The organism is Cupriavidus sp. KK10 (assembly GCF_018223725.1).
Classification (GTDB): Bacteria; Pseudomonadota; Gammaproteobacteria; order Burkholderiales; family Burkholderiaceae; genus Cupriavidus; species Cupriavidus necator.
Window position 1 is genome coordinate 498,116 of record NZ_CP073677.1, and the last position, 113,373, is coordinate 611,488.

At 67.4% G+C, this 113,373-nt stretch carries 107 protein-coding genes, 1 tRNA gene and 1 other RNA gene (2 of these 109 only partly in view); 60 read left to right on the forward strand and 49 right to left on the reverse strand.

Annotated elements, in window-relative coordinates; genetic code table 11:
- The 4 genes from KB879_RS02550 to KB879_RS02565 all read right to left on the reverse strand — a co-directional run.
- A protein-coding gene (locus tag KB879_RS02550; protein WP_211980699.1) for a MoxR family ATPase crosses the window boundary here: on the reverse strand, positions 1–231 show its 5' end (the start). It extends 666 nt beyond the left edge of the window; 231 of the gene's 897 nt are visible here — the first part of the coding sequence; its start codon is at positions 229–231; the stop codon falls past the left edge of the window.
- Between the two features lie 192 nt (positions 232–423).
- Positions 424–1,224, reverse strand: coding sequence for a xanthine dehydrogenase family protein subunit M (locus KB879_RS02555; RefSeq protein ID WP_211980700.1), 801 nt, complete (start codon positions 1,222–1,224; stop codon positions 424–426).
- Between the two features lie 27 nt (positions 1,225–1,251).
- Positions 1,252–3,627, reverse strand: coding sequence for a xanthine dehydrogenase family protein molybdopterin-binding subunit (locus KB879_RS02560; protein ID WP_211980701.1), 2,376 nt, complete (start codon positions 3,625–3,627; stop codon positions 1,252–1,254).
- A 12-nt stretch (positions 3,628–3,639) separates the two neighbouring features.
- Positions 3,640–4,128 carry a (2Fe-2S)-binding protein gene (locus tag KB879_RS02565; protein WP_013955528.1) on the reverse strand — a complete coding sequence of 163 codons (489 nt, stop codon included), beginning with the start codon at positions 4,126–4,128 and terminating at the stop codon, positions 3,640–3,642.
- 336 nt (positions 4,129–4,464) lie between these two features.
- On the opposite strand from KB879_RS02565, the gene KB879_RS02570 reads away from it, so the two are divergent.
- The 17 genes from KB879_RS02570 (at position 4,465) to KB879_RS02650 (ending at position 24,403) form a co-directional block, all read left to right on the forward strand.
- Entirely contained in the window at positions 4,465–5,043 is a 579-nt protein-coding gene (locus KB879_RS02570; RefSeq protein ID WP_013955529.1) for a YqaA family protein, read from the forward strand.
- 181 nt (positions 5,044–5,224) lie between these two features.
- Positions 5,225–9,199: an FAD/FMN-binding oxidoreductase gene (locus tag KB879_RS02575; protein WP_013955530.1), complete on the forward strand. Its 3,975-nt coding sequence runs from the start codon at positions 5,225–5,227 to the stop codon at positions 9,197–9,199.
- A gap of 9 nt (positions 9,200–9,208) precedes the next feature.
- The gene (locus tag KB879_RS02580) at positions 9,209–9,646 is read left to right on the forward strand and encodes an HIT family protein (RefSeq protein ID WP_013955531.1); all 438 of its coding nucleotides are present in this window, start codon (positions 9,209–9,211) and stop codon (positions 9,644–9,646) included.
- A 123-nt stretch (positions 9,647–9,769) separates the two neighbouring features.
- A complete protein-coding gene (locus tag KB879_RS02585) occupies positions 9,770–11,635 on the forward strand; it encodes an ABC transporter ATP-binding protein/permease (RefSeq protein ID WP_013955532.1) in 1,866 nt (621 codons plus the stop codon).
- 75 nt (positions 11,636–11,710) lie between these two features.
- Positions 11,711–12,133 carry a gamma-butyrobetaine hydroxylase-like domain-containing protein gene (locus KB879_RS02590; protein WP_010814444.1) on the forward strand — a complete coding sequence of 141 codons (423 nt, stop codon included), beginning with the start codon at positions 11,711–11,713 and terminating at the stop codon, positions 12,131–12,133.
- 34 nt (positions 12,134–12,167) lie between these two features.
- Positions 12,168–12,899, forward strand: coding sequence for a bifunctional demethylmenaquinone methyltransferase/2-methoxy-6-polyprenyl-1,4-benzoquinol methylase UbiE (gene ubiE / locus KB879_RS02595; protein ID WP_013955533.1), 732 nt, complete (start codon positions 12,168–12,170; stop codon positions 12,897–12,899).
- Between the two features lie 63 nt (positions 12,900–12,962).
- Positions 12,963–13,946 (forward strand): Tim44 domain-containing protein, encoded by a 984-nt coding sequence (locus KB879_RS02600; RefSeq protein WP_211980702.1) that lies wholly within the window; start codon positions 12,963–12,965, stop codon positions 13,944–13,946.
- 128 nt (positions 13,947–14,074) lie between these two features.
- Positions 14,075–14,764, forward strand: coding sequence for an SCP2 domain-containing protein (locus tag KB879_RS02605; protein WP_153953226.1), 690 nt, complete (start codon positions 14,075–14,077; stop codon positions 14,762–14,764).
- A gap of 67 nt (positions 14,765–14,831) precedes the next feature.
- Positions 14,832–16,409, forward strand: a complete 1,578-nt coding sequence (gene ubiB / locus KB879_RS02610; RefSeq protein WP_013955536.1) for a ubiquinone biosynthesis regulatory protein kinase UbiB — start codon at positions 14,832–14,834, stop codon at positions 16,407–16,409.
- Positions 16,410–16,440: 31 nt separating this feature from the next.
- Positions 16,441–17,061, forward strand: a complete 621-nt coding sequence (locus KB879_RS02615) for a methyltransferase domain-containing protein (protein ID WP_211980703.1) — start codon at positions 16,441–16,443, stop codon at positions 17,059–17,061.
- 294 nt (positions 17,062–17,355) lie between these two features.
- Entirely contained in the window at positions 17,356–18,792 is a 1,437-nt protein-coding gene (locus tag KB879_RS02620; protein ID WP_153953228.1) for a sodium:solute symporter family protein, read from the forward strand.
- Between the two features lie 164 nt (positions 18,793–18,956).
- A complete protein-coding gene (locus KB879_RS02625) occupies positions 18,957–19,301 on the forward strand; it encodes an FmdB family zinc ribbon protein (RefSeq protein ID WP_041228286.1) in 345 nt (114 codons plus the stop codon).
- Positions 19,302–19,315: 14 nt separating this feature from the next.
- The gene (locus KB879_RS02630; protein WP_013955540.1) at positions 19,316–20,038 is read left to right on the forward strand and encodes a DUF502 domain-containing protein; all 723 of its coding nucleotides are present in this window, start codon (positions 19,316–19,318) and stop codon (positions 20,036–20,038) included.
- Between the two features lie 66 nt (positions 20,039–20,104).
- Positions 20,105–21,913 carry an aspartate--tRNA ligase gene (aspS, locus tag KB879_RS02635; RefSeq protein WP_013955541.1) on the forward strand — a complete coding sequence of 603 codons (1,809 nt, stop codon included), beginning with the start codon at positions 20,105–20,107 and terminating at the stop codon, positions 21,911–21,913.
- A 212-nt stretch (positions 21,914–22,125) separates the two neighbouring features.
- Positions 22,126–23,037: a hypothetical protein gene (locus KB879_RS02640; RefSeq protein ID WP_211980704.1), complete on the forward strand. Its 912-nt coding sequence runs from the start codon at positions 22,126–22,128 to the stop codon at positions 23,035–23,037.
- A 98-nt stretch (positions 23,038–23,135) separates the two neighbouring features.
- On the forward strand, positions 23,136–23,624 hold the full coding sequence (gene nudB, locus KB879_RS02645; protein WP_153953231.1) for a dihydroneopterin triphosphate diphosphatase: 489 nt from the start codon (positions 23,136–23,138) through the stop codon (positions 23,622–23,624).
- Entirely contained in the window at positions 23,621–24,403 is a 783-nt protein-coding gene (locus tag KB879_RS02650) for an endonuclease/exonuclease/phosphatase family protein (protein WP_013955544.1), read from the forward strand. The genes nudB and KB879_RS02650 overlap by 4 nt, the downstream gene beginning before the upstream one ends.
- Positions 24,404–24,405: 2 nt before the next feature.
- On the opposite strand, the gene mobB is transcribed toward KB879_RS02650, so the two are convergent.
- Positions 24,406–24,921: a molybdopterin-guanine dinucleotide biosynthesis protein B gene (gene mobB, locus KB879_RS02655; protein ID WP_013955545.1), complete on the reverse strand. Its 516-nt coding sequence runs from the start codon at positions 24,919–24,921 to the stop codon at positions 24,406–24,408.
- 94 nt (positions 24,922–25,015) lie between these two features.
- On the opposite strand from mobB, the gene clsB reads away from it, so the two are divergent.
- Positions 25,016–26,359: a cardiolipin synthase ClsB gene (gene clsB, locus KB879_RS02660; protein ID WP_211982105.1), complete on the forward strand. Its 1,344-nt coding sequence runs from the start codon at positions 25,016–25,018 to the stop codon at positions 26,357–26,359.
- Here clsB and KB879_RS02665 read toward each other — a convergent pair.
- The gene (locus KB879_RS02665) at positions 26,353–26,670 is read right to left on the reverse strand and encodes a hypothetical protein (RefSeq protein ID WP_211980705.1); all 318 of its coding nucleotides are present in this window, start codon (positions 26,668–26,670) and stop codon (positions 26,353–26,355) included. The genes clsB and KB879_RS02665 overlap by 7 nt on opposite strands.
- 49 nt (positions 26,671–26,719) lie before the next feature.
- Here KB879_RS02665 and KB879_RS02670 point away from each other — a divergent pair, with 49 nt between their 5' ends.
- From KB879_RS02670 to KB879_RS02695, 6 genes are all read left to right on the forward strand, one after another.
- Positions 26,720–27,310 carry a TetR/AcrR family transcriptional regulator gene (locus KB879_RS02670; RefSeq protein ID WP_026201385.1) on the forward strand — a complete coding sequence of 197 codons (591 nt, stop codon included), beginning with the start codon at positions 26,720–26,722 and terminating at the stop codon, positions 27,308–27,310.
- Positions 27,311–27,386: 76 nt separating this feature from the next.
- Entirely contained in the window at positions 27,387–29,174 is a 1,788-nt protein-coding gene (locus KB879_RS02675; RefSeq protein ID WP_041227732.1) for an acyl-CoA dehydrogenase C-terminal domain-containing protein, read from the forward strand.
- A 76-nt stretch (positions 29,175–29,250) separates the two neighbouring features.
- A complete protein-coding gene (locus KB879_RS02680; protein WP_211980706.1) occupies positions 29,251–31,674 on the forward strand; it encodes a 3-hydroxyacyl-CoA dehydrogenase/enoyl-CoA hydratase family protein in 2,424 nt (807 codons plus the stop codon).
- A gap of 21 nt (positions 31,675–31,695) precedes the next feature.
- Positions 31,696–32,895: an acetyl-CoA C-acyltransferase gene (locus KB879_RS02685; protein WP_211982106.1), complete on the forward strand. Its 1,200-nt coding sequence runs from the start codon at positions 31,696–31,698 to the stop codon at positions 32,893–32,895.
- Positions 32,896–33,008: 113 nt separating this feature from the next.
- Positions 33,009–33,965 carry a DegV family protein gene (locus KB879_RS02690; protein ID WP_211980707.1) on the forward strand — a complete coding sequence of 319 codons (957 nt, stop codon included), beginning with the start codon at positions 33,009–33,011 and terminating at the stop codon, positions 33,963–33,965.
- A gap of 34 nt (positions 33,966–33,999) precedes the next feature.
- Positions 34,000–34,776 (forward strand): enoyl-CoA hydratase, encoded by a 777-nt coding sequence (locus KB879_RS02695; RefSeq protein ID WP_211980708.1) that lies wholly within the window; start codon positions 34,000–34,002, stop codon positions 34,774–34,776.
- An 81-nt stretch (positions 34,777–34,857) separates the two neighbouring features.
- Here KB879_RS02695 and KB879_RS02700 read toward each other — a convergent pair whose 3' ends face one another.
- Positions 34,858–35,259, reverse strand: a complete 402-nt coding sequence (locus tag KB879_RS02700; protein ID WP_211980709.1) for an acyl-CoA thioesterase — start codon at positions 35,257–35,259, stop codon at positions 34,858–34,860.
- 107 nt (positions 35,260–35,366) lie between these two features.
- On the opposite strand from KB879_RS02700, the gene KB879_RS02705 reads away from it, so the two are divergent.
- The 10 genes from KB879_RS02705 (at position 35,367) to KB879_RS02750 (ending at position 46,105) form a co-directional block, all read left to right on the forward strand.
- The gene (locus tag KB879_RS02705; RefSeq protein WP_013955554.1) at positions 35,367–37,265 is read left to right on the forward strand and encodes an ABC transporter ATP-binding protein/permease; all 1,899 of its coding nucleotides are present in this window, start codon (positions 35,367–35,369) and stop codon (positions 37,263–37,265) included.
- A gap of 204 nt (positions 37,266–37,469) precedes the next feature.
- Positions 37,470–38,612 carry an ABC transporter substrate-binding protein gene (locus KB879_RS02710; RefSeq protein ID WP_211980710.1) on the forward strand — a complete coding sequence of 381 codons (1,143 nt, stop codon included), beginning with the start codon at positions 37,470–37,472 and terminating at the stop codon, positions 38,610–38,612.
- A complete protein-coding gene (locus KB879_RS02715) occupies positions 38,609–39,472 on the forward strand; it encodes an ABC transporter ATP-binding protein (RefSeq protein ID WP_371827387.1) in 864 nt (287 codons plus the stop codon). Before KB879_RS02710 ends, KB879_RS02715 begins: the two co-directional genes overlap by 4 nt.
- 12 nt (positions 39,473–39,484) lie before the next feature.
- Complete coding sequence (locus tag KB879_RS02720; RefSeq protein WP_013955557.1) at positions 39,485–40,258, forward strand: ABC transporter permease; 774 nt, start codon at positions 39,485–39,487, stop codon at positions 40,256–40,258.
- Positions 40,259–40,324: 66 nt separating this feature from the next.
- Positions 40,325–41,308, forward strand: a complete 984-nt coding sequence (locus tag KB879_RS02725; RefSeq protein ID WP_013955558.1) for a LysR substrate-binding domain-containing protein — start codon at positions 40,325–40,327, stop codon at positions 41,306–41,308.
- 103 nt (positions 41,309–41,411) lie between these two features.
- Positions 41,412–42,719, forward strand: a complete 1,308-nt coding sequence (locus KB879_RS02730) for a Glu/Leu/Phe/Val dehydrogenase (protein ID WP_211980711.1) — start codon at positions 41,412–41,414, stop codon at positions 42,717–42,719.
- 270 nt (positions 42,720–42,989) lie between these two features.
- Positions 42,990–43,889, forward strand: coding sequence for a glutamate/aspartate ABC transporter substrate-binding protein (locus tag KB879_RS02735; protein WP_013955560.1), 900 nt, complete (start codon positions 42,990–42,992; stop codon positions 43,887–43,889).
- A gap of 63 nt (positions 43,890–43,952) precedes the next feature.
- A complete protein-coding gene (locus KB879_RS02740) occupies positions 43,953–44,681 on the forward strand; it encodes an amino acid ABC transporter permease (protein ID WP_013955561.1) in 729 nt (242 codons plus the stop codon).
- Between the two features lie 9 nt (positions 44,682–44,690).
- Complete coding sequence (gene gltK / locus KB879_RS02745; RefSeq protein ID WP_211980712.1) at positions 44,691–45,374, forward strand: glutamate/aspartate ABC transporter permease GltK; 684 nt, start codon at positions 44,691–44,693, stop codon at positions 45,372–45,374.
- Positions 45,371–46,105 carry an amino acid ABC transporter ATP-binding protein gene (locus tag KB879_RS02750; protein ID WP_013955563.1) on the forward strand — a complete coding sequence of 245 codons (735 nt, stop codon included), beginning with the start codon at positions 45,371–45,373 and terminating at the stop codon, positions 46,103–46,105. Before gltK ends, KB879_RS02750 begins: the two co-directional genes overlap by 4 nt.
- 62 nt (positions 46,106–46,167) lie before the next feature.
- On the opposite strand, the gene KB879_RS02755 is transcribed toward KB879_RS02750, so the two are convergent.
- Positions 46,168–46,998 (reverse strand): class II glutamine amidotransferase, encoded by an 831-nt coding sequence (locus KB879_RS02755; RefSeq protein WP_013955564.1) that lies wholly within the window; start codon positions 46,996–46,998, stop codon positions 46,168–46,170.
- 139 nt (positions 46,999–47,137) lie between these two features.
- On the opposite strand from KB879_RS02755, the gene KB879_RS02760 reads away from it, so the two are divergent.
- From KB879_RS02760 to rnpB, 5 genes are all read left to right on the forward strand, one after another.
- On the forward strand, positions 47,138–48,211 hold the full coding sequence (locus KB879_RS02760; RefSeq protein ID WP_013955565.1) for a tartrate dehydrogenase: 1,074 nt from the start codon (positions 47,138–47,140) through the stop codon (positions 48,209–48,211).
- Positions 48,208–49,515 carry a glycerate kinase gene (locus KB879_RS02765; protein WP_211980713.1) on the forward strand — a complete coding sequence of 436 codons (1,308 nt, stop codon included), beginning with the start codon at positions 48,208–48,210 and terminating at the stop codon, positions 49,513–49,515. Before KB879_RS02760 ends, KB879_RS02765 begins: the two co-directional genes overlap by 4 nt.
- A gap of 44 nt (positions 49,516–49,559) precedes the next feature.
- Positions 49,560–50,594, forward strand: coding sequence for a dihydroorotase (gene pyrC, locus KB879_RS02770; protein WP_011614536.1), 1,035 nt, complete (start codon positions 49,560–49,562; stop codon positions 50,592–50,594).
- A gap of 20 nt (positions 50,595–50,614) precedes the next feature.
- Positions 50,615–51,442, forward strand: a complete 828-nt coding sequence (locus tag KB879_RS02775; RefSeq protein WP_211980714.1) for a DUF3025 domain-containing protein — start codon at positions 50,615–50,617, stop codon at positions 51,440–51,442.
- Between the two features lie 34 nt (positions 51,443–51,476).
- Positions 51,477–51,817, forward strand: an RNA gene (gene rnpB, locus KB879_RS02780) — RNase P RNA component class A.
- A gap of 54 nt (positions 51,818–51,871) precedes the next feature.
- Here the strand turns inward: rnpB and KB879_RS02785 are convergent.
- Positions 51,872–52,294, reverse strand: coding sequence for an OsmC family protein (locus KB879_RS02785; RefSeq protein ID WP_013955568.1), 423 nt, complete (start codon positions 52,292–52,294; stop codon positions 51,872–51,874).
- 747 nt (positions 52,295–53,041) lie between these two features.
- On the opposite strand from KB879_RS02785, the gene rplM reads away from it, so the two are divergent.
- The 4 genes from rplM to erpA all read left to right on the forward strand — a co-directional run bounded on the left by rplM (position 53,042) and on the right by erpA (position 55,090).
- Positions 53,042–53,470 carry a 50S ribosomal protein L13 gene (gene rplM, locus KB879_RS02790; RefSeq protein ID WP_010813907.1) on the forward strand — a complete coding sequence of 143 codons (429 nt, stop codon included), beginning with the start codon at positions 53,042–53,044 and terminating at the stop codon, positions 53,468–53,470.
- Between the two features lie 12 nt (positions 53,471–53,482).
- Positions 53,483–53,875: a 30S ribosomal protein S9 gene (gene rpsI, locus KB879_RS02795; RefSeq protein ID WP_010813906.1), complete on the forward strand. Its 393-nt coding sequence runs from the start codon at positions 53,483–53,485 to the stop codon at positions 53,873–53,875.
- A 255-nt stretch (positions 53,876–54,130) separates the two neighbouring features.
- Positions 54,131–54,619 (forward strand): polymer-forming cytoskeletal protein, encoded by a 489-nt coding sequence (locus KB879_RS02800; RefSeq protein WP_013955569.1) that lies wholly within the window; start codon positions 54,131–54,133, stop codon positions 54,617–54,619.
- Positions 54,620–54,721: 102 nt separating this feature from the next.
- Positions 54,722–55,090, forward strand: coding sequence for an iron-sulfur cluster insertion protein ErpA (erpA, locus tag KB879_RS02805; protein ID WP_010813904.1), 369 nt, complete (start codon positions 54,722–54,724; stop codon positions 55,088–55,090).
- 58 nt (positions 55,091–55,148) lie between these two features.
- Here the strand turns inward: erpA and KB879_RS02810 are convergent, their stop codons facing one another.
- Positions 55,149–55,946 (reverse strand): phytanoyl-CoA dioxygenase family protein, encoded by a 798-nt coding sequence (locus KB879_RS02810; protein ID WP_211980715.1) that lies wholly within the window; start codon positions 55,944–55,946, stop codon positions 55,149–55,151.
- A gap of 90 nt (positions 55,947–56,036) precedes the next feature.
- Here KB879_RS02810 and KB879_RS02815 point away from each other — a divergent pair, with 90 nt between their 5' ends.
- On the forward strand, positions 56,037–56,942 hold the full coding sequence (locus tag KB879_RS02815; RefSeq protein WP_211980716.1) for a LysR family transcriptional regulator: 906 nt from the start codon (positions 56,037–56,039) through the stop codon (positions 56,940–56,942).
- A gap of 3 nt (positions 56,943–56,945) precedes the next feature.
- Here the strand turns inward: KB879_RS02815 and KB879_RS02820 are convergent, their stop codons facing one another.
- Both KB879_RS02820 and KB879_RS02825 read right to left on the reverse strand, forming a co-directional pair.
- Positions 56,946–58,076 (reverse strand): anhydro-N-acetylmuramic acid kinase, encoded by a 1,131-nt coding sequence (locus KB879_RS02820; RefSeq protein WP_211982108.1) that lies wholly within the window; start codon positions 58,074–58,076, stop codon positions 56,946–56,948.
- Positions 58,077–58,087: 11 nt separating this feature from the next.
- Positions 58,088–59,479 (reverse strand): M23 family metallopeptidase, encoded by a 1,392-nt coding sequence (locus KB879_RS02825; protein WP_013955573.1) that lies wholly within the window; start codon positions 59,477–59,479, stop codon positions 58,088–58,090.
- A gap of 245 nt (positions 59,480–59,724) precedes the next feature.
- On the opposite strand from KB879_RS02825, the gene tyrS reads away from it, so the two are divergent.
- The 4 genes from tyrS (at position 59,725) to KB879_RS02845 (ending at position 62,876) form a co-directional block, all read left to right on the forward strand.
- Positions 59,725–60,966, forward strand: coding sequence for a tyrosine--tRNA ligase (tyrS, locus tag KB879_RS02830; RefSeq protein ID WP_211980717.1), 1,242 nt, complete (start codon positions 59,725–59,727; stop codon positions 60,964–60,966).
- Between the two features lie 10 nt (positions 60,967–60,976).
- The gene (gene dtd, locus KB879_RS02835) at positions 60,977–61,438 is read left to right on the forward strand and encodes a D-aminoacyl-tRNA deacylase (protein WP_010813898.1); all 462 of its coding nucleotides are present in this window, start codon (positions 60,977–60,979) and stop codon (positions 61,436–61,438) included.
- 51 nt (positions 61,439–61,489) lie between these two features.
- The gene (locus KB879_RS02840; protein ID WP_013955575.1) at positions 61,490–62,137 is read left to right on the forward strand and encodes a YbhB/YbcL family Raf kinase inhibitor-like protein; all 648 of its coding nucleotides are present in this window, start codon (positions 61,490–61,492) and stop codon (positions 62,135–62,137) included.
- A 64-nt stretch (positions 62,138–62,201) separates the two neighbouring features.
- Complete coding sequence (locus KB879_RS02845) at positions 62,202–62,876, forward strand: histidine phosphatase family protein (protein WP_035824657.1); 675 nt, start codon at positions 62,202–62,204, stop codon at positions 62,874–62,876.
- A 2-nt stretch (positions 62,877–62,878) separates the two neighbouring features.
- On the opposite strand, the gene KB879_RS02850 is transcribed toward KB879_RS02845, so the two are convergent.
- The 17 genes from KB879_RS02850 to KB879_RS02930 all read right to left on the reverse strand — a co-directional run bounded on the left by KB879_RS02850 (position 62,879) and on the right by KB879_RS02930 (position 78,273).
- Complete coding sequence (locus KB879_RS02850; RefSeq protein WP_013955577.1) at positions 62,879–63,604, reverse strand: queuosine precursor transporter; 726 nt, start codon at positions 63,602–63,604, stop codon at positions 62,879–62,881.
- A gap of 176 nt (positions 63,605–63,780) precedes the next feature.
- On the reverse strand, positions 63,781–64,365 hold the full coding sequence (locus tag KB879_RS02855; protein WP_013955578.1) for a YSC84-related protein: 585 nt from the start codon (positions 64,363–64,365) through the stop codon (positions 63,781–63,783).
- Between the two features lie 44 nt (positions 64,366–64,409).
- Positions 64,410–65,003 (reverse strand): hypothetical protein, encoded by a 594-nt coding sequence (locus KB879_RS02860; RefSeq protein WP_010813893.1) that lies wholly within the window; start codon positions 65,001–65,003, stop codon positions 64,410–64,412.
- 206 nt (positions 65,004–65,209) lie between these two features.
- A complete protein-coding gene (gene ruvB / locus KB879_RS02865; RefSeq protein ID WP_013955579.1) occupies positions 65,210–66,268 on the reverse strand; it encodes a Holliday junction branch migration DNA helicase RuvB in 1,059 nt (352 codons plus the stop codon).
- Positions 66,269–66,326: 58 nt separating this feature from the next.
- Entirely contained in the window at positions 66,327–66,908 is a 582-nt protein-coding gene (ruvA, locus tag KB879_RS02870; protein ID WP_013955580.1) for a Holliday junction branch migration protein RuvA, read from the reverse strand.
- A gap of 78 nt (positions 66,909–66,986) precedes the next feature.
- Positions 66,987–68,222, reverse strand: coding sequence for a glycerophosphodiester phosphodiesterase (locus KB879_RS02875; RefSeq protein WP_153953242.1), 1,236 nt, complete (start codon positions 68,220–68,222; stop codon positions 66,987–66,989).
- 81 nt (positions 68,223–68,303) lie between these two features.
- Complete coding sequence (gene ruvC / locus KB879_RS02880; RefSeq protein WP_013955582.1) at positions 68,304–68,849, reverse strand: crossover junction endodeoxyribonuclease RuvC; 546 nt, start codon at positions 68,847–68,849, stop codon at positions 68,304–68,306.
- Positions 68,850–68,998: 149 nt separating this feature from the next.
- Positions 68,999–70,573 (reverse strand): bifunctional phosphoribosylaminoimidazolecarboxamide formyltransferase/IMP cyclohydrolase, encoded by a 1,575-nt coding sequence (gene purH, locus KB879_RS02885; protein WP_013955583.1) that lies wholly within the window; start codon positions 70,571–70,573, stop codon positions 68,999–69,001.
- 22 nt (positions 70,574–70,595) lie between these two features.
- Positions 70,596–70,829 (reverse strand): Fis family transcriptional regulator, encoded by a 234-nt coding sequence (locus KB879_RS02890; RefSeq protein ID WP_010813887.1) that lies wholly within the window; start codon positions 70,827–70,829, stop codon positions 70,596–70,598.
- Positions 70,826–71,887, reverse strand: a complete 1,062-nt coding sequence (gene dusB, locus KB879_RS02895; protein ID WP_013955584.1) for a tRNA dihydrouridine synthase DusB — start codon at positions 71,885–71,887, stop codon at positions 70,826–70,828. Before dusB ends, KB879_RS02890 begins: the two co-directional genes overlap by 4 nt.
- Before the next feature lie 285 nt (positions 71,888–72,172).
- Entirely contained in the window at positions 72,173–73,411 is a 1,239-nt protein-coding gene (locus KB879_RS02900) for a UbiH/UbiF/VisC/COQ6 family ubiquinone biosynthesis hydroxylase (RefSeq protein ID WP_013955585.1), read from the reverse strand.
- On the reverse strand, positions 73,392–73,871 hold the full coding sequence (locus KB879_RS02905; RefSeq protein WP_211980718.1) for a hypothetical protein: 480 nt from the start codon (positions 73,869–73,871) through the stop codon (positions 73,392–73,394). The genes KB879_RS02900 and KB879_RS02905 overlap by 20 nt, the downstream gene beginning before the upstream one ends.
- Complete coding sequence (locus KB879_RS02910) at positions 73,868–75,271, reverse strand: aminopeptidase P N-terminal domain-containing protein (protein WP_211980719.1); 1,404 nt, start codon at positions 75,269–75,271, stop codon at positions 73,868–73,870. The genes KB879_RS02905 and KB879_RS02910 overlap by 4 nt, the downstream gene beginning before the upstream one ends.
- Before the next feature lie 96 nt (positions 75,272–75,367).
- A complete protein-coding gene (murU, locus tag KB879_RS02915; RefSeq protein ID WP_211980720.1) occupies positions 75,368–76,111 on the reverse strand; it encodes an N-acetylmuramate alpha-1-phosphate uridylyltransferase MurU in 744 nt (247 codons plus the stop codon).
- Positions 76,111–76,434, reverse strand: a complete 324-nt coding sequence (locus KB879_RS02920; RefSeq protein ID WP_010813881.1) for an AzlD domain-containing protein — start codon at positions 76,432–76,434, stop codon at positions 76,111–76,113. Before KB879_RS02920 ends, murU begins: the two co-directional genes overlap by 1 nt.
- Complete coding sequence (locus KB879_RS02925) at positions 76,431–77,234, reverse strand: AzlC family ABC transporter permease (RefSeq protein WP_211980721.1); 804 nt, start codon at positions 77,232–77,234, stop codon at positions 76,431–76,433. Before KB879_RS02925 ends, KB879_RS02920 begins: the two co-directional genes overlap by 4 nt.
- 4 nt (positions 77,235–77,238) lie before the next feature.
- Entirely contained in the window at positions 77,239–78,273 is a 1,035-nt protein-coding gene (locus KB879_RS02930) for an aminoglycoside phosphotransferase family protein (RefSeq protein WP_211980722.1), read from the reverse strand.
- 210 nt (positions 78,274–78,483) lie between these two features.
- Between KB879_RS02930 and lptD the strand changes: the two genes are divergently transcribed.
- From lptD to trpS, 5 genes are all read left to right on the forward strand, one after another.
- Complete coding sequence (lptD, locus tag KB879_RS02935) at positions 78,484–80,925, forward strand: LPS-assembly protein LptD (RefSeq protein ID WP_211980723.1); 2,442 nt, start codon at positions 78,484–78,486, stop codon at positions 80,923–80,925.
- Positions 80,926–80,934: 9 nt separating this feature from the next.
- Complete coding sequence (locus KB879_RS02940) at positions 80,935–82,410, forward strand: peptidylprolyl isomerase (RefSeq protein ID WP_211980724.1); 1,476 nt, start codon at positions 80,935–80,937, stop codon at positions 82,408–82,410.
- A 28-nt stretch (positions 82,411–82,438) separates the two neighbouring features.
- A complete protein-coding gene (gene pdxA, locus KB879_RS02945) occupies positions 82,439–83,542 on the forward strand; it encodes a 4-hydroxythreonine-4-phosphate dehydrogenase PdxA (RefSeq protein WP_013955593.1) in 1,104 nt (367 codons plus the stop codon).
- A gap of 17 nt (positions 83,543–83,559) precedes the next feature.
- The gene (gene rsmA, locus KB879_RS02950) at positions 83,560–84,402 is read left to right on the forward strand and encodes a 16S rRNA (adenine(1518)-N(6)/adenine(1519)-N(6))-dimethyltransferase RsmA (protein ID WP_035824601.1); all 843 of its coding nucleotides are present in this window, start codon (positions 83,560–83,562) and stop codon (positions 84,400–84,402) included.
- 63 nt (positions 84,403–84,465) lie between these two features.
- Positions 84,466–85,500, forward strand: a complete 1,035-nt coding sequence (gene trpS, locus KB879_RS02955) for a tryptophan--tRNA ligase (RefSeq protein ID WP_013955595.1) — start codon at positions 84,466–84,468, stop codon at positions 85,498–85,500.
- 52 nt (positions 85,501–85,552) lie between these two features.
- On the opposite strand, the gene KB879_RS02960 is transcribed toward trpS, so the two are convergent.
- The 15 genes from KB879_RS02960 to KB879_RS03030 form a co-directional block, all read right to left on the reverse strand.
- Positions 85,553–86,458: a DMT family transporter gene (locus tag KB879_RS02960; protein ID WP_035824599.1), complete on the reverse strand. Its 906-nt coding sequence runs from the start codon at positions 86,456–86,458 to the stop codon at positions 85,553–85,555.
- Between the two features lie 12 nt (positions 86,459–86,470).
- On the reverse strand, positions 86,471–86,878 hold the full coding sequence (gene gloA / locus KB879_RS02965) for a lactoylglutathione lyase (RefSeq protein WP_013955597.1): 408 nt from the start codon (positions 86,876–86,878) through the stop codon (positions 86,471–86,473).
- A gap of 83 nt (positions 86,879–86,961) precedes the next feature.
- Positions 86,962–87,813 (reverse strand): M48 family metallopeptidase, encoded by an 852-nt coding sequence (locus tag KB879_RS02970; RefSeq protein ID WP_013955598.1) that lies wholly within the window; start codon positions 87,811–87,813, stop codon positions 86,962–86,964.
- A complete protein-coding gene (locus tag KB879_RS02975) occupies positions 87,810–88,574 on the reverse strand; it encodes a 1-acyl-sn-glycerol-3-phosphate acyltransferase (protein ID WP_011614553.1) in 765 nt (254 codons plus the stop codon). The genes KB879_RS02970 and KB879_RS02975 overlap by 4 nt, the downstream gene beginning before the upstream one ends.
- 44 nt (positions 88,575–88,618) lie before the next feature.
- Positions 88,619–89,206 carry a D-glycero-beta-D-manno-heptose 1,7-bisphosphate 7-phosphatase gene (gene gmhB / locus KB879_RS02980; RefSeq protein ID WP_013955599.1) on the reverse strand — a complete coding sequence of 196 codons (588 nt, stop codon included), beginning with the start codon at positions 89,204–89,206 and terminating at the stop codon, positions 88,619–88,621.
- A 21-nt stretch (positions 89,207–89,227) separates the two neighbouring features.
- Positions 89,228–91,351 carry a glycine--tRNA ligase subunit beta gene (glyS, locus tag KB879_RS02985; RefSeq protein WP_035824590.1) on the reverse strand — a complete coding sequence of 708 codons (2,124 nt, stop codon included), beginning with the start codon at positions 91,349–91,351 and terminating at the stop codon, positions 89,228–89,230.
- A gap of 36 nt (positions 91,352–91,387) precedes the next feature.
- Complete coding sequence (locus KB879_RS02990; protein ID WP_013955601.1) at positions 91,388–92,017, reverse strand: hypothetical protein; 630 nt, start codon at positions 92,015–92,017, stop codon at positions 91,388–91,390.
- Positions 92,014–92,961, reverse strand: coding sequence for a glycine--tRNA ligase subunit alpha (gene glyQ / locus KB879_RS02995; RefSeq protein WP_035824587.1), 948 nt, complete (start codon positions 92,959–92,961; stop codon positions 92,014–92,016). Before glyQ ends, KB879_RS02990 begins: the two co-directional genes overlap by 4 nt.
- 590 nt (positions 92,962–93,551) lie before the next feature.
- Positions 93,552–95,162 (reverse strand): apolipoprotein N-acyltransferase, encoded by a 1,611-nt coding sequence (gene lnt / locus KB879_RS03000; RefSeq protein ID WP_211980725.1) that lies wholly within the window; start codon positions 95,160–95,162, stop codon positions 93,552–93,554.
- Entirely contained in the window at positions 95,159–96,046 is an 888-nt protein-coding gene (locus KB879_RS03005; protein WP_035824582.1) for an HlyC/CorC family transporter, read from the reverse strand. Before KB879_RS03005 ends, lnt begins: the two co-directional genes overlap by 4 nt.
- Positions 96,047–96,190: 144 nt before the next feature.
- Positions 96,191–96,937, reverse strand: a complete 747-nt coding sequence (gene ybeY, locus KB879_RS03010) for an rRNA maturation RNase YbeY (protein WP_211980726.1) — start codon at positions 96,935–96,937, stop codon at positions 96,191–96,193.
- The gene (locus tag KB879_RS03015) at positions 96,938–97,936 is read right to left on the reverse strand and encodes a PhoH family protein (protein ID WP_013955606.1); all 999 of its coding nucleotides are present in this window, start codon (positions 97,934–97,936) and stop codon (positions 96,938–96,940) included.
- A gap of 33 nt (positions 97,937–97,969) precedes the next feature.
- Positions 97,970–99,322 carry a tRNA (N6-isopentenyl adenosine(37)-C2)-methylthiotransferase MiaB gene (gene miaB, locus KB879_RS03020; RefSeq protein ID WP_013955607.1) on the reverse strand — a complete coding sequence of 451 codons (1,353 nt, stop codon included), beginning with the start codon at positions 99,320–99,322 and terminating at the stop codon, positions 97,970–97,972.
- Between the two features lie 89 nt (positions 99,323–99,411).
- Positions 99,412–99,813 (reverse strand): hypothetical protein, encoded by a 402-nt coding sequence (locus tag KB879_RS03025; protein WP_211980727.1) that lies wholly within the window; start codon positions 99,811–99,813, stop codon positions 99,412–99,414.
- A 114-nt stretch (positions 99,814–99,927) separates the two neighbouring features.
- Entirely contained in the window at positions 99,928–101,613 is a 1,686-nt protein-coding gene (locus tag KB879_RS03030; RefSeq protein ID WP_211980728.1) for a ClcB-like voltage-gated chloride channel protein, read from the reverse strand.
- A 300-nt stretch (positions 101,614–101,913) separates the two neighbouring features.
- On the opposite strand from KB879_RS03030, the gene KB879_RS03035 reads away from it, so the two are divergent.
- Both KB879_RS03035 and KB879_RS03040 read left to right on the forward strand, forming a co-directional pair.
- The gene (locus KB879_RS03035; protein WP_153953247.1) at positions 101,914–103,506 is read left to right on the forward strand and encodes a DEAD/DEAH box helicase; all 1,593 of its coding nucleotides are present in this window, start codon (positions 101,914–101,916) and stop codon (positions 103,504–103,506) included.
- Positions 103,507–103,525: 19 nt separating this feature from the next.
- Positions 103,526–104,572 carry a serine/threonine protein kinase gene (locus KB879_RS03040; protein WP_013955611.1) on the forward strand — a complete coding sequence of 349 codons (1,047 nt, stop codon included), beginning with the start codon at positions 103,526–103,528 and terminating at the stop codon, positions 104,570–104,572.
- A gap of 47 nt (positions 104,573–104,619) precedes the next feature.
- Here the strand turns inward: KB879_RS03040 and KB879_RS03045 are convergent, their stop codons facing one another.
- Positions 104,620–105,060, reverse strand: a complete 441-nt coding sequence (locus KB879_RS03045) for a universal stress protein (protein ID WP_018313685.1) — start codon at positions 105,058–105,060, stop codon at positions 104,620–104,622.
- 349 nt (positions 105,061–105,409) lie between these two features.
- Here KB879_RS03045 and KB879_RS03050 point away from each other — a divergent pair, with 349 nt between their 5' ends.
- The 5 genes from KB879_RS03050 (at position 105,410) to KB879_RS03070 (ending at position 110,065) form a co-directional block, all read left to right on the forward strand.
- Entirely contained in the window at positions 105,410–106,477 is a 1,068-nt protein-coding gene (locus KB879_RS03050) for a CaiB/BaiF CoA-transferase family protein (RefSeq protein ID WP_211980729.1), read from the forward strand.
- A gap of 92 nt (positions 106,478–106,569) precedes the next feature.
- Entirely contained in the window at positions 106,570–106,980 is a 411-nt protein-coding gene (locus tag KB879_RS03055; protein WP_013955614.1) for a carboxymuconolactone decarboxylase family protein, read from the forward strand.
- 162 nt (positions 106,981–107,142) lie between these two features.
- On the forward strand, positions 107,143–107,769 hold the full coding sequence (locus tag KB879_RS03060) for a LuxR C-terminal-related transcriptional regulator (protein ID WP_211980730.1): 627 nt from the start codon (positions 107,143–107,145) through the stop codon (positions 107,767–107,769).
- 85 nt (positions 107,770–107,854) lie between these two features.
- Positions 107,855–109,447 carry a murein L,D-transpeptidase gene (locus KB879_RS03065; protein WP_211980731.1) on the forward strand — a complete coding sequence of 531 codons (1,593 nt, stop codon included), beginning with the start codon at positions 107,855–107,857 and terminating at the stop codon, positions 109,445–109,447.
- Positions 109,448–109,477: 30 nt separating this feature from the next.
- Positions 109,478–110,065 carry a DUF882 domain-containing protein gene (locus tag KB879_RS03070; RefSeq protein WP_211980732.1) on the forward strand — a complete coding sequence of 196 codons (588 nt, stop codon included), beginning with the start codon at positions 109,478–109,480 and terminating at the stop codon, positions 110,063–110,065.
- 103 nt (positions 110,066–110,168) lie between these two features.
- On the opposite strand, the gene KB879_RS03075 is transcribed toward KB879_RS03070, so the two are convergent.
- The 4 genes from KB879_RS03075 to KB879_RS03090 form a co-directional block, all read right to left on the reverse strand.
- A tRNA-Met gene (locus KB879_RS03075) sits at positions 110,169–110,245 on the reverse strand.
- Positions 110,246–110,378: 133 nt separating this feature from the next.
- Entirely contained in the window at positions 110,379–112,079 is a 1,701-nt protein-coding gene (locus tag KB879_RS03080; protein WP_211980733.1) for an MFS transporter, read from the reverse strand.
- 243 nt (positions 112,080–112,322) lie between these two features.
- A complete protein-coding gene (locus KB879_RS03085) occupies positions 112,323–112,658 on the reverse strand; it encodes a DUF4212 domain-containing protein (protein WP_211980734.1) in 336 nt (111 codons plus the stop codon).
- Positions 112,655–113,373, reverse strand: the 3' portion of a protein-coding gene (locus KB879_RS03090; RefSeq protein ID WP_013955620.1) for a sensor histidine kinase. It continues 838 nt past the right edge of the window; only the last 719 of its 1,557 coding nucleotides appear in the window; its start codon lies beyond the right edge, outside the window; the stop codon is at positions 112,655–112,657. The genes KB879_RS03085 and KB879_RS03090 overlap by 4 nt, the downstream gene beginning before the upstream one ends.

Here is a 113,373-nt window from a genome sequence, read left to right on the forward strand (position 1 = left end):
CGCGCTGGCGGCGTCCAGCCCTTCATAGCATTGCAGCCGCAGCAGCCGTGTGCCGAGCACGCCCGCCATCGCATGCGCCATGGCGGTCTTGCCGACGCCGGGCTCGCCTTCCAGGAACAGCGGCCGCTGCATGCGGATGGCGAGATAGAGCACCGTGGCGGTCTCGCGGTCGGCGAAGTATTGCTGGTGTTCCAGCTGGGCGATGGTGTCGTCGATGGAGGTGGGAAGCATGAGATTCTTTCTGTGCCGGCATGCCTCGCACGCCGACGGTTTGCTCCCCTCTCCCGCACGGCGGGGGGGCGGGGGAGAGGGCAGGAGGTTCGCGCGCGATAACGCTTGATTCAAGCGCCGGCCCTCTCCCCCGACCCCTCTCCCGCGGTGGCGGGAGAGGGGAGACCACAATGGGGAGAGGTAAAACTCGCGCTACCCCTTCGCCGCCGCCTCCACCGCCCGCGCCGCCAGCACCGGGATCAGATGCGCCCGGTACTCCGCCGACGCATGCAGGTCGGCGTTCAGCTTCGACGCATCGACCTTCACCCCACGCGCCGCCTGCGCGGTGAAGCTGGCCGACAGCGCCTGCTCCAGCGGCTGGCAGCGGAACACGCTGTCGGCCGCGCCTGTCACCGCCACGCGCACTGTGTTGCCGGTGCGCGCCACCATCACGCCCACCAGCGCAAAGCGCGAGGCCGGGTTGCGGAACTTGGCGTAGGCAGCCTGCTCCGGGATTGGGAAGCGCACCGCGGTGATCAGCTCGTCCGGTTCCAGGGCGGTTTCATAGAGGCCCTTGAAGAAGTCGTCGGCGGCGATGGTGCGGCGGTCGGTGACCACGGTCGCTCCCAGCCCCAGCACACCCGCGGGGTAGTCGGCAGCGGGATCGTCATTGGCGAGCGCGCCACCGATGGTGCCCATGGCGCGCACCTGGCGGTCGCCGATGCCGCCGGCCAGTGCCGCCAGCGCCGGGATGCGCTGGCGCACCTCGGCATGCTCGGCCACATCGGCATGGCGCGCGGCGCCGCCGACCACGATCTCATTGCCTTCGACGCGGATGTCGGCCATGCCGGGAATGCGCGCCACGTCCACCAGCACGGAGGGCGCGGCCAGCCGCAGTTTCATCGCGGCCAGCAGGCTCTGGCCGCCGCCGAGGAACTTGGCGTCGGGATCGGCCTTTAGCGTGGCCACGGCCGCCTTGGCATCCGCGGCGCGTTCAAAATTGAATGCGTACATGTCGGTTTCCTTTGCGGTGTGCGTGGGTCACGGCCGGGCGGCCTGGATGGCCTGCCAGACCCGGTGCGGCGTGGCGGGCATCTGGATGTCCTTCACGCCCAGTGGGCTGAGCGCATCCACCAGCGCGTTGATGAACGCCGGCGGCGAGCCGATCGCGCCGGCTTCGCCGCAGCCCTTCACGCCCAGTGGGTTGTGGGTGCAGGGCGTGCCGGTGGCGGTCTCGACGGTGAAGTCGGGCAGGTCGCCGGCGCGCGCCATGGCGTAGTCCATGTACGAGCCGGTCAGCAACTGGCCGCTGTCGTTGTCGTAGATGCACTGCTCCAGCATGGCCTGGCCCAGCCCCTGGCCGATGCCGCCATGGACCTGGCCTTCGACGATCATCGGGTTGATGATGTTGCCGAAGTCGTCCACCGCGGTGAACTTGACCACCTGCGACTCGCCCGTATCGGGATCGACCTCCACCTCGCACACATAGGCGCCGGACGGGTAGGTGAAGTTGGTCGGGTCGTAGAACGCGTTTTCGTTCAGGCCCGGCTCCAGCTTGTCGAGCGGATAGTTGTGCGGCACGTAGGCGGACAGCGCGACCTCGCCGAAGGTCTTGGTGCGGTCGGTGCCGGCCACGCGGAATACGCCGTTGCTGAACTCGATGTCGGTGTCGGCGGCTTCCAGCAGGTGCGCGGCGATCTTCTTGGCCTTGGCCTCGATCTTGTCGAGCGCCTTGACGATGGCCGAGCCGCCCACCGCCAGCGAGCGCGAGCCATAGGTGCCCATGCCGAACGGCACCCGGCCGGTGTCCCCGTGCACGATCTCGACCTGGTCCAGCTGCAGCCCGAGCCGGTCGGCGACCACCTGCGCGAAGGTGGTCTCGTGCCCCTGGCCATGGCTGTGCGAGCCGGTGAACACGGTCACGGTGCCGGTCGGGTGCACGCGGATCTCGCCCACCTCGAACAGCCCCGCGCGCGCGCCCAGCGCGCCGGCGATATTCGACGGCGCCAGCCCGCAGGCCTCGATATAGCAGGAATAGCCCAGGCCGCGCAGCTTGCCGCGCTGCTTCGCTTCGTCGCGCCGGGCCGGGAAGCCCTTGACGTCGGCCAGCTCCTGCGCGCGCGCCAAGCACGGCTCGTAGTCGCCGGTGTCGTAGGTCAGGCCCACCGGCGTGGCGTACGGGAACTGGCGGATGAAGTTCTTGCGGCGCAGCTCGGCCGGGTCGATCTTCAGCTCGTGCGCGGCGGTTTCGACCAGGCGCTCGACCACATAGGTGGCCTCGGGCCGGCCGGCGCCGCGGTAGGCATCCACCGGCGCGGTGTTGGTGAAGACCGACTGCACTTCGGCGTAGATCGCGGGCGTGGCGTACTGGCCCGCCAGCAGCGTTGCATACAGGATGGTCGGAACGCTGCTGGCGAAGGTCGACAGGTAGGCGCCCATATTGGCGGTGGTATGCACCCGCATCGCCAGGAACTTGCCGTCGGCGTCGAGCGCCAGCTCGGCCCTGGTCACATGGTCGCGGCCGTGCGCATCGGTCAGGAAGGACTCGGAGCGGTCCGCGGTCCACTTGACCGGGCGGCCGATCTTCTTCGAAGCCCAGGTCAGCGCCACGTCTTCCGGGTACAGGAAGATCTTGGAGCCGAAGCCGCCGCCCACGTCCGGCGCGATGATGCGCAGGCGCGATTCGGGCAGCCCCAGCACGAACGCGCCCATCAGCAGGCGTTCGACGTGCGGGTTCTGGTTGGCCACGTAGACCGTATAGCTGTCGTCCTGGCGCGTATAGCTGGCGTTGACCGCGCGCGGCTCGATCGCGTTGGGAATCAACCGGTTGTTGACGATGTCCAGCGTGGTCACGTGGGCGGCCTTGGCAAAGGCGGCGTCGGTGGCGGCCTTGTCGCCGTGGCCCCAGGTGTAGCAGGTGTTGGCGGGCACGTCGTCATGCACCAGGGTGGACGCCTTGGCGGCATCGGCAGCGCTGACCACGGCGGGCAGCTCTTCATAGTCGACGTCGATCTTCTCGGCGGCGTCGCGCGCCTGCTGCAGGGTCTCGGCGATGACCAGCGCGACCTGGTCGCCGACGTGGCGGACCTTGTCGTGGGCAATCACCGGGTGCGGCGGCTCCTTCATCGGCGAGCCGTCGATGCTGTGGATCAGCCAGCCGCAGGGCAGGCCGCCGACCTTGTCGGCCGCCAGTTCGTCGCCGGTCAGCACGGCGATCACGCCGGGCGCGGCCAGCGCCTCGGTCTTGTCGATCGAGCGGATGCGCGCATGCGCGTGCGGCGAGCGCAGGAAGTACGCGTAGCTTTGCTGCGGCAGCACGATGTCGTCGGTGTACTGGCCGTTGCCGGTCAGGAAGCGATAGTCTTCCTTGCGCTTGATCGGCGCGCCTACCAGGCGCTGGCTTTCGGGTGCGTTCATGGCCGTTCCCCCTTATTCCGCGCTGGCGGCGGTGCCCTGCATGGCCGCCTGGCCTTGCTGCACTGCGCGCACGATGTTGTGGTAGCCCGTGCAGCGGCACAGGTTGCCTTCCAGGTGCGCGCGGATGGTGGCGGCGTCGGCGCCGGGGTGTTCCTGCACCAGCGCGGTGGCGCTCATCACCATGCCGGGCGTGCAGAAGCCGCATTGCAGGCCGTGGCATTCGCGGAAGGCTTCCTGCATCGGGTGTAGCGTGCCGGGAGCGGCGAGGCCCTCAATGGTGGTCACGGCGGCGCCGTCGGCCTGGACCGCGAGGATATTGCACGACTTGACCGCCCGGCCATCCAGGTGGACCGTGCAGGCGCCGCACTGCGCGGTGTCGCAGCCGACGTGGGTGCCGGTCAGGCGCAGCTGTTCGCGCAGGAACTGGACCAGGAGGGTGTTGGGTTCTACCTGCGCGTCAACGGACTTGCCGTTGACCGTCAGGCGGATCGGAATCGCCATGCTTGTCTCCATGTGGGGTGGACGCGCATGACCAATTGCCCGAAATCCCGAACGAACTGCGTGGGACTGGCCACGACGCGGTACTGCCGCTTAAGACGGCTATAGGACGGCTAATTCGTGATATTGGTGCTGCCGCTACAACTGCTGTAGGTGCGCCAGCGCACGCGGCGAGCGGCTTCAATGCTGGCGCGAATGCTGCGGCCGGCGAACGATTGGCCACAACAGGCTCTAACAGTTAATCACAAATCGTGGGGCGCTGCCATGTGGTTTGCCCGCGCCCCGTTCGGGGCACAGCAGCTAGAATGAGCAGCGCCCACTGGCACCCGCCACGCTTACATGGAAGCCTTCTTCGACTGGCTGTTTGAAACCATTGCCCTGCCCAAGGTGGGCCTGCCCGCGATCTTTGTGGTCAGCCTGATCTCGGCCACGCTGCTGCCGCTGGGCTCGGAGCCGGCGGTGTTCGGCTACGTCAAGCTCAACCCGCATATGTTCTGGCCGGCGATCCTGGTGGCCACGCTCGGCAACACGGTCGGCGGTGCCATCGACTGGTGGCTGGGCTATGCCGCCAAGCTGGCACTGGTGCGCTACCACAAGCGGCGCCGGGCGCGTGAGCACGACCTTGAGCACCTGGAGCACCGCAAACATATGCGCAAGCCGCCCAAGCCCAAGCTCGATGCGCGCTACTTCCGGTGGATGCGCCGGCTCGGGCCGCCCACGCTGCTGTTCTCCTGGCTGCCCGGCATAGGTGATCCGTTGTGCACGTTAGCCGGCTGGCTGCGCCTCTCGTTCTGGCCCAGCCTGGCCTGGATGGCGGTCGGCAAGTTCATCCGCTACCTGTTCATGACCGCCAGCCTGCTGTGGATCCCGGACAGCTTTTGGCACAACATTGCGCAAATGTGGAAGGCCTGGTTCTGATCCGGTGCGCCGCCGGCACCACCGCAGGGCGCCGGTGCCACCGCCTAAATGTCGCCTAATCCCTTGTTCCAACAAGGATTCCTCGATGTTGCGGTGCGGCGAAACCGGGCCTTGCAGTACAATCGCGCTTTAATGAACGATTCGCGCACAGTCCTCGTGCGCAGCAGGAAGCGGTCCCCCAATGAACGCCCCACTCGTGCTCGACGCCAAGCTCGCCGCGCAGGACGCCCCGCCGCGCCTGCGTGAAATCCCCTATAACTACACGTCCTTCTCGGACCGCGAGATTGTCATCCGCCTGCTCGGCGAGGAAGCCTGGCGCATCCTGGACGAGCTGCGCAGCGAGCGCCGGACCGGCCGCTCCGCCCGCATGCTGTACGAGGTGCTGGGCGATATCTGGGTGGTTCGCCGCAACCCCTACCTGCAGGACGACCTGCTGGAAAATCCCAAGCGCCGCCAGATGCTGGTCAGCGCGCTGCACCACCGCCTGAACGAGATCGAGAAGCGCCGCGCGGCCGACCGTGCCGAGCACGCCGAGCCCGCCGCCGAGGACCGCTCGCACCGCGTGGAGCAGCTGGTCGCCTTCGCCAAGCAGGCGATCGAGGATTTCAAGAACGAATTCGCCGCCGCCTATGACCTGCGCAAGCGCGCCCAGCGCGTGCTGGGCAAGGTCACGCAGAAGGACAACATCAAGTTCGACGGCCTGTCGCGCGTCTCGCACGTGACCGACGCCACCGACTGGCGCGTGGAATATCCGTTCGTGGTGCTGACGCCGGATACCGAGGAAGAGATCGCCGGCCTGGTCAAGGGCTGCTTCGAGCTCGGCCTCACCATCATCCCGCGCGGGGGCGGCACCGGCTATACCGGCGGCGCCGTGCCGCTGACGCCGATGAGCGCGGTGATCAATACCGAGAAGCTGGAGCAGCTCGACCCGGTCGAGCAAACCGACCTGCCCGGCGTGTCGCACAAGGTTGCGACCATCTTCTCCGGAGCCGGCGTGGTGACGCGCCGCGTGGCCGATGCGGCCGACAAGGCCGGCCTGGTGTTCGCGGTCGACCCGACTTCGATCGATGCCTCGTGCATCGGCGGCAACGTGGCCATGAACGCCGGCGGCAAGAAGGCCGTGCTGTGGGGCACCGCGCTGGACAACCTGGCCTGGTGGCGCATGGTTGACCCGGAGGGCAACTGGCTGGAAATCACCCGGCTGGACCACAACCTGGGCAAGATCCACGATGTGCCGGTGGCCACCTTCGAACTGAAGTGGTCGGACGGCAACCGTGCGCCGGGCGAGAAGGTGCTACGCACCGAGACGCTGGCGATCGAAGGCCGCAAGTTCCGCAAGGAAGGCCTGGGCAAGGATGTCACCGACAAGTTCCTGGCCGGCCTGCCGGGCGTGCAGAAGGAAGGCTGTGACGGCATCATCACCAGCGCGCGCTGGATCCTGCACCGCATGCCGAAGTTCATCCGCACGGTCTGCCTGGAGTTCTTCGGCCAGGCGCGCGACGCCATCCCCAGCATCGTTGAGATCAAGGACTTCCTTGATGCGGAGACGAAGAAGCCCGGCGGCGCCATCCTGGCCGGCCTGGAGCACCTGGACGAGCGCTACCTGCGCGCGGTCGGCTACGCCACCAAGAGCAAGCGCAACGCCTTCCCGAAGATGGTGCTGATCGGCGATATCGTCGGCGACGATGAAGACGCCGTGGCGCGCGCCACCTCGGAAGTGATTCGCATGGCCAACGGCAAGAGCGGCGAAGGCTTTATCGCCGTCAGCCCCGAGGCGCGCAAGAAGTTCTGGCTGGACCGGTCGCGTACCGCCGCCATCGCCAAGCACACCAACGCCTTCAAGATCAATGAAGACGTGGTGATTCCGCTCAATCGCATGGGCGAGTACACCGACGGCATCGAGCGCATCAATATCGAGCTGTCGATCAAGAGCAAGCTCAAGCTGGTCGACACGCTGGAAGCGTTCTTCGCGCGCGGCAACCTGCCGCTGGGCCGCAGCGACGACGCCAACGAAATCCCCAGCGCCGAGCTGCTGGAAGACCGCGTGCAGCACGCGCTGACGCTGCTGCGCGAGATCCGTGCGCGCTGGCGCTACCTGCAGGACCACATGGACGTGCCGCTGACGCAGGCCAAGGCCTCGCTGATCGGGCATGGGCTGGGACTGCTGGGGCAGGAGTTCGACGCGCGCCTGCAGCAGCAGCCTGACGCCACCGTGTTCCACCTGCTGCAGGACCGCACCATCCGCGTGTCCTGGAAGGCCGAGATCCGCGCCGAGCTGCGCAAGATCTTCAACGGCGGCGAGTTCAAGCCGATCCTGGACGAGGCCCAGAAGATCCACAAGCAGGTGCTGCGCGGCCGCGTCTTCGTGGCGCTGCACATGCACGCCGGCGACGGCAACGTGCACACCAACATCCCGGTGAACTCCGACGACTACGACATGCTGCAGGACGCGCACCGCGCGGTGGCCCGCATCATGGCGCTGGCGCGTTCGCTCGACGGCGTGATCTCGGGCGAGCACGGCATCGGCATCACCAAGCTGGAATTCCTCACCGAGGAAGAGATCGGCGACTTCCGTGCCTACAAGGCCAAGGTCGACCCGCAGGGCCGCTTCAACAAGGGCAAGCTGCTGCCCGGCGCCGACCTGCGCAATGCCTACACGCCGTCGTTCGGCCTGATGGGGCATGAGTCGATCATCATGCAGCAGAGCGATATCGGCGCCATTGCCGAGAGCGTCAAGGACTGCCTGCGCTGCGGCAAGTGCAAGCCAGTGTGCGCCACCCACGTGCCGCGCGCCAACCTGCTGTACAGCCCGCGCAACAAGATCCTGGCGACTTCGCTGCTGATCGAAGCCTTCCTGTATGAAGAGCAGACCCGCCGCGGCATCTCGGTCAAGCACTGGGATGAGTTCTCCGACGTGGCCGACCATTGCACCGTGTGCCACAAGTGCGTAACGCCGTGCCCGGTCAAGATCGACTTCGGCGACGTGTCGATGAACATGCGCAACCTGCTGCGCAAGATGGGGCAGAAGAAGTTCAACCCCGGCACCGCGGCGTCGATGTTCTTCCTCAACGCCACCAACCCCGAGACCATCAACCTGACCCGCAAGGTCATGATCGACTGGGGCTACAAGGCGCAGCGCCTCGGCAACGACGTGCTGAAGAAATTCGCCAAGAAGCAGACCGCGCATCCGCCCGCGACCGTGGGCAAGGCGCCGGTGCGCGAGCAGGTGATCCACTTCATCAACAAGAAGATGCCGGGCAACCTGCCCAAGAAGACCGCGCGCGCGCTGCTCGACATCGAAGACAACGAGATCGTGCCGATCATCCGCGACCCGAAGGCAACCACGCCGGAATCGGAGGCGGTGTTCTACTTCCCGGGCTGCGGCTCGGAGCGGCTGTTCTCGCAGGTCGGGCTGGCCACGCAGGCGATGCTGTGGCACGTCGGCGTGCAGACCGTGCTGCCGCCGGGCTACCTGTGCTGCGGCTATCCGCAGCGCGGCAACGGCCAGTACGACAAGGCCGAGAAGATCGTCACCGACAACCGCGTGCTGTTCCACCGCGTGGCCAACACGCTGAACTACCTCGACATCAAGACCGTGGTAGTGAGCTGCGGCACCTGCTACGACCAGCTCGCCGGCTATGAATTCGACAAGATCTTCCCGGGTTGCCGCATTATCGACATCCACGAATACCTGCTCGAGAAGGGCGTGAAGCTGGAAGGCGTGACCGGTACGCGCTACATGTACCACGATCCCTGCCACACCCCGATCAAGACCATGGACCCGACCAAGCTGGTCAACGACCTGATGGGCGGGAACACCGGTCTGGGCAAGATCGAGAAGAACGAGCGCTGCTGCGGTGAATCGGGCACGCTCGCGGTGACGCGTCCGGATATTTCGACCCAGGTCCGCTTCCGCAAGGAAGAGGAAATGACCAAGGGCGCAGACAAGCTGCGCGCCGACGGCTTCACCGGCGACGTCAAGATCCTGACCAGCTGCCCGTCGTGCCTGCAGGGGCTGTCGCGCTACAAGGAAGATGCTTCGGTGCAGGCGGACTACATCGTCATCGAGATGGCCAAGCATTTGCTGGGCGAGAACTGGATGCCCGAGTACGTGGCCAAGGCCAATGCCGGCGGCATCGAACGCGTGCTGGTGTAAGCCAACGCCATGACGCGCGCTCCCAACTGCCCGCTCTGCGAGACCGACGGCGGCGAACTGGTCTGGATGGGCGACCGCGCCCGGCTGATCCTGGTCGAGCATGACCGTTTCCCTGGCTTCTGCCGCATTGTCTGGAACGACCACGTGGCCGAGCTCAGCGACCTGGACGATGCCGACCAGGCCTGGCTGATGCGGCTGGTCGCACGTGTCGAACGGGTGGTGCGCGAGGTCATGGCGCCGGACAAGGTCAATCTGGCGGCCTTTGGCAATATGGTGCCGCACCTGCACTGGCACATCATCCCGCGCTACCGCTGGGACACCCATTTCCCCGAGGCGATTTGGGCCGCGCCGCAACGCGCGGCGGATGCCGTGCGCGTGCAGGAGCTGGCCAGTCGGCTGCCGGCGCTGCGTACGGCGCTTTCGCTGCTCGAAGCCGGCGACGCCTGAGTGGTGCGCGGAACCCACGCCTGGCCGTGACCGTCTGAATGCTGTTGCCGCCGTGGCCTGCCGCCACGGTATCCAGAACAACAAGCCCGGCCGGCATCCGCTGACGGGCCAAGCGCTGCCGCTATGTCCTCCACTCCGACCTCCGTCACCGTACCGGGCCCGGCCGTCCCTGCCCGGGCCCTCAAGATCCAGAGCCGGCTGCGCATGGCCGCCACCTGGGCACTGATCAAGCCTTACTGGAAATCCGACGACCGCGTCGCCGGGCTTGGCCTGCTGGCCCTGGTGGTCGTGCTCAACCTCGGCATCGTCTATATCAACGTGCTGCTCAACGAGTGGAACCGCGTGTTCTACAACGCGCTGGAGCAGCGCGACTACGCCTCGTTCAAGGTGCTGCTGCTGCGCTTCTCGTGGATCGCGGCGTTCTTTATCGTGGCGGCGATCTCGCGCCAGTACTACACCATGATGCTGCAGATGCGCTGGCGTACCTGGATGACCGGCCGCTTCATGGGCCACTGGCTCGGGCACCAGGCCTATTACCGCATCGAGCAGACCCACACCACCGATAACCCTGACCAGCGTATCGCCGACGATCTGCGCCAGTTTACCGACGGCGCGCTGTCGTTGTCGCTCGGGCTGCTCAACTCGGTGGTGACGCTGCTGTCCTTCGTCGGCATCCTGTGGACGGTATCGGGGCCGATCAGCTTTGCAATGGGCGGCACCGAATGGACCATTCCCGGTTATATGGTGTGGTTCGCGGCGGGCTATGCGGTGATCGGCTCGCTGGTGGCGCACGTGGTCGGCCGCCCGCTGATCGGCCTGAACTTCCAGCAGGAACAGTACGAGGCGGATTTCCGTTTCACGCTGGTGCGCCTGCGCGAGAACAGCGAGCCGGTGGCGCTGTACCGCGGCGAGCCGACCGAGCAGGCCGGCCTGCGCGCGCGCTTCGACCGCATCCGCGCCAACTGGAACCAGTTGATGCGCTATACGCGGCGGCTGACCTTCGTCAGCTCCGGCTACGCGCAGTTCGCCATCATCTTCCCGATCCTGGTGGCGGCGCCGCGCTACTTCGCCGGCAAGATGACGCTGGGCGGGCTGATGCAGACCAGCTCCGCCTTCGGCCAGGTGCAGGGCGCGCTGTCGTGGTTTGTCGACAGCTACGCCACGCTGGTGGGCTGGAAGGCCGCCGCCAACCGCCTGATCGATTTCCAGGAAGCGATCCGCGTGGCCGAGCGCCAGGACATGGCGCCGGGCGGCGTGCGCGATATCGAGGTGGAACATACCGGCAAGCCGCAGAATGGCATCACCATCGACGGCCTGGCGCTGGCATTGCCGGTACGCGCCGCGCGCAGCGCGGCCGTGGGCCAGCGGCCGCTGGTGGCGCCGTTCTCGCTGTCGGTCGCGCCGGGCGAGCGCTGGCTGGTCAGCGGCCCGTCTGGTTGCGGCAAGAGCGTGCTGTTTCGCGCGCTGGCGGGGATCTGGCCGTACGGCAGCGGCACCGTGACCATGCCCGACGGCGCGCGCATGCTGTTCCTGCCGCAGCGCAGCTACCTGCCGATCGGCACGCTGGCCGATGCGCTGGCTTACCCCGACGCCGGCACCGTGCACAGCGCGGAAGCGCTGCAGGCGGCGCTGCGCCAGGCGCGGCTGGCCGCACTGGTGGACCAGCTCGACGTGTTCGACAACTGGTCGCTGAGGCTGTCGCCGGGCGAACAACAGCGGCTGGCGTTTGCGCGCGCACTCTTGCAGAAGCCCGACTACCTGTTCCTGGACGAGGCCACCAGCGCGCTGGACGAGGAAACCGAGGGCGTCATGTACAAGCTCATGGTGGACTCGCTGCCCGGTGCGGCCATCGTCAGCATCGCCCACCGCAGTACCGTGGCGGCCTTCCACGGCCGGCGCCTGCGCTACGTGCCGCAGGATGGGGACGCCGCCCGGGCTGCGCAAGCCGGCGAGCCTGGGGTAAGCTATCGAGTTGTATGCGAAGCGTGATGCCGTGCCGTACCGGCCCAGCATCGCGCGGCAATCACCCCCCTCAGGAGCGACCCTAACCGGGCCGCGATCATCATGGCAGGCCTGGAAAAAGACACCCCTCATCCCACCGCGCTGACCGTCCATACGCAATCCCGCGTGCTGGAGATCGGCTTCGACAACGGCCGCAGCTTCCGGCTGCCGTTCGAGCTGCTGCGCGTGTATTCGCCGTCCGCTGAAGTCCAGGGCCACGGCCCGGGGCAGGAAGTGCTGCAGACCGGCAAGCGCGAGGTGGGCGTCAACGCGGTCGAGCCGGTCGGCAACTACGCGATCCTGATCCGCTTTACCGACGGCCACGACACCGGCATCTATTCCTGGGACTTGCTGTACCGCCTCGGCGACAACCAGGATGCGCTCTGGCAGGACTACCTGCAGCGCCTGGAAGCCGCCGGCGCCGACCGCGACACCCCGATGCCCGCCGCCGGCGCTGCCGGCGGCCACGGCTGCGGCCATCACTGAGCCGCGCCGAACCGATTACCCTGGAGTCTGAAAGATGAGTGAAACCCACTTCGGGTTTGAAAAGGTCGACGAAGCGGAAAAGGCCGACAAGGTTGCCGGTGTATTCCATTCGGTGGCAAGCAAGTACGACGTGATGAACGACCTGATGTCCGGCGGCATGCACCGGCTCTGGAAGATGTTCACCATCGCCCAGGCCGGCGTTCGCCCCGGCCACAAGGTGCTGGATATCGCCGGCGGCACCGGCGACCTGGCCAAGGCGTTCGCCAAGCAAGCCGGCCCGACCGGGCAGGTCTGGCTGACCGACATCAACGAGTCGATGCTGCGCGTGGGCCGCGACCGGCTGTTGAACAAGGGCATCGTCACGCCGGTGTGCCTGTGCGACGCCGAGCACATCCCGTTCCCGGACAATTACTTCGACCTGGTCACGGTGGCCTTCGGCCTGCGCAACATGACGCACAAGGATGCCGCGCTGGCCGAGATGCGCCGGGTGGTCAAGCCGGGCGGCAAGGTCATGGTGCTGGAATTCTCCAAGGTGTGGAAACCCCTGGAGAAGGCCTACGACGTCTATTCTTTCAAGGTGCTGCCGTGGCTGGGTGAGCGGGTGGCAGGGGATGCCCCCAGCTATCGCTATCTCGCGGAATCGATCAGAATGCATCCAGACCAGGTTTCACTTGTACGCTTGATGGAACATGCGGGCCTGGAAAATGTCGAATACTTCAATCTGACGGCCGGAGTGGTGGCGCTCCACGTCGGGCGCAAGTATTAAGAAGACTTGAAATCGCCATGCCTCGCCCGCATATAGGGTGAAACTGACAGGGGATAGCAGAATATGTCGTCATTTCGTGGAAAATTCCTGGTTGGGTCGCTGATTACCGCGATTGCCTTCGGGATGGTGTTCGACGCCAATGCCAAGCGCATGGGCGGTTCGCGCAGCATCGGCAAGCAGTCGTCGACGGTCACGCAGCAGCGCCAGCAGGCGCCGCAGCCCACTTCGCCGACCCAGCAACCGGCCCAGCAGCCTAATCAGGCAGCCCCGGCCACGGCTGGCGCCGCCGGCGCGGCTGCCGCGGCAGCCCCCAAGCGCAACTGGGGCGGCATCCTGGGCGGCATCGCCGCCGGCCTGGGTATCGGCTGGCTGCTGTCGCACTTCGGCCTGGGCGGCGCGGCGCTGGGCTTCCTGTCCAACCTGATCCTGATCGCGCTGGTGGCGTTCGCCGCGATCTGGCTGATCCGCAAGTTCCGTGGCGGCAGCAAGCGCACCCAGCAACCGGCCTACGCCGGTGCCGGCAACGCGCCGAACCTGGATCGCAGCGCCGAGCCCATGTTCCGCGGTGAGCCGACGCCTGTGTCTTCGGGTAGCCCGGCCGCCAGCACGGTACTGCCGGCAGCATCGGCGGCCCCGGTCGCGGCCGATGCCGTGGCCCAGCAGCCGTGGGGCGTGCCGGCCGACTTCGATACCGAAGCCTTCCTGCGCAACGCCAAGGTCCACTTCGTGCGCCTGCAGGCCGCGTGGGATGCCGGCAACCTGGACGACATCCGCGAGTTCACCACGCCGGAGATGTTCGCCGAGATCAAGATGGACCTGTCCGAGCGCGGCGCCGAGGTCAACAAGACCGACGTGGTCACGCTGGAAGCCCAGCTGCTCGGCATCGAGTCGGCCGCGGCCCAGCATATCGCCAGCGTGCGCTTCTCGGGCATGATCCGCGAGAAGTCCGGCGAGGCGGCCCAGCCGTTCGGCGAGGTCTGGAACCTGGCCAAGCCTGCCAGCGGCACCGGCGGCTGGCTGCTGGCCGGCATCCAGCAAGAGTCCTGATGCCGCACCCGCGGCGGTGATGCGCCGGGGGGAGTAGCTTAGAATGGAGGCCCACGCGAAAGCGTGGGCCTTTTTTGTTTGGGACGCCCGACCTGCGGCGTCGCTGCCTGCCCGCCAACCGCGCTGTCATGAATACTCTGCCTTCCGCCCTGGCCATGCCCGCCATCTCGGCGCTGAACCACCTGCTTGAGCAGGAGCCGTGGGCCCGCAACCAGCTCACACCGTTTGCCGGGCGCGTGATCCGCTTCGATGCCGCCGCCTTCGTGCTGTCGCTGAAGGTGACAGAGCACGGCTGCACCGAACCGGCGCCCGAGGCCGAGGCGCCCGCGGTGACGCTGCGCGTGCCGGTGCAGCAGTGGCCGCTGGTGGCCGCCGACGTGGCCGAAGGCGGCCAGGCCGCCGCCATGCGCCATGTCCGCATCGAGGGCGACGCCGAGCTGGCCAACACCGTCTCGACGCTGGCGCGCAACCTGCGCTGGGACGCCGCCGAAGACCTGTCGCGCGCGCTGCGCGGCATCCTGGGCGGGCCGGTGAGCGACAGCGTGGCGCAGCGCGTGGTCGATGGTGCGCGCCAGGTGCATGAGCAGGCCACACGCGTTGGCCGCGCCCTGGTCGACAACGTCACCGACTACCTGCTGGACGAGCATCCGACCCTGGTGCGCCACGCCGCGCTCGATGCCTTCGGCGCCGACGTGGGCCGGCTGCGCGATAGCCTGGCCCGGCTCGAAAAACGGCTGGAGCGGCTGGAGCGCGCCGGCCCGCCGCCGGTATCCGGCCAGTCGGGCCAGTCCGGCAAGCTGCCGTCGCCGCACCGCTGAGCCGGCCGCGCCACGATCCCATCCACCACCAACGTGACTGCCTGCCCGGCCCTGTGAAGACTCCCGAATGACCCGCCTCCTGCGCCTTGGCAAGATTCTCTTCGTCATCCTCTATTACGGCCTGGACGAGCTGGTGCTCTCGGGCTTCAGCAGCCGCAGGATCCGCTTCCTGGTGCGCGTCATCACCATCGGGCGCAAGCTCGAGATGCCGCGCGGCGAGCGCCTGCGGCTGGCGCTGACGCGGCTGGGTCCGATCTTCGTCAAGTTCGGCCAGGTGCTGTCGACCCGGCGCGACCTGATGCCGGCGGACATTGCCGACGAACTGGCCAAGCTGCAGGACCAGGTGCCGCCCTTCGATTCGGTGGTGGCGGTGAAGATTATCGAGCGCGCGCTGGGGCGGCCGCTGGACCAGCTGTTCGAGACCTTCGAGCACCAGCCGGTGGCCAGCGCCTCGATCGCGCAGGTGCACTTCGCCACGCTCAAGGGCGGCCCCTGCCACGGCCGCGAGGTCGCGGTGAAGGTGCTGCGCCCGGGCATGCTGCCGGTGATCGACAGCGACCTGGCGCTGATGCGCGACATGGCCACCTGGCTGGAACGCTTCTGGGCCGACGGCAAGCGCCTCAAGCCGCGCGAGGTGGTGGCCGAGTTCGACAAATACCTGCACGACGAGCTCGACCTGATGATCGAGGCGGCCAATGCCAGCCAGCTGCGCCGCAACTTTGCCGACACCAGCCTGCTGCTGGTGCCCGAGGTGTTCTGGGACTGGTGCAGCAGCACCGTGTTCGTGATGGAGCGCATGCACGGCATTCCGATCTCGCGCACCGAGTCGCTCAAGGCCGCCGGCGTGGACATGCACCAGCTGGCGGAAGAGGGCGTCGAGATCTTCTTCACCCAGGTGTTCCGCGATGGCTTCTTCCATGCCGACATGCACCCGGGCAATATCCTGGTGTCGGTGCAGCCCGAGTCCTTCGGCCGCTATATCGCGCTGGACTTCGGCATCGTCGGCGCGCTGTCCGAGTTCGACAAGAACTACCTGGCGCAGAATTTCATCGCCTTCTTCCGGCGCGACTACCACCGCGTGGCGCTGCTGCACGTGGAGTCAGGCTGGGTGCCGCCCGATACCCGCGTCGAAGAGCTGGAAAGCGCGGTGCGCGCCTGCTGCGAGCCATACTTCGACAAGCCGCTGAAGGAAATCTCGCTGGGCATGGTGCTGATGCGGCTGTTCCAGACCTCGCGCCGCTTCAATGTCGAGATCCAGCCGCAGCTGGTGCTGCTGCAGAAGACGCTGCTCAATATCGAAGGCCTGGGCCGCCAGCTCGACCCCGACCTGGACCTGTGGAAGACCGCCAAGCCTTTCCTGGAGCGCTGGATGCACGAGCAGGTGGGCTGGAAGGGCGCCTGGGAGCGGGTCAAGGTGGAGGCGCCGCTGTGGGCCAAGATGCTGCCCGACTTCCCGCGCCTGGCGCACCAGTTCCTGGAGCGGCGCGCGCTGACCAGCAACGGCGAGCAGGACAAGCTGCTGGCGATGCTGGTGGTGGAGCAGCGCCGCACCAACCGGTTGCTCGGCACCGGGCTGCTGTTGCTGGGCGGCTTTGTCGCCGGCATCGTGCTGACGCATGTGCTGGGCTGGGCCGGCTACTGGTAGCGCACCCGGGACCGATCCATCGGAGATGACCATGAGCGACACCGCCAAGCCTGCGCCGACCTTCGCCACCCGCAACGCCGCCGACCCGACGTTCTGGGACGAGCGTTTCGAACAGGGCTTCACGCCCTGGGACCAAGGCGGCGTGCCCGAGGAATTCCGCCAGTTCATTGAAGGCCGCGCGCCATGCCCGACCCTGGTGCCAGGCTGTGGCAACGGCTGGGAGGCCGCGTGGCTGTTCGAGCGCGGCTGGCCGGTGACGGCGATCGACTTCTCGCCGCAGGCGGTGGCGTCGGCGCGGCGGACGCTGGGGCCGGCGGGGGTGGTGGTGCAGCAGGGCGATTTCTTCGCCTTCACGCCGCAGCCGGCGTGCGGGCTAATCTACGAACGGGCCTTCCTGTGCGCGCTGCCACCGGCGATGCGGGCTGACTATGCCGCCCGGGTCGCGCAACTGCTGCCGCCGGGCGGCCTGCTGGCCGGCTACTTCTACCTGGGCGAAAACCGCGGCGGGCCGCCGTTCGCGATGCCGGCCGAAGAGCTGGACGCGCTGCTGGCACCGGCCTTCGAGCGACTGGAGGACCGGCCCTCGGCCGCGCCGCTGCCGGTGTTCCAGGGGCAGGAGCGCTGGCAGGTCTGGCGCCGCCGGTCCGGCTGAAGCAGCCACCGGCCAGCCCTTGTGGCGCAGGCGATGCTCCGCGTGGCGCATTTGCGCCAGCGGGGAATTTTTTTCGCTCACGCTGGTCTGCGTCGCTATAATCCGCGTTTTGATTCGGCTACGACCGCAGCCCCGACCGCGTTTTCCGCCCAGCGCGAGAACTCCAGGCAGCTCGATATGCGGCCCCGACCGATGAATTGGACTCCGGGCGGATGCGCGCAAGCAACGTGCACCCATGCGCCGCCCGGCATTCGGTTTCTCGCCACAAGGGCACTTTCTGCATAGGGCAGCGGCATGCTGATCTGGTTCGTCATCATCTACTGGGTAATCTCGGTCGGCATCGGCCTGTGGGCGGCGCTGCGCGTACGCAACACCACCGATTTCGCCGTCGCCGGGCGCAGCCTGCCGTTCCATATCGTCACCGCCACCGTCTTCGCCACCTGGTTCGGCTCCGAGACGGTGCTGGGCATCCCCGCCGTATTTCTCAAGGAAGGCCTGTCGGGCGTGGTCTCCGACCCCTTCGGCTCGTCGCTGTGCCTGATCCTGGTGGGCCTGTTCTTCGCCCGGCCGCTGTACCGGATGAACCTGCTGACCATCGGCGACTACTACCACAACCGCTATGGCCGGCTGGCCGAGGTGCTGACTACGCTGTGCATCGTGGTGTCCTACCTGGGCTGGGTGGCGGCGCAGATCAAGGCGCTTGGGCTGGTGTTCTTTACCGTCTCGGACGGCGCGCTGTCGCAGGAGGCCGGCATGATGATCGGCGCCGCCAGCGTGCTGGTCTATACGCTGTTCGGCGGCATGTGGTCGGTGGCCATCACGGACTTCATCCAGATGATCATCATCGTGATCGGCATGATCTATATCGGCTACGAGGTCAGCGGGCAGGCCGGCGGCGTCACGGCCGTGGTGTCGCACGCGGCGGCGGCCGGCAAGTTCGAGTTCCTGCCGTCGCTGGATCTCATCCAGATCATCGGCTTTGCGGCGGCGCTGTTCACCATGATGCTGGGTTCGATCCCGCAGCAGGACGTGTTCCAGCGCGTGACCTCGTCGCGCACCGAGCAGATCGCCGGGCGCGCCTCGGTGCTGGGCGGCGTGCTGTACTTCTGCTTTGCCTTTATCCCGATGTTCCTGGCGTATTCGGCCACGCTGATCGACCCGGACATGGTCGCCAAGTACATCAACGCCGATTCGCAGCTGATCCTGCCGAAGCTGATCCTGCAGCATGCGCCCATGTTCGCCCAGGTAATGTTCTTCGGCGCGCTGCTGTCGGCGATCAAGAGCTGCGCCTCGGCCACGCTGCTAGCGCCGTCGGTGACCTTTGCCGAGAACATCCTGCGGCCGTACTTCCGCCACCTGGACGACAAGCAGTTCCTGCGCGTGATGCAGACCGTGGTGCTGGTGTTCACCGTGGTGGTGATGCTGTTCGCGCTCAACTCGCACCTGTCGATCTTTCATATGGTTGAAAATGCCTATAAGGTCACCTTGGTCTCGTCCTTCGTGCCATTGGCCTTCGGCATGTTCTGGAAGCACGCCACCCGCCAGGGCGGGCTGGCGGCGATCTTGCTGGGCCTGTCTTCCTGGCTGACCTGCGAGGTGGCCTTTGCCGGTGCCGTGGTGCCGCCGCAAATGGTCGGCCTGCTGTTCTCGATCAGCGGCATGGTGATCGGTTCACTGCTGCCACAGTGGATTGCAGATCACGCACCGGTCAAGGAAGTCCATATCGCCTGACGCCCGGGGGTCTGCAACCCCTTCATTTCCGGCGATCAGGCGGCCCCGGAACGGTTTATAATTCAAGGCTTTGCATCGTCGCGCGGGAATTTCCCGCAGCCGCCATGGCCCGCGGCGATGTCCGCCTTTGTACCGATTCCGAAGTTTTCTCGCGAAATAACACCATGCCGATCTATGCCTACCGTTGCGACGCCTGCGGCCACGGGCGCGATGTGCTGCAGAAAATGAGCGATGCCCCGCTGACGGACTGCCCGTCGTGCGGCGTCGCCGGCTCGTTCAAGAAACAGCTGACTGCTGCTGGTTTCCAGCTCAAGGGCTCGGGCTGGTATGTGACCGACTTCCGCGGCGGCAGCGCCAGCGCGCCGGCAGCCACCGGCGCCGCGGGTGGCACCTCCGCAGCGGCGGCCAGCGCCCCGGCGGCGGCTGAATCGTCGGCCAGTCCTGCCTCGTCCGCTTCGGCCACGCCCGCGGCAGCCGGCGGCTGCGGCAGCGCCTGCGCCTGCCATTGAGCCGGACCCGTCCCGTGGTTGCCAAGAAGACTTCCGCCCTGAAAACCTGGTTCCTGACCGGGCTGCTGGTGCTGGTGCCGCTGGGCATCACGCTGTGGGTGCTCAGCCTGATCATCGGCACGATGGACCAGAGCCTGGCGCTGCTGCCCGAGGCCTGGCGCCCGGACCGGCTGATGTTCGGCAAGCGCGTGACCGGCCTGGGCGCCATCCTCACGCTGCTGGTCATCCTGCTGGTCGGCCTGCTGGCGCATAACTTCATCGGCCAGCGCCTGGTGCGCTGGTGGGAAGCGCTGCTGGGCCATATCCCGGTGGTGGGCCCGATCTACACCAGCGTCAAGCAGGTCTCGGACACGCTGCTGTCGTCCTCGGGCAATGCCTTCCGCAAGGCGCTGCTGGTGCAGTACCCGCGCGAGGGCTCGTGGACCATTGCCTTCCTGACCGGGCGCCCCGGCGGCGACGTGCAGAACCACCTGCAGGGCGAATACGTCAGCGTCTATGTGCCGACCACGCCGAATCCGACCTCGGGCTTCTTCCTGATGATGCCCAAGGCCGACACCATCGAACTCGACATGACCGTCGACGCCGCGCTCAAGTACATCGTCTCGATGGGCGTGGTGGCACCGGCGGAATTGCCGCGCAAGAACGGCAGCGTGCCCCGGCCGGCAGCCCCGGCCAGTCCGGCCAATCCGGCCGGCAGGGCCAGCAACGAGGAAACGGTCGAGACGACCGATCCTTAAGCATCCAATCTGATCACGGGCCGCCCGATGCGTTTCGGGCGGCCGCGTTTTACCGGGAATCTCTTTATGTCCTCCATGCGTACTCACTACTGCGGTCTGGTGACCGAACAATTCTCGGGCCAGGAAGTGGCCCTGACCGGCTGGGTCCAGCGCCGCCGCGACCATGGCGGCGTGATCTTCATCGACCTGCGCGACCGCGAAGGCCTGGTGCAGGTGGTGTGCGATCCGGACCGCCCCGAGATGTTCAAGGCCGCCGAAGAGATCCGCAATGAGTTCTGCATCCGCGTCACCGGCAAGGTCCGTCCGCGCCCGGCCGGCACCGAGAACGCCAACCTGACCTCGGGCAAGATCGAGGTGCTGTGCCATGAGCTGACCGTGCTGAACCCGTCGGTCACGCCCCCGTTCCAGCTCGACGACGACAACCTGTCGGAAACCACGCGCCTGACGCACCGCGTGCTGGACCTGCGCCGCCCGCAGATGCAGTACAACCTGCGCCTGCGCTACAAGGTGGCGATGGAAGTGCGCAAGTTCCTGGACGCGCAGGGCTTTATCGACATCGAGACCCCGATGCTGGGCAAGAGCACGCCCGAAGGCGCGCGCGACTACCTGGTGCCGTCGCGGGTGAATCCGGGCCACTTCTTCGCGCTGCCGCAGTCGCCGCAGATCTTCAAGCAGATGTTGATGGTGTCGGGCTTCGACCGCTACTACCAGATCACCAAGTGCTTCCGCGATGAAGACCTGCGCGCCGACCGCCAGCCGGAATTCACGCAGATCGACTGCGAGACCTCGTTCCTGACCGAGCAGGAGATCCGCGACCTGTTCGAGGACATGATGCGCACGGTGTTCAAGAACGCCATCGACGTCGACCTGGACGCCAGGTTCCCGGTGATGGAGTTCCGCGAGGCCATGGCCCGCTTCGGCTCGGACAAGCCTGACCTGCGCGTCAAACTGGAATTCACCGAGCTGACCGAGGTGATGAAGGACGTCGACTTCAAGGTGTTCTCGGGTCCCGCCAACAGCGACAACGGCCGCGTGGTCGGCCTGCGCGTGCCGGGCGGCGCTGCGATCTCGCGCGGCGAGATCGACGCCTACACCCAGTTCGTCGGCATCTACGGCGCCAAGGGCCTGGCCTGGATCAAGGTCAACGAAGTGGCCAAGGGCCGCGACGGCCTGCAATCGCCGGTCGTCAAGAACCTGCACGACGCCGCCATTGCCGAAATCCTCAAGCGCACCGGTGCCCAGGACGGCGACATCATCTTCTTCGGCGCCGACAAGGCCAAGGTGGTCAACGACTCGATCGGCGCGCTGCGCCTGAAGGTCGGCCACTCTGACTTCGGCAAGGCCAACGGCCTGTTCGAAGACACCTGGAAGCCGCTGTGGGTGGTCGACTTCCCGATGTTCGAGTACGACGAGGAAGACGCGCGCTGGGTGGCCATGCACCACCCGTTCACCAGCCCCAAGGACGAGCACCTGGAATACCTCGAGACCGACCCGGGCAAGTGCCTGGCCAAGGCCTACGACATGGTGCTGAACGGCTGGGAAATGGGCGGCGGCTCGGTGCGGATCTTCCGTTCGGACATCCAGAGCAAGGTGTTCCGCGCGCTCAACATCAACGACGAGGAAGCCCGTGCCAAGTTCGGCTACCTGCTGGACGCGCTGCAGTACGGCGCGCCCCCGCACGGCGGCCTGGCCTTCGGCCTGGACCGCATCGTCACCATGATGGCCGGCGCCGACTCGATCCGCGACGTGATCGCCTTCCCCAAGACCCAGCGGGCCCAGGACCTGCTGACCCAGGCCCCGAGCTCGGTCGACGAGAAGCAACTGCGCGAGCTGCATATCCGCCTGCGCGTCGCCGAGCCCAAGCCGACGGCCTGAGTTGCCTGAAGCTCGCAAGGAAGCCGCGCAATTGCGCGGCTTTTTTGCTTTATGCGCAACGTCGGGTCGACTGTGCTGTGAGGCGCGCGGCGCATTGGTTTCGATTTGTTACCGGTCGGAACGAAGGGCGCCGCCGCGGGGTCTGCTCTTTTTGACACGTAATTTGCCGAGGGGCCTCGCAATGAAGGCTTCCGGCACTCGGGAGGAAATTCGTGACCCTGGATATCGACCTGATCCGCCAGTTCCTGCTGGCCCATGACCAAACCATCCTGACCTGGCTGGTGGCCGGGTTGCTGATGATGCTGCTGGCGCGCTTCGAGCTGCGCCGCGCCGTGCGCCGCTCGGCGCAGGCCATGTCTGAATCGGTGGCCACCACCGTGGCGGCCTGCGTGCCCGACATCGCCCATGCGGTGCAGTCGGCCGCGCCCGCCGCGGCGGCCGAGCCGGTGGAAATGCAGCGCGCCGAAGCGTTGCGCCGGCTGGCGCTGGATACCGTCGGCGTGGTCATGACGCGCGGGCGCTGGCTGGACGAGCTCGGCAACCTGCGCCTGGCCGACGACGCCTTGCTGGCCGGCCAGCGCGCCGACGGCGCCGACCCGCTGCTGGTGGTGGCGCCGCAGCCGGTGGTGCAGGCCTACCTGGATGCGCAGCGCGTGTTCGAGGACGAGGCCGCGCAGGTGCAGGCGCTGCGCCGCGATGCCCAGCGCGTGCAGGAGGCGCTGCAGGCCCTGGACGCCGAGGTTGCCCATATCGAGCAGGAAACTGGCAGCATCGTGCTGCGTTTCGAGCAGGTCAACGCGCAGGCGGCGCAGGGCATGGATGGCGGCGACTACCAGCGCTTCCTGATCCAGAAGTACAACGCGCTGGGACAGCGCGAGAAGGAAATCGCGCTGGATCGCACGCGGCTGCAGGGCGAGGTCCGGCACCGCGCCGACGCCCTGGCCACGCACGCGCATGGCGCGTCCAAGCGCTACCGCCAGGCGCTGGCGCCGCTGATGGACCAGCTGCGTGCCGCCTGGGGCCACGGCGATTCGCCCCAGGTGTTCGACACCTGGCAGCGCACCGCGGGCGACGAGCCGTACCTGGCACCCCATACCTCGTATGGCGCGCGCAGCGCCGCCTGAAGGCCGCCGACAGTCGCCTCGGGCGGGCGCCGCCACGCTTTCGCGTGGCAACGTGGCGCGGCTGCGCTATCCTTGGGTTTGTCCTTTCGCCCAGACCCATGTCCTACAAGATCCCGGAATCCGTGCTGGTGGTGATTTACACGCCAGATCTTCAAGTCTTGCTGCTGGAACGCGCCGATCGCCCGGGGTTCTGGCAGTCCGTGACCGGCAGCCTCGACACCCTGGACGAACCCCTGGCCCTGACCGCCGCGCGTGAAGTGGCCGAGGAAACCGGCCTCATCACCGGCGAGCACCAGTTGACCGACTGGGGCCATACCATCCAGTACGAGATCTACCCGCAGTGGCGCCACCGCTACGCCGAAGGCGTCACGCGCAATACTGAGCATTGGTTCGGGCTGCGCGTGCAGGAGGCGCTGCCGGTGACGCTGGCGCCACGCGAACACCTGCAATACCAGTGGCTGCCATGGGAGCAGGCGGCGCAGCAGTGCTTTTCCAGCAGCAATGCCGAGGCCATCCGCCAGTTGGCCTGGCGCGCGGCCGGGGCTGGCGCTGGCGAGCGGCAGGCGGCGTATGGAGCGCAGCCATGAAGCTGCGCGTGGTCACCTACAACATCCACAAGGGAGTGACCGGCATCTCGCGGCGCCCGCGCATCCAGAACGTGCGCGCCGGCCTGCATGCGATGGATGCGGACATCGTCTTCCTGCAGGAAGTGCAGGACCGCAACGACCGCCTGGTGGCCGCGGCGCTGTTCGATCCGGAGCATACGCAGCTCAACTACCTGGCCACTGACGCCTATCCGCACTCGGTCTACGGACGCAACGCGGTCTATGACTACGGCCATCACGGCAACGCGATCCTGTCGCGCCACCCGATCCTGATGTCCGAGAACCTGGATATTTCCGACCACCGCTTCGAGCAGCGCGGGCTGCTGCATGCGGTGGCGGATGTGCACGGGGTGGAAACCCACCTGATCTGCGTGCATTTCGGTCTGTTTGCGCGCAGCCGCGCGCGCCAGGCCGAGGCTCTGGTGGAGCGCGTGCGCAATGTAGTGCCGGCCGGCATGCCGCTGGTGATCGCCGGGGACTTCAACGACTGGAACCACCGGCTCGATGCGCAGATCTGCAATACGCTGGGCGCGGTCGAGGCCTCGCACGCGCGTGGCGCGCGTCTGCATACCTTCCCCAGCCATATGCCGTGGTGGCAGCTCGACCGCATCTATGTGCGCGGCTATGAGATCGAGCGCGCGCATGCGCTGACCGGCCGCGACTGGGCGCAGCGCTCGGATCACGTGCCGCTGGTGGCGGAACTGGGGCATCCGCAGGGCGAGTTGGCCATGCCCGCGGAGCCCGCCGGCAAGGCCGCCTGAATTCAGCGCGCGCGCTCCGGATAGTCGCGGATGAAGGCGAACACCGCCTGCGGGTCGTTCAGGTCCAGCACCGGCAGCGCGGTCATGGCGGCCACCGCGGCAGGGTCGTCGCTGGCCACCGCCACCACGCCCGGCACCTCGTCCCACAGCGGCGTGCGCCCCAGCGCCGGGCGATATACTTCCAGCTTGGGAAAATCACTGCGCTTGTAGCCCTCAACCAGCACCAGTTCGGTGTCGGCCGGCAGTACGGCGAGCGCATCGTCCAGTTCTGGCGAGGGCACCGCCTCCGGATAGTGGCGCATCAGCGTCAGGTGGCGCGCGCCGACCAGCACGACATTGGCGCAGCCGGCCTCGCGCATGCGCCAGGAGTCCTTGCCGGGCGTGTCGGGGTCAAAGCCGTGGTGGGTGTGCTTGACGCCGGCCACGCGCAGGCCGGCGGCGACGAAACAGGGGATGAGCTGGTCCAGCAGCGTGGTCTTGCCGCTGCCGGACGATCCGGTAATGCCGAATACCTTCACAATGGGTTCCGTGGGGGGGCGTCAGTCGTCGATGGCCCGTCGCTGGCTGCGCAGGCAAGCATCAGTATCGACGATAGCAGAGATGCGCCTGCCAATGTGCGCGCGGCGCCTTGCGCCCGGCAATCTGTCCGATAATCACGGCATGTCACGGATATCCCACTCCGCTCATGCCGACGCCCGCGCGCACGACCCGGCCGCGGCCGGCGACCACGCGCCGCGCCGCCACATGCTGCGCTGGACCTGGCGCCGCGGCAAGCCCACCACCGGCAATGCGGTGCGGCTGCTGCACGGCGGCCAGGACTTCTTCCCCGCGCTGATCGCCGCCATCGACCAGGCCGCGTTCCAGGTGATGCTGGAAACCTACATCTATGCCGATGACGAGGTCGGCCGCGCGGTCAGCGACTCGCTGATCCGCGCCGCCGCGCGCGGCGTGACCGTGCGCGTGACGGTGGACGGATTCGGCGCCGGCGACATGCCCGCCGAGCTGGCCGCGCGGCTGCGCGCCGGCGGCGTGCAACTGCGCGTGTTCCGCATGCTGCGCGGCTTCCGGCTGGCGCGGCGCCACCTGCGCAGGCTGCACCGCAAGCTGGCGGTGATCGACCGGCGCGTCGCCTTCGTCGGCGGCATCAATATCATCGACGACCACAACCACGGCCCGTTCGAGGGCGCCAACCTGGGGCCGCGCTATGACTTCGCGGTGCAGGTCAGCGGCCCGCTGGTGGACGGCATTGCGCTGTCCGCCGAGCGGCTCTGGTGGCGCTTGTCGCTGCGCGATATGCACGGCGCCGAACGCGCCGCCGCGGTGGCCGACTACCCGCTGGTCACCGACCTGCCGCCGCGCCCGGAAGCCGCGGGCGGCGTACGCGCCGCGCTGCTGCTGCGCGACAACCTGCGCAACCGCCGCACCATCGAGCGCGAATACCTGCGCGCGCTGGGCGCCGCGCGCCACGACGTGATCCTGGCCAACGCCTACTTCCTGCCTGGCCATAAGATGCGGCGCGCGCTGCTGGCCTGCCGCGCGCGCGGCGTGCGCGTGCGGCTGCTGCTGCAGGGCCGGGTCGAATACCGGCTGCAGCACTACGCCACCCATGCGCTGTACGCCTCGCTGCTGGAGGCCGGCGTCGAGATCTACGAGTATGCCGAGAGCTTCCTGCATGCCAAGGTGGGCGTGGTGGACGAGGCCTGGGCCACGGTCGGGTCGAGCAATATGGACCCGTTCAGCCTGCTGCTTGCACGCGAAGCCAATGTCGCCGTTTATGATGCGGCCTTCGCCGCTGAACTGCGTACCGCACTGGAATACGCCATTGCGCACCGCAGCGTGCGCGTGATGCCGGAGGTGCATGCGCGCCGCTCGCCGCTGCACCGGCTCGCCAACTGGACGGCCTATATGGTGCTGCGCCTGGGTGTCGTCATTGCTGGTGTCACAGGGCGCTACTGAACGGCAGCTGCGAGCGCGGTGTGCGTTTGCTGCCATGCGGTAGGGCGCTGGCTGCAACCGGTTGCAGCGCCAGCCATGGCCGACATGAAGGACATGCTGCATTGCAGTCCGTTTAGAAACAGCGGTCTAATTAAAAGCTTGATGGTCGGCTGCTGCGCCAGAATAATCTGAACGACCGTTCTTTTTTGGCTTAGACTGCGTGCATTCGCGGTATGCACCGGCAAATCCGCCGGTTCGGCCGCAAGCAGAAATGCAACGTCAGGGTCATACGCGATGCCGCAGCAGGGCATCGCAGAACGGAGAAAAAACATGCGACACCAGTCAGCCCGTCTCGAATCCGCCGCCGCCTCCCCCGCGCCAATGCGCAAGGGTGAAATGACGCGCGTGGCGATTCTGGATGCCGCACTGGAATTGTCGTCCCGCGACGGGCTCGAAGGTCTGACCATCGGGCTGCTCGCGGAACGCATGCAGATGAGCAAGAGCGGTGTCTTCGCGCATTTCGGTTCGCGCGAAGACCTGCAGGTGGAGGTGGTGCGGGAGTATCACCGCCGGTTCGAGCAGGAGGTGTTCTATCCCTCGCTGCAGGAGCCGCGCGGACTGCCCCGGCTGTGGTCGATGGTGCGGCGCTGGATGGAGAAGCGCATCCAGGAAGTGACGACTGGATGCATCTACATCAGCGGCGCCGTGGAGTACGACGACCGTGCCGGCAGCCTGGTGCGTGACGAACTGGTCAAGAGCGTCACCATCTGGCGGGCAGCGCTCACGCGCGCCATCAACCAGGCGCGGGAGGAAGGGCACCTGCGCGCGGACTGCGATCCGCGCCTGATGCTGTTCGAGATGTACAGCCTTGAACTAGGCTTGCATCATGACGCCCGTTTCCTGCGCCTGCCTGACAGTGCCGAGCTTGCCATGGTCGCGCTCAACAAACTGATTCAGTCTTACCGTACCTGAGGTCGCCCCAGTCGGACCGTATCGCGCAAGCGGGACGGGCGGCGTGGCGGCATCGCACAACTCCAAGGAGTCTCAGATGGGCCAGTACACCGCACCGTTGCGCGACATGCAGTTCGTGCTCCATGAACTGCTCGGCGCCGAAGCCGAACTCAAGGCGATGCCGCCGCACGCGGACATCGACGCGGACACCATCAACCAGGTCATCGAAGAAGCCGGCAAGTTCTGCTCGGACGTGGTATTCCCGCTCAACCAGGTGGGCGACCGCGAAGGCTGCACCTACGTCGGCGACGGCGTGGTCAAGGCCCCCACCGGCTTCAAGGAAGCCTACCAGCAGTACGTCGAAGCCGGCTGGCCGGCGCTCGCCTGCGATCCCGAATTCGGCGGCCAGGGCCTGCCGATCGTGATCAACAATGTGGTCTACGAGATGCTGAACTCGGCCGGCCAGGCCTGGACCATGTACCCGGGCCTGTCGCACGGCGCGTACGAGGCGCTGCACGCGCACGGCACGCCCGAACTGCAGCAGACCTACCTGCCCAAGCTGGTCTCGGGCGTGTGGACCGGCACCATGTGCCTGACCGAGCCGCACTGCGGCACCGACCTCGGCATCCTGCGTTCCAAGGCAGAGCCGCAGGCCGACGGTTCGTACCTGATCTCGGGCACCAAGATCTTCATCTCGGCCGGCGAGCACGACATGGCCGAGAACATCATCCACCTGGTGCTGGCACGCCTGCCGGACGCGCCGGGCGGCACCAAGGGCATCTCGCTGTTCGTGGTGCCCAAGTTCATCCCCGATGCCAATGGCAACCCGGGCGAGCGCAACGGCATCAAATGCGGCTCGATCGAGCACAAGATGGGCATCCACGGCAACGCCACCTGCGTGATGAACCTGGACGGCGCGCGCGGCTGGATGGTCGGCGAGCCCAACAAGGGCCTGAACGCCATGTTCGTGATGATGAACGCCGCCCGCCTGGGCGTGGGCGCGCAGGGCCTGGGCCTGACCGAAGTGGCGTACCAGAACTCGCTGGCCTACGCCAAGGACCGCCTGCAAATGCGCGCGCTGACCGGCCCGAAGGCGCCGGACAAGCCCGCCGACCCGATCATCGTGCACCCGGACGTGCGCCGCATGCTGCTGACGCAGAAGGCCTACGCCGAAGGCGGCCGCGCCTTCAGCTACTGGACCGCGCTGCAGATCGACCGCGAGCTGTCGCACCCTGACGAAGCCGTGCGCAAGCAGGCCGGCGACCTGGTCGCGCTGCTCACGCCGGTGATCAAGGCCTTCCTGACCGACAACGCTTTCACGTCCACCAACGAGGGCATGCAGGTGTTCGGCGGCCACGGCTATATCGCCGAGTGGGGCATGGAACAGTATGTGCGCGATGCGCGCATCAACATGATCTACGAAGGCACCAACACCATCCAGGCGCTGGACCTGCTGGGCCGCAAGATTCTGGGCGACATGGGCGCCAGGATGAAGGCCTTCGGCAAGATCGTGCAGGAGTTCGTTGAAGCCGAAGGCACCAACGAAGCCATGCAGGAGTTCATCAACCCGCTCGCCGACATTGGCGACAAGGTGCAGAAGCTCACCATGGAAATCGGCATGAAGGCGATGGGCAATGCCGACGAGGTGGGTGCCGCCGCGGTGCCGTACCTGCGCGTGGTGGGCCACCTGGTGTTCTCGTACTTCTGGGCCCGCATGGCCAAGATCGCGCTGGAGAAGGAAGGCAGCGGCGACAAGTTCTACACCGCCAAGCTGGCCACGGCTCGCTTCTACTTTGCCAAGCTGCTGCCGGAAACCGCCGCCGAGATCCGCAAGGCGCGCGCCGGTTCGGCCACGCTGATGGCGCTGGACGCAGACCTGTTCTGAGTCGACTCTACCCGTCGTTCCCGGCCGGGAACGACGGCTTCGCATCTGTCTAACGCTCACTAATCCAGGAGCGAGCATGTCCAATTTCATCGTCAAGAAAGTCGCCGTGCTGGGTGCCGGCGTCATGGGGGCGCAGATCGCCGCCCACCTGATCAATGCACGCGTGCCCGTGGTGCTGTACGACCTGCCGGCCAAGGAAGGCCCCAAGAACGGCATCGCGCTGCGCGCCATCGAGAACCTGAAGAAGCTCTCGCCCGCGCCGCTGGGCATCAAGGAAGAGGCCGGCCTGATCCAGGCGGCCAACTATGAGGACGACATCGCGCTGCTCAAGGAATGCGACCTGGTGATCGAGGCGATCGCCGAGCGCATGGACTGGAAGCACGACCTGTACAAGAAGGTCGCGCCGCACCTGGCCTCGCACGCGATCTTCGCGACCAACACCTCGGGCCTGTCGATCACCGCGCTGTCCGACGGGTTTGATGCCGACCTGAAGTCACGCTTCTGCGGCGTGCACTTCTTCAACCCGCCGCGCTACATGCACCTGGTCGAGCTGATCCCGACCGCGACCACGCAGCCGCAGATCCTCGACCAGCTTGAAGCGTTCCTGACCACCACGCTCGGCAAGGGCGTGGTGCGCGCCAAGGACACGCCCAACTTCATCGCGAACCGCGTCGGCATCTTCTCGATCCTGGCGGTGTTTGCCGAAGCCGAGAAGTTCGGCATCCCGTTCGACGTGGTCGATGACCTGACCGGCTCCAAGCTGGGCCGCGCCAAGTCCGCCACCTTCCGCACCGCGGACGTGGTCGGCCTGGACACCATGGCGCACGTAATCAAGACCATGCAGGACACGCTGCACGACGACCCGTTCGCGCCTGTGTACAAGACCCCGGCCGTGCTCAAGGGCCTGGTCGACGCGGGCGCCCTGGGCCAGAAGACCGGCGCCGGCTTCTACAAGAAGGAAGGCAAGGCCATCAAGGTGCTCGACGCCAAGACCGGTCAGTATGTCGATGCCGGCAAGAAGGCCGACGAGATCGTGGTGCGCATGCTGAAGAAGGATGCGGCCGAGCGCATCAAGCTGCTGCGCGAGTCGACCAACCCGCAGGCGCAGTTCCTGTGGGCGGTGTTCCGCGACGTGTTCCACTACATCGCCGTGTACCTGGAGCAGATCGCCGGTTCCGCCGCCGATATCGACCTGGCGATCCGCTGGGGCTTCGGCTGGACCTCGGGTCCGTTCGAGGACTGGCAGTCGGCCGGCTGGAAGCAGGTGGCCGAGTGGGTCAAGGAAGACGTGGAAGCCTGCAAGGCGTTGTCGGCGGCGCCGCTGCCGGCATGGGTATTCGAGGGGCCGGTGGCAGAGAACCAGGGCGTGCACGCCGCCGCCGGTTCGTGGTCGCCGGCGACGCAGTCGTTCGTCGTGCGCAGCACGCTGCCGGTGTACCAGCGCCAGGCATTCCGTGCCGCGATCAAGGGCACTGCCGCGGCCGATCCGCGCAAGGCCGGCCGCACCGTCGAAGAGAACGACGCCGTGCGCATCTGGGTGAGCGAAGGCCAGGACGACGTGCTGGTCGTCTCGTTCAAGAGCAAGATGAACACCATCGGGCCGGACGTGATCGACGGCCTGACCCGCGCCATCGACCTGGCCGAAGCCGGTTACAAGGGCCTGGTGGTATGGCAGCCGACTTCGCTGCAACTGGGCGCGCCGGGTGGCCCGTTCTCCGCCGGCGCCAATCTGGAAGCGGCCATGCCCGCCTTCATGATGGGCGGCGCCAAGGGCATCGAGCCGTTCGTGAAGAAGTTCCAGGACGGCATGATGCGCGTGAAGTACGCCTCGGTGCCGGTGGTCTCCGCGGCGTCCGGCATTGCGCTGGGCGGCGGCTGCGAGCTGATGCTGCACTCGGCTTCGCGCGTGGCCGCACTGGAGACGTATATCGGCCTGGTCGAAGTGGGCGTGGGCCTGGTACCGGCCGGCGGCGGCCTGAAGGAAGCCGCGCTGGCAGCCGCGCGTGCTGCGCAGGCCGCGGGCAGTACCAACATCCTGCAGTTCCTGACCAGCCGCTTCCAGAGCGCGGCCATGGCCAAGGTCTCGGCTTCGGCGCTGGAAGCGCGCCAGATGGGCTACCTGCAGCCGTCCGACAAGATCGTCTTCAACGTGCATGAGCTGCTGTACGTGGCGCAGAACGAAGTGCGCGCGCTGGCCAACGCGGGCTACCGCGCGCCGCTGCCGACGCTGGTCCCGGTGGCCGGCCGCTCGGGCGTTGCCACCATCAAGGCATCGCTGGTCAATATGCGCGACGGCGGCTTTATCTCCGCACACGACTTCCTGATCGCCAGCCGCATTGCCGAAGCGGTGTGCGGCGGCGACGTCGAGGCCGGCTCGCTGGTGAGCGAGGACTGGCTCCTGGCGCTGGAGCGCAAGGCCTTTGTCGACCTGCTCGGCACCGGCAAGACGCAGGAGCGCATCATGGGCATGCTGCAGACCGGCAAGCCGGTGCGTAACTAACAGGGCAAGCGAGGAACCGACATCATGAAACAACTGCAAGACGCATATATCGTTGCGGCCACCCGCTCGCCGATCGGCAAGGCCCCGAAGGGCGCGTTCAAGAACACGCGCCCGGACGACCTGCTGGCCACCATCCTGAAGGCTGCCGTGGCGCAGGTGCCGAACCTGGACCCGAAGCTGATCGAAGACGCCATCGTCGGCTGCGCGATTCCTGAGGCGCAGCAGGGCCTGAACGTGGCGCGCATCGGTGCGCTGCTGTCGGGCCTGCCCAATACCGTGGGCGGCATCACCGTCAACCGCTTCTGCGCCTCGGGCGTGAGCGCGGTGGCGATGGCGGCCGACCGCATCCGCGTGGGCGAGTCCGACGTCATGATCGCCGCCGGCGTGGAATCGATGAGCATGGTGCCGATGATGGGCAACTCGCCGTCGATGTCGCCGGAAATCTTCACCCGCGACGAGAACGTGGGCATCGCCTACGGCATGGGCTTGACCGCCGAGAAGGTGGCGCAGCAATGGCAGGTCAGCCGCGAGGACCAGGATGCGTTCTCGCTGGCCTCGCATCAGAAGGCCATCGCCGCGCAGCAGGCCGGCGAGTTCAAGGACGAGATCACGCCGATCGAGATCGTCGAGCGCTTCCCCGACCTCGCCAGCGGCCAGGTCAACGTGAAGACGCGCACGATCTCGCTGGACGAAGGCCCGCGCCCGGAGACCTCGCTGGAAGGCCTGGGCAAGCTGCGCCCGGTGTTTGCCAACAAGGGCAGCGTCACCGCCGGCAACAGCTCGCAGACCTCTGACGGCGCCGGCGCGCTGATCCTGGTCTCGGAAAAGATCCTCAAGCAGTTCAACCTGGTGCCGCTGGCGCGCTTCGTCTCGTTCGCGGTGCGCGGCGTGCCGCCCGAGATCATGGGCATCGGCCCCAAGGAAGCGATTCCGGCGGCGCTGAAGGCCGCGGGCCTGACCCAGGACCAGCTCGACTGGATCGAACTGAACGAGGCCTTTGCCGCGCAGTCGCTGGCGGTGATGCGCGATCTGCAACTGGACCCGGCCAAGGTCAACTGCATGGGCGGCGCGATTGCGCTGGGCCACCCGCTGGGTGCCACCGGTGCGATCCGTTCGGCCACGGTGGTGCACGCGCTGCGCCGCCACAACCTGAAGTACGGCATGGTGACCATGTGCGTCGGCACGGGCATGGGCGCCGCAGGTATTTTCGAGCGCGTCTGAACGCGCCTGCGGGACGGTCCCTCGGGACTGTCCCGCCCTTCTGTCAGGTGAAGAAAGCAGTACCGGGGCTGCCGCCCGCCATGCGGGTCACCAGGTAGGGAGGAGACAATAGTATGCAGGAGACAGCCATCCTGGCCGATGCCGCGTGCGATCTGCCGCGCGACGTCATGGCCCAGCTGAAGATCCATACCATTCCGTTCCGCATCCGCGCGGGCGAGCATTTCGTCGCCGATACGCGCGATGAAGACGCGCTACCCACGCTCTACCATCAATACCTGGTCGGCCGCCAGGACCACTACGCCGAATCGATCCCGCTGCTCGAGCGCGAGCTGGAAGAACACCTGCTGCGCAATGTAGTGGCCCATTGCGACCGCGCCATCCTGTTCACCATCGCCAGTTCGCGCAGTAAGCTGTATGCGCATGCCACCGGCGCGGTGATCGGTACCGTGGCGCGCAGCGTGCGCCTGCGCAAGGAAGCCGGGCGCACCGGCCTGTTCGACCTGACCGTAGTCGACACCGGCGCGATCGGGCCGGGCCAGGCGCTGATCGTGCGCGAAGCCGCGCGCATGGCCGCCGCCGGCGCCAGCCCGCAGGCGGTGCGGGAAGCGGTCGAGACGCGCCTGCGCGACGCCGCCCATATGTTCCTGGTGCCCGACGAGCTGCTCTACATGTACACGCGCGCGCGCCAGAAGGGCGAGGGCAGCATCACCTGGGGGCGCTATGTGATGGGCAGCGCCTTCAATATCCGCCCGGTGGTGCGCATGCACCGCGGGCACACTGACGCCATTGCCAGGGCGCGCGGCTCCGAGGAGGGTGCGCGCCGCGTGCTGCAGCATGCCGAGCAGTGCATCCGCGGCGGTGACCTGATGGTCCCGGCGATCTCCGTCTGCTATGCCGGCCCGCTCGACGCCGTGCGCGCGATGCCGGCCTTCCAGTCGCTGGAGCGCACCGCGCGCGGCCAGGGCGTGGAGCTGATGCTGGCGCCGATGAGCCTGACGGTGGCGCTGAATGTCGGCGCGCGCGCGTTCGGGCTGAGCTATCTTTCCGAATCGCCGCCGCCTTTTGAATAACCCTCCAAGCAATGCATCCACAGACGAGGACACCATGAGCATCCGCACCGGCATCGAGCAGGGCATCCTGACCATCGAGTTCGACCGCATCGACAAGAAGAACGCCATCACCGCGGCGATGTACCAGGCCATGGCCGACGCGCTGCGCGCGGCCGAGACCGACCGCAACGTGCGCGCCATCCTGCTGCGCGGCAAGCCCGAGATCTTTACCGCCGGCAACGACCTGGAAGACTTCATGCAGCGCCCGCCTAGCGCGGGCGATGGCGCCGAGCAGGCGCCGGTGTTCCAGTTCCTCTACCAGATCAGCCACGCCACCAAGCCGATCGTGGCAGCCGTCAGCGGTGCCGCGGTCGGGGTGGGCACCACCATGCTGCTGCATTGCGACCTGGTCTATGCGTCCGATACGGCCAAGCTGTCGCTGCCGTTCGTGCAGCTGGGCCTGTGCCCCGAGGCGGCCTCGAGCCTGCTGCTGCCGCGGCTGGTCGGCTACCAGCGCGCGGCCGAGAAGCTGCTGCTGGGCGAGGCTTTCAGCGCGCAGGAGGCGCTGGAGATCGGGCTGGTGACGCGGGTGCTGTCGGTGGCCGAGCTGCACGACTTTGCGCTGCAGCAGGCGCGCAAGCTGGCGGCCCTGCCGGCGTCTTCACTGCGCGAGACCAAGCGGCTGATGAAGGCGGGCGATGTGGCGGCTGTGGAAAAGCAGATGGCCGAGGAGGGCGCGGTGTTCCGGAAGATGCTGGTGGCGCCGGAGGCGAAAGAGGCGTTTGCTGCCTTCTTCCAGAAGCGCAAGCCGGATTTTACGAAGTTTGAGTAAGCCGGCCGGAGCCCCGGAAAGGAATAAAAGAAGCCGCCTGCGTTACGCGCAGACGGCTTTTTGCATTCGGGGGCGAGGCGCTCAAGCCGACGGCAACACCCGCGGCTGCCGCGATTCATCTGTCGCCACATACGTCAGCGTGGCCTCCGTAACCTTGACGATCTCATTGCTGTGGCGCATCCGTTGCGCATAGACCTCGACCGACACCGTGATCGAGGTACGGCCGGTCTTGACGTCCGCATAAAAGCTGACCAGGTCGCCAACGAACACCGGATGCTTGAACAGGAAGGAGTTGACCGCGACGGTGGCCACGCGGCCCTGGGCGCGTTCCACCGCCGGGATCGAGCCGGCGATATCCACCTGCGCCATGATCCAGCCGCCGAAAACGTCGCCGTGCACATTGGCGTCGGCGGGCATGGGCACTACGCGCAGAGCGGGATTCTTGCCGGCGGGCAGGGCTGGGACGGTGTGGGGAGCGTTCATGACGGTGTGTGGTGGACTGCGGAAGGGGCGGGGCGCGGCGAAAGACCCTTCGCCTGCCACGTAATGCGAACTCTGCGACAATCGCGCATTGGCCCGAATTCTAACGTATGCGCCGCTATTCCACGACCGCTGAGCCGGCCCCCGCTCCTGCTTCAAACACGCTCTTCCCCGGTCAGCGCGCGCCCCGCAGCGACTGGCAGACGGTGCGCAACCTGCTGCCCTATGTCTGGCACTACAAGTGGCGCGTGATGCTGGCGCTGGCGTGCCTGGTGTCTGCCAAGGTGGCCAACCTGGGCGTGCCGGTGCTGATGAAGCAGCTGATCGACAGCATGAACCTGCAGCCGGGCGACCCGCGCGCGCTGCTGGCCGTGCCGGTCGGGCTGATCGTCGCCTACGGGCTGCTGCGGCTGTCGGCGACGCTGTTCACCGAGTTGCGGGAGATGCTCTTTTCCAAGGTCACGCAGAGCGCGGTGCGCGAGATCGCGCTGCAGGTGTTCCGGCACTTGCACGCGCTGTCGCTGCGCTTCCACCTGGACCGGCAGACCGGCGGCATGAGCCGCGACATCGAGCGCGGCACCCGCGGCATCCAGTCGCTGATCTCGTATTCGCTGTACAGCATCCTGCCCACGCTGGTGGAGATGGGGCTGGTGATCGGCTTCTTTATCCTGCACTACGACATCTGGTTCGCGGCCATCACCGGTTGCGCGCTGGTGGGCTATATCGTCTTCACCATTGTGGTGACGGAATGGCGCACGCATTTCCGCCGCCGCATGAACGAGCTGGATTCGCGCGCCAACCAGAAGGCGATCGATTCCCTGCTCAACTTCGAGACGGTCAAGTACTTCGGCAATGAAGAGTATGAGGCGCAGCGCTACGACGAGAACCTGCGCAAGTACCGCACCGCGGCGATCCGCTCGCAGAATTCGCTGTCGTTCCTGAACTTCGGCCAGCAGACCATCATCGCATTGGGGCTGATCCTGATCCTGTGGCGCGCCACCGTGGGCGTGGTCGACGGCAAGCTCACGCTGGGCGACCTGGTGCTGGTCAATACGCTGATGATCCAGCTCTATATCCCGCTGAACTTCCTCGGCGTGATCTACCGCGAGATCAAGCAGGCCACCACCGACATGGACCGCATGTTCGTGCTGCTGGGCACCAACCAGGAGGTGGCCGACGCGCCTGATGCGAAGCCGCTGCAGGTCAACGGCGCGCAGGTGCGCTTCAGCGGCGTGCGCTTCAGCTATGAGCCGGACCGGCTGATCCTGGACGGCGTGGATTTCACCATCGCGGCGGGCACCACCACCGCGGTGGTCGGGCACAGCGGCTCGGGCAAGTCGACGCTGGCGCGGCTGTTGTTCCGCTTCTACGACGTCAACGGCGGCGCCATCGAGATCGACGGCCAGGATATCCGCGCGATCACGCAGGACAGCCTGCGCCGCGCCATCGGTATCGTGCCGCAGGACACGGTGCTGTTCAACGACAGCATCTTCTACAACATCGCCTACGGCCGGCCCGACGCCAGCCGCGACGAGGTCATCGCCGCCGCGCGCGCCGCGCAGATCGACAGCTTCATCCGCGAGCTGCCGCAGGGCTACGACACCCCGGTGGGCGAGCGCGGCCTGAAGCTGTCCGGCGGCGAGAAGCAGCGCGTGGCGATCGCGCGCACGTTGCTGAAGAACCCGCCGGTGCTGGTCTTCGACGAAGCCACCTCGGCGCTGGATTCACGCACCGAGCAGGCGATCCAGGCCGAGCTGATGCGGCTGGCGCAGAACCGCACCACGCTGCTGATCGCGCACCGGCTGTCCACCGTCGTGCATGCCGACCAGATCCTGGTGATGGACCACGGCCGCATCGTCGAGCGCGGCACCCATGCCGAGCTGATGCGCGCGCGTGGCCGCTACGCCGAGATGTGGGACATCCAGGCGCGCGCCGCCGCCAAGGGCGGCGAAGCCGTGGGCGCGGATGCGCTGGCACTCGACGTTGGCGACGCCACGCAGGACGCCTGACGGGACTGCATTCTCCTGCATCCGCGTGCACCAAGGGGCGGCGGGCATTGTCGACAATCATTGCCGACGATGCCGATGCGGCAATCGCCTCGCACGATTTTGGTTCGGCAATCGCTTGCGGGCACGCCCTGAAACGGAGCTTCAAAACCTGGCACGTCCCTTGCGGACGAATCCCTCCGAGATCACGATCCACGGAGAGATTCCATGCCTCATTTCCACGCTGCGCCAGTGTCCCCCGGTGTTTGTGCCGCTGCCGCCGGGAACACTGACAATGCCGGCACGCGCGCGGCCCGCATCACGGCACGGCGCCGCCTGCTGAAGCTCGGCGTGATGATCGGCACCAGCCTGGTGCTGTCAACACAATTCACCGGCGCGGCCCACGCGCAGGCTGCACCAACCAAGGTCCGCTTCCAGCTCGACTGGCGCTTCGAAGGGCCGGCGGCGCTGTTCCTGCTAGGCGAGCAGAAGGGCTACTACAAGGCCGAGAAGCTCGATGTCTCGATCGACGCCGGCAACGGCTCGGGCAACGTGGTCAACCGCGTGGCCTCGGGCACGTACGACATGGGCTTCGCCGACATGTCGTCGGTGATGGAGTTCTACGGCAACAACCCCGACGCCAAGAACAAGCCGGTGGCCGTGATGATGGTCTACAACAACACGCCCGCGGCCGTCCTGGCGCTGAAGAAGTCCGGCATCCGCGCGCCGAAGGACCTCGCCGGCAAGCGCATGGGCGCGCCGGTGTTCGACGCCGGCCGCCGCGCCTTCCCGATCTTCGCCAAGGCCAACGGCCTGCAGCCGTCCTCGTTCAACTGGCAGGCGATGGACCCGACGCTGCGCGAGACCATGCTCACGCGCGGCGACCTCGATGCCATCACCGGGTTCTCGTTCACCTCGATCCTGAACCTGAACGCGCGCGGCGTGAAGGATGAAGACATGGTGGTGCTGCCGTACCCGCAGTTCGGCGTGAAGCTGTACGGCAACGCGGTGATCGCCTCCGAGGAGTTCATTAAGAAGAACCCCGAGGCGGTGAAGGCCTTCCTGCGCGCCTTCAGCAAGTCGGCGCGCGACGTGATCGCGCGGCCGGAAGAGGGCATCAAGGCGGTCAAGGCGCGCGACGGCATCATCGACGAAAAGCTGGAAGTGCGCCGGCTCAAGCTTGCGCTGGACAGCGTGGTCAAGTCGCCGGACGCGAAGGCCGAGGGTTTCGGGCGCATCAGCAAGCCGCGCCTGTCGCTGATGGCCTCGCAGGTGGCCGATGCCTTCGGCACCAAGGGCCGCATCGACCCCGATGCGCTGTGGACCGACGCGTTCCTGCCCAGCGCGGCCGAACTGGATGTGCTGCGATGATGACGTGCCAGGCTGCCTTCATGCCCGCGTCCGGCGGCAGTACCGCGCCCGCCGCGCCCGCGGCCGCTGAACCCTTTGTCGATTTCAACCGGGTCTGGCTGGCCTATAACGACGAGCTGGCGCACAAGGGCGAGTTCGCGGTCGAGGACATCTCACTGCAGGTGGCGCCGGGTGAGTTCATTGCCATCGTCGGCCCGTCCGGCTGCGGCAAGTCCACCTTCATGAAGCTGGCGACGGGGCTCAAGCCGGCCACGCGCGGCATCGTGAAAATCGCCGGCCAGAAGGTGACCGGCCCGCTCAAGCAGGTCGGCATGGCCTTCCAGGCGCCCACGCTGCTGCCGTGGCGCACCACGCTGGACAACGTGATGCTGCCGCTGGAGATCGTCGAGCCGTATCGCTCCACCCTGCGCGCACGTCGCGACGAGTACATCGAGCGCGCCCGCAAGCTGCTGCATACGGTGGGCCTGGCCGGCTACGAGGACAAATACCCGTGGCAGCTGTCCGGCGGCATGCAGCAGCGCGCCTCGATCTGCCGCGCGCTGATCCACGAGCCGCGCATGCTGCTGCTGGACGAGCCCTTCGGCGCGCTCGACGCCTTTACCCGCGAGGAGCTCTGGTGCGTGCTGCGCGACCTGTGGCAGGCGCAGCGCTTCAACGTGATCCTGGTCACGCACGACCTGCGCGAGGCCGTGTTCCTGGCCGACACCGTCTACGTGATGAGCCAGCGCCCGGGCCGCATCCTGATGCGCAAGGAGATTGACCTGCCGCGCCCGCGCGACCTGGAACTGACCTATACCGAGCCCTTTGCCGACCTGGTGCACGTGTTGCGCGAAAAGATCGGCCATGTGCGGCAACACTAAGGCAACCCAACGATGATGACTCTGACTTCCGCGCAAGAGCGCCGCGTGCAGCGCGTGGCGCCCTGGCTGCTGCTGGCCGCGGTGCTGCTGCTGTGGCAGGGCGCGTGCATGGCCTTCGGCGTGTCCGACTTCATCCTGCCGACGCCGTCGGCGATCGTGGCCTCGCTGGTGGAATATGCCGGCGTGATCGCCGGCCATGCGTGGCGCACCTTCTGGACCACCATGGTGGGCTTCGGCGTGGCCATCGCCGTGGGCGTGCTGCTGGGGCTGGCAATGGGCTCGTCGCGGCTGCTCTATGCCGCCAGCTATCCGCTGATGACGGCCTTCAACGCGCTGCCCAAGGCCGCCTTCGTGCCGATCCTGGTGGTGTGGTTCGGCTTGGGCGCCGGCCCGGCGATCCTGACCGCGTTCCTGATCTCGTTCTTCCCGATCATGGTCAATATCGCCACCGGGCTGGCCACGCTGGAGCCGGAGCTGGAAGACGTGCTGCGCGTGCTGGGCGCCAAACGGCGCGACGTGCTGTTCAAGGTCGGGCTGCCGCGCGCGATGCCGTATTTCTTCGCCTCGCTGAAGGTGGCGATCACGCTGGCCTTTGTCGGCACCACGGTGTCGGAGATGAACGCCGCCAACGAAGGCATCGGCTACCTGCTGGTGTCGGCCGGCTCGGCCATGAAGATGCCGCTGGCCTTTGCCGGGCTGGTGGTAATCGCGGTGATGGCGATGGCGATGTACGAGCTGTTTGCGGTGGTCGAGAAGCGCATGACGGGCTGGGCACATCGCGGCTGACGGCTTGCTGCCGGGCAGGTGACACGTAGGTGACGGACAGCCCGGCGCGGGTGGATAATCCGCGTCATGGAAATCAAATGGCTTGAAGACTTCGTCAGCTTGGCCGAGACGCACAGCTTCTCGCGCTCGGCCGAACTGCGCCACGTCACGCAGCCCGCGTTCTCGCGCCGCATCCAGTCGCTGGAGGCGTGGGTCGGCACCGAGCTGATCGACCGCTCGAGCTACCCCACCAGCCTGACCCCGGCCGGCAAGGTGTTCTACGAGCAGGCGCTGGCCATGCTGGCGCAGGTCAGCGAGACCCGCGCGCTGATGCGCGGCCAGCGCTCGGCCAACGCCCAGGTGCTGGAGTTCGCGGTGCCGCATACGCTGTCGCTGACCTTCTTCCCGGAATGGCTCAAGGCGCTGGAGCGCAGGATCGGCACGCTGCCGTGCCGGCTGCGCGCGCTCAACGTCCACGACGCGGTGCTGATGCTGGTGGAGGGCGGCTGCGACCTGGTGATGGTCTACCACCATGCGCGCCAAGCGATCCAGCTGGATCCAGCCCGGTACGACATGCTGGTGCTTGGTACCGAGCGGCTGTCGCCCTACAGCGTGCCGGACGCCGCCGGCAAGCCGCAGTTCCGGCTGCCCGGCACTGACAAGAAGCCGGTGCCCTTCCTCAGCTACACGCCCAACGCCTTCCTCGGCCGCATGGTCGACCTGCTGCTGGCCGACACCTCCGAGGCGCTCAAGCTCGACAAATGCTACGAGACCGACATGGCCGAGGCGCTCAAGGTGATGGCGCTGGCCGGCCACGGCATGGCCTTCCTGCCCGAAAGCGCGGTGCGCGAGGACGTGGCCGCGGGCCGGCTGGTGCGGGCCGAGTCGGCGCGCGGGCTGCCGCTGTCGATCGACATGGAAATCCGGCTGTACCGCGAGCGCCCGGGCGAGAACGGCAACGAACGCCGCGCCGGGGCACGGCGCAAGCGCCAGCTGGTCGATCAGGTGTGGTCGACCTTGTCAGCGGCCCAGTCCGCCCAGCCGGCCGGTGCCCCGGTTTCCGCCAGATGACAAGGTTATGCAGGTTTTGCATGACCGGATGAGCAAACGGCATTGGATTCGGGCGGGGCGCCACCCCTAAGCTTGCGGGCATTCTTCACACCGGAACCAACCGATGTCTTCCGCAGCACCGACCAATATTGCTGGCCAAAAGCACGCACTCCCGTCTTACCTCAATGCCGACAATCTCGGCCCCTGGGGCATCTACCTGCAGCAGGTCGACCGTGTCACGCCTTACCTGGGCTCGCTGGCACGCTGGGTCGAAACCCTCAAGCGCCCCAAGCGCGCGATGATCGTCGACGTTCCCATCGAACTGGATAACGGCACCATTGCCCATTTCGAGGGCTATCGCGTGCAGCACAACCTGTCGCGCGGCCCGGGCAAGGGCGGCGTGCGCTTCCACCAGGACGTGACCCTGTCCGAGGTGATGGCGCTGTCGGCCTGGATGTCGGTGAAGAATGCCGCGGTCAACGTGCCCTACGGCGGTGCCAAGGGCGGCATCCGCGTCGATCCGCGCACGCTCTCGCACGCCGAACTGGAACGCCTGACGCGCCGCTACACCAGCGAAATCAACATCATCATCGGGCCGAGCAAGGATATTCCGGCGCCGGACGTGAACACCAACGCCCAGGTCATGGCCTGGATGATGGACACGTACTCGATGAACTCCGGCAGCACGGCCACCGGCGTGGTGACCGGCAAGCCGATCTCGCTGGGCGGCTCGCTCGGCCGTCACGAAGCCACCGGCCGCGGCGTGTTCGTGGTCGGCTCCGAAGCCGCGCGCAATATCGGCCTGGAAATCAAGGGCGCGCGCGTGGCTGTGCAGGGCTTCGGCAACGTGGGTGCCGTGGCCGCCAAGCTGTTCCATGAGGCCGGCGCCAAGGTGGTGGCGGTGCAGGACCACCGCACCACGCTGTTCGACCCGGCCGGCCTGGACGTGCCGGCGATGATGGAATACGCCTCGCACAGCGGCACCATCGAAGGCTTCCGCGGCGAAGTCCTGCGTACCGCGCAGTTCTGGGAAGTCGACTGCGACATCCTGATCCCGGCCGCGCTGGAAGGCCAGATCACGGCCGAGAACGCGCCGCAGATAAAGGCCCGCCTGGTGATCGAGGGCGCCAACGGCCCGACCACCCCGGAAGCGGACGACATCCTGCGCGAGCGCAATATCCTGGTGGCCCCGGACGTGATCGCCAACGCTGGCGGCGTGACCGTGTCCTACTTCGAATGGGTGCAGGATTTCTCGAGCTTCTTCTGGACCGAGGAAGAGATCAACCAGCGCCTGGTACGGATCATGCGAGAAGCCTTCCGGGCAATCTGGCAAGTGGCACAGGACAACAAGGTGACCCTGCGCACGGCGGCGTTTATCGTGGCCTGTACGCGGATCCTGCAGGCGCGCGAGATGCGCGGCCTGTATCCCTGATCGGCAGGGCACAGGAAAGCCGGGACGAGGCACTGCCATGGTGCAACGCAGCAATCGTCCCGGCGCCCCTGGTCATGACCGCCAGACGCGGTCTCCGGCTAGCGCCGGAGACCGCGTTGTCGTATCCGGATGCCGTGCGCAGTGATTGCCCTGAAGTGGGCTTCTAGGAGAAAACCCAGTTGTATTGCGGCGGATGCTGCGCAATACTGTTTCATCAGTGGGGGTTTTGTCTCTAGAATCCCGCTTTCTCTTCATGGTCAAGGAGATGTTATGAATTTTGCCAAGTTGGCTGCCCTGATGATTGCCGCGGGCGTGATGTGCGGGACGGCACAGGCAGCTGAACAACTGACGGGCACGCTGAAGAAGATCAAGGACACCGGCGTCATCACGCTGGGCGTGCGCGAGTCGTCGATTCCGTTCAACTACAACCTGGGCGGCGTGCGGCAAGTCGGCTATTCCTACGATATCAACATGAAGATCGTGGAAGCCATCAAGGACCAGCTGAAGCTGCCGAACCTGCAGGTCAAGGAAATCCCGATCACCTCGCAGAACCGCATCACGCTGCTGCAGAACGGCACCATCGACATCGAGTGCGGCTCCACCACCAACAACCTGGAACGCCAGAAGCAGGTTGCGTTCACCAACTCCATCTTCATCATCGGCACGCGCATCATGGTGAAGAAGGATGCCGGCATCAAGGACTGGGCCGACCTGAAGGGCAAGAACATCGTCACCACCGCCGGCACCACGTCGGAGCGCCTGCTGCGCAAGATGAACGATGACCAGAAGCTGGGCATGAACATCATCAGCACCAAGGACCACGGCCAGTCGTTCCTGACGCTGGAATCGGGCCGCGCGGTCGCGTTCATGATGGACGACGCGCTGCTGTACGGCGAGCGTGCCAAGGCGAAGAACCCGGCCGACTGGATCGTGGTGGGCAAGCCGCAATCGCGCGAGTCCTATGGCTGCATGATCCGCAAGGACGATCCGCAGTTCAAGAAGCTGTCCGATACCGTGATCACCGGCATGATGAAGGACGGTTCGGTCAACACCCTGTACACCAAGTGGTTCATGCAACCGGTGCCGCCGAAGGGCCTCAACCTGGACTTCCCGCTGTCTGAAGACATGAAGGCGCTGATCAAGGCGCCGAACGACAAGGCGCTGGACTGACCTGCCGTTGACAGCAGTGTGAAACGGAAGGCATGTCCTTCCGTTTCTTTTTGAGGACGCAACATGAACTACAACTGGCATTGGGGAGTCTTCCTCGAACAGGCCGCCCAGAACGAGACCTACCTGGACTGGATGATCTCGGGCCTGAAGGTGACGCTCGCGCTGGGGCTCTCGTCCTGGGTCATCGCCCTGGTCATCGGCTCGGTGCTCGGCGTGCTGCGCACCGTGCCCAACAAGTGGCTGGCGGGCATCGCCGCCACCTATGTGGAAATCTTCCGCAACATCCCGCTGCTGGTGCAGCTGTTCATCTGGTATTTCGTCGCGCCCGAGCTGCTGCCCGGCGGCGAGGCGATCAAGCAGATGAACCCGTTCGCGCAGCAGTTCCTGGCCGCCATGCTGTGCCTGGGCACCTTCACCGCCGCGCGGGTCTGCGAGCAGGTGCGCTCGGGCATCAACTCGCTGGCGCGCGGGCAGATGAACGCCGGCCTGGCGATGGGCTTCACGCTGCCGCAGACGTACCGCCACGTGCTGCTGCCGATGGCGTTCCGCGTGATCGTGCCGCCGCTGACTTCCGAGTTCCTGAACATCTTCAAGAACTCGGCGGTGGCGTCGACCATCGGCCTGCTGGAACTGGCGGCGCAGGGCCGGCAACTGGTGGACTACACCGCGCGCCCGTATGAATCGTTCATCGCGGTCACGCTGATGTACGCGCTGATCAACGTGACGGTGATGCTGATCATGCGCTGGGTGGAAGCCCGCACGCGCGTGCCCGGCTTCATCGGCGGCAAGTAAGGGGGCGCCATGGCTTATTCCTTCGATTTCACCTCCATCACCCCTGCCACGCTTCATGTCCTGGGTGAGGGCATGATGGTCTCTCTCAAGATCACCGTCACCGCGGTGGTGGTGGGCATTGTCTGGGGCACCATCCTGGCGATGATGCGGCTGTCGTCGTTCAAGCTGCTGAACTGGTTTGCGCAGGGGTATGTGACCATCTTCCGTTCCATCCCGCTGGTGATGGTGCTGCTGTGGTTCTTCCTGATCATCCCGCAGGTGCTGCAGAACCTGTTCAACCTGTCGCCGGCGACCGACCTGCGCATGACGTCCGCGCTGGTGGCCTTTGCGCTGTTCGAGGCCGCGTACTACTCGGAAATCATCCGCGCGGGCATCCAGAGCGTGTCGCGCGGGCAGATGTTCGCGGCGCAGGCGATGGGCATGACCTATGGCCAGTCGATGCGGCTGGTGATCCTGCCGCAGGCGTTCCGCAACATGGTGCCGCTGCTCCTGACGCAAGGGATCATCCTGTTCCAGGATACGTCGCTGGTCTACGTCAGCGCGCTGGCCGACTTCTTTGGCCAGGCCTATGGCGTCGGCGAACGTGACGGCCGCATCGTCGAGATGCTGCTGTTCGCCGGCCTGGTGTACTTCGTTATCTGCTTCTCCGCTTCGCTGCTGGTCAAGCGTTACCAGAAAAAGGTGGCTGTATGATCGAAATCAACAATGTCTCCAAGTGGTACGGTGCCTTCCAGGTGCTGACCGACTGCACCACCAAGGTCGCCAAGGGTGAAGTGGTGGTGGTGTGCGGCCCGTCCGGGTCGGGCAAGTCCACGCTGATCAAGACCGTCAATGCGCTTGAGCCGTTCCAGAAGGGCGATATCCTGGTCGACGGCACCTCGGTGGGCAATCCCAAGACCAACCTGCCCAAGCTGCGTTCGCGCGTGGGCATGGTGTTCCAGAACTTCGAGCTGTTCCCGCACCTGTCGATCACCGAGAACCTGACCATCGCGCAGATGAAGGTGCTCGGCCGCTCAAAGGAAGAGGCGCTGGCCAAGGGCCTGAAGTACCTGGACCGCGTGGGCCTGAAGAGCCAGGCGGAGAAGTACCCCGGTCAGCTGTCGGGCGGCCAGCAGCAGCGCGTGGCGATTGCGCGCGCGCTGTCGATGGATCCGATCTGCATGCTGTTCGACGAACCGACTTCGGCGCTGGACCCGGAGATGGTCAACGAAGTGCTGGACGTGATGGTGCAGCTGGCCCAGGAAGGCATGACCATGATGTGCGTGACCCACGAAATGGGCTTCGCGCGCAAGGTGGCCAACCGCGTGATCTTCATGGACCAGGGCAAGATCGTCGAGGACTGCGAGAAGGAGGAGTTCTTCGGCAATATCGAACACCGCTCCGAGCGCGCGCGCCAGTTCCTGTCGAAGATTTTGCATCACTGATCGGCCTGGCAGGGCAAGCAAGAAGGGACGCCTCGGCGTCCCTTTTTTTTCGTTCTGATGTCTCAGGTGCAGGTCGTGTTGGCCGCGTTCTTCGCCTGCACTTCCGGCGGGATCGGCACCGTCAGCGTCATGGTCGGGCGCCCGTCCTCGAACATGATCAGCTCGCCCGGGGCGAAGCGGGTCCAGGTCTCGTTGTCGGTCAGCGGCTGGGTGGCGATCACCGCCACGCGGTCGTCCGGCGTGGTGACCTGGGCGAAGTCGATCGACAGGTCGGCATCGATCAGGTGCGCGGTCGAGAACGGCCACTGCCGCACGATGTAGTACAGGTGCGTGGAGCAATGCGCGAACTGGGCCTGGCCGTTGCACAGCAGGTAGTTGAACACGCCGTGCAGCGTGATCTCGCGGGTGATGTCGGCCAGCGCATGGCACAACTCGTTCAGCGGCGGCTGCGAACCCGGGAAGCGCTTGCGCAGGCCCTGCATTAGCGTGCAGAAGGCCAGTTCGCTGTCGGTGTCGCCCACCGGCTGGTAGACGCCGGACAGGAACGGGGTGAAGCCCTTCAGGTCGCCGTTATGGGCAAAGATCCAGTGGCGGCCCCACAGTTCGCGCATGAAGGGGTGGCAGTTCTCCAGCAGCACGGTGCCTTGCGTGGCCTTGCGGATATGCGAGATGACGTTCTTGGACTTGATCGGGTAGCGCTTGATCAGGTCTGCCACCGGCGAGGTGCCGGCGGACTGGTTGTCGATAAACAGGCGGCAGGCCTTGTCCTCGAAGAAGGCGACACCGAAGCCGTCGGCGTGATGGTCGGTCAGGCCACCGCGCGCGGCAAAGCCGGTGAAGGAGAACGTCACGTCGGTCGGCGTGGCGCAGTTCATGCCTAGCAGCTGGCACATATCGGGGCACCGGTCGGCAGCGGGCTGCCGCTTTGCAATAGAATGCAGACATTATCCCGCGCACCCGGGCCGCTGCCAAGCAGCGTCGGCCGGGCCGCGCGCGGCGACCGGCCATCCTGCACGTATCTCCCCAATAACCATGCGCCAATACAAGATCGCCGTGATTCCCGGAGACGGAATCGGCACGGAAGTCATGCCCGAGGGCATCCGCGTGATGGACGCCGCGGCGCGGCGCTTCGGCATCGACTTCCAGTGGGACCACTTCGACTTTTCCAGCTGCGACTACTACGCCCGCCACGGCAAGATGCTGCCGGACGACTGGTTCGACACGCTGGTCAAGTACGACGCCATCTACTTCGGCGCGGTGGGCTGGCCTGATGCCGTGCCTGACCACGTCTCGCTGTGGGGCTCGCTGCTGCAGTTCCGGCGCTCGTTCGACCAGTACGTGAACCTGCGCCCGGTGCGGCTGATGCCCGGCATCAGGAGCCCGCTGGCCGGCCGCAAGCCTGGCGATATCGATTTTTATGTGGTGCGCGAGAACACCGAGGGTGAATACTCCAGCATCGGCGGGCGCATGTTTCCGGGCACCGAGCGCGAGATCGTGGTGCAGGAAACCGTGATGAGCCGCACCGGCGTCGACCGCATTCTGAAGTTTGCCTTCGAGCTGGCGCAGAAGCGGCCCAGGAAGCACCTGACATCGGCGACCAAGTCCAATGGCATCTCGATCACCATGCCGTACTGGGACGAGCGCGTCGAGGCGATGGCGGCCAGCTACCCCGGCATCAAGGTCGATAAGTACCACATCGACATCCTGACCGCGCATTTCGTCCAGCATCCGGACTGGTTCGACGTGGTGGTGGCCAGCAACCTGTTCGGCGACATCCTGTCCGACCTGGGGCCGGCCTGCACTGGCACCATCGGCATCGCGCCGTCGGGCAATATCAACCCGGACCGCACCTTCCCCAGCCTGTTCGAGCCGGTGCACGGTTCGGCCCCGGATATTGCCGGGCGCGGCGTGGCCAACCCGATCGGCCAGATCTGGTGCGGCGCCATGATGCTGGAGCACCTGGGCCATGAAGCCGCCGGCGCTGCCGTGCTGGGTGCGATCGAGAAGGTGCTGGCCGCGGGCCCCGAACACGCGCCGCTGACGCGCGACATCGGCGGCAAGGCCGGCACGGCCGACCTGGGCCAGGCTATCGCGGAGGCGCTGTGAGCACGGCGGGCGCGGGCGAGCCGCGCGTACTCCTGCTGGACAGCTTCCACGCCGCCGTGGCGGCCGCCGATCCGCTGCAGATCGTAGCGCAGCACCTGCCGCCCCCGCACGCGGGCGGCCGCACGCTGGTGGTGGGCGCGGGCAAGGCCGCGGCGTCGATGGCCGCGGCGGTCGAGCGTGCCTATGCGGGCAAGGCCACGCTGGAAGGGCTGGTGGTCACGCGCTACGCCCACGGGCTGCCGACCGACCATATCCGCGTTATCGAGGCCGGCCACCCCGTGCCCGACGAGGCCGGCGAGCAGGCCGCCGCCGATATCCTGGCCAGCGTGCAGTCGCTGACGCCGCAGGACCGGCTGCTGGTGCTGGTGTCGGGCGGCGGCTCCAGCCTGCTGTCGCTGCCGGCCGAAGGCATCCCCATGGCTGACCTTAAGGCCACCACCCGGGAACTGCTGCGCTGTGGCGCGCCGATCACCGAGATGAATATCGTGCGCAAGCATGTCTCGCGCATCCAGGGCGGGCGGCTGGCGCAGGCAAGCCGTGCGCCGGTGACCACGCTGATCGTCTCGGACGTGGCCGGCGACGATCCCAGCGCGATCGCCTCGGGCCCGACCGTGGCCGACCCGAGCACCTTTGCCGATGCGCTGGAGATCCTGCGCCGCTGGGGCGCGCAGGTGCCGGCCAGCGTGCAGGCCCACCTGGAGCGCGGCGCCCGCGGCGAGGTGTCGGAGACGCCCAAGCCGGGCGACGCGCTGTTCGCCCAGGTCGACAACCGCATGATCGCCACCGCCCATGGCAGCCTGCAGGCGGCTGCGGCGCTGTTCCGCGAACGCGGCATCACGCCGGTGGTGCTGGGCGATACCGTGACCGGCGAAGCGCGCGAAGTGGCCCGCGTCTACGCTGCGCTGGTGCGCGAGATTCGCGCGTACAATGCGCCGTTCGCCGCGCCCGTGGTGCTGATTTCCGGAGGTGAGTGCACGGTCACTTTGCCTGCCGGCGGTGGCGCCGCAAAGGCACGGGGCGGGCGTTGCTCCGAATTCCTGCTGTCGCTGGCGGTCGAGCTTGACGGCATGCCTGGCGTGCACGCGATCGCGGCCGACACCGACGGCATCGACGGTTCGGAGGACAATGCCGGTGCGCTGGCCGATCCGACCACGCTGGCGCGTGCCGCGGCCGCCGGCCTGCCGGGACTGCGCCAGCTGGACGCGCACGACGCCTGGGGCCTGTTCGATGCCATCGGCGACCTGGTGGTCACCGGCCCGACGCGCACCAATGTGAACGACTACCGCGCCATCCTGATTCTCTGATTTCGACGAACGCCAGCCGCCGCCGCGGCAGGCCCAAGCTAGCCATGACCCAGAAGCTCACCATCACCCGCCCGGACGACTGGCACCTGCACCTGCGCGACGGCGCGGCCCTGGCCGCCGTGCTGCCCGACACCGCGCGCCAGTTCGCACGCGCCATCATCATGCCCAACCTGAAGCCGCCCGTGACCACGGTGGCGCAGGCGCAGGCCTACCGTGCCCGCATCCTGGCGGCGCTGCCGGCCGGCCTGCAGTTCGAGCCGCTGATGACGCTGTACCTGACCGACAACACCACGGCCGAAGAAATCGCCGCGGCCAAGGCCAGCGGCTTCGTGCACGGCGTCAAGCTGTACCCGGCCGGCGCCACCACCAACAGCGACGCCGGCGTGACCGATATCCGCCGCTGCTACCCGGCGCTGGAAGCGATGCAGCGCGCGGGCCTGCCGCTGCTGGTGCACGGCGAGGTGACCGACCCCAGCATCGACATCTTCGATCGCGAAGCCGTCTTTATCGACCGCGTGATGACGCCGCTGCGCCGCGACATGCCCGAGCTGAAGGTGGTGTTCGAGCACATCACCACCAAGGACGCGGCCGAATACGTGCGCGACGCCAGCGGCCCGGTGGGCGCCACCATCACCGCGCACCACCTGCTCTACAACCGCAACGCCATCTTCACCGGCGGTATCCGCCCGCACTACTACTGCCTGCCGGTGCTCAAGCGCGAGACCCATCGCGAGGCCCTGGTGGCGGCCGCGGTCTCGGGCAGCCCGCGCTTCTTCCTGGGCACCGACAGCGCGCCGCACGCGCGCGGGCTGAAGGAACACGCCTGCGGCTGCGCCGGCTGCTATACCGCGCTGCATGCGATGGAGCTGTATGCCGAGGCCTTCGACGCCGCCGGCGCGCTGGACAAGCTGGAAGCCTTTGCCAGCTTCAACGGTCCGGCCTTCTACGGCCTGCCGCGTAACACCGGTACCCTGACGCTGGAGCGAGAGGACTGGGAACTGCCGGCCGAGCTGCCCTATGGCGACACCACGCTGGTGCCGCTGCGCGGCGGCGAGACGCTGCGCTGGAAGGCCCGCTAAACCCTGCTGGGGCCTTGGCCATGCAGGTGCCCGCGGCCGACGAGCCTTTCGTCGCCGCGCTGGCCGGGATCGACTGGTCCCGGCCGTGGTTCCAGCCGTTTGCGGCGCGGGGTGCCGCGCTCGCTGCGGCGGTGCAGGGCGGCGCCGATTTGCGCGCGCTGCTAAACGCGTATGCAGCGCAACTTCGCCTGCGCAACGCCCGCGGCCTGCCGCTGCGTTTTATCGCCCAGCATGCCTTGCCCGAAGGCAGCGCCTATGAGGCGCATATCCATGCCACGGGCGAGATCCCGACCCGCGACAATCTCCACGATTTCTTCAACGCGCTGACCTGGCTGCATTTCCCGCGGGGCAAGCGCGTGCTCAACCAGATCCAGGCCGAGGTCATCGCGCGCGAAGGCGTGCAGACCACGCGCGGCGGCGTGCGCGATGCGGCGACCCTGTTCGACGAGAATGCGGTGCTGTTTGTCAGCGCCGATCAGGGCTTGGTGGATGCGCTCAAGGGGTTTGCGTGGCAGCGGCTGTTGGTCGAATCCAGGCCGGCGTGGGGCAGGGCCTGCACGGTGGTGCCGTTCGGCCACGCGCTGCTCGAAAAGCTGGTGCAGCCGTACAAGTCGGTCACTGCGCATGCGTGGGTGCTGCCACTGGCGCCGCAGCAGGCGGCAGGCCCATCGCTGGACGCCATGCTGGCGCAATCCCTTGCCGCTGCGGCCCAGGCTGGCGCGCTGCGCGGCGGGCGCAGTTTTGCGCCGCTGCCGGTGCTGGGCATCCCGGGCTGGTGCGACGATAATGCCGAACCTGGCTTCTACGCCGATACCGCGGTGTTCCGCCCGGGACGGCGCGCCGGCTGAAGGCGCCGCCAATCGGTGTTAGACTGCGGGCCGCAAAGCAGGCCAGGCAACCGCTGCCTGCACCGCAAGGTGCAGGGGGAGGAAAGTCCGGACTCCACAGGGCAGGGTGTTGGCTAACAGCCATCCACGGCAACGTGCGGAATAGGGCCACAGAGACGAGTCTTGCCGCCGGGTTCGCCCGGCGGGAAGGGTGAAACGCGGTAACCTCCACCTGGAGCAATCCCAAATAGGCAGGCGATGAAGCGGCCCGCTGAGCCTGCGGGTAGGGAGCTGGAGCCGGCTGGTAACAGCCGGCCTAGAGGAATGGTTGTCACGCACCGTTTGCCGCAAGGCGGGCGGGGCGCACAGAATCCGGCTTATCGGCCTGCTTTGCTTCTTCTTATGGCATGACCCGGCGCCACCACGGTGTACCGGGTCTGCATCTTCCCTTCAGGCTTCGACGATTTCCAGCGTGTGCGTGATCTCGGCCGTCTTGGCCAGCATGATCGACGCCGAGCAGTACTTTTCGTGCGACAGCTTGATGGCACGCTCGACCGTGGCGGGGTTGAGATTCTTGCCGGTCACCACAAAATGGAAGTTGATGCGGGTGAAGACCTTGGGGTCCTCGCCGGCGCGCTCGGCCTGCAGCTGGACGCTGCAGCCGGAAACGTCCTGGCGGCCGCGCTTGAGGATCAGCACCACGTCATAGGCGGTGCAGCCGCCCGTGCCGAGCAGCACCATCTCCATCGGCCGCGGTGCCAGGTTGTGGCCGCCGCCCTCAGGCGCGCCGTCCATCGCCACGATATGGCCGCTGCCGGTCTGGGCCACGAAGCTCATGCCGTCCGCGCCCATCCATGTCACTTTGCATTCCATTTTGTTCGTTCCTGTCGTTTATATTGTGTGTTCCCGATCACAAACGCATGATCTCGAATCTTGCAATTCTCAGTATATGGCATCGTCAAGCTTGGGCTTCTGACGCCCATACCCGTATGAAATCTGAGGGTTTCCTCTAGTATGACAGTTCAATGACATAGCTGGATGTTGCATAAGTCATTGATTTCGAATTGAAATTACCTCTCTGGCGCGTCACGTCTTTCTTTCCGTAATACGAAATGGCATTTCGCAGTGCAAATTTCCCTTGCACTGGGGAAAACCCCATGTATAATTTGAATCATTGAACGACGGCACCGACAGCGCGCCAGAGTGCGAAAGCGAAGCCCCAGGGCAAGCTCGCCGCACCGCCCGCCAGTCCCTCCGTCGATCTCCCAGTGTCTCCTCCACCCTCCTCCTTTGGTGGATTCAAACCCAAGCTCAACAGCTTGGGTTTTTTTTCGCCCCTGCTCCCTGGTGCACCGTGCATGACAAAGTGCGCGAGGCTGCCCTGGCAGTGCGCGAGGCTGCCCTGGCTTGGCCCCGCCATGGCGGCGACCTTGACGAAAAGATCAGTCTTTGCTTGTGCGGTTCCGGTAGCCACCAGTATAATGGAAGGCTTTCCGTCATACCCGCGGAAGAAAGAGCAGGACCAGGCCAGCCTTCACGGGCCAGCCACAAGACTTGCAGGGGCGAGTACAAGCCTTCGCGAGTCGGATTTCGGGTACGAACTAATAGTCAGGAAAAATCATGAAGACCTTTTCCGCCAAGCCTCATGAGGTAAAGCGCGACTGGTACGTGATTGACGCGACGGACAAAGTCCTCGGCCGTGTCGCCAGCGAAGTGGCACGCCGTCTGCGCGGCAAGCACAAGCCGGAATTCACTCCGCACGTCGACACGGGTGATTACATCATCATCGTCAATGCAGCAAAGCTGCGTGTCACGGGTACCAAGGAAACGGACAAGAAGTACTATCGCCATTCGGGCTACCCGGGCGGTATCTACGAAACGACGTTCGGCAAGATGCAGCAGCGTTTCCCGGGCCGTGCCCTGGAAAAGGCTGTCAAGGGCATGCTGCCGAAGGGTCCGCTGGGCTACGCGATGATCAAGAAGCTGAAGGTTTACGCCGAAGCCGAGCATCCGCATGAAGCGCAGCAGCCCAAGGCGCTGGAAATCTAAGGAGGCCAATCCATGATCGGTAACTGGAATTACGGTACTGGCCGCCGCAAGAGCGCTGTGGCTCGTGTCTTCATCAAGTCGGGCAAGGGCGATATCATCGTCAACGGCAAGCCCATCAAAGAGTATTTCGCTCGCGAAACCTCGCTGATGATCGTGCGCCAGCCCCTGGAACTGACCGCTCACGCTGAAACGTTCGACATCAAGGTCAACGTGACCGGCGGTGGCGAAACCGGCCAGGCCGGCGCAGTGCGCCACGGCATCACCCGCGCCCTGATCGACTACGATGCGACCCTGAAGTCGGCCCTGTCGAAGGCTGGCTACGTCACGCGCGATGCACGTGAAGTCGAGCGTAAGAAGGTCGGCTTCCACAAGGCGCGTCGTCGCAAGCAGTTCTCGAAGCGCTGATGCGTTTTCGCAGGTCCGGTACTGCCGGATCTTGCGAGACCAAAAAAACCGCACGCTGGCCGTGCGGTTTTTTTTCGCCTGCAGGGTACGGAAATACTCTGGCCTGCCGAAAAAGCGATTGGGCAGCCATACTTTTGTGGGGTATGGGCTGCGCGCGGCTACAATCACGCCCTGTCGCCATCGGCAAGTGCTGCTTGCCGGCGCGAATGCGCCACGGCCGGAGGGTTCGGCACGAACGAGAGAGGAGTGAGAGTGATGCTGTTTTCGAAAAAGAAGGGCCTTTCGATCGATACGCTGATCGGCGAAGACACCGCTATCGACGGCGACCTGGTCTTTGCCGGCGGCCTGCGCCTGGACGGCCGCGTGCGCGGCAACGTCACCGCGGCGCCGGGCAAGCCGAGCATGCTGGTGGTCAGCGAAAAAGGCATGGTCGAGGGCGAGATCAGCGTCGGCCACCTGGTGCTCAACGGCACTGTCAAGGGTCCGGTGCAGGCCACCGACCTGCTCGAACTGCAGCCGCATGCCCGCGTGCTGGGCGACGTGCGCTATGCGGCGCTGGAAATGCACCAGGGCGCGCTGGTCGAAGGCCGCCTGATGCCGCTGGTGCAAGGCGAGATCAAGGCGCTGCCGAACCTGCTCGAGGCGGCGCCGGCGGCCGAAGTGACGGAAGCGGCGGACGAGGCTGCCGCCACGGACCGCGCAGTGCCCGCTGGCGACGCGCATCCCACTGAAAAAGCCGCCTGAGCGGCACCCGCCATGCCGGGAACCCCCTTGAAAACACAGGGTTTCGGCACGATCTTCCAGTAGCGCTTAGAATACAGGCGTATATAAACAGGAGAACACCCCATGAACGCAGTCGCAGAGGCACCCGTTACCGAGGACGTGCCGGCACCGTTCGTCTTTACCGACAGCGCCGCCGACAAGGTCAAGCAGTTGATCGAGGAAGAGGGCAATGCCGAGCTGAAACTGCGCGTGTTCGTGCAGGGCGGCGGCTGCTCCGGCTTCCAGTATGGCTTCACCTTCGATGAGGAAGTCAACGAAGACGACACCACCATGGTCAAGAACGGCGTCACGCTGCTGATCGACTCGATGAGCTACCAGTACCTGGTCGGCGCCGAGATCGATTACAAGGAAGACATCAACGGCGCGCAGTTCGTAATCAAGAACCCGAATGCCTCGACCACCTGCGGTTGCGGCTCGTCGTTCTCGGTCTGACCGACACCGGTCCCAAAAAAACGCACCTTCGGGTGCGTTTTTTCTTTTCCGCGATGACTTACCGGGCGGCGCGCCAGACCACGGGAAACCAATCTTCGCGCATGCGCTCGCCGGTCTGCTGATCGATGCCGGGGAAGGGCGGCGAGGGGCGCCCGGGCCGCTGCATGAAGCGCACGTCGTCGCCCAGGAAACGCGCCGAGAACGCGCGCCGGCGCCCGCTGCCGGTATTGCCGGCAGCGCCGTGCACGGTACGGAAGTCGAACACCACGGCATCGCCCGGCTCCAGTTCCGGTGTGAGCAGGGTGTAGCTACCGTCTTCCACGTCCGGCATCTCCATGAAGGCGTCGTCACCTCCATAGAAGTTCTCGTTGCTGGCCCAGCGCTTGGGCCGCACCAGCCGCGGCCAGCGGTGCGAGCCGGCCACCACGCGCAGGGTATTGGCCTGCGTCACCGGATCCAGCGGGATCCAGTAGCTCGCGGTCTGGGTGCCGTCGACACAGTAGTAGGGCAGGTCCTGGTGCCACGGCGTGGGCTTGGCCGTGCCGGGCTCCTTGACCAGGATGTGTTCGTGGAACACCTGCACCGCCTGCGACTGCATGATGCGCCCGGCAATGGCAGCCGCCGGCGACTGGCGGATAAAGTCATCGAACGGCGTAATGCGCTGCCAGTTGCAGTAGTCCTCGAAGAAGCGCCCGCTTTCGCCGGGCCGTACGTTCTCGATGGCAAAGGGGCCGGGCTCGGCCAGGTTCTGCGCAAAGCCGTCGCGCAGCCGTTCGACCCAGTCGGTGAAGGCGCCGCGCAGTACCAGCACGCCGTCGCGCTGGTAGGTGTCGATCTGTTCCTGGGTGATGTTCATGGCGATGTTGTGTGGGGGCGATGTGCCCAGTATCGCCATGCGTTGGGGATAGGAAAAGCATATATTTCCTATGTTGCGATATAGGAAATCATGATCCCCTTCTCTTTCCGCCAGCTCGAATACTTTGTCGCCGCAGCCGAGCACGGCAGCATCAGCGCGGCGGCTCGGGCGCGCCATGTGTCGCAGCCGTCTGTCTCCACCGCGATCGCGCAGCTGGAAGACACCCTGGGCGAGCCTCTCTTCAGTCGCCAGGTCAGCCGTGGGTTGTCCCTGACGCCCGCCGGGCAGCGCCTGCTGGGGCGGGCACGAGACATCCTCGCGCTGGCGGCCGGCCTCACCGTGGACGACGCCACCGGCCGGGGGTTGACCGGCCAGCTCTCGCTGACCTGCTTCCAGGATCTCGGGCCGTATTTTGTGCCACGTCTGCTGGCGGGGCTGCGCCGGCACCATCCGGGCATCTCGGTGACCTTGTTCGAGGCCGACCTGGCGACCGTCCACCGCACGCTGCAGGCGGGCAAGGCCGAACTGGCGCTGACCTATGAACTGGGGCTCGATGCCCGCACCGAGCGCCGCACGCTGGCGGAACTGGCACCCTATGCGCTGCTGCCCGCCGGCCATCCGCTGGCAAGCGGCACCGATGTGAGCCTGGCCGACCTGGCAGGCGAACGGCTGATCCTCGAGGACATCCCGCAGACGCGCGAGTACTTCCTGTCGCTGTTCTGGGCGCATGGCCTGCACCCGGTGTTGCACCAGTACACGCAGACCTTCGAGATGCAGCGCGGACTGGTGGCGCACGGCTATGGCGTGGCGCTGTCGTGCACGCGCCCGGCCGGCGACCATAGCTACGACGGCGTGCCGATCGCCTGCCTGCCGCTGCGCGAGCCGGTGACGCCGCAGCGCGTGGTGCTGGCGCGCTCGCCGGCCATGCGGGCCTCGCCGCTGGCGCAGGCGTTCATGGATTGGGTGGAAGCGGGCGGCGCGATGCGCCTGCCCTAGCGCTTAGCGCGGATAGATTGCGCCCAGCACGCGCGGCCCGGCGGCGCCGGTCACGGTGGGCACGTTGCCGGGCTGGCGCAGCAGGCACTGGCGTGCCAGCCAGGCAAAGGCGATGGCTTCGACCTGCGACACCGGCACGCCGTAGTCTTCCGAGGTCTCGATGGCCACGCCGGGCAATGCCTGCACCAGCCGTGCCATCACGAACGCATTGCGGGCGCCGCCGCCGCAGACAATCAGGCGGCGCGCATCGGGCGCGTGGGTGCGCACGTCGCGCCCGATGGCCTCGGCCGTCAGCGCGGCCAGCGTCGCCTGCACATCGGCAGGTGCGAGGTGCTGGAACGAGGCGAGACGGGCTTCGAGCCAGCCCGGATGGAACAGGTCGCGCCCGGTGCTCTTGGGCGGCGCTGCGCTGAAGTAGGGCTCATCCAGGCACTGCGCCAGCAGTGCGGCGTCGACACGCCCGCTCGCGGCCCAGTCGCCGTTGCTGTCAAAGGGAAGCCCGCGGTGGCGGCCGATCCAGTAGTCGAGCAGCGCATTGCCCGGGCCGCAGTCGAAGCCGCTGACGGCGCCGCCCGCCGCGGGCAGGATGCTGATATTGGAGATGCCCCCGATATTGCAGGCAACGCGGGTTTCGGCGTCGCTGCCGAACAGCGCATGGTGCAGCGCCGGCACCAGCGGCGCGCCCTGGCCGCCGGCGGCGAGGTCGCGGCTGCGGAAGTCCGCCACCACGTCGATGCCGGCCAGCTCGGCCAGACGCGCCGGATGCTGGCTCTGGCGGGTGTAGCCGATGCCGTCATACAGGCCCGGCCGGTGGCGGATGGTCTGGCCGTGGGCGCCGATCGCGGCCACTGCGGCCGCGTCGACCTGTGCCTCGCCCAGCAGTGCGGCCACGCAGTCGGCGTAGACCTGCGCCAGCGCATTGGCTGCCAGCGCCTCGCGATGGATCTCGTCCTCGCCCGGTTGCTGCAGGGCAGAGAATGCCGCGCGCAGCGTGTCGGGGAAGGGCTGGCTGGCGGCCGCCAGCACGGCGGGCCGCGCGCCGCTGAAATCCACCAGCACCGCGTCGGCACCGTCCATGCTGGTGCCGGACATGATGCCGATATAGCGTTCGCTGCCAGGCACGGGCTGGGTCACGATGGGCACGGTCAGTTGGAGGCGGTCAGCACGTTGTAGGTGCGCAGCGCATTGATGCGGCTGAGCAGCCCGCTGGTGTAGGTCAGGAATTCCTGGCGCGACTTGCCGGTCAGCGTCGGCGATTCCATCAGCGTGATGGTCAGCGGGTTCTGCGGCACGTCGTTGAAGCGGAACTCATAGTGCAGGTGCGGGCCGGTGGCCCAGCCGGTCGAGCCGACATAGCCGATCAGCTGGCCCTGGCGCACCGGCTGGCCCTGGCGCATGCCGGCAAAGCCGGACAGGTGCGCATAGTAGGTCGAGTAGCCGTTGGCGTGGTTCAGGATGACGATATTGCCGTAGCCGTTCTGCTGGCCCACGAACTCGACCACGCCGTCGCCGGTGGCCAGCACCTTGGTGCCGGTCGGGGCGGCGAAGTCCACGCCCTTGTGCTGCGCCCAGTCATGATGCAGAGGGTGCTCGCGGCCGCCGAAGCCCGACGACACGCGCGAGAATTCCACCGGCGAACGCAGGAACGGCCGCTTCATGCTGCGCCCGTCGAAGGTGTAGTAGGCGCCGCCGTCTTTGCTGTCCTCGGGCGCGAACCACAGCGCCTGGTGCAGCTGGTTGCGGTTGATCAGCTCCAATGCGACCACGCGGCCGTTGCGCACGAAGGTGCCGTCGCGGAAGCCCGCTTCGTAGATGATGCGGAAGCGGTCGCCGCTGGCGATGTCGTGGTGGAAGTCGATCACGCCGGAGAAGATCGACAGCATCTGCTGCACGACTTCGTCGGGCACGTTGGCCGCGTCCATGGCCTTGAAGAAGCCGCCCGCGGAAATCGCGCCCGAGGCCATCTCGTAGTGCACGTCGTTGTCGACGCGCTGCACCTTGGCCTTGTAGGTGGCGGCGGTATCGTCGCTGGCCGCGCGCACGCGCTCGATCACCAGCTCGCGCGAGGCGGCTGCATCGCCGCCCAGGTTGGCCTGCAGCGACACCAGCGTGTTGCTTTCGTCGATCTCCGCCTGCACCGCCTGGCCCGGGTTCAGGTTGAACAGGCCGCGCGCGGTCGGGTTCTTGACGATGAACGCCTGCGCGTCGGCATCGTCCACGCCCAGCCGCTTGAGCAGGCTGGCGATGGTGTCGCCGCGCTGCATGCGCTCTTCGCGTACGTAGACGGCCTGGTTGTCGGTAAGCTGTTCAAGTTGCTCGCGCACGTCGGGCATGCGCAGCGCCTGCTGCGTGCGCGGTGCGAGCGGATCGTCAAAGGCGCTGCGCGGCGCAACGCCCATCGCCGCGGCCATGCCGAGCGTGAAGATTGCGCCCACCGAGGCCGTCAGTTGTTTGCGCCGCCGCGCGTGCTGGGGGTTGGTCGGATCGACAAGAACCACCAGCTCACGCGCGAAAACTTCGCGGAGTCTGGACCACATCACGTAAAATTCAACCTTGGTCTGAGCACCACTGCCGGGGACGATGTGTCTCGTCTGCCTTCCTCCCCCGAGGTGCGGCGCGGGCTCTTCACTGTTATTTGGCCGCCAGCATTGCTGCACAAAGTGGCGGGTAGCGCACTGGAAAGGCTTCCGTAGGCGCCGGGAATCGCGGATTATACCAAAATCCGGCCCTGGCGGCTGTCAGGAAATTTCCTAAAATTTCAAGTATTTCAAAGACTTACGTCATGACTGAAGTTGCCACGGGCCCCACGGCCAAATACCCCCTGACGCCGTCGGTGATGCAGGCCCTGGAAGTCTCCAAGCGAGGCTGCGACGAGCTGCTGATCGAATCCGAGTGGACGCAGAAGCTGGCGCGCAGCGAGGCCACCGGCGTGCCGCTGCGCATCAAGCTGGGCCTGGATCCGACCGCGCCCGACATCCATATCGGCCATACCGTGGTGCTGAACAAGCTGCGCCAGCTGCAGGACCTCGGCCACCAGGTGATCTTCCTGATCGGCGACTTCACCTCGACCATCGGCGATCCGTCGGGCCGCAACAGCACGCGCCCGCCGCTCACGCGCGAGCAGATCGAGGCCAACGCGCAGACCTACTACCGCCAGGCCAGCCTGGTGCTGGACCCGGCCCGCACCGAGATCCGCTACAACAGCGAGTGGTGCGATCCGCTGGGCGCGCGCGGCATGATCCAGCTGGCGGCAAAGTACACCGTGGCGCGCATGATGGAGCGCGACGATTTCACCAAGCGCTTCCGCTCCGGGATTCCGATTTCCGTGCACGAGTTCCTCTACCCGTTGATGCAGGGCTATGACTCGGTCGCGCTCAAGTCAGACCTGGAGCTCGGCGGCACCGACCAGAAGTTCAACCTGCTGGTCGGGCGCGAGCTGCAGAAGGAATACGGCCAGGAGCCGCAGTGCATCCTGACCATGCCGCTGCTGGTGGGCCTGGACGGCGTCGAGAAGATGTCCAAGTCCAAGGGCAACTATGTCGGCGTGACCGAGGCGCCCAACGAGATGTTCGGCAAGCTGATGAGCATCTCGGACGACCTGATGTGGCAGTACTACACGCTGCTGTCGTTCCGCCCGCTGGCCGAGATCGAGCTGATGAAGCAGGAAATCGCGCTGGGCCGCAATCCGCGCGACTGCAAGGTGCTGCTGGCGCAGGAGATCGTGGCGCGCTTCCACAGCCAGGCCGATGCCGAGAAGGCACTGGAAGATTTCAACCACCGCGCCCGCGGCGGCGTGCCGGACGATATCCCGGCAGTCAGCCTGAGCGGCGCGCCGCTGGGCATCGCGCAGCTGCTCAAGCAGGCCAACCTGGTGCCGTCCACCTCGGAAGCCAACCGCAATATCGAGCAGGGCGGCGTCAAGATCGACGGCGCCACGGTCAGCGACAAGGCCACCAGGGTGGCCGCCGGCACCTATGTCGTGCAGGTCGGCAAGCGCCGCTTCGCGCGCGTGACGCTGGCCTGAGGCGGCCGGGATGATCGCGCTGATCCAGCGGGTGGCCCAGGCCCGCGTCACGGTAGAAGGCCGCACCACCGGTGAAATCGGCGCCGGCCTGCTGGCGCTGGTCTGTGCCGAGCGCGGCGACACCGAGGCGCAGGCCGAGCGGCTGCTGGCCAAGATGCTGTCGTACCGGGTGTTTTCCGATGCGGCCGGCAAGATGAACCTGCCGGTGCAGAACATGGACGGCAACGGCAACGCCGGCGGGCTGCTGGTGGTGTCGCAGTTCACGCTGGCGGCCGATACCAACAGCGGCACACGGCCGAGTTTCACGCCCGCTGCCTCGCCCGAGGACGGCCGGCGCCTGTACGAGCATTTCGTGGCGCAGGCGCGCGCCGCCCATCCGCAGGTGCAGACCGGCGAGTTCGGCGCGATGATGCAGGTCAGCCTGGTCAACGACGGCCCGGTCACCTTCTGGCTGCGGGTGCCGCCGGCCTGAACAGATTCCAAGCTGCCGCGCCCCGGCGCGGCACCAAGACAGGAGAGACAAATGAAACTCTGGAGCAAGTCCTTCAACGACAACGCGCCGATTCCCGGCGAGTTCGCCTTCTGCGTGCCCGACGCCACCGCCCACGTGGCCCTGTCGAACAACCGCAATCCCGACCTGCACTGGGAAGACGCCCCGGCCGAGACGCGCTCGTTCGTGCTGATCTGCCACGACCGCGACGTCCCCAGCAAGGGCGACGACGTCAACCAGGAAGGCCGCGAAGTGCCGGCCTCGCTGCCGCGCGTGGACTTCTTCCACTGGGTGCTGGTCGACATCCCGCCGGGCCTGACCTCGATCGCGGCGGGCTCGCACAGCGACGGTGTGATCGCGCGCGGCAAGCCGGGCCCCGAAGCCGCCGGCGGCACCGCCACCGCGGGCGGCCTGCGCCACGGCATCAACGACTACACCGGCTGGTTCGCCGGCGATGCCGACATGAAGGGCGACTACTACGGCTATGACGGCCCGTGCCCCCCGTGGAACGACACGCTGCTGCACCACTACGTGTTCACGCTGTATGCGCTGGACGTCGACCGGCTGCCGCTGGATGGCACGTTCACCGGCGCGCAGGTGCGCGACGCGATCCAGGGCCATGTGCTGGCGCAGGCCAGCCTCACCGGAACCTATACGCTGAACCCGAAGCTGGCGAAATAACGCCTGGCCGGCGCCGCGCCAGCCGCGCGGTGCCCGGCCTCAAGGAAATCCCGAAGGAAACGGCATGTCGCAAAGCCCCGGGCCGCATTCGCTGGCCTATACCCACCTGATCGTGATCCGCCACGGCGAAACGGCCTGGAACCGGGAGCGCCGGCTGCAGGGCCAGCTCGACATTCCCCTGAACGAGACCGGCCGCGCCCAGGCGCGCGCGCTGGCCACTGCGCTGGCGGGCGAGCCGATCGATGCGGTATATGCCAGCGACCTGTCGCGTGCGATGGAAACCGCTGCGCCGCTGGCCGAGGTGCTGGGGCTGCAGGTGCGCCCCGATGCGCGCTTGCGCGAGCGCAGCTATGGCACGCTGCAGGGCAAGACCTACGCCGAAGTGGCCGAGCACCTGCCCGAGGATTTCGCCCGCTGGCAGGCGCGCGTGCCGGACTACGCGCCGCCTGAAGGCGAGTCGCTGCTGGGCTTCCATGAGCGCGCGGTCGAGGTGGTGCTGGCGCTGTCGCGCCGGCATCCCGGCGAGCGCATCGCGCTGGTGGCGCACGGTGGCGTGCTCGACTGCCTGTACCGCGAGGCCACCGGCATGACGCTGGAAGCGCCGCGCCAGCATGAACTGCTCAATGCCAGCGTCAACCGGCTACGCAGCGACAGCACCCACCTGACGCTGGCGCAGTGGGGCGATGTCAGCCACCTGGAAAACCTGGCGCTGGACGAGGTGGACCGGCGCGTGCCGTAGCGCTACACGCGGACGCGGAACGGGGTGAAGTCGGTATTGCGGTCGAAGTAATCCTCGTTCTCGGCCCGCTTCAGGAACCCCACCACCTTGTACGTCACCGGTGTCATTACCACTTCCCAGCCGGTCTTCAGCACGTACTGCGCCACCGCCACCTGGATCACCTTCTCCAGCGGCCAGATGCCGTAGAAGGCGATCACGTAGAACAGCGACGAGTCGACTAGCTCCCCGGCCAGCGTGGAGCCGATCGTGCGCGTCCACAGCCACCGCCCCGACGTCCACAGCTTCATCTTGGCCAGCACGTAGCTGTTGGTGAAGCTGCCGCAGCAGAAGGCGATCAGCGAGCCGAGCGCAATCCGCCAGGTGTTGCCGAACACCTCCTGCAGGCTTTTCTGGTAGTCCGCCATGAAGGGCGCGACCGGCATGTTCAACACCACCAGGCTCATGAAGGTGGCGAACGCCAGCGCGGCAAAGCCGGCCCAGACCACGCGCCGGTCGCGGCCGTAGCCGTAGACCTCGGTCAACACGTCGCCGAAGATGTAGGAGATCGGGAAGAACAGCACCCCGGCGCCGAAGGTCACCGTGCCGATCACCGGCAACGTCACCTGCGCCGCCTTGGCCGCGCCGATCAGGTTCGAGCACAGCAGCACGGTGACAAAGGCCACCATGACTAAGTCATAGTAGCGGTAGACACGGCCCGGTTGGGTCGTGCTGGCGGGGACGGCGGACATGGGGGCTCCCGGTCGGACGCGCTGGCGCGCGGTGTTTTGGGCGCGATTATGCCAGCGGGCCCCGGATTGCGCCGCGCCTGCCGCGGCGTGCGCAAGCGTTGCTGTGGCCGCCCGAAATGAAAATTCCCGGCCGAAGCCGGGAACTTCAGGTAGAGCGGCGCAGCCGGGTGGCCGCGTCAGATTTCCAGCTTGCTGATCTTGGCGCCGTTCACCGAGACGTCGAACATCAGGCCGGCATTGGTCTGCACGAAGGCAATCACCGGCTGCTGGCTGGTCAGGGTGTCGAGCCTGCCGTCCGCGCCGATCTTGGCCACCGCCACGTTGGCATCGGCGCCGGCGGTCCAGCCCTTGCTGGAAACAAACTTGTTGTAGGCCTCCGGGGTCATGAACATGATGATGACGGCCTTGGACTGCCCGCCGGCGGTCAGCCCGACCGAGGCCTGCGTCGTGCTGTAGTAGCCGACCGTCGCGCCCTTCGATCGCAGCGCACCCTCGCCGTACTCGCCGCCTACCACCAGGCCGGCCGAGATCACGCGCGGGAACACCAGGACCCCTTGCGCACGCTGCGCCAGGTCGCGTGCGCCGGCGTTGGTGGAGAACAGCCGGTTCAGCGCTCCGTCCACCCCTGCATCGATTTCCTGCTTCTTGGCGACCGGGTCCTTCGAGGCGCTGGTGCCGGTAGTGCTGCAGCCCGCAGCCATCACCGTGGCGACGAGCAGGCCCGATCCGGCAACCCGGGTAACAAAGTGGCGACGATTCATAGGTAACCTCCTGATGGGAAAAGTACCGCGTCTGGCTCAGTGGCTCAGTTGGCTGCGGCTGCCGCGGGTGCCTTGACCGTAATGGCCACGACTTCACGGTAGACGATCTTGGCCATCTGGCCCTGCTTGATGCCGTTCAGGTCGATGGCCGGGTCCTGCACTTTCACCGTGCGCAGCGTCTCGCGCGGACCGCGGAAGGTGATCAGGCGCTTGGCCGGGTCGACCTTGGTGATCTGTGCGGTCACCGTGGTGGTGATCTCGCGCATGATGCCTGGCTTGCCGCCCTCTGCGGCGCGCGTGGTGCGGTCGACCGATTCGGCCAGTGCGGTGGCCTTGCTGTCGACCGGTTCAAGCGCGGCGACCAGCGCGGCGCCACGCGCTACGGTGAGGATGTCGCCCTTGCGGATCTGGCCAAAGTTGCGGGCTTCGTCGCCAGCCACCAGTTCGACCACGTTGCCGCGCGGGCCCTGGACCAGCACGGCCTTGGATTCGGGATCGATATCGACGATCTTGCCGCTGATGACCGCTTCTTCGGCCACGCCGACCGGCGCCGGCGGGCGCTGGGCGTTGGCACTGCCGGCGGCGAACGCGGTGGCGGCGAGGGCTGCGGCGAGCAGGCTGGACGAATGGCGAATCATTGGCTTTCCTTGACGTATTTGTGAAGGTGCCGTGCCTGGCGGGGCGCGGCCATCGCAGCACCGGGCCGGTGCCGATAAAGCCATTGTGGACAATCGGCCACGGGCCAGCAATCCACTTCGAAAAAATTTGGAGCGCGAAATTAAAACATTTAATTGGTGCTGCGCCGGGCCCTGCCAAGGCGCTATTGCTGCACTGCAGCGCGCTGTCAGGCGTCGCCGAACAGCTCGGTCGCGCCGCTGCCTTGCGGGTTGGCCAGGCCGAAATGCCGATAGGCGGCAGCCGTGGCCACGCGCCCGCGCGGCGTGCGCTGCAGATAACCTTGCTGGATCAGGTAGGGCTCGAGCACGTCCTCGATGGTGTCGCGCTCCTCACCGATGGCCGCGGCCAGGTTGTCAACGCCCACCGGGCCGCCGCCGAACTTGAGCAGCACGGCTTCGAGCAGCTTGCGGTCCATCAGGTCGAAGCCGACGCTGTCCACGTCCAGCATGGCCAGCGCTGCGTCGGCCATAGCGCGAGTGATGTTTCCGTCACCCTTGACCTCGGCGTAGTCGCGCACGCGGCGCAGCAGCCGGTTGGCGATACGGGGCGTGCCGCGCGCGCGCCGGGCGATCTCCAGCGCGCCCTGCGGGTCGATGCGGGCATGCAGCAGCTGCGCCGAGCGCGTGACGATGCGGGCCAGCTCATCGGCGGTATAAAACTCCAGCCGCGCCACGATGCCGAAGCGGTCGCGCAGCGGGTTGGTCAGCATGCCGGCACGCGTGGTGGCGCCCACCAGCGTGAACGGCTGCAGGTCGAGCTTGACCGAGCGCGCCGCCGGGCCTTCGCCGATCATGATGTCGATCTGGTAGTCCTCGAGCGCCGGGTACAGGATTTCCTCGACGACCGGCGAGAGCCGGTGGATCTCGTCGATGAACAGCACGTCATTGGCTTCCAGGTTGGTCAGCAGCGCGGCCAGGTCGCCCGGGCGCTCCAGCACGGGGCCCGAGGTCTGGCGCAGGTTGACCCCCATCTCGCGCGCGATGATGTGGGCCAGCGTGGTCTTGCCCAGGCCCGGCGGGCCGAACAGCAGCACGTGGTCCAGCGCCTCGCGCCGGTTGCGCGCGGCGTGCATGAAGATATCGAGCTGCCCACGCACCTTTTCCTGGCCGACATATTCGTCCAGCAGCTTGGGCCGCAGCGCGCGCTCGAACGCCTCCTCCTGCGACGAGGCGGGGGTGGCGGCGATCACGCGGGCGGGGGCGGCAAGCTTGTCAGTTTCGATCATGATGGTCAGGGGCCCGGACAGCGGCAACAAGCCGCCATTCTACGCGCCTATGCAGCTCTCAACCCTTGGACAATGCCTTGAGCGCCAGCTTGATGCCTTCCGACACGCCGGTCCCCGCCGGCACCTGCTTGATCGCGGCGGCAGCTTCCTTCTCCGAGTAGCCCAGCGCCAGCAGCGCATTGAGCACGTCGACGGCGCTGTCCGGCACCGCCGGCGTGCCCGGCGCATGGCCCAGCTCCGCGCCCAGCTTGCCCTTGAGCTCCAGCAGCAGCCGCTCCGCGGTCTTCTTGCCGATGCCGGGAATGCGCGTGAGGCGGCCGGCTTCCTGCAGCGTGATGGCCTGCGCCAGCTCGGGGACCGACATGCCCGACAGCACCGCCAGCGCCATGCGCGCGCCGATGCCGGTGATCTTGATCAGCTCGCGAAAGGTGTTGCGTTCCGATGCGGTGCCGAAGCCGTACAGCAGGTGCGCGTCCTCGCGCACGATCAGCTGCGTCAGCAGCGTCACCGGCTGGCCCACCGCGGGCAGGTTGTAGAAGGTGCTCATCGGCACGTCCACCTCGTAGCCGACGCCGTGGCAATCGACCAGCAGGTGCGGGGGATTCTTCTCGATAAGGGTGCCGGCGATGCGTCCGATCATGGTGCGGAGGAGGGAATGGAAGGTGGGGTGTCAGGGAGGAGGCGGCCGCAAGTGTAGCCCAGCGGCCGCCCGGCCGGATCAGCGCGCCGGCGTATCCACCGCGCGGCGGCCCAGCGCCGGGTCGTCGGTGAAGAAGCCGTCGATGCCGGCCGCGATAAAGGCCTGCACCTCCCGCTCCATGCCGGACGGGCTGCGCGTGGCGTCGTCGCCGCCGGTCTGCAGCGCCTTGGGCAGGAAGCTGTTTTCCGGGCGGAAGGTGTAGGGATGGACGAACAGCCCGGCAGCATGCGCCTGGCGCACCACCGGCGTCGGCGCAGCCAGCGCGCCCTGCGCATCGCGTGGCACCACGCTGCTCTTCTCCGGGCCGATGCCGTCGGCGTAGGCTGCCACTTCGCGCAGGCCGGTCGTGCTCAGCATGTCGTCGAAGGTGCGCGGGTCGCCGGCAAGCTTCCAGTCCGCGGGGCCTTTGCGCGGGTTGCCGATGAGTTGCACCAGCTTCACGTTGGGCAGCCCGCGGCCCAGCGTGCGTCGCATCGCGCGCAGGCTGCCGCTCTCGAAGCACTGGATAAACACCGGCGCCTGGCGCAAGTAGGGCTGCGCGCGCAAGGCCGCTGCCAGCTTGTCTTCAAGTGGCAGGCCGATGCCGCGAAAATAGCTCGGATGCTTCAGTTCGGGATAGATGCCGATGGGTTTGCCGGTGCGCAGCGAGGCCTGCTCGGCCAGCCGCACGATCTCGTCGAAGGTCGGCACCTCGAACTGGTCGTTCAACCGCGCATTGGCCGGCCGCAGGCGCGGGATGCGCTCACGCGCGCGCAGTGTCTTGAGCTCGGCCAGCGTGAAGTCTTCGGTGAACCAGCCGCTCAGGCGCTCGCCGTCGATCACCTTGGTGCGCTTGCGCTCGGCGAACTGCGGCAGTTCGGCCACGTTGGTGGTGCCGGTGATGTCGTTCTCGTGGCGCGCCACCAGCACGCCGTCGCGTGTCATGACCAGGTCGGGCTCGATGGCGTCGGCGCCGTCCTCGATGGCCTTGGCGTAGGCGGCAAGCGTATGTTCCGGGCGCAGCGCGCTGGCGCCGCGGTGGGCGATCACCAGCGGCCTGGGAGGCTGGGTGGCGGCGGCCGCAGGCGGAGCGCTCGCGGCGGGTGCCGGCACCGGAGCCGCAGACACGGGCTTAGGGCGCGGCGCGGTGGCGCAGCCGGCGACCAGCACGGCGCAGGCCGCAGCGGCCGGGAACAGCCATCGCCGGAAGGCAAGAACAGGGAAGAGGCTGGCTGCGCGCCAACGCGGCGCGCTCAATCGGGACTGGCTAGGCATGCAGCGTTCCTGTGGTGAGACCAAGGCCCGATTGTAAAAGATGGGGGAGCGGGCACAGCAAGCGCCAGCCGCTGGCCGTGCTCAGCCGACCAGCCGCCCGCGCCGCACGCGCATGCCCTTGCGCACCAGGTCGGGCGCCAGGCCCGACAGCGTGCCCAGGGTATCGCTGCCGTTGGCATGGCAGATCGCCACGCCGAGCGCATCGGCCGCATCGCTGCCGGGCTGGCCGGGCAGCATCAGCAGCCGCGTCACCATTTCCTGCACCTGCGCCTTGTTGGCGCGGCCGTAGCCGACCACCGCCACCTTGAGTTGCAGCGCGGTGTACTCGAACACCGGCAAGCCGTAGCCCACCAGCCCGCAGATTGCCGCGCCGCGGGCCTGGCCGAGCAGCAGCGTGGACTGCGGGTTGACGTTGACGAAGACCTTCTCGATCGCCGCGCAGTCGGGTGCATAGGTGCGCGACACTTCGCTGATGCCGTCGTAGAGCGTCTTCAGCCGTTCCGGCAGGGTTGAATTGCCGTCGCTCGTGATCGTGCCCGAGGCCACGTAGGCAAGCTTGTTGCCGTGCTTCTCGATCACGCCGAAGCCGGTGGTGCGCAGGCCGGGGTCGATGCCTAGGATTCGCATGAACTGGGTAGGGTGGGATACCGTCGTTAGTGTATTGCCTTTTGCGCCGGCACCTAATGCAAAAAGCGGTTTCGCTTTCCCTTGCAGGAGAACGAAACCGCTTCGGGAGCCGGCGGTCTTGCCAGGCAAGACCGCAAGCCTGCCAGTGCTTAGTGGCGGAAGTGGCGCGTGCCGGTCACCACCATGGCGATGCCGCGCTCGTCGGCGGCGGCGATCACTTCGTCGTCGCGCATCGAGCCGCCCGGCTGGATCACGCAGGTCGCGCCCGCGTCGACCACCACGTCCAGGCCGTCACGGAACGGGAAGAACGCGTCAGAGGCCACGGCCGAGCCGGCCAGCGTCAGGCCGGCGTTCTGCGCCTTGATGCTGGCGATGCGGGCCGAATCCACGCGGCTCATCTGGCCGGCGCCAACGCCCAGCGTCATGCCGCCGCCGCAGAACACGATGGCGTTGGACTTGACGAACTTGGCCACGCGCCAGGCGAACATCAGGTCGTCCATTTCCTTCGGGGTCGGGTGGCGGCGCGTCACCACGCGCAGCTCGGACGGCTGCACGTTCCTGGCGTCCGGGCTCTGCACCAGCAGGCCGCCGCCGACACGCTTGAAGTCATACTGGTTGATGCCCTTGCCCAGCGGGATTTCCAGCAGGCGCACGTTCTGCTTGGCCGCGAATACGGCACGCGCGCCGGCGCTGAACGACGGGGCGATCAGCACTTCGACGAACTGCTTGGCCACGGCCTGAGCGGCGGCTTCGTCCAGCTCGACATTGAAGGCGATGATGCCGCCGAAGGCCGAGGTCGAATCGGTCTTGAAGGCCTTGTCATACGCTTCCAGTGCATTCGCGCCCAGCGCCACGCCGCACGGGTTGGCATGCTTGATGATGACGCAGGCGGCGCCGTTGGCGGCGTCGAACGATTTGACGCATTCCCAGGCCGCGTCGGCATCGGCGATGTTGTTGTACGACAGTTCCTTGCCCTGCAGCTGCACGTAGTTGGCCAGCGCGCCGTCCACGGCCTTCAGGTCGCGGTAGAACGCGGCGGACTGGTGCGGGTTCTCGCCGTAGCGCATTTCCTGCACCTTGTCGAAGGCCAGGTTCAGCGTCTGCGGGTAGGCGCTTCGGGCCTGGTGCGACTTGTCGGCACCCAGGCTGGTCAGGTAGTTGGTGATGGCGCCGTCGTACTGCGCGGTGTGCGCGAACACCTTGGTGGCCAGGCGGAAATTGGTGTCGTAGCCGACGCTGTTGGCGTTGGCGCGCATTTCATCGAGCACCACGGCGTAGTCGGCCGGGTCGACGATCACGGTCACGTCGCGATGGTTCTTGGCCGCCGAACGCAGCATGGTCGGGCCGCCGATGTCGATGTTCTCGATCGCGTCGGGCAGGGTGCAGTCATCCTTGGCCACGGTCTGCTGGAACGGGTACAGGTTCACCACCAGCAGGTCGATCGTCGGGATGTCGTGCTCGGCCAGCGCGGCCATGTGCTCGGGCAGGTCGCGGCGCGCCAGGATGCCGCCGTGCACCTTCGGGTGCAGCGTCTTGACGCGGCCGTCGAGCATTTCCGGGAAGCCGGTGTAGTCGGCCACCTCCGTCACGGGCAGGCCGCTGTCGGCCAGCAGCTTGGCGGTGCCGCCGGTGGAAAGCAGCGTGACGCCGAGCGCGTTCAGTTCGCGCGCGAAATCGACGATGCCGGTCTTGTCGGAAACGGAGAGTAGGGCTTGCTTGATCATGGCTGTGGGAGATGCTTCAAATTCAAAGTAAACCGTGCTGCTGCAGCTTTTTGCGCAGCGTATTGCGATTGATGCCCAGGTAGGCGGCCGCCAGCGACTGGTTGCGCTCGGCGCGCACCATCACGGCTTCCAGCAGCGGCCGTTCGACGGCCTCGAGCACCATGTTGTACATATTGGACGGCTCTTCGCCGTCCAGGTCGCGAAAGTACGTATCCAGGCTTTCCCGGATGCACTGGTCGATAGCGTTGCGGCTCATGCGGCAAGCAACTCCCCGTTTTTGTTGTTGTTCGCTTCGTCTTGGTCTTGTGCTGCGTCGTCCACGTACACCAGCCGGTCAGAGATCTGCGCCTGCTCGTCGAAGAACGCATTGACCGCCGCCAGTTGTTCGGCGGTGCTCTCCAGCGTGTTCATGCGGTGGCGGAACAGGTTGGCGCCGCGCAGCCCGCGCGTGTACCAGGCAATATGCTTGCGCGCGGTGCGCACGCCGGTGAATTCGCCATAGAAGTCGTAGTGGTCTTCCAGGTGCGCATTCATGATGGCGCGGATCTCGGCCACTTCCGGCGACGGCAGCATCTCGCCGGTCTTCAGGAAGTGCTCGATCTCACGGAACAGCCAAGGCCGGCCCTGCGCCGCGCGGCCGATCATGATCGCGTCCGCGCCGGTCAGCGCCAGTACTTGCTTTGCCTTCTGCGGCGTGGTGATGTCGCCGTTGGCGACCACCGGGATCGAGACCGCTGCCTTGACCGCGGCAATGGTCTCGTACTCGGCGTCGCCGTGGTACAGGTCGGCGCGGGTGCGGCCGTGGATGGTCAGCATGCTGATGCCCGCGTCCTCGACCATGTGCGCGATGCGCAGCGCATTGCGGTTCTCGCGGTTCCAGCCGGTGCGGATCTTCAGCGTGACCGGTACCCGGTCGCCCACGGCGCCGACCACGGCCTGGACGATGCGCACCACCAGCGGCTCGTTCTGCAGCAGGGCCGAGCCGGCGGCGACGTTGCACACCTTCTTGGCCGGGCAGCCCATGTTGATGTCGATGATCTGCGCGCCGCGGTCCACGTTGTAGCGCGCGGCCTCGGCCATCATCGACGGCTCGGCGCCGGCGATCTGCACGGCGATGGGCTCGACCTCGCCGGCATGGTTGGCGCGGCGCATGGTCTTCTCGCTCTTCCACAGCTGTGCGTTGGACGCCACCATTTCCGACACCGCATAGCCTGCGCCGAGCTGCTTGCACAGCTGGCGGAAGGGCCGGTCCGTCACGCCCGCCATCGGGGCGACAAACAGGTTGTTGCGGAGTTGGTGAGGTCCGATCTGCACGATTGGGCGGCGGTTCTGAGAGGCTGTCCCGGTGACCGTAGCGCCTTCGCGGCGCGGATGGCGCCAGGGAAGGGATCGGGACGGCCTGCTCTGAGACGGAAGACGAAACGGAAAAACATGCCCCTGCCGAAACTGCTGCCGGCGTTGGATCGGGACATGTGCGAGGGCAGGATTCTACCGCCAAACCGTCGCCATTGCCCAAGATTTGAGCATCCGGAGCGCATCCGGGCAGGGGCCGTGGCGCAAACGCCGCCACGCGCGTGCCGCTTGCGCCACTGCCTGAGGTCAGTGGCGCATTCCAAACATCATGTGGCGCGCCAGCGCATGCCGCAGCGGCGGCAGGCAGGCCAGCGCGGCCAGCGACGCGCCCCGCGCGTGCGCGGCCAGCGGGTAGGCGATGCCGAACACGCGCGGCAGCAGGTCGGTCACGCCGATGGTGACGGCGCGGTCGAACCGGTGGCGGCTGGCGAAGGCTTGCAGCGCCTGCGGCGTGCAGGCGCTGCGCAGCGAATCGGCCAGCGCGAAGGCGTCGCGCAGGCCCAGGTTGAGCCCCTGGCCGGCCACCGGGTGCAGCGTTTGCGCGGCATTGCCGACCGCCGCCACGCGGCCGTTGACGGTCACCGGTGCGGCATTCAGGCCGAGCGGGAAGGCATGGCGCTTGCCGGCCAGCGTGAAATGGCCCATGCGGTCGCCAAAGGCCCGGCCCAGTTCCGCCGCGAACTCGGCTTCCGGCAACGCGATGCGCCGCGCGGCCTGGTCCGGCGGGCAGCACCACACCAGCGCATAGCCCGAAACGCCGTGCTCCTCGTGCGGCAGCAGCGCCAGCGGGCCTTCCTCGGTAAAGCGCTCCCAGGCCCAGCCCGGCTGCGGGCGCGAGCAGGTCACATGGGCGATCACCGCTGTCTGGCGGTAGTCGCGCGTGCGCGCGCCGCGGCCCTGGTGGGCGGCCTGCTGGTGGAACAGCCCGCCCTCGGCCTGCACCACCAGGCGTGCGGCCAGGTGCGCCACCTCGCCGTCGTGGCCGGTGCCGGCCAGCTGCACGGTGCCGGCATCGGGGTCGTCCGCGGCGCGCGGCGCGGGATCCTGTGCGATCTGGTCGATGCGGGTCTCGAACACGCGCTGCAGCCGGCCTTCGCCCGCCGCCTGCGCGGCATGGGCGAGCGCGCGCTCGAGTGCCTCGCACAAGTCGCCGTAGCGCACCACGTAGCCGAGCGCCGGCACGCCGTAGTCGTCATGGTGCAGCCGGACATGGCCGAAGCGGCCGCGCTGCGAGACATGGATGTGCTCGATCGGGCTGCCGGGCACCGGCCAGGCGCCGATCTGCTCCAGCAGCTGGCGGCTGCCATGCGACAGCGCGATCGCGCGCGGATCGCGCGCGGCGCGCGCCGGGGTGGCGGCATCGACCAGCGTCAGGCGCCAGCCGGTCGTGCGCAGCAGCTGGCAGGCCAGCGCCAGCCCGACCGGGCCGCCGCCGACGATGGCGATGTCGCGAAGGCCGTGGAAATCAGGCTGCGCGGCCGGCATCGTCGCTGCCTCCTGCATGACCCGCATCCGCCTCCGCTTGTGCTGCCGTATCGCGCTTCCAGCAGATCGCATCCGAGCGCGACTTGCCCGCCGCGGCGTCGCGCAGCGCGTTCTCGAGCTTCTGGTGGTTGAAACCCGGCAGTGCGCGCAGCTGCTCCAGCAGTGCTACATGGTTGGCGGCATTGAGCGGCGCCACGCAGCCCTGGCCCGAATCGGGCGTGCCGATCAGGATCAGCCAGGCCGTGCCGGCCCAGGGCGCGCGGTCGGACACCCGCACCACCACGCGCTCGAGCGCGTCCCAGGCGACTTCCTCGCGCTGGCCGTCGGGGCGGTGCACCACCACGCGGTCGTCGTACAGGTTGATGATGAAGGGTTCGGACGGATCGGGCTGGCGGGTGCTGCCAGCATTGCTGCCGCTGCGGGCCTGGCCCGGAAAGATCCTGCGCAGCCAGCCGATCATCGCAGACCTCCGGCAGCATTTGCGTTATCGCGCATCAGCGCCTCGATCTCGTCGGCCAGCACCGGCACGCCGCGCGTGATCAGCTCGCAGTCGCCGTCGGTGACCACGGCGTCGTCCTCGATGCGGATGCCGATATGCCAGTAGCGCTCGGGCACGTCCTCGGCCGGGCGCACATAGATGCCGGGCTCGATGGTCAGCACCATGCCCGGCTGCAGCGGCCGCCACGGGCGCTCGCCCTCGCCGCCGTGGCTGGCCACGCGGTATTCGCCCACGTCATGGACATCCATGCCAAGCCAGTGGCCGGTGCGGTGCATGTAGAAGCGGCGGTAGCTGCCGCTGGCCAGCACGTCGTCGAGCGTGCCTTCCTTGTTGCGGTCGAGCAGGCCGGTATCGAGCATGCCCTGCGCCAGCACGCGCACGGCGGCGTCATGCGGCACGTTGTAGGGCACGCCGGCGCGGGTCTCGGCAATGGCGGCGTCCTGCGCGGCCACCACCAGGTCGTACAGCTCTCGCTGCGCCGGCGAGAAGCGGCCCGAGACCGGGAAGGTGCGGGTGATGTCCGAGGCGTAGCCGTCGAACTCGCATCCGGCATCGATCAGGCAAAGGTCGCCGTCCCGCAGTTCGGCGGGGCCGGCGCGGTAGTGCAGCACGCAGGCGTTGGGGCCGGCCGCGACGATCGAGTTATAGGCCACGCTCTGCGCGCCATGGCGGCGGAATTCATAGAGCAGTTCTGCTTCCAGGTGGTATTCGCGCAGCCCGGCGCGGGTGGCCTGCATGGCGCGCACATGGGCCCCGGCGGAGATCTGCGCCGCGCGGCGCATGGTGGCCAGTTCGCCCCCATCCTTGAACAGGCGCATTTCATCGAGCACGGTGCGGATGTCGAGCGCAACCGACGGCGCGGCCACCCCGGCGCGGCCCTGCATGCGCACGGCGTCCAGCCAGCGTCGCATCTGCACGTCGGTGCGGGTCGAGTCGGCCAGCGGGTAGGCAATCTGCGCGCGGTTGGCCAGCAGCGGCGGCAGCGCGGCATCGATCTCTTCGACCGAATGCGCTTCGTCAAAGCCAAAGGCGGCGCGCGCGCCTTCCGGGCCGAAACGGAAACCGTCCCAGATTTCGCGCTCTTCATGCTTGGGGCGGCAGAACAGGATGCTGCGGTCGGCATCGGCGGGGTCGCCCGGCGCGCCGGCCACCAGCACCAGCACGGCATCAGGCTCGGTAAAGCCGCTCAGATAATAGAAATAGCTGTCGTGCCGGTACGGGTAGTCGCTGTCGCGGTTGCGCATGGCTTCCGGCGCCGTGGGCAGGATCGCCACGCCGCCGCCACCGGCGCGCAGGTGCTGCAGCACACGGGCGCGGCGGTCGCGGCAGGCGGCGAGGAGGGCGTTGTCGGGTGAGGACATGGTAGGGCCTGGGATGAGGAGGATCAGGGCGATTCTACCGCCGCTGGCGCCTTGCTGGCCGCGGGATCTTCCGGGCAGCCTGCCCAGTCAGTCGACTTAGCGCCCGTGCGCCGCCACAGGCGCTGCTGCCGCAAGCGCCGCATCCAGCTCGGCCAGCTGCGCCGGCGTGCCCACGTTCTCCCAGCGTCCGTCGAAGCGTTCGCCGGTAGCAGCGCCAGCCTCGATGGCCTCCCAGTAGTAGGGTGTCATCGGCATTTTGGTGCCAGGTTCGATGGCGGTGAAGAGGCGCGTGTCGTACAGGCCGATATTGCCGAATGTCAGCCGTTCGCCACCGTTGGCCAGTGTCCCGTCGAGCGTCAGCAGGCCGTTCGGTTCCAAGGTGAAGTCGCCATTCGGGTGAAAATCCGGGTTGGGCACCATCACCAGGTGCATGCGCGGGGCGTGCGCGCCGGCCATGTCGTGCGCGCGAGGCAACAGCCTGCGGAAGTCGTAGTCGCAGAAAATGTCGCCCGACACGGCCAGGAAGATCTCGCCGCGCTCCGGGTGCGCGGACAGCAGCGGCAGGGCCTGTGCTATGCCGCCGGCGGTTTCCAGCGCAGTGCCCTCGGCAGAATAGGCCAGCCGCACGCCGAAACGGCTGCCGTCTCCCAGCGCGGCTTCGATCTGTGCGCCCAGCCAGGCATGGTTGATGACAATGTCGCGCAGGCCGGCACGCGCCAGCGCCTCGATCTTCCAGACGATCAGTGGCTTGCCGCCCACCGCCAGCAGCGGCTTGGGGCAGGTATCGGTCAACGGACGCATGCGGTCGCCGCGGCCGGCGGCGAAGATCATGGCCTTCATCAGAACAGAGCCTCCAGGGCAAGCAGCGCGGCCATGCCACCGGCGATGGTCCAGCCCACGCTGCGGGTTCGAGCGGCGATCAGGATGGCCACCACGCCGGCCACCAGCCGCGCGTTGGCGGGGGTGAGGGCAAGCTCGCCATGCTGCATCAGCAGGTCAGGGGCGATCAGCGCCGACAGCATCGCTGCCGGCACGAACTGCAGCGCGGTGCGGAACCACGACGGCAGCCGCACGCGGCCTTCCACGGCGATGAACGACAGGCGGATCAGGAAGGTCGCCAGGCCCGCGGCAAGGAAGACCCACAGCAGGGTCATCGCACTCATGCGGCCCCCTTGCCGGCCGGTCCGCCTGACGTGGCATCGGCGCCACGGCTGGCCGGGCGTGGCCCGGGTCGGTTGCCGCGGCCCAGCACCAGCATGCCCACGGCAATGCCGCCGAGCGCCGCCACCATCAGACCGAGCTTGTGCGGCAGGCTGTAGCAGGCCACCGCCAGCACGCTGGCGGCCAGCGCCGCGGCCACGTGCGAGCGGTGCTTCAGGCCCGGCACGATGATGCCGATGAAGGTCAGCGGCAGGAAGAAATCGAGCGGCCAGTCGCGCGGCACCTGGGCGCCGACCAGCACGCCGGCCAGCGTCGACAGCTGCCAGCTGGCCCACAGGGCGAAGCCGCCGCCGAAGTAGTACCAGTGGCGGTAGCGGGCGCGCGGGCCGCTGTCGCCAAGCCGGTGCGTCATCGCGGCAAAGGCTTCGTCGGTCAGCAGGTAGGCGATCAGCGCCTTCCAGCGCCGCGGCAGGTGCGCGAGCGTGGGCGCGATGGTGGCGGAATACAGCGCGTGGCGCAGGTTGACCATGGCCACCGTCAGCGTGATCACCACTGCCGGGGTGCCGGCGGTCCACAACTGGGTCAGGATCATCTGCGAGGCGCCGCCGAACACGACCACGCTCATCGCGCAGGCCAGCCACGCCGGCATGCCGGCGCCGACGGCCAGCACGCCATAGATCAGGCCGAACGGCACCACGCCCAGCAGCATCGGCGCGAGCGCGCGCGCGCCGGCCAGCCATTCGCCGGCGGCGGTGATGGCGGGCGCGTGGTGGTCGGGCAGAACCGGCTCGTTGTCGGGCACGGCGTCAGAACGTGTAGCCGGCGGGGCTGGCCACGCCTTCGAGCGCGTCCAGCAGCCGGATCAGCTTGCGCAGTTCGGTGTAGCGGCCGGCCACTTGGCGGGTGTACTTCATCACCAGCGGCAGGTTGGCCAGGTAGCCGTCCTTGCCGTCGCGGTGGTACAGGCGGGCGAAGATGCCCAGCACCTTAAGGTGGCGCTGCAGGCCCATCCACTCAAAATCGCGATAGAACTCGCCAAAGTCGGCATTGACCGGCAGCCCGGCCTTGCGCGCGCGCTCCCAGTAGCGGATCAGCCAGTCCAGCTGCTGCTCCTCGTCCCATTCGATATAGGCGTCGCGCCACAGCGAGACCGCGTCGTAGGTGATCGGGCCGATCACCGCGTCCTGGAAGTCGAGCACGCCCGGGTTGGCGCCGCCGTCGAGCACCATCAGGTTGCGCGAGTGGAAATCGCGGTGCACGTAGACCTGCGGCTGCGCAAGATTATTGACGAGTAGCGTTTCAGTCACTTCGCGCAGGTCAGCCTGCTGGGCGTCGGTCAGGCTGGCTCCCAGGTGCTTGGCCACATACCACTGCGGGAACAGGTCGAGCTCGCGCTGCAGCAGCGCGCGGTCGTAGGCCGGCAGCTCGCCGGGGCGGGTGGCGGCCTGGATGCGGATCAGCGCGGCGGCCGCGTCGGCGTACATGCCGTGGGCGGTGGAATCATCGAGCCGCGACAGGTAGGTCTGGTTGCCGAGGTCGGCCAGCAGCAGGAAGCCCTGCTCCAGGTCCTGCGCCAGCACGGTCGGCACGGTCACGCCGGCCGCGCCGAACAGCCCGCACACATGGATGAACGGGCGGCAGTCCTCATGCGCCGGCGGGGCGTCCATCACGATGGCGGTGGGATGCGCCGGATGGCCGGTGCTGACGCGGAAATAGCGCCGGAAGCTGGCGTCGGCCGAGGCGGGGGCGCAGGAATCGGGATCGGCAGACCATGCCGGGCCGAGTCCGGATACCCAGGCCTTGAGCTGGTCCAGGCGCGGGTCGTGGGAGAGAGCTGCCATACAGATACGTGTGGGGAACGGGCGCAGAGTGGAAATGAAACCGAAAGTAAGCGGGAAGGGGACCCTAGGTTGCCCCGTATAATACCCGACCAGACCCGGGCGCCGGGTGGCCCCCGGGAGGGGCCATTCGGTGCCCCGCAGCCTGCTCCGGCAGGGGCTGGCGGCTTGCAGGCGGGCCGCAGCCGACGCCGAGACTGACAACCCGTGCGAATGACCGAACAACAACGATCACCGAACAACAGGGCCTTGCCTTCGCCTGCCCCAACCAGCGTTCCTGCCCGAGCCAGGCGCGCCGGCGGCCTGCACGCGGGCGCGCTGCGGCCGCTGGTGCTGGCCATGGCCAGCCTGTCGGCCGGCGCACACGCCCAGATGTCCGGTTCGGCGATCCCCGATCTCGACCAGGTCGAGCCGGTGTTCGAAGCCGCGCCGAAAGCGCCGCCGCTTCCGGTGGAGTCCGGCGAACTGGTGCCGCGGCTTGCCGAACCCGGCAAACAGTCAGACGCCGGCCCCGGCGGCCCGACCTTTATCGAGGCCGACCGCATGACCGGCTACAGCGAGCGTGGCGTCGAGCTGGAAGGCCATGCCGAGCTGCGCCGTGACGGCGGTGCGATCAAGGGCGACAAGCTGACCTACGACCAGGACACCGACGAAGCCTTCGCGCAGGGCAATGTACGGATGTCGCGCAGCGGCACGCTGGCGGTCGGCCCCGAGGCGCGGATGAAAGTCGAGGCCAACGAAGGTTACATGCTGTCGCCGGACTATTATTTCCAGCAGACCGGCGGCACGGGCAAGGCCGAGCGCATCGACTTCCTGGACAAGGACCGCAGCACCGCCAGGCACGCGTCGTACACCACCTGTTCGCCCGACAACGCCGACTGGTACTTCAGCGCGAACCGGATCGACCTGGACAACGACCGCCAGGTGGGCGTGGCCTACGGCGGCGTGCTGAACTTCTTCGGCGTGCCGATCGCGGCGGCGCCGGCTTTCAGCTTTCCGCTGAACGACGAGCGCCGCAGCGGGTTCCTGGCGCCGCTGATGGGCTACAGCTCGCGTTCGGGCTTCGACCTGACCACGCCGTACTACGTCAACATTGCGCCGAACCGCGACCTGACCATCTATCCGCGTCTGATGACGGAGCGCGGCCTGCAGCTCGGCGGTGAGTACCGTTACCTTGGCCAGGGCTACAACGGGCGCCTGCGCGCCGAGTTTCTGCCGGACGACAAGAAGACCAATTCAAACCGCTGGGCCTACTCGGTCCAGCATAACCAGAACCTGGCCAAGGGTCTCAATGCCTACCTGAACGTGAACCGGGTATCGGACGACCAATACCCGGACGACTTCAACCGCAGCGTTGCGCAGTCCGCGCAACGCCAGTACACGCAGGAAGGCGGCGTTACCTACAACTGGCAGGATTTCACGGTGCTGGCGCGGGTGCAGAAGTTCCAGACGCTGCGCCCCAGCGAGCCGTCGTACGAGCGCGTGCCGCAGCTCAACGGCAAGTACATCCGCTATGACCTGGGTGGCTTCGACGTGCAGGTGGAAGCGGACTACACGCGCTTCCGCATTCCGCTGACGTCCACCGGCCTCCAGCAGCCACAGGGCGAGCGCATGTATATCCAGCCGAGCATCAGCTACCCGATCGTGCGGGCGGGCTGGTACGTGACGCCGAAGGTCACCTTCAACGCGGCGCAGTACCAGATGGAGGCGGCTTCCAACACGCCTACGGCGCAGAATAACTTCTCGCGCGTGCTGCCGACCATGAGCCTGGATTCGGGCATGACGTTCGAGCGCGAGGCACCGACGGTCAGTCGCCTGTTCGGCGTGAACTATGTGCAGACGCTGGAGCCGCGCCTGTTCTACGTGTACACCCCGTTCCGCGACCAGAGCCAGTTCCCGCTGTTCGACACGGTGCAGTCCGACTTCGGCTACGGGCAGATCTTCAGCGAGAACCCGTTCACCGGCTACGACCGCATTGCCGACAACAACAAGCTGACCGGCGGCCTGACCACGCGCCTGATCGAAGCCGACACCGGCATCGAGCGCTTCCGCGGCACCATCGCGCAGCGCTACGACTTCACCGGCCAGCGCGTGCAGATCAACAGCACGCTGGCGGATCCCAAGGCGGGTTTCTCGGACCTGCTGGCGGCCACCACCATCCAGATGTTCCGCGGCTATTACCTGGACGCTGGCGTGCAGTACAACCCGGACAGCGACCGGATCAACTACGGCAACGTGGCGCTCTCTTACCGGCCCGAGTCGCGCAAGGTGATTAACGCAGGCTATCGCTACCGCCGCCCGACCTCGGTGACCGACAACACCGCGATCGACCAGTTCGAGGTGTCGAGCCAGTGGCCGATCACGCGCCGTGCCTATGGCATCGCACGCTTTGCCTTCGACCTGACCGCGAGCCAGATGGTCGACGCGCTGGCCGGTGTCGAGTACGCCGCCGACTGCTGGGTTGGCCGCGTGGTCTACCAGCGCTTCCGCAACACCACGAATGGCTACACCGGGCGGGTCTTCCTGCAGGTGGAGTTCCGTGGCCTTTCCAAGATCGGTTCCAACCCGTTGAACATCCTGCGCCTGAATGTACCGGGCTATGAGCCCGTATCGGCCAAGCCGGTGCCGACGACCCAGTTCGATCACTATGAATGACGGATTACGATGAAACGTCAAGAATTCGCCGTGTTTTCCTTTCTCCTGACGTCCTGGCACCGCTTGCTGCTGCCGGCCGTGCTGGCCGCCATGGCGGTGCCGGCTGCCGCGCAGCTCAAGGCGCCCGGGACGGCGCCGCGCTCCAGCGGCATCTTCGTGCCGCAGGCGTCTGACGTCGCGGCGCCTTCGAGCCAGCCCAAGCTGGGCGTGCCGCCGGCCGGGGGCCAGAAGCGTTCGCAACTGGTCGACGAAGTGGTCGCGGTCGTCAACAACAGCGTGATCACGCGGCGTGAGCTGCTCGACCGTGCCGACGAAATCGAAGGCCAGCTGCGTACCGCCGGCCGCCCGGTGCCCGCGCGCGCCGACCTGTTGGGCGAGGTGCTCGAGCGCCTGGTCATGGAGCGCGTGCAGACCCAGGCCGCACAGGATGCCGGCATCCGCGTGACCGACCAGGAAATCGACCGCGCCATTGAATCGGTGGCGCAGCAGAACCGGCTGAACGCGACCGAGCTGCGTCGCCGCGTCGAGGCCAGCGGCATGACCTGGACCAAGTACCGCGAGGAGCTGCGCAAGCAGGTGCAGGTGATCCGCCTGCGCGAGCGCGAGGTCGACTCCAAGGTGCAGGTCTACGACGGCGAGATCGACAACTACCTGGCGGCCCGCGGCGGCCAGGGCGCCGCCCGCGGCCCGACCGAATACAACGTGGCGCAGATCCTCGTGCGCGTGCCCGAGAATGCCTCGGACGCACAGAAGCAGGCGCAGCGCGCCAAGGCCGAAGGGCTGCTCAAGCAGGCCCAGGGCGGCGCCGACTTCGCGCAGCTGGCGCAGGCCAATTCCGAGGGCGCCGAGGCGGCCCAGGGCGGTGCCATGGGCTTCCGCGAGATCGGCCGCCTGCCGGTACAGTTCGCCAACGCCGTGGTCGACCTGCAGGCTGGCGCAGTGGCGCCGCAGGTGGTGGAAAGTGCTGCGGGCTTCCATGTGGTCAAGCTGGTGGCCAAGCGCGCGGCGCCGGCATCGAGTCCGGCCGCCGCCTCGAAGATCACCCAGACCCAGGTGCGCCACATCCTGATCCGCACCGGCCCCAACATGCCCGAGGCCGAGGCGCGCCGCCAGCTCGGCACGCTGCGCGACCGCATCACCCACGGCGGCGATTTTGCGGACGCGGCCAAGCGCTTCTCGCAGGACGGCTCGGCGCAGAACGGCGGCGACCTCGGCTGGGTGTCGCCGGGCGAGCTAGTGCCCGAGTTCGAGCAGGCCATGAGCCGCCTGCGCCCGAACGAGATCTCGGAGCCGGTGGTCACGCAGTTCGGCGTGCACCTGATCCAGGTGCTCAACCGGCGCGAGACCGAGATGTCGCCCGAGAAGCAGCGCGACTTCGCCCGTGCCGAAGTCCGCGAACAGAAGCTGCGAGCAGCCTATGATGACTGGGTGCGCCAGCTGCGTTCGCAGGCGTATGTGGAGTACCGGATCAACCGGCAGCGCTGAAGCGCCGGCCCCGATCCGCTGACCTGACATGCCCGACCCGCTAGCCCTAGCCATCTCGACCGGAGAACCCGCCGGCATCGGTCCCGATATCACCATCGGGGCGTTGCTGCAGCTGGCGGGCGCCAACAATGGCGTCGGTGGCGGGCAATACCGCTTTCATGTGCTGGGCGATGCCCGCCTGCTGGCCGATCGCGCCGCGGCGCTGGGCGCCACGCACGCCTGGGAGCGACGCATTGCCGACGGCGACGTGGTCGTCGAGGACATCCCGCTGGCGGTCGCGTGCGAGGCCGGGCGGCTCGATGCGCGCAACGGCCCCTATGTGCTGAAGCTGCTCGATGCCGCCATCCGCGGCTGCCGCGCGCGCGGCAGGGCCGCGCCCCGGTATGCCGCAATGATCACGGCGCCGGTGCAGAAGAGCACCATCAACGACGCCGGCGTGCCTTTCACCGGCCATACCGAATACCTGGCCGACAGCGCCCGCGTGCCGCGCGTGGTGATGATGCTGGCCGGCCCGCAGCCCGCGCACGACGGGGCCATGCTGCGCGTGGCGCTGGCCACCACCCACCTGCCGCTGCGCGCGGTGCCCGATGCGCTGTCCGTGCCGCTGCTGGTGCAGACGCTGTCGATCATCGATGCCGACCTGCGCCGCTACTTCGGCATCTCGCGGCCGCGCATCCTGGTCACGGGCCTGAACCCGCACGCCGGCGAAAGCGGCCATATGGGCCGCGAAGAGATCGACATCATCATGCCCGCGCTGGCGCAGGCAAAAGATGCCGGCATCGACGCGCGCGGGCCCTTTCCGGCCGACACGCTGTTCCAGCCGCGCCACCTGCGCGATGCCGACTGCGTGCTGGCGATGTACCATGACCAGGGGCTGGCGCCACTGAAATACGGCACCTTCGGCCACGGCGTGAATATCACGCTGGGGCTGCCCTTTATCCGCACCTCGGTGGACCATGGCACCGCGCTCGACCTTGCCGGCACCGGCCAGGCCGAACACGGCAGCATGATCGAGGCCATCCGCAGTGCGGTCATCATGGCCGGCCACGCCAATGGCCGGCGCCCTGGCAGCAACGGTGCCACGGGCAGCCATCCTGGCCACACCCATTCCGGCCCGCAGCCGCCATGCTGAAGCTGGACGAATAACCCATGCGTTCAAACGTGCACCAGGGCCATGTGGCCCGCAAACGATTCGGGCAGAACTTCCTGGTCGACGACACCATCATCCACGGCATCGTCAATGCCATCAGCCCGCAGGCCGACGACGTGCTGGTCGAGATCGGTCCCGGCCTGGGCGCGCTGACCACCCCGCTGCTCGAACGGATCCCGCAGATGCAGGTGGTGGAACTCGACCGCGACCTGGTCGAGCGCCTGCGCCGCCGCTACGGCGAGCGTCTGCAGGTCCACGCCGGCGACGCGCTGGACTTCGACTTCGGCAAGCTGGAGGTGCCGGGGCGGCCGCTGCGCATCGTCGGCAACCTGCCGTACAACATTTCCAGCCCGCTGCTGTTCCACCTGATGGACTTCGCCGACCAGGTGCGCGACCAGCACTTCATGCTGCAGAAGGAAGTGGTGGAGCGCATGGTGGCCGAGCCCGGCAGCAAGGCCTTCGGCCGGCTGTCGATCATGCTGCAGGTCCGCTACTACATGGAGCATGTGCTCGACGTGCCGCCGGGCAGCTTCAACCCGCCGCCCAAGGTCGATTCCGCCGTGGTGCGTATGATCCCCTGGCCGCGCCACCTCGATGGCCGGCTGCGTTCGCCGCATGCCGATTGCGACATCACCGTGCTGGGCGACGTGGTCACCGCGGCGTTCTCGCAGCGGCGCAAGGTGCTGCGCAACACGCTCTCGTTCCTGCGCGACCAGGTCGACTTCGATGCGATGGGCTTCGACCTTGGCCGCCGCGCCGAGGAAGTGCCCGTTGGCGAGTATGTCGAACTGGCCCGGCGCCTGGGTGGTACGCCATCCGGCCAGGCCGGACAGGCCGCCTGAGGTCCGCGCAACCCGATTCCCGAATCCCGAATTTCCCGCGACTATTTCGTGCAAGACCGTCCCATGACAGCCCAGACCCAAACCAACCGGCGTCCCGTGATCCTGACCGGCGACCGTCCCACCGGCCCGCTGCACCTTGGCCACTATGTCGGCTCGCTGAAGAGCCGCGTGGTGCTGCAGGACTCGCATGAGCAATACGTGCTGCTGGCCGACACCCAGGCCATGACCGACAACGCGCACGATCCCGACAAGGTGCGCCGCAACGTGCTGGAAGTGGCGCTGGACTATCTGGCAGTGGGCATCGACCCGGCCAAGACCACCATCACCGTGCAGTCGCACCTGCCGGCGCTGGCCGAGCTGACGCTGATGTACCTGAACTTTGTCACGGTGGCGCGGCTTGAGCGCAACCCGACCATCAAGGAAGAGATCCAGGCGCGTGGCTTTGGCCGCGACATCCCGGCGGGCTTCCTGTGCTACCCGGCATCGCAGGCCGCGGACATCACCGCCTTCAAGGCCCATGTGGTGCCGGTGGGCGAAGACCAGGCGCCGCTGATCGAGCAGACCAACGAGATCGTGCGCCGCATCAACCACCAGGTCGGCCGCGAAGTGCTGCCCGAATGCAAGGCCCTGATCCCCGAGTTCGGCCGCCTGCCTGGCGTGGACGGCAAGGCCAAGATGAGCAAGTCGCTGGGCAACGCGATCGCGCTGGGGGCCTCGCCCGAGCAGATCAAGGCCGCCGTGCACAGCATGTACACCGACCCCAATCACCTGCGCGTGTCGGACCCGGGCCAGGTCGAGGGCAACGTGGTGTTCACCTACCTGGATGCGTTCGACCCCAACACCGAGGAAGTCAAGGCGCTGAAGGAGCACTACCAGAAGGGCGGCCTGGGCGACATGGTGCTCAAGCGCCGCGTCGAGGGCGTCCTGCAGGACATGCTGGCCCCGATCCGCGCGCGCCGTGAAGAACTGGCCAAGGATCCGGACTATGTGTTCGACATCCTGCGCCAGGGCACCGCGAAGGCGCGCGCACTGACCCAGCAGACGCTGGACGAAGTGCGCGACGCGCTCGGCATGTTCTCGTTCGAGGCACGCCGCTGAGCGTCAGGCAGCGGCGGCTCCGGTCGCCGCCGTATTACGCTAGCCGCGCCGCTCAGGCGCGGCGATTGACCAGCACGATGCCGGCCAGCACCAGGAGTGCCGCCACGGCAAAGCGCGGGCCCACCGCGTCGTGCATCAGCACCACGCCGAAGGCGACCCCGAACAGCGGCGTCAGGAAGGAAAACACCGACAGCCGCGACGCCAGGTAGCGCCGCAGCAGCCAGAACCAGGTCAGGTAGCTGGCAAACGCGATCAGCACTGACTGGTAGAACAGGCTCGCCAGCACCACCCCGTCGATCTGCACGGTTGCGGTCTGGCCGGCGGCCACCGCCATCGCCAGCAGCATCACCGCGGATACCCCCAACTGGTACAGCAGGGTCTTGCTGGCCGGGGCGCTGGCCAGCGGGCTGGCGCGCACCACCACGGTGGTGGCGGCCCACAGTGCGCCGGCGAGGATGCCAAGCGCATCGCCCAGCAGCGTGCTGCCCTGCGCCGACGGCGCGGCAATGCCATCGGCAAAGGCCAGCGCCATGCCCGCGAACGCGAGTGCCACGCCCAGCCATTGCCCGGTTTGCAACCGCTCGCCCAGCACCACGAAATGCAGTCCCAGCGCGGTGAAGATCGGCGCGGTGTACAGGAACACCGCCATGCGCGAGGCGGTGGTGTGGCCCAGCCCGACGAAGATGCAGAAGAACTCCGCGCCGAACAGCAGCCCGGCCAGCAAGCCGGCGTTCAGCGTGCCGTCGCGCCGCCACAGCGGCGTGCCGCGCCAGGCGGCAAAGCCGAACACCAGCAACGCCGCCACTGCCGAGCGCACGCCCGCCTGCAGCACCGCGCCCATCAGCGGCGCGGTGACCTTGATCACCACCTGCTGCAGGCCCCAGGCGGCGCACAGCACCACCATCAGGCCCACGGCGAAGCCGTCGAGCGGCTGCCGGGCCAGGCTTTGCGTGCTCATGGCGAGCGTGCGTCAGGGACGGCTGGCGTCGCGGGTGGAATGGCGCTCGATCAGCTCGATCTTGTAGCCGTCCGGGTCTTCGACAAAGGCGATCACGGTGGTGCCGCCCTTGACCGGGCCGGCTTCGCGCACAACCTTGCCCCCGGCGGTGCGGATGCGCTCGCACGCGGCCGCGGCATCGTCGGTTTCCAGCGCGATATGGCCGTAGGCCGTGCCCAGGTCATATTGGTCGACGCCGTAGTTGTAGGTCAGCTCCAGCACCGCGGTCTCGCTCTCGGGGCCGTAGCCGACAAAGGCGAGGCGGTACTTGTATTCAGGGTTGTCGCTCTGGCGCAGCAGCTGCATGCCGAGCACGCGCGTGTAGAAATCGATGGAGCGCTGCATGTCGCCGACGCGCAGCATGGTGTGGAGGAGTCGCATTTGAGGGCCTTCAACTGTTTTAGGTATAGGAAGGCGCCATTTTAGTGCGTTTGGCCGAAACCTACCGGCCCGCTTCCGCCCGCTCAGAAGGTCGGCAACAGCTCGGGCGGGTGTGCCCGCAGTTGCGCGCGCGCATCGCGGAACTCGGGGAAGATCGATTCCACGGTCTGCCAGAAGCGCGGGCCGTGGTTCATTTCCTTCAGGTGCGCCAGCTCGTGCGCGGCGACATAGTCGATCATCGACAGCGGGAAATGCATCAGGCGCCAGTTCAGCCGGATCTTGCCGTCGGCGGTGCAGCTGCCCCAGCGCGTGGCGGCCGAGGTCAGCGCAAAGCCGGTGTGGCGCACGCCCAGCTTGTCGGCGTAGATATCGAGCCGCTCGGCCAGCAGCCGGCGCGCCTGCTGCTGCAGCCAGCCCTGCACACGGTCCTTGATCTGCTGCTCGTCGGCATGGCCCGGCAGCGCCAGGTGCAGCACGCGGCGGTCGGCATCGAACAGCAGCGCGCCGAGCGGCGACTCCAGCGACAGCGTCAGCGGCTGCCCCAGGAAGGGCAGGCTGGCGCCGTCGCGCCATTGCACCGTGGGCAGGATGCGGCGCGACTCGCGGTGGCGCCACTCGCCCAGCTTGTTGAAGATCCAGCGCTGTTTTTCCAGGATGGCCAACTCGATGTCCGCCAGCGTGACCCAGCGCGGCGCCGTGATCGACAGGCCGCGGTCGTCGATGGTGAAGCCGATGGTGCGGCGCGCCGAGCGCTTGAGCGTGTAATGCAGCGGCCGTTCGCCGATGCGCAGCAGGCGAGCATTGGGTTGCGGCACCGGCCATGCGGGCTGCTGCGGGGGCTCCTGCGCAAGCGGGGCTGGCTGCGGCGCCTGGGCGGACTCCGCCAGCGGCAGCTCCAGCTGCGCGCCGTCGGCGTCAGGTCGCAGCAGCTTCATGCGGCGGGCCCGCCCGGAGCCGCGCTCCGGTAGCTCTGCGGATCGATGCGGCGCATGTCGCGCTCGATCCATTCCGCCACCTCCTGGTTGAGCTGGTCCGCGGTCTTGTTGGCCGAGGCGATTGCCGGGCCGACCGAGATCGTCACCATGCCCGGGTGCTTCAGGAACGAATTGCGCGGCCACACCCGGCCCGAGTTGACCGCCATCGGCAGCACCCAGGCGCCGGTTTCCACCGCCAGGCGCGCGCCGCCGCTCTTGTAGCGCGCCTTCTCCAGGCCCGAAGGCGTGCGCGTGCCTTCCGGGAACATGATGATCCAGGCGCCTTCGGCCAGCCGCTCGCGGCCCTGGCGCGCGGCCGAGGCAAAGGCGCGGGTGCCTTCCTTGCGGTTGATATGGACCATCTTCAGCATGCCCAGCGCCCAGCCGAAGAACGGCACCAGCAGCAGCTCGCGCTTGAACACGAAGCACAGCGGCTTGGGCATCAGCGCCACGTAGGCCACGGTTTCCCAGGCCGACTGGTGCTTGGACAGCAGCACCACCGGCTTGTCGAGCATCACGTCCATATGCTCATGGCCTTCGATGCGGTACTGGATGCCGCAGATGCCGCGCGCGGCCCAGATCACCAGCAGGGGCCAGCCGCGCACGAAGCGGAAGCGCTGGTCGGCATTCATGAACGGGAACACCAGGAAGCAGGCGCAGGCGTAGGGTGGCGTCAGCACCAGCAGGTACAGCGCAAACAACAGGGAACGAAGAAACGTCATGCGGGGGGCGCGCGGGGGTGCGAATAGGGAATGGATGCGGGCGGTCAGCCGGCGCTATGAGCGGGCGGGCGCTGTGCGCCGCCGTTGCCGGTCAGCCAGCGTGCAAACGCGCGCAGGTCGTCGTGTACCTGCGTGCCCGGCGGCAGGCCACCCTGGTCGAAGGTCTTCTGGCCTTTGCCGCTGCGCACCAGGTGCGGCGCGCAGCCAACCGCCACGCCGGCTTCCAGGTCGCGCAACGAATCGCCAACGATGGGCACGCCGCGGAGCTCGATGCCGAAGCGCTCGCTGATCTGCTCCAGCATGCCCGGCTTGGGCTTGCGGCAGTCGCAACCGTCTGCGGCGGTATGCGGGCAGAAGAACACCGCGTCGACGCGCCCGCCCAGGCGCGCGAGCAACGTGTGCATCTTCTCGTGCATGGCGTTGAGCGCGCTCATCTCGAACAGCCCGCGGCCGATGCCGGACTGGTTGCTGGCGAGGATCACGCGGTAGCCGGCCTGGTTCAGCGCGGCGATGGCCTCCAGGCTGCCGTCGATCGGCACCCATTCATCGGGCGTCTTGATGAACTGGTCGCTGTCGAGGTTGACCACCCCGTCGCGGTCCAGGATGACAAACTTGGGCGGCGTCTGTGGCATGTGCGGCTCCGGTGGCTGAGATCAGGCGGCCAGCTTGGAGATGTCGGCCACGCGGTTGGCCATCGCATGCAGCGAAGCCAGCAGCGCCAGGCGGTTGGCGCGCAGCTGCGCGTCCTCGGCCATCACCATCACATCATTGAAGAAGCGGTCGACGGCATCGCGTAGCTGGGCCAGGTCGCGCAGCGCGGCGGTGAAATCGCCGCTGGCGAAGGCTGCTTCCACGGCCGGGCGCACGCGCTCGATGGCGGCGTGCAGCGCGCCTTCTGCCTCTTCCTGGAACAGCGCCGGATCGACCGCGCCGACCGGCTCGGTGTTCTTGCGCAGGATGTTGGTGATGCGCTTGTTGGCGGCGGCCAGGGCCTCGGCCTCGGGCAGCGCGGCAAAGGTGCGCACTGCCTCCATGCGGCCCAGGATGTCATGCAGCTGGTCCGGGCGCAGGCTGACCACGGCCTCGACTTCGTTGGTGGTGTAGCCCTTGTCCTTCAGGTAGCCGCGCACGCGGTCGTACAGGAAGTCGGCGATTGCCTCGGGTGCCGGCTTGACTGCAGCGATGCCGGCAAAGGCGTGCTGCGTCAGCGCCAGCAGCGACGACAGCGACAGCGCCAGCGGCTTTTCGATCAGCATGCGCAGGATGCCAAGCGCATGGCGGCGCAGCGCGAACGGGTCCTTCTCGCCGGTGGGCTGCAGGCCGATGCCCCAGATCCCGACCAGGGTCTCGAGCTTGTCGGCCAGCGCCACGGCGGTGCTGACCGCGCCTGCGGGCAGCGCATCGCCGGCAAAGCGCGGACGGTAGTGTTCGGAGCAGGCCAGTGCCACGTCTTCGGCTTCGTCATCGTGACGGGCGTAGTACGTGCCCATGGTGCCCTGCAGCTCGGGGAACTCGCCGACCATGTCGGTCAGCAGGTCGGCCTTGGCCAGTTCAGCGCCGCGCATCGCGGCGGCCTTGTCGGTGGGCACGCCGCTGTCGTTGAGCGCATCGGCGATATGGCCGGCGATCTGCTGCAGGCGCTGCACGCGGTCCAGCTGGGTGCCGATCTTGTTGTGGTAGACCACGCTGGCCAGTTGCGGCACGCGCGATGCCAGCGTCTTCTTGCGGTCCTGGTCGAAGAAGAACTTGGCATCGGCCAGGCGCGGGCGCACCACGCGCTCGTTGCCGGTGATGATCGACTGCGGCGTCTCGGTGGCCAGGTTCGACACGATCAGGAAGCGGTTGCGCAGGTGGCCGTCGGCATCGGTCAGCGCAAAGTACTTCTGGTTGGTCTGCATGGTCAGGATCAGGCATTCCTGCGGCACCGCCAGGAAGGCTTCCTCGAAATGGCAGGCATAAACCACCGGCCATTCCACCAGCGAGTTGACTTCATCGAGCAGCGACTCGGGCATGATCACCTGGTCGGCGCCGGCTTCCTTGAGCAGCGCGGCGCGCATGCGCTCGCGGCGCTCGGCATAGCTGGCCACCACGTGGCCGGCGGACTCCAACTGCTGCGCATAGTCGTTGGCATGCGCGATCTCGATCCTGCCGTGGGACAGGAAGCGGTGGCCCTGGGTCAGGTTGCTGGCCTGCAGCCCCAGCAGCGTCACCGGCAGAATCTCGGCGCCGAACAGCGCGATCAGGCTGTGCGCCGGGCGCACGAAATGCACCGTGCTGCCGTCCGGGCGCTGGTAGCTCATGACCTTGGGGATCGGCAGCTTCGCAATGGTGTCTTCCAGCGCTGCCTGCACCGCGGCAGCCAGTTCGGCGCCGCGTGCGGTATAGCGGTAGAAGAAGGCCTCGGCCTTGCCGTCGGAGGCGCGCTCCAGCGACTGCCAGTCGATCTCGGCGACGCCGACCGACTTGGCCAGCGCGGCCAGCTTCTTGGCCAGCGGCGCGGTGGGCTCGCCGTTGGCGTCCAGCGCCACCGACAGCGGCAGGACCTTCTCGCGCTGCTCGCGGTCCGGCGCGCTGCGGCGCACGCCCGACACCAGCGCGGCCAGGCGGCGCGGGGTGGCGAACGGCGTCACGGTGGCGCCCGGTTCAAGCAGGTCGCGCTCGCCCAGGCCGGCGAACAGGCCCTGCGCGAAGGCGTCGCCCAGGCGCCCCAGCGCCTTGGGTGGCAGTTCTTCGGTGAACAGTTCGATCAGCAGCGAGTCGGTCATGGGTTGCGACATGAATCGTATCCAGCAAGTTGTAGCGCGCGCCGCTTATCAGCAGCGCGGCGAAAGATTAGGTTCTACTCCGGACAGCAGCCACAGGCCGTTCTGTTGTCGGAATTGCAGCGTGGTGTAGGCGCATTGCGCGGCCGCTGCGGCGCTGGCCGCGCCGTTGCTGCCACCGCGGCTGCCTGCAGCCGGGAAGCGCGCGTCGATGCGGCGCAGGCGCTTGTCGTAGCGGATCTCGTCGATGCGCCCGCCCACCCAGAAATCGATCTTCGGCGGCAGTTGCGCCGCCGAGTGGTAGGTCTTGACCGTGCGGCGGGTGCGGCCGTTGTGGGTCTCCATCTCCACCCACGTCAGCGGATAGCGGATCGCGCTTTCATAGGCGCGCAGCGGCACGCGGTGCCATCCCAGGTCGCGCTGGCCGGACAGGTCGCACGAGAACGAGCGCACCAGCTGCGTCCACTGGTCGAGCGCGTTCAGCGACGGGCGCCATTGGCGCGCCATGGCCAGCTGCAGCGCCTGCGGGTCGGCCTCGCACACATTGCTCAGCTCCGCCGGCAGCATCAGCGCCTGCGCGCTGGGTGCCGCCTGTGCGCGCGCGCCGATGGCATTGCCGGCGGCGGCGAGCGCGGCGGTCGCCATGGCGCAGCACAACGCGCTGCGCGCCAGTTGCGTCATGCCCGGGCTCCGCCGTTGCTGCACATTGGGAAGCCGAGGGCCTCGCGCGAGTCGTAGTAAGCCTGTGCCACCTGGCGCGACAGGTTGCGGATGCGGCCGATATACGCCGCGCGCTCGGTCACCGAGATCGCGCCGCGCGCGTCCAACAGGTTGAAAGTGTGGGCGGCCTTGAGCACCTGCTCGTAGGCGGGCAGCGCCAGGCGCGTGCCGGCGGCCTGGCCTTCCTCGGCGCCGTCGCCATTGCCCATCAGCCGCTTGGCCTCGCCTTCGTGCTCGGCGAAATGGCGGAACAGGATCTCGGTGTTGCTGTGCTCGAAGTTGTAGGTCGACTGCTCGACTTCATTCTGGTGGTACACGTCGCCATAGGTCAGGCGGCGCGTCTCGCCGTTCTCGACCCACTCGGTCCAGATCAGGTCAAAGACGTTCTCGACCTTCTGCAGGTACATCGCCAGGCGTTCGATGCCGTAGGTGATCTCGCCGGTGATGGGCTTGCAGTCGATCCCGCCCACCTGCTGGAAGTAGGTGAACTGCGTCACTTCCATGCCGTTGAGCCAGACTTCCCAGCCCAGGCCCCAGGCGCCCAGCGTGGGGTTCTCCCAGTCGTCCTCGACGAAGCGGATGTCGTTCTGCTTGAGGTCCAGGCCGAGCGCCTCGAGCGAGCCCAGGTACAGCTCCAGAATGTTCTCGGGCGCGGGCTTGAGCACCACCTGGTACTGGTAGTAGTGCTGCAGGCGGTTGGGGTTCTCGCCATAGCGGCCGTCCTTGGGGCGGCGCGACGGCTGCACGTAGGCGGCGCGCCACGGCTCGGGGCCGAGCGCGCGCAGGAAGGTGTGTACGTGGGATGTGCCGGCGCCGACCTCCAGATCGATGGGTTGCAACAGCGCGCAGCCCTGCCGGTCCCAATAGGCCTGCAGGGTCAGAATCATTTGTTGGAAGGTCAGCATATGAAGACTAGGTAGAGGCACCCGGGCGCGGTAGCGCCGCCCGGCATGCAGGCCCCGCAGCGCGTGCCGGAGCCGGCGCATGCGGATTTTGCCAAACCCTGAATTCTATCGGCTTTTTGGCAAGGCGCCCCGTTTGGCGGGGCCGGCTAGGGCGCGCACCGATGGCTGAGGACGCTTGCCAATGTCGGCCCTACGCAACGCATCGGGAAAATACTGAGGCGGATTTCAGGTTTGGCCGCTGCTAGCCGATAGTGTTTTTGTATACAGTATGAGTAAGCAACCCGTTTCAGAGCGTTGCGGTTGACAGTCCGTGCCGGCATGGCGGGCACGGCGGCTGCTGGCTGGCACCGCAGTAGCCGTTTGTCGGTAACTGATATTGATGGGGACTTGGCATCATGGCACTTCTTTCTCGCAAACCTTACCTGGTCGCAATCGCGGTCATGATCGCCGCGGCCACCGTGTCCGTGGCGACCGGGCTGCTGGGCTGAACCGGCTGGCGCACACCTGAGGTGCCACAACCGGCACCGCAATCAAGCGCCGGACGGCGGCAGCGATCCCGCCGCGTCCGGTGCCTGCTTCTGCCTGTGCCTTCAGCTTGTGCCGCGCAGCTTGCGCGCACGCCAGGCAGCCATCCCCAGCACCAGCGCAAACAGCGCCAGCACCGGCGCGTTCCCCCAGCGGATATAGGGCGTCAGCCCCTGCATGCCCTGCACCTCGGCCGCCAGCGTGCCGACCGTGAAGGTCGGCAGGCGTTGCTGCACCGAGCCATCCGGGCGTACCACCGCGGTCATGCCGGTATTGGTCGAGCGCAGCATCGGCCGGCGCGTTTCCAGCGCGCGCATGCGCGAGATCTGCAAATGCTGGTCCAGCGCGATGGTGTCGCCGAACCACGCCAGGTTGGTCAGGTTGGCCAGGACATTGGCCGGCGCCGGCTGCTGGCGCAGCGTCTGCGCGATTTCCTCGCCGAACAGATCCTCGTAGCAGATATTGGGCGCCACGCGCACGCCGCGCACCGGCAGCGAGGCCTGGTCGAGCCCGCCGCGGCGGAAGTCGCCCAGCGGCATCTTCATCATGTCGACGAACCAGCGGAACCCCAGCGGGATAAATTCGCCGAACGGCACCAGGTGGTGCTTGTTGTAGCGGTACAGGCGTTCGGTCTCGGGGCCCAGGCCGAAGACGCTGTTGGTGAAGTCCACCGGGGAGTCGGCGCCGGCGGCGCCGAACAGCACCGTAGTGCCGCTGGCCAGCGCGTAGTCGCGCACCGCCACGGCCACGTCGACCGGCAGCTCTTGCAGGATGACCGGGAACGCGGTTTCCGGCGTGACCACCAGGTCGGCCGGCGCGGCGGTGATCATGTCGCGGTACAACTCGATCGAGCGCTGGATGCCGGCGGGCTCGAACTTGATGTCCTGGGCCACGTTGCCTTGCAGCAGCCGCACCGACAGCGGCTTGCCGGCGGGCGTGGTCCAGGCCAGCGGCGCCAGCGCTGCGCCCGCAGCGGGCAGGGCCAGTGCCAGTGCCAGCGCGCCCAGCGCCCGGCCGCGTTCACCGCGGCCCAGTCCGCGTACGGCAGCCGCCAGCAGTGCCGCCACCGCGGCGGCCAGGGCGCCGATGCCGTACACGCCAACGAGCGGCGCGAAGCCGGCCAGCGGGCCATCGGCATGGGCATACCCGCCCGACAGCCAGGGGAAGCCGGTAAACACCACGCCGCGCAGCCATTCGGCGAGACCCCAGGCAGCGCCGAAGGCCAGCGGCGCCAGCAGCGTGGCCCCCGGCAGGCGCGCCGTCAGCCGATGCCACAGCGCGCCGGCCAGCGCCGGGTAGAGCGACAGGAAGCCCGAGAACAGCACCACCGCCAGCGCGGCCATCCACGCCGGCATCTCGCCGTAGACGTGCATGCTGATATAGAGCCACCAGATGCCGGACAGGAACCAGCCCAGCCCGAAGGCATAGCCAGTGGCGGCGGCCAGGCGCGCGCGCGGCGCGTCGGCCATCAGCGCGGCCAAGCCGGCCAGCGACAGGATCTGCAGCCACCACCAGTCATGGGGGGCAAAGGCTTGCGTATGGGCGATGCCGAGCACGCCGGCCAGCAGCAGCCGCACCATGGTCGCTGCGCGCGAACGCGCGCGCGTGCCAGGCACGCCTGTCGGGGCGGCGTCGGCAGCGGCGGCGCCGTTGAGGACCGGGGCGGAACGCTTCATGCGCCGGCCGCGCCCGCGTTGTCGCCGTTGGATTCGCGGTGCACCTGCAGCAGGTGCACCTGCCGCGCGTCGGCGCGCAGCACCTCGAAGCGGATCGGCGGCAGGGTGATGACCTCGCCGCGGTGGGGCACGTGGCCCACGTGGTTGGACAGCAGCCCGCCCACGGTATCGACATCGTGGTCGGAGAAGGCGGTACCGAAGGCCTCGTTGAACTGGGCGATCTCGGTCAGGCCGTGCACGCGCCAGCTGCCGTCGGGCATTGGCAGGATATTGTCCTGGTCTTCGTCCAGGTCGAACTCATCCTCGATGTCGCCCACGATCTGCTCCAGCACGTCCTCGATCGTCACCAGGCCGGCCACGCCGCCGTACTCGTCGACGACCATGGCGATATGGTTGCGGTTGATGCGGAAGTCGCGCAGCAGGATGTTCAGGCGCTTGGACTCGGGGATGAACACCGCCGGGCGCAGGGTCTCGCGCAGGTCGAAGGCGGGGTCGGTGTAGTAGCGCAGCAGGTCCTTGGCCAGCAGGATGCCGATGATGTTGTCACGGCTGCCTTCGTAGACCGGGAAGCGCGAGTGCGCGGTCTGCTGCATGAAGGGGATGAACGCCTCCGGGGCGTCCGCGATATTGACCATATCCATCTGCGCGCGCGGCACCATGATGTCGCTCGCGGTCAGTTCGGAGACCTGGAACACGCCCTCGATCATCGACAGCGAGTCGGCGTCGATCAGGTTGCGCTCATGCGCTTCCTGGAGCACTTCGAGCAATTCCGCGCGGGTGTCCGGCTCAGGGGAAATCAGGTCTGACAAGCGTTCGAGAAGCGATCTGGGCCGATCGGCCTGCTTCAGGTAAGCGGGCTTCGAACTGGGATAAGGGTCGTTCATTTCGCGGCGAGCGCGTGGTGGAGATCGTCTGAAGGATACACTAAAAGCCTGACCGTCCCGTGACGGCGGGCGGTGGCCTGAGGCCAGATGTGCAGCAAGCGGCGCCAGACCGGCGCCGCGTGTGAGAGAGGGATCACGCGGAAATCACGCGGTGCGGTCGCCCTGGTAGGGATCGGCGTAGCCCAGCGCCTGCAGCGTCTCGGTCTCGATCGCTTCCATTTCCTCGGCCTCGGCGTCTTCCTCGTGCTCGTAGCCTTGCGCGTGCAGCACGCCGTGCACGATCAGATGCGCATAGTGCGCTTCCAGCGGCTTGCGCTGCTCGCGCGCCTCGGCTTCCACCACCGGGCAGCACAGCACGATATCGCCCGTGACCGGATCGGCTTCGTTTTCCGCATAGGCAAAGGTCAGCACGTTGGTGGCGTAGTCCTTGCCGCGGTAGGTGCGGTTCAGCGTGCGCCCCTCTTCCTCGCCGACAAAGCGGATGGTCAGTGCGGCATCGGCATACAGTGCCGACTTGACCCAGGTTTCGATCTTGCGGCGCGCCGGCAGGCCATCGCCCTTGCCGACGCCGTCGCCGTGCTGGACCTCCAGCTCCAGCGCCGGCGGCGTGGCCGGCGTGCCGGTGGTGGTGACCACCGGCGTGGCGGTCACGGCCACCGACAGCGAGTCGTGGTTGTCCGGGCGCACCAGCAGGCCGGCCTGCTGGTTGGTGTCGGTGTGCTCGGCCAGCAGCGCCACCACGCCGTCGGCGGCCTGCGACAGGTCCAGCGTCAGGCTGCGGCCGTCGGGCAGTTGCACGCGCAGCGCGTGCGCGGCGCTCTTGCGCGCGCGGCCGTCGCCGTCGAACAGGGTCAGGCTCACGGCGGAAGACTTGGATTTCTGGGATTTCAATTAAGCGTCCTTGTGCTGGGCGTGGTATTCGTCATAGGCATCGACGATGCGGGCCACCAGCGGATGGCGCACCACGTCGATGCTGGTAAAGCGGGTGCAGGCAATGCCGCGCACGTCGCGCAGCACGAGCTGCGCTTCCACCAGGCCGCTCTTCTGCCCGCGGGGCAGGTCGATCTGGGTGATGTCGCCGGTGATCACCGCCTTCGAGCCGAAGCCGATGCGTGTGAGGAACATCTTCATCTGCTCGGGGGTGGTGTTCTGCGCCTCGTCCAGGATGATGAAGGCATGGTTCAGCGTGCGCCCGCGCATGTAGGCGAGCGGCGCGATCTCGATCATCTGCCGATCGAACATCTTCTGCGTGCGGTCGAAGCCGAGCAGGTCATACAGGGCGTCGTACAGCGGGCGCAGGTAAGGGTCGACCTTCTGCGCCAGGTCGCCGGGCAGGAAGCCCAGGCGCTCGCCGGCCTCCACCGCCGGGCGCGTCAGCACGATGCGCTTGACCGCATCGCGCTCCAGCGCATCGACCGCGCACGCCACCGCCAGGTAGGTCTTGCCGGTGCCGGCCGGGCCGATGCCCATGGTCAGGTCGTGCGACAGGATATTGCGCAGGTAGTCGCGCTGCGCCACGGTGCGGCCCTGCAGGCCGGTGCGGCGCGTGTGCAGCACCGGCGATTCGTCGCCGATCTCGCGATCCTCGACATCGCCGCCGTTGCCAGGCAGGTAGCTGCCATGCGCGGACAGCTGGCGCGTTTCCACCAGGCCCAGCTGCACGTCGTCGATCGACAGCGGCGTACGCGCCTGGTTGTAGAAGCGCTCCAGCGCCGTTGCCGCATCCTGCGCGTTGCCGCCGCGCACCGTCATGCGGTGGCCGCGACGCTGGATGTTCACGTCCAGCGCCTGCTCGATCTGGCGCAGGTTTTCGTCGAGCGGCCCGCACAGGTTCTGCAGCCGGGTGTTGTCGTCCTTGGGGGCGACGAATTCTGCGGATGGGACTTTCATCAGTTGGCGATGGCCTCGCTGGATAGTGCCTGGTTACTGCCGAACCACGATCTCGCCGCGCAGCGAGTGCGGGAACGCCTGCGTGATGCTCACGTCGACCAGTTGGCCGACCAGCCGGTCGCGGCCTGCCTGGGGCACGCCCGGCAGCGCGAAGTTGACCACGCGGTTGTTCTCGGTGCGGCCGTGCAGCTCGGTCGGATCCTTGCGCGCAGGGCCTTCCACCAGGATGCGCTGCACCGTGCCGACCATGTTCTGGCTGATGCGCTGCACGTTTTCCTCGATAGTGGCCTGCAGGCGCTGCAGCCGGCGCAGCTTGACCTCGTGCGGGGTGTCGTCGTGCAGGTTGGCAGCGGGCGTGCCCGGGCGCGGGCTGAAGATGAACGAGAACGAGGTGTCGTAGCCGATCTCTTCGATCATCGCCATCAGCTTCTCGAAGTCGGCATCGGTCTCACCGGGAAAGCCCACGATAAAGTCCGACGACATCGACATGTCCGGGCGCAGCACGCGCAGCTTGCGGATGATGCTCTTGTACTCCAGCACGCTGTAGCCGCGCTTCATCGCCATCAGGATGCGGTCGGACGCATGCTGCACCGGCAGGTGCAGGTGGTTGACCAGCTTGTCGCAGCGGCCGTACAGCTCGACCAGGCGCGAGGTGAATTCCTTCGGGTGGCTGGTGGTGTAGCGGATGCGCTCGATGCCGGGGATCTCGGCCACGTACTCGATCAGCAGCGCAAAGTCGGCGATCTCGGTGGTGTCGCCCATCTTGCCGCGGTAGGCGTTGACGTTCTGGCCCAGCAGCGTGACTTCACGCACGCCCTGTTCGGCCAGGCCGGCAACTTCGGCCAGCACGTCCTCGAACGGGCGCGACACTTCTTCGCCACGGGTGTAGGGCACCACGCAATAGCTGCAGTACTTGGAGCAGCCCTCCATGATCGAGACGAAGGCACTCGGGCCTTCCACGCGCGCCGGCGGCAGGTGGTCGAACTTCTCGATCTCGGGGAAGGAGATGTCCACCTGCGACTGGCCGGTGCGCTGGCGGCGCGCGATCAGGTCGGGCAGGCGGTGCAGCGTCTGCGGGCCGAACACCACGTCGACATACGGCGCGCGCGAGACGATGCTGGCGCCTTCCTGGCTGGCCACGCAACCGCCCACGCCGATCACCAGGTCGGGTTTGACGGCTTTGAGCGCCTTCATCCGGCCCAGTTCCGAGAACACCTTCTCCTGCGCCTTCTCGCGCACCGAGCAGGTGTTGAACAGGATCACGTCGGCGTCTTCGACGTTGTCGGTGGGTTCCAGCCCCTGGCTGGCGTTGAGGACGTCGACCATCTTGCCCGAGTCGTACTCGTTCATCTGGCAGCCGTACGTCTTGACGAAAACTTTCTTCATATGCCGATCTCAGTGGTTGACCTGGGGGCATCAGGGTGTTGCAACAACACGGCCGGCGCGTGGGGCACGCCGGTCGCACTTCCGGGGGACTACGATTTCTTCTTCAGCGCCTTCTGTTCCGGCTCGCTCAGCACCCAGGCGGTCAGCAGCTGGCCGTACAGGTCCAGCTTGTACCGCACCGGCAGCTTCTGGCCGGCCACCGCGGCGCTGGCCAGCAGCTGGTTGTCGGTGCCGAACAGGCGCAGGCCCGGTGCCACGCCGACGGTCTTGCCATCGAGCGTGGCCGTTTGGGGCGCACCGGCAGACGGCGTGGCGATAACGAGCCTGGCCACCTGCGCATCGTCCGGGATCACCCGCACCGGCTGGGCCATCGCGCTTGCCGCACCGAGCAGCAGGGCGGCGGCGCAGGCCAGCGTTGGCAGCAGCCTGCGGGCGCGCCTGGGTTGGACAGACTCCGGCGCCTCGCGGCGCGCATCACGACCTGCTGGCATGGGGGGAGAACTCCGACAAATGGGACGACGCGTTGGCGGGAATGGCCCAAAGACGGGCGCAACCCGTCATTTTACCCCGCTGGCGGCCTGGCCGGGTCGGCGATGCAGGCGAGCTCAGAACAGGCAGGATGCCTCTTGCAGCACACGTTGCTTGGACACCGTGCCCATCAGTTCGCGGCTGGCGCTGTCGCGCACCAGCGGAATGCGGTTGATGCCGTGCCCGGCAAACACCGCCAGGGCGTCGCGCAGGCGCGAATCCGGGGTCAGTGCGGGGAAGTCACGCTCGGCCAGCGCCAGCACGTCGTCCGCGGCGCCCTCGCGCTGGGCGCGCTGCAGCGCGTGGATCGACAGCGCGCCCAGCAGGCGGCCATCTGCTTCGACCAGATAGAGGTAGCGTGTGCCGGTCTCGGCAAACTTGTCGGCTGCCACCGCCAGGGTAGCGTTCGGGTCGAGCACGGTATCGGTCGGGTCGCACAGGCCCGCCAGCGTCAGCGTGCGGGCATGTTCGGCCGCGGCCGAGGCCTGCGCGCGCTCGGCGATCACGCTGTACAGCGACAGCGTCTGGCAGCGTGACGCCGTGTAGTACGCCGCCACCGCGCCGATCATCGACGGCAGCAGCAGCGCGGGCGCCAGCGTCATCTCGAACACCATCAGCACCGACATCAGCGGCGCCTGACTAGTGGCCGCCAGGAACGCACTCATGCCCACCAGCGGTAGCAGCGGCGCCGCACCGGCCGCCGTGCCCTGCATGCCGATGGCCAGCAACTGCCCGAGCGCCGCCCCCACGAACAGCGACGGCGTGAACACGCCGCCGACCGCCCCCGAGCCCATGCTGATCACCGTTGCCACCAGCTTGGCCAGCAGCACGCCGGCCACCGGCACGCTCAGCGGCTGTTCCTGCAGGATGGTCTGGATGGTGGAATAGCCGTTGCCAACCACCTCGGGCACCGCCATCGCCAGCACGCCGACCAGCGCGCCGCCCAGCGTGAGCCGTGCCGCTGGCCCGCCCGGCACGGCGGCAAAGCGGCTGCGCGCAAAGCCGGCCGCGCGCATGAACAGCGCGCCCGCGATGCCGGCGGCCACGCCCAGCGCCGCCGCGGCCAGCAGGATGTGCGGGCGCAGGTCGGGGGCGATATCCAGGCCCGGGTAGAGCGGCTGCAGGCCGCCGTGCCACTGGCTGACCATGGCGCCGGCCACCGAAGCCAGGAAGAGCGGCATCAGGCGCTGCACCGCGAGCGCCCCGAACACCACTTCGGCAACGAAGACGGCGGCGGAGAAGGGGGTGTGATAGACGGTGGCAAGGCCGGCCGCGGCCCCGCAGGCGGTCAGCATGCGGCGCATGTTCGAGCCGCCGCCGCGTTCCAGCCGGGTCGACGGGAACAGCGAGCCGCACAGCGCCGCCAGCTGGATCATCGCGCCTTCCTTGCCGACCGAGCTGCCGCTGACGATCGAGAAAAACGATGAGAGCGCGCGCAGCAAGGTGATCCGCACCGGCAGGCGGCCGCTGCCGTTGGCCACCGCTTCCATGTAGTCGGTGGCGCCGCTGTGGCTGCCGGCCAGGCGATTGGCCAGCACCAGCAGGCCGCCCGCCAGCGCGCCGCCCGCGGCCGGAATTACCACGCGCCACGCCAGCGCCAGCGTGGCGAATACGGCCACCACGTCGGCATGGCTGGAAAACAGCACGACGCCGGCGCCCTCCAGCGCTTCCTTGAACAGTGTGGTGGCAATGGCCGCGACGATCCCGACCGGGATGGCCGCGAACAGGGTGACTTCCTGGTCTTCGAGGAAACGCAAGCGCATGGCGGCTTTCCGGGGCAAATGTGGCGCGGGTGCGGAGCCGGAGAGGGGGCGGGCAGAGGCTGTCATGATAGCGCAGCGCCACCCGCGCAGACCCGATGTGCGCCGGCGCGCATGCGGGGCCGCGCCCGGTGCAGAACCCGCTTGTCACGGACTGGTACACTACCGCTCTTTCCTTCGCGGGCGGGCCGGTGCCCTGCCATGCCGGCTTCCCGGCGTTCGCGTTCCGATTCCGATCCGATTACCAGGAGCCATCCGGCGTTTGGCGCACCGCGTGCGCAGCGATGGCCCAAGCAGCAATACATGTCTTTTTCTGAACTCGGCTTGTCCGACAAGATTGTGCGTGCCGTGGCCGAACAGGGCTACACCACGCCGACTCCCATCCAGGCCCAGGCAATCCCCGCCATTCTCAAGGGCGGTGACCTGCTCGCCGGCGCGCAGACCGGCACCGGCAAGACCGCCGGCTTTACGCTGCCGATGCTGCAGATGTTGTCCGACTCCGCGGCGCGCGGCGCCAATGGCGCGCAGCGTCCGGCCCGCCTGCCGGTGCGCGCACTGGTGCTGACGCCCACGCGCGAACTGGCCGCCCAGGTCGAAGAGAGCGTGCGCAACTACGGCAAGTACCTGCGCCTGCGTTCCATGGTGATGTTCGGCGGCGTCGGCATCAACCCGCAGATCGAGCAGCTCAAGCGCGGCGTCGAGATCGTCGTGGCCACGCCCGGCCGCCTGCTGGACCACGTGTCCCAGCGCACCATCGACCTGTCGCAGGTGGAACTGCTGGTGCTCGATGAAGCCGACCGCATGCTCGACATGGGCTTCATCCACGATATCCGCAAGATCCTCAACGTGCTGCCGGCCAAGCGCCAGAACCTGCTGTTCTCGGCGACGTTCTCGGACGATATCCGCGCGCTGGCCGACCGCCTGCTGAACAACCCGGCCTCGATCGAGGTGGCGCGGCGCAACACCACGGCCGAGACCGTGGACCAGCGCGTCTACCCGGTGGACCGCGAGCGCAAGCGTGAACTGCTGGCCCACCTGGTGCGCCAGCATGACTGGCACCAGGTGCTGGTATTTACGCGCACCAAGCACGGCGCCAACCGCCTGGCCGAGCAGCTGACCAAGGACGGCCTGTCGGCACTGGCGATCCATGGCAACAAGAGCCAGTCGGCGCGCACGCGCGCGCTGTCGGAATTCAAGTCGGGCACGCTGCGGCTGCTGGTGGCAACCGATATCGCCGCGCGCGGCATCGACATCGACCAGCTGCCGCACGTGGTCAACTTCGACCTGCCCAACGTGCCCGAGGACTATGTGCACCGCATCGGCCGTACCGGCCGCGCCGGCGCCGAGGGCGAAGCGATCTCGCTGGTCTGCGTGGACGAGATTGCGCTGCTGCGCGATATCGAACGCCTGATCAAGCGCAAGCTCGAACAGACCGTGCTGCCGGGCTTCGAGGTCGACCCGAGCATCGCGCCCGAGCCGATCCAGAAAGGCCGCCAACAGCGTGGCGGTGGTGGCCAGGGGCAAGGACAAAGCCAGGGCCGCGGACGCGCCCAGGCGCGTCCGGCCGGCAACGAAGGCGAGGGCGCCCAGCGCCAGCGCCCGGCGCGCGAAGCGCAGGCTGCGCCGCGGCAAGCCCAGGGCGGCCAGCCGCGCACGCGCGCTGCCGAAGGCGGCCAGCGCGGCAACGGCGCGGCCAACGGCAACCGTGGCGGCCAGCCCGCCGGTGGCGCGCGCAATCCCGCACCGCGCCGCGACGGCCAGGAGCCGGCGCGCCAGCAGCGGACCGCGGCGCAACCCGCACGCCAGCCGCACGACGCGGCACCGGCACCGGCGCGCAATCGCCGTCCGGCGCCGCAGGCCGCGCTGCTCGGCGGCAACCGCAAGCCGGCGCGCTGAGCGGATCAGGGCTGACACCATGCACGCGTCCGACGCCCCGGCCGACCCCGGCGTTCCCTACGCCGGCCTGACGCCGGAGCTGATGCTGGACGCGCTGGAAGGCGCCGGCCTGCGCCCCGACGGGCGCCTGCTGGCGCTCAACAGCTATGAGAACCGCGTCTGGCAGCTGGGCATCGAGGATGCCCCGCCCGTCATCGCCAAGTTCTACCGTCCGGGCCGCTGGACCGACGCGGCCATCCTGGAAGAACACGCCTTTGTGCAGCAGCTGGCCGATGCCGAGATCCCGGCCGTGCCGGCCATGGTGCTGGCACCGGGCGAGTCTGGCACGCTGCTGCATCACGCCGGCTTCCGCTTCGCGGTATTCCCCCGCTGCGGCGGCCGCGAGCCCGCGCTGGACCGTTCCGATACGCTGACCTGGCTCGGCCGCTTTATCGGCCGCATCCACGCGCTGGGGGCGACGCAGCCCTACCAGGCCCGCCCGGCACTGGATCTGGAAACCTTCGGCGTTGCCCCGCGCGACTGGCTGCTCGCCAGCGGCTGCATTCCCGCCGACCTGCTGCCCGCGTGGCAATCGGTGACGGACCTGGCGCTGGACGGCGTGCGCCGCTGCTATGAGCGCGCCGGCGAGGTGCGCCTGCTGCGCACCCATGGCGACTGCCATCGCGGCAATGTGCTGTGGATTGACGAGGACGACGCGCGCGGCGGCACCCATGGCGCGCCGGGCCCGCACTTCGTGGATTTCGACGACAGCCGCATGGCGCCGGCGATCCAGGACATCTGGATGCTGCTCGAGGGCGACCGCGCGGCCATGCAGGACCAGCTGGCCGACATCGTTGCCGGCTATGAAGACTTCTCCGAATTCCAGCCGCGCGAACTGTGGCTGGTGGAAGCGCTGCGCACGCTGCGGCTGCTGCACTACAGCGCCTGGCTGGCCAGCCGCTGGGCCGACCCGGCCTTTCCGGCCGCGTTCCCGTGGTTCGGCACCGCGCGCTACTGGCAGGACCGCATCCTGGAGCTGCGCGAACAGGTGGCGCTGATGGACGAAGCGCCCCTGTGGGGCGCCTGAGGTCTACCGGACGGCGCCGCCAGGGCGCCGGTATTCCGCTACTTTGCTCAACCCTTCTTTTCCGGCGCCTTGACCAGCAGCACCGGGCACTCGGCCTGCGCCAGCACGCGGCCCGCGACTGAACCGATCACCGCATCGAAGAACGAACCCCGGCCATGCGTGCCCATCACGATGGCCGCGGCGTCGACCGAGCGCGCACAGGCGACGATGCGCTCCGGCGCGAAGCCGTGCAGCGGGTGCCGCTCGAATGGCACCTTGGCTGCGGACAGGATGTCGCAGACCGCCGCCATGGCCTTGTCGCTGGCCTCCTTGTGCCAGTCGTCGATGGTTTCCTTGCTGACAAAGGCGCGCACCTGGCCGCTCACTTCCGGCGCCACATGCACGACATGCACGGTGAAGCCGCTCTGCAGCAGCTTGCCTTCGGCGATAAAACGAGCCGCGGCGTCGCTGAAGGCCGAGCCGTCGGTGGCGAGCACGATATTGGTCATGTTGGGAATCTCCTGGGTGTGGGCTGTCGGCAGGGCGGTGCGCCATGAGGCGGCACCGCCACTGGAACCATCATGGCACCTAGTGTCCTGCCAGGACCCGATTTAGATCAAGTCGGATCGGATTTATCCGATCCGACCGTGCGATAGCCGGCCGGCCGACGGATTCCGTCAATCCGGCTGAAGCATTTGGCCATTGCCCCGTCAACGCGGTGGCGCGTAGCATGCTCCCGAGCCCCGTGGCAGGCATTGGCACGCCCGCGCTGCCGCAGGCACGGCCCATCCCAGACTAATTCAATGCAGCTGCCCCCGGCCATGGCGCGGGCGGGCGGCGATTCCGGAGACGACGATCATGAGTGAGCGTGGCAACCTGCTGCCCCTGCGCGGTATCAAGGTAGTGGAATTCGAAGGCATCGGCCCCGGCCCGTTGTGCGGCGCGATGCTGGCCGGCCTTGGCGCCGAGGTCACGCTGGTGACCCGCCCGGTCGCGCCGGATGCCCGCCGCATCTTGCGCGGCCAGCCCGTGCCCCCTGAGATGGAGCTGGAGCACGGCAAGCGCGTGGTGCAACTGAACCTGAAGTCGCCGCAAGACGTGGCCGCCGCGCTGGACCTGGTGGCCGGCGCCGACGCGCTGATCGAAGGGTTGCGCCCGGGCGCGATGGAGCGCCTCGGCCTGGGCCCGAAGGTGTGCCATGCACGCAATCCGCGCCTGGTCTACGGCCGCATGACCGGCTGGGGCCAGACCGGCCCGCTGTCGCAGAGCGCCGGCCACGACCTTAACTACATCGCGCTGACCGGCCTCTTGTCGATGGCCGCGCGCGAAGGCTCACTGCCGATGGTGCCGCCGACCGTGGTGGGCGATGCCACCGGCGCGCTTGGCCTGGCATTCGGCATCACCAGCGCCATCCTGAGCGCGCGCGCCAGCGGCGAGGGCTGCGTGGTGGATGCGGCCATCACCGATATCGTCGCCATGCTGGGCTCGCTGGTGCAGGTGTCGCGCGCAGCCGGCACGCTGGGCGGCCCGCAACCCAGCCCCTTCCACGATTCGCCGTTCTATGACGTCTTCCCTTGTGCCGACGGCCGCGCGATCACGCTGGGCGCGCTTGAGCCGCAGTTCTACCGCGAGCTGCTCGACCGGCTCGAACTGACCGACATCGACCCCGCCGCGCAGTATGACCGCGCCCAGTGGCCCGCGGTGAAGGCGCGCATTGCCGCATGCATCGCAGGCAAGCCCAGCACCCACTGGGAGTCGGTGCTGGGCGGCACCGACGTGTGCTTTGCGCGCGTGCTGACCCTGGACGAGGCCGCGCGCCATCCGCACAACCAGGCACGCGGCACATATCGGCTGTACCAGCAGGGCGAGCGCGAGGTGCCGCGTTCGGCGCCGGCGCCGCGCTTCCTGCGCGCCGGCACGGAATGACCTGGGGCCGCGGCACAGATGCCGCGGCCTCTCGAATCTGTCTGATCGGTTCGGCTACCATGCGGCATCGACCCAAACCGGAGACCCAAGCCATGGCCGAACCCAGCCAAGCCCCCGCCTATACCTCCACGCCGGCCTTCGAGGCCGGTCTTGAGGTGCGCACCGAAGTGCTCGGCCCCGAGCACGTCCGGCGCGCGCTGGACGCCGCCGCGCAGCAGGGCGACACCAGCCTGCAGCAACTGGTGACGGAGTTCGCCTGGGGCACGGTCTGGACCCGCGACGGCCTGGACCGCAAGCAGCGCAGCCTGGCCACGGTGTCGATGCTGATTGCGCTGAACCGGCCGCAGGAGCTGGCCGGGCACCTGCGCGGCGCGCTCGCCAACGGCGTGACGCCGCATGAACTGCGCGAGCTGATGGTGCACAGCGCGGTCTACTGCGGGTTCCCCGCGGCGCTGGATGCCAGCCGCAAGCTGACTGAAGTCCTCGACGCTGCCAACGGGTAACGCCGACCGCGGCATCGATACGAAAACAGCGATGCAGAAGAGTCTGACTCTGATGCAGATTCTGCTGCATCTGCGCGGCGAGGATTCGGCGCGTCAGGACCTCTCCGGCTCCTTAACTTTGGCAGCAGGCCAAGCCATGCCAGTCGTTAAGGAGCCTCAAATTTGCATCTCACGCTGATCGTCGACGAACCTTCCCAGTTCCACACCACGCTGTCCGCTGAACTCGGCGCTGAGCTGGGCGCCGGTGAAGTACTGGAAACGGATGGCATTCGGGAAGCGTTCCGGCTGGCCCGCGAGCACCGGCCGGGGCTGGTGCTGGTCGATGTCGACCGCTTCGGCGATCCCGGCATCGACTTTGTCCGGCGCGTCTCGGCGACGCTGCCCGCCGTGCCCTTGCTGGTACTGTCCGACACCGACGCCACGCTGGCGTTGGTGCGGGCGCTGCGCGCGGGCGCCCGTGGCTTTGTGGTCAAGCAGCGTGGGCTGGCCGAGGTGATGCACGCGGTGCGCGGCGTGCTGTGCGGCTACCTGGTATTTCCCATGCATACGCTGGAGACCGTGCGCCAGATCGGCGCGCAGCGGGAATCGGGCTTCGCGCGGCTGAGCAACCGCGAAATCACCGTCCTGCAGTATCTGGCGCGCGGCCATTCCAACAAGTCGATCGCGGAGCAACTGCTAATCAGCAGCAAGACGGTCAGCAGCCACAAGGCCAACATCATGGCCAATGTCAATGTCGGGTCCCTGGTCGAAATGGCGGACTACGCGCGCCGGCATCAGCTGGTGTGGTGACGCGCACCCTGGGGCGGCTTGCCGCACCATGCCGCCATCGCGGGTAGACTGTGGGCGTGTGTGACGAATCCGAGCTTTCCGCCCGATGCCTCCGACCCTGAATGCCGCCGCGCGCCGCCTGGGCGCTGTCGTGCTTGCCTGTGCCGCCGCGTGCCTGGCCATGCCTGCCTTCGCCAATGAGCCGATGTGGTTTGCGCAGGGCCGTCCGGTGCCGGCTGCGCGCCAGGCCGTCGATGCGCTGGCCGCGGCCGCGGCCGACGGCCTCGATCCACGCGACTACGATGCCGACGCCTTGCGCCAGGCGGTGGTCCAGGCCGCCAGCGGGCCAGCCCTGCCGCCGGACGCGGCCGCACGCGTGGATGCCGCGCTGAGCGCCGCGATGGAGCGGATGCTGGCAGACCTGCACGGCGGACGCGTCAACCCGCGCGCGGTCCATGCCAACTTTGCCCCGCAGGCGGAACGGCCCTTCGATGCCGCCACCTGGCTGCGCGATGCCGTCACGCAGCAGCGGCTGCCCGACGCCATCCGCCAGGCAGCGCCCACCTTCCCGCTCTATGGCACGCTGCGGGAGGCCCTGGCGCGGTACCGCGAGATCGCGAAGCAGCCGGCCTGGGGGCAGCCGCTGCCACCGTTGCCGGGGAGCAAGCTGACGCCGGGCCAGCCCTGGGCCGGTGCCGCGGCGCTGAATGCACGCCTGGTTGCGCTGGGCGACTTGCCCGCCGGCGCCCAGGCGCCGGCCCGCTACGAAGGCGCCCTGGTCGGCGGCGTCAAGGCGTTCCAGTCGCGCCACGGCCTGGAGGCCGACGGCGTGATCGGCGCGGGCACGCTGGCACAACTCAACGTGCCCATCGCCAGCCGTGTGCGGCAAATCGAACTGACCATGGAGCGGCTGCGCTGGACGCCGCTGGACGGTCCGCGCATGATCGTGGTGAATGTGCCGGAGTTCATGCTGCGCGCCTATGAGATCCGCGACGGCAAGCTCGACATCAAGCTCGAGATGAAGGTGATCGTCGGCAAGGCACTGGATACGCGCACGCCGCTGTTCGAGGAGGATATGCGCTACATCGAGTTCAGCCCGTACTGGAACATCCCGCCCTCGATCGCGCGCCGCGAGACCGTGCCGCACCTGCGCAGCGATCCGGCTTACTTCAACCGGCAGGGCCTGGAGTTCGTTAGTGGCGACGGCAAGGCCGTGACCACGCTGTCCGACGAGAATCTCGACGCCGTGCTGAACGGCCGCATGCGCATCCGCCAGCGGCCGGGCCCGCTGAACGCGCTGGGCGATATCAAGTTCGTGTTTCCCAACAATGAGAACATCTACCTGCACCACACGCCCTCGCCACAGCTGTTCAAGCGCGACCGGCGCGACTTCAGCCACGGCTGCATCCGCGTGGAAGCCCCAGTAGCATTGGCCCAGTTCGTGTTGCAGGATATGCCGGACTGGAACGAGACCCGGATCCGCGAAGCGATGACGCGTGGCAAGTCCAATACGGTGCGCCTGCAGCAGCCCTTGCCGGTGGTGCTGGCCTACGGCACGGTCATTGCGCGCGCCGATGGTCGTGTATCCTTCTTGCCTGACATCTACGGTCACGACAAATTGCTGGACAAGGCACTGCGGCAACGCAACGGACGGCCCCAGCAACCAGCTATTGCGAGCGCCTCCGCCACCACCCACTGAGGCGCCACTGGCACATTCAGAGGAAGTACCATGACTGATGCGACGCGCAAGGCACGCCGCCGCTTTCTTCATACCACCGGAGGCCTGGCCCTTGCCGCCGGCCTGATGCCGTTGACGCCGCGCCAGGCGCTGGCCAGCCTGCCTGCAAACCAGGCCCTGGCAGGCCTGCCGGACGCCCGCACGCTGGCCTTCGACCACACCCACACCGGCGAACGCGTGTCGTTGGTCTATGCTGTTGGCGACCGCTTCGTGCCCGAAGCGCTGACGACGCTCAACGGCTTCCTGCGCGACCACTACTCCGGCAAGGTCGGCATGATCGACCCGCAGTTGTTCGACCTGCTGTTCCAGGTCCGCCGCGAGCTTGGCACCGACCAGCCGTTCCAGGTCATTTCCGGCTACCGCAGCCCCGCCACCAACTCGCGCCTGCGCAACACGCGCGGCGGCGGCGTGGCCAGGCACAGCCTGCACATGGACGGCAAGGCCATCGACATCCGCCTGGCCGGCGTGCCGCTGGCGGACGTGCGCGACGCGGCCAAGTCATTGCAGGGCGGGGGTGTCGGCTTCTATGAGTCTGACCAGTTCGTGCACATCGATACCGGGCGCGTGCGTTACTGGTAAGCGTTGTCTGTGGCCGCCCATGATGGGCGGCTCGCTTGCGCCCTGGTAACGACCCAAAGAAAAAAGCCGCGAACCCATGCGGGATCGCGGCTTTTAAAATAGATGGTGGCGAATCAGGGACTCGAACCCCGGACCTGCGGATTATGATTCCGTCGCTCTAACCGACTGAGCTAATTCGCCAACGAAGACTGAGATTATACCTGGGCTTTCGAGGCTGTCAACACCTTGCTGCGAAGATTTTGCACGAAGGGCCCATGCATAAAAAAACGGCAGGCCGGATGGCCTGCCGTTTCCGTTAGTGCCGGGCGACCGCTCAGTCGTTGGCGTAGATGTTCACGTCCTTGGTCTCGCGGATGAACAGCGCGCCGATCACGAAGGTGATGGCTGCGATGATGATCGGATACCAGAGCCCGTAGTAGATGTTGCCGTTCTGGGCCACCAGCGCGAACGAGATGGTGGGCAGCAGGCCGCCGAACCAGCCGTTGCCGATATGGTAGGGCAGCGACATCGAGGTGTAGCGGATGCGGGTCGGGAACAGTTCCACCAGCATGGCGGCGATCGGGCCGTAGACCATGGTGACGTAGATCACCAGGATGGTCAGCAGCACCAGCACCATGATCGTGTTCATCTGTGCCGGGTCCGCCTTGGTCGGGTAGCCGGCGGCGGACATGGAGTCCGCCACTTGCTTCTTGAAGCTGGCAATCTGCTTCTTGCTGGCGTCGTCGAAGCTGTGGCCGGCGGGGACCAGGCTGGCGTTGAAGGAGGGGATCTCCGTGTTGCCGATCTTTACCGTGGCGGTGGTGCCGGCGGGCGCGTCGACGACTTCATAGCTGGCCGATGCCTGGGCCAGGGTGCGCTTGACGATGTCGCACGAGCTGCGGAAGTCGATCTCGCGGGCGATCGGGCTGCCCTGGAAGGAGCACTGCTTCGGATCGGCGGTGACGACGATCTGTGCGCTTTGCTGGGCGCGCTCGAGCGAGGGGTTGGCGTAGTGGGTCAGGCCCTTGAAGATGGGGAAGTAGGTCAGCACTGCCAGCGCGCAACCGGCCATGATGATCCACTTGCGGCCGATCTTGTCGGACAGCGAACCGAAGAACACGAAGAAGGGGGTGCCCAGCACCAGCGCGCCGGCGATCAGCAGGTTGGCGGTCTTGGCGTCGACCTTCAGCACCTGGGTGAGGAAGAACAGCGTGTAGAACTGGCCGGTGTACCACACCACGGCCTGCCCGGCGGTCAGGCCGACCAGCGCCAGGATCACGATCTTCAGGTTGCGCCACTGGCCGAAGGATTCGGTCAGCGGGGCCTTGGAGGTCTTGCCCTCTGCCTTCATGCGCTGGAACGCCGGGGATTCGCTCATCGACAGGCGGATATACACCGACACGCCCAGCAGCAGGATCGACACCAGGAACGGGATGCGCCAGCCCCAGGTCTCGAAGTTGGGCCCGGTCATTTCGCGGCACAGCAGGATCACGATCAGCGACAGGAACAGGCCCAGCGTGGCCGTGGTCTGGATCCACGAGGTATAGGCGCCGCGCTTGCCGTGCGGTGCGTGCTCGGCCACGTAGGTGGCGGCACCGCCGTACTCGCCGCCGAGCGCCAGGCCCTGCAGCATGCGCAGGGCGATCAGGATGATCGGTGCAGCCCAGCCGATGGTGGCATAGCCCGGCAGCAGGCCGACGATGAAGGTCGACAGGCCCATGATCAGGATCGTCACCAGGAAGGTGTACTTGCGCCCGATCATGTCCCCCAGGCGGCCGAACACCAGCGCGCCGAACGGCCGCACGATAAAGCCGGCGGCGAATGCGAGCAGCGCGAAGATGAAGGCCGAGGTGGGATCCAGTCCGGCGAAGAACTGCTTGGCAATGATCGCCGCCAGCGAGCCGTAGAGATAAAAATCGTACCACTCGAACACCGTGCCCAGCGATGAGGCAAAGATCACCTTGCGCTCTTCGGCTGTCATCGGTGCGTTCTGCGCGCCCCCTCCGGGCACCGCAACGTTTTGCACGTTTGCCATATCGTCTCCTCCGTCTGGAATGGATCTCGGGTGGGCGTGGCGCGGAAAAGACCGCGCGGCTGGCCGCTATGCCTGAGTTGCAGAGGATTGTGGGTGGCGAAACTTACTGCGTTCTGACAGAACCGGGCACGGAATCGTCAAAGAATGTCGGGGTATACGCTAGCCGCCGGCGGGCGGCTGGATGCTGCGCTGCGGGGGGCGATGTGCTTGTGTGGCGCAATGGCGCGCTTTGCAGGGGTGCGGCTATGCAGCATCGGCGCCCGTGCCGCGCGACGCGCCCTGCGAAGGCGCCGGGGCGGGCGCGGCCAGGCTGTCGGTGTTGGTTTCGCCGTCGGCGCGGTTCATGCGCCAGGCGTAGAGCGCGGCCATCAGCACGTACACCACCAGCGCGCCTTGCGCGCCGACCCAGAACGAGAACGGCCAGCCGAAGAAGTCGAAGCGCAGGTCGCGCGCAAACCATGCCACCACGAAGGTGACGGTGAACCAGATCGCGAGCAGTCCGCAGATCCAGCGCAGGTTGCGCCGCCAGGCCTGGCGCTGGCGGGCTTCGGCACTATCGGGGGCGGAGCTGTCGTTCATGCGGGCGGGAGGTAGTCGGGCCGGCGCAGCGTCACGCGGAAATGCGCGCCGGCCAGCCGTGGCGATTGCTGGTAGACATGGTCGGAAATCTGGACGTCGCCGCCGTGCTGCTGCACGATCTCGCGCACGATCGCCAGGCCCAGGCCGCTGCCTTCAGTATTGGTGCCGAGCACGCGGTAGAAGCGCTCCATCACGCGCTCGCGCTCGGCCGGCGCAATGCCCGGGCCGGTGTCTTCCACATCCAGGTAGGCGAACGGCTCGAAGGCATCGGCGCTGACGCGCACCGTGGCATGCCCGCCGCGCGGCGTGTAGCGGATGGCGTTGTCGAGCAGGTTGTTCAGCATCTCGGTCAGCATCAGGCGGTTGCCCTGCACCATCACCGGATGGTCGTCCGCATCCAGTCCCAGGTCGATGTCGCGCGCCCAGGCCTGCGGCAGCCAGTCCTTGACCACCTCGCGCGCGAGCGCCGCCAGGTCCAGCGCCGCCATGCCGCCGGTGCCCGCCAGGTTTTCCATGCGCGCAAGCGACAGCAGCTGCGTGACCAGGTGCGCGGTGCGCTCAGAGCTGCCGGCGATCTGCGCCAGCGAGCGCCGCAGCTCTTCCGGCGACTGCTCGCGCTGCGCCAGCTCGGCCTGCATGCGCAGGCCCGCCAGTGGTGTCTTCATCTGGTGCGCGGCATCGGCGATAAAGCGCTTCTGGGTCTGCACCGACTGGT

Coding starts and splice junctions, on each gene's coding strand:
- KB879_RS02555 (WP_211980700.1), bottom strand. CDS start 1,224: ATGTACGCATTCAATTTTGAACGCGCCGCGGATGCCAAGGCGGCCGTG.
- KB879_RS02560 (WP_211980701.1), bottom strand. CDS start 3,627: ATGAACGCACCCGAAAGCCAGCGCCTGGTAGGCGCGCCGATCAAGCGC.
- KB879_RS02565 (WP_013955528.1), bottom strand. CDS start 4,128: ATGGCGATTCCGATCCGCCTGACGGTCAACGGCAAGTCCGTTGACGCG.
- KB879_RS02570 (WP_013955529.1), top strand. CDS start 4,465: ATGGAAGCCTTCTTCGACTGGCTGTTTGAAACCATTGCCCTGCCCAAG.
- KB879_RS02575 (WP_013955530.1), top strand. CDS start 5,225: ATGAACGCCCCACTCGTGCTCGACGCCAAGCTCGCCGCGCAGGACGCC.
- KB879_RS02580 (WP_013955531.1), top strand. CDS start 9,209: ATGACGCGCGCTCCCAACTGCCCGCTCTGCGAGACCGACGGCGGCGAA.
- KB879_RS02585 (WP_013955532.1), top strand. CDS start 9,770: ATGTCCTCCACTCCGACCTCCGTCACCGTACCGGGCCCGGCCGTCCCT.
- KB879_RS02590 (WP_010814444.1), top strand. CDS start 11,711: ATGGCAGGCCTGGAAAAAGACACCCCTCATCCCACCGCGCTGACCGTC.
- ubiE (WP_013955533.1), top strand. CDS start 12,168: ATGAGTGAAACCCACTTCGGGTTTGAAAAGGTCGACGAAGCGGAAAAG.
- KB879_RS02600 (WP_211980702.1), top strand. CDS start 12,963: ATGTCGTCATTTCGTGGAAAATTCCTGGTTGGGTCGCTGATTACCGCG.
- KB879_RS02605 (WP_153953226.1), top strand. CDS start 14,075: ATGAATACTCTGCCTTCCGCCCTGGCCATGCCCGCCATCTCGGCGCTG.
- ubiB (WP_013955536.1), top strand. CDS start 14,832: ATGACCCGCCTCCTGCGCCTTGGCAAGATTCTCTTCGTCATCCTCTAT.
- KB879_RS02615 (WP_211980703.1), top strand. CDS start 16,441: ATGAGCGACACCGCCAAGCCTGCGCCGACCTTCGCCACCCGCAACGCC.
- KB879_RS02620 (WP_153953228.1), top strand. CDS start 17,356: ATGCTGATCTGGTTCGTCATCATCTACTGGGTAATCTCGGTCGGCATC.
- KB879_RS02625 (WP_041228286.1), top strand. CDS start 18,957: ATGCCGATCTATGCCTACCGTTGCGACGCCTGCGGCCACGGGCGCGAT.
- aspS (WP_013955541.1), top strand. CDS start 20,105: ATGTCCTCCATGCGTACTCACTACTGCGGTCTGGTGACCGAACAATTC.
- nudB (WP_153953231.1), top strand. CDS start 23,136: ATGTCCTACAAGATCCCGGAATCCGTGCTGGTGGTGATTTACACGCCA.
- KB879_RS02650 (WP_013955544.1), top strand. CDS start 23,621: ATGAAGCTGCGCGTGGTCACCTACAACATCCACAAGGGAGTGACCGGC.
- clsB (WP_211982105.1), top strand. CDS start 25,016: ATGTGCGCGCGGCGCCTTGCGCCCGGCAATCTGTCCGATAATCACGGC.
- KB879_RS02665 (WP_211980705.1), bottom strand. CDS start 26,670: ATGTTTTTTCTCCGTTCTGCGATGCCCTGCTGCGGCATCGCGTATGAC.
- KB879_RS02670 (WP_026201385.1), top strand. CDS start 26,720: ATGCGCAAGGGTGAAATGACGCGCGTGGCGATTCTGGATGCCGCACTG.
- KB879_RS02675 (WP_041227732.1), top strand. CDS start 27,387: ATGGGCCAGTACACCGCACCGTTGCGCGACATGCAGTTCGTGCTCCAT.
- KB879_RS02680 (WP_211980706.1), top strand. CDS start 29,251: ATGTCCAATTTCATCGTCAAGAAAGTCGCCGTGCTGGGTGCCGGCGTC.
- KB879_RS02690 (WP_211980707.1), top strand. CDS start 33,009: ATGCAGGAGACAGCCATCCTGGCCGATGCCGCGTGCGATCTGCCGCGC.
- KB879_RS02695 (WP_211980708.1), top strand. CDS start 34,000: ATGAGCATCCGCACCGGCATCGAGCAGGGCATCCTGACCATCGAGTTC.
- KB879_RS02700 (WP_211980709.1), bottom strand. CDS start 35,259: ATGAACGCTCCCCACACCGTCCCAGCCCTGCCCGCCGGCAAGAATCCC.
- KB879_RS02705 (WP_013955554.1), top strand. CDS start 35,367: ATGCGCCGCTATTCCACGACCGCTGAGCCGGCCCCCGCTCCTGCTTCA.
- KB879_RS02710 (WP_211980710.1), top strand. CDS start 37,470: ATGCCTCATTTCCACGCTGCGCCAGTGTCCCCCGGTGTTTGTGCCGCT.
- KB879_RS02715 (WP_371827387.1), top strand. CDS start 38,609: ATGATGACGTGCCAGGCTGCCTTCATGCCCGCGTCCGGCGGCAGTACC.
- KB879_RS02720 (WP_013955557.1), top strand. CDS start 39,485: ATGATGACTCTGACTTCCGCGCAAGAGCGCCGCGTGCAGCGCGTGGCG.
- KB879_RS02725 (WP_013955558.1), top strand. CDS start 40,325: ATGGAAATCAAATGGCTTGAAGACTTCGTCAGCTTGGCCGAGACGCAC.
- KB879_RS02730 (WP_211980711.1), top strand. CDS start 41,412: ATGTCTTCCGCAGCACCGACCAATATTGCTGGCCAAAAGCACGCACTC.
- KB879_RS02735 (WP_013955560.1), top strand. CDS start 42,990: ATGAATTTTGCCAAGTTGGCTGCCCTGATGATTGCCGCGGGCGTGATG.
- KB879_RS02740 (WP_013955561.1), top strand. CDS start 43,953: ATGAACTACAACTGGCATTGGGGAGTCTTCCTCGAACAGGCCGCCCAG.
- gltK (WP_211980712.1), top strand. CDS start 44,691: ATGGCTTATTCCTTCGATTTCACCTCCATCACCCCTGCCACGCTTCAT.
- KB879_RS02750 (WP_013955563.1), top strand. CDS start 45,371: ATGATCGAAATCAACAATGTCTCCAAGTGGTACGGTGCCTTCCAGGTG.
- KB879_RS02755 (WP_013955564.1), bottom strand. CDS start 46,998: ATGTGCCAGCTGCTAGGCATGAACTGCGCCACGCCGACCGACGTGACG.
- KB879_RS02760 (WP_013955565.1), top strand. CDS start 47,138: ATGCGCCAATACAAGATCGCCGTGATTCCCGGAGACGGAATCGGCACG.
- pyrC (WP_011614536.1), top strand. CDS start 49,560: ATGACCCAGAAGCTCACCATCACCCGCCCGGACGACTGGCACCTGCAC.
- KB879_RS02775 (WP_211980714.1), top strand. CDS start 50,615: ATGCAGGTGCCCGCGGCCGACGAGCCTTTCGTCGCCGCGCTGGCCGGG.
- KB879_RS02785 (WP_013955568.1), bottom strand. CDS start 52,294: ATGGAATGCAAAGTGACATGGATGGGCGCGGACGGCATGAGCTTCGTG.
- rplM (WP_010813907.1), top strand. CDS start 53,042: ATGAAGACCTTTTCCGCCAAGCCTCATGAGGTAAAGCGCGACTGGTAC.
- rpsI (WP_010813906.1), top strand. CDS start 53,483: ATGATCGGTAACTGGAATTACGGTACTGGCCGCCGCAAGAGCGCTGTG.
- KB879_RS02800 (WP_013955569.1), top strand. CDS start 54,131: ATGCTGTTTTCGAAAAAGAAGGGCCTTTCGATCGATACGCTGATCGGC.
- erpA (WP_010813904.1), top strand. CDS start 54,722: ATGAACGCAGTCGCAGAGGCACCCGTTACCGAGGACGTGCCGGCACCG.
- KB879_RS02810 (WP_211980715.1), bottom strand. CDS start 55,946: ATGAACATCACCCAGGAACAGATCGACACCTACCAGCGCGACGGCGTG.
- KB879_RS02815 (WP_211980716.1), top strand. CDS start 56,037: ATGATCCCCTTCTCTTTCCGCCAGCTCGAATACTTTGTCGCCGCAGCC.
- KB879_RS02825 (WP_013955573.1), bottom strand. CDS start 59,479: ATGTGGTCCAGACTCCGCGAAGTTTTCGCGCGTGAGCTGGTGGTTCTT.
- tyrS (WP_211980717.1), top strand. CDS start 59,725: ATGACTGAAGTTGCCACGGGCCCCACGGCCAAATACCCCCTGACGCCG.
- dtd (WP_010813898.1), top strand. CDS start 60,977: ATGATCGCGCTGATCCAGCGGGTGGCCCAGGCCCGCGTCACGGTAGAA.
- KB879_RS02840 (WP_013955575.1), top strand. CDS start 61,490: ATGAAACTCTGGAGCAAGTCCTTCAACGACAACGCGCCGATTCCCGGC.
- KB879_RS02845 (WP_035824657.1), top strand. CDS start 62,202: ATGTCGCAAAGCCCCGGGCCGCATTCGCTGGCCTATACCCACCTGATC.
- KB879_RS02850 (WP_013955577.1), bottom strand. CDS start 63,604: ATGTCCGCCGTCCCCGCCAGCACGACCCAACCGGGCCGTGTCTACCGC.
- KB879_RS02855 (WP_013955578.1), bottom strand. CDS start 64,365: ATGAATCGTCGCCACTTTGTTACCCGGGTTGCCGGATCGGGCCTGCTC.
- KB879_RS02860 (WP_010813893.1), bottom strand. CDS start 65,003: ATGATTCGCCATTCGTCCAGCCTGCTCGCCGCAGCCCTCGCCGCCACC.
- ruvB (WP_013955579.1), bottom strand. CDS start 66,268: ATGATCGAAACTGACAAGCTTGCCGCCCCCGCCCGCGTGATCGCCGCC.
- ruvA (WP_013955580.1), bottom strand. CDS start 66,908: ATGATCGGACGCATCGCCGGCACCCTTATCGAGAAGAATCCCCCGCAC.
- KB879_RS02875 (WP_153953242.1), bottom strand. CDS start 68,222: ATGCCTAGCCAGTCCCGATTGAGCGCGCCGCGTTGGCGCGCAGCCAGC.
- ruvC (WP_013955582.1), bottom strand. CDS start 68,849: ATGCGAATCCTAGGCATCGACCCCGGCCTGCGCACCACCGGCTTCGGC.
- purH (WP_013955583.1), bottom strand. CDS start 70,573: ATGATCAAGCAAGCCCTACTCTCCGTTTCCGACAAGACCGGCATCGTC.
- KB879_RS02890 (WP_010813887.1), bottom strand. CDS start 70,829: ATGAGCCGCAACGCTATCGACCAGTGCATCCGGGAAAGCCTGGATACG.
- KB879_RS02900 (WP_013955585.1), bottom strand. CDS start 73,411: ATGCCGGCCGCGCAGCCTGATTTCCACGGCCTTCGCGACATCGCCATC.
- KB879_RS02905 (WP_211980718.1), bottom strand. CDS start 73,871: ATGATCGGCTGGCTGCGCAGGATCTTTCCGGGCCAGGCCCGCAGCGGC.
- KB879_RS02910 (WP_211980719.1), bottom strand. CDS start 75,271: ATGTCCTCACCCGACAACGCCCTCCTCGCCGCCTGCCGCGACCGCCGC.
- murU (WP_211980720.1), bottom strand. CDS start 76,111: ATGAAGGCCATGATCTTCGCCGCCGGCCGCGGCGACCGCATGCGTCCG.
- KB879_RS02920 (WP_010813881.1), bottom strand. CDS start 76,434: ATGAGTGCGATGACCCTGCTGTGGGTCTTCCTTGCCGCGGGCCTGGCG.
- KB879_RS02930 (WP_211980722.1), bottom strand. CDS start 78,273: ATGGCAGCTCTCTCCCACGACCCGCGCCTGGACCAGCTCAAGGCCTGG.
- lptD (WP_211980723.1), top strand. CDS start 78,484: ATGACCGAACAACAACGATCACCGAACAACAGGGCCTTGCCTTCGCCT.
- KB879_RS02940 (WP_211980724.1), top strand. CDS start 80,935: ATGAAACGTCAAGAATTCGCCGTGTTTTCCTTTCTCCTGACGTCCTGG.
- pdxA (WP_013955593.1), top strand. CDS start 82,439: ATGCCCGACCCGCTAGCCCTAGCCATCTCGACCGGAGAACCCGCCGGC.
- rsmA (WP_035824601.1), top strand. CDS start 83,560: ATGCGTTCAAACGTGCACCAGGGCCATGTGGCCCGCAAACGATTCGGG.
- trpS (WP_013955595.1), top strand. CDS start 84,466: ATGACAGCCCAGACCCAAACCAACCGGCGTCCCGTGATCCTGACCGGC.
- KB879_RS02960 (WP_035824599.1), bottom strand. CDS start 86,458: ATGAGCACGCAAAGCCTGGCCCGGCAGCCGCTCGACGGCTTCGCCGTG.
- gloA (WP_013955597.1), bottom strand. CDS start 86,878: ATGCGACTCCTCCACACCATGCTGCGCGTCGGCGACATGCAGCGCTCC.
- KB879_RS02970 (WP_013955598.1), bottom strand. CDS start 87,813: ATGAAGCTGCTGCGACCTGACGCCGACGGCGCGCAGCTGGAGCTGCCG.
- KB879_RS02975 (WP_011614553.1), bottom strand. CDS start 88,574: ATGACGTTTCTTCGTTCCCTGTTGTTTGCGCTGTACCTGCTGGTGCTG.
- gmhB (WP_013955599.1), bottom strand. CDS start 89,206: ATGCCACAGACGCCGCCCAAGTTTGTCATCCTGGACCGCGACGGGGTG.
- glyS (WP_035824590.1), bottom strand. CDS start 91,351: ATGTCGCAACCCATGACCGACTCGCTGCTGATCGAACTGTTCACCGAA.
- KB879_RS02990 (WP_013955601.1), bottom strand. CDS start 92,017: ATGACGCAACTGGCGCGCAGCGCGTTGTGCTGCGCCATGGCGACCGCC.
- glyQ (WP_035824587.1), bottom strand. CDS start 92,961: ATGCTGACCTTCCAACAAATGATTCTGACCCTGCAGGCCTATTGGGAC.
- lnt (WP_211980725.1), bottom strand. CDS start 95,162: ATGAAGCGTTCCGCCCCGGTCCTCAACGGCGCCGCCGCTGCCGACGCC.
- KB879_RS03005 (WP_035824582.1), bottom strand. CDS start 96,046: ATGAACGACCCTTATCCCAGTTCGAAGCCCGCTTACCTGAAGCAGGCC.
- KB879_RS03015 (WP_013955606.1), bottom strand. CDS start 97,936: ATGAAAGTCCCATCCGCAGAATTCGTCGCCCCCAAGGACGACAACACC.
- miaB (WP_013955607.1), bottom strand. CDS start 99,322: ATGAAGAAAGTTTTCGTCAAGACGTACGGCTGCCAGATGAACGAGTAC.
- KB879_RS03025 (WP_211980727.1), bottom strand. CDS start 99,813: ATGCCAGCAGGTCGTGATGCGCGCCGCGAGGCGCCGGAGTCTGTCCAA.
- KB879_RS03030 (WP_211980728.1), bottom strand. CDS start 101,613: ATGCGCTTGCGTTTCCTCGAAGACCAGGAAGTCACCCTGTTCGCGGCC.
- KB879_RS03035 (WP_153953247.1), top strand. CDS start 101,914: ATGTCTTTTTCTGAACTCGGCTTGTCCGACAAGATTGTGCGTGCCGTG.
- KB879_RS03040 (WP_013955611.1), top strand. CDS start 103,526: ATGCACGCGTCCGACGCCCCGGCCGACCCCGGCGTTCCCTACGCCGGC.
- KB879_RS03045 (WP_018313685.1), bottom strand. CDS start 105,060: ATGACCAATATCGTGCTCGCCACCGACGGCTCGGCCTTCAGCGACGCC.
- KB879_RS03050 (WP_211980729.1), top strand. CDS start 105,410: ATGAGTGAGCGTGGCAACCTGCTGCCCCTGCGCGGTATCAAGGTAGTG.
- KB879_RS03055 (WP_013955614.1), top strand. CDS start 106,570: ATGGCCGAACCCAGCCAAGCCCCCGCCTATACCTCCACGCCGGCCTTC.
- KB879_RS03065 (WP_211980731.1), top strand. CDS start 107,855: ATGCCTCCGACCCTGAATGCCGCCGCGCGCCGCCTGGGCGCTGTCGTG.
- KB879_RS03070 (WP_211980732.1), top strand. CDS start 109,478: ATGACTGATGCGACGCGCAAGGCACGCCGCCGCTTTCTTCATACCACC.
- KB879_RS03080 (WP_211980733.1), bottom strand. CDS start 112,079: ATGGCAAACGTGCAAAACGTTGCGGTGCCCGGAGGGGGCGCGCAGAAC.
- KB879_RS03085 (WP_211980734.1), bottom strand. CDS start 112,658: ATGAACGACAGCTCCGCCCCCGATAGTGCCGAAGCCCGCCAGCGCCAG.